Source organism: Paraburkholderia silvatlantica, assembly GCF_003096715.1.
Lineage (GTDB): Bacteria > Pseudomonadota > Gammaproteobacteria > Burkholderiales > Burkholderiaceae > Paraburkholderia > Paraburkholderia silvatlantica.
In genome coordinates this window covers 57,672-170,059 of the sequence record NZ_QEOL01000020.1, presented here as the reverse complement: position 1 = coordinate 170,059, position 112,388 = coordinate 57,672, and the positions used below count along the sequence as shown (strand labels likewise).

Here is a 112,388-nt window from a genome sequence, read left to right as displayed (position 1 = left end):
GGTAGACGTCGAAGCGTTCTGCTCGTGGTCGGCGTGCAGGATGAGGATACGGTCGAGCGCGCGCACGAGCACGTCGTTGACCTTGTACTCTTCGCTCGGCGCGGAGAACATCATGCGCATGAAGTTCGCGCTGTACGACAGATCGTTCTGCGGATACACGAACGGCTGGCCGATCGTGTACTTGTACGCCATGGCGACGAGCGTCGGCAGCTTCGCGATCATGCGGATCGCCGACACCTCGCGATGCTTCGCGTCGTTGATGTCGAGCGAGTCGTGATAGAACGCGGACAGCGCCCCGACCGCCGCCACCAGAATCGCCATCGGATGTGCGTCACGGCGGAACCCCCGGAAAAAGAAGTGCATCTGTTCGTGAACCATCGTGTGGTTCTTCACCGAGGCCACGAATTCATCCTTCTGCTGCTGGGTGGGCAGCTCGCCCTTGAGCAGCAGGTAGCAGCTTTCGAGGAAGTCGGCGTTTTGCGCAAGGTTGTCGATCGGGTAGCCGCGATAGAGCAGCTCGCCCTTGTCGCCGTCGATGTACGTGATCGCCGAGTTGCACGACGCCGTCGACATGAAACCCGGGTCATACGTGAACATGCCGGTCTGGCCGTACAGCTTGCGGATGTCGATCACATCCGGGCCCATCGTGCCCTTGTAGACCGGCAACTGCACGCCTTCAGCGTGGCCGGGGATCGTGAGCGTGGCGTGTGTCTTCGAGTCGATCATTTTCTGTCCTTGAATTGCTGTTACTTCGCAATACTTCGCGCAAACCTCGCGCAACAGGACGCAGCCGCCGGAAAGGCCGGCATTGCTGCGACCGCCTGCCGCATTCTACGGCGCGCTGCAGCAACGATTGATAGCGCAGCCAGCAACAATCCCTCTTCAGGCCCGCAACACTGTAAAGCTTGCGGCTTCCTTAACATCGATTCCTGCAACAATATTTTTCTCTTGCGGCGCAACATGCCGCACCCTATCTTTGCGATACTGCTTGACATGCAAGGGTTTTCCATTACTTGCAATCTTGTAATCCGGCCCGCTTTCGGTAGCGGGCTTTTTTCACCGCCACGCGCGCTTAAAGCAAAACGTAAGGAAGCAAACAGATGAACATCTCGGTCGACACCCTGTTCGCAGAAGACGAACAAGCAGAGGGCGCCGTCGTCACGGCACTCAATCACCAGGACATCGTGGTCGCGCTGTCGGCCGCACTCGCCAGCGAGCGCGTGGCCGTGCTGCACATGCTGTACCCGCGCACCGACGCGCGCACGCACCGCAGCCTCGATCACCTCGTGGACGCGCTCAACGGCCACGGCCTGCACCGGGTCGCCCGCCTCGTTGCGCAGGAAGCGCACTATCTCGTGTTCAAGGATCCGGCGAAGGCATGGAAGGCCTTCCACGAAATCCGCAACGATTCGCTTGCGATCGGCGTGCACCTCTTCTACGCGGGCCTCGTCGGCGAGGCTGCCGAGCGCAAGCTCGACGCCCACGCGCACGGCCGCGACTAAGCGAAAATCGTTCGGACAGCGATATTTATCGCAGCAATAAACAGGGCGGCCGCGGGTTCAGTTCCGCATGGCCGCCCTTATTGCATCGGCGTGCGTCAGCGCCCGTGGCCGCTCACGAAGCGATCGATCAATTCGTTGAACGCCGCGGGCCGCGCCAGATTCATCCCATGCGATGCGCCCGCCACACTCGCGCGGCGCGCATCGGGCAGCCATGCGTCGAGCGCGGCCACGGCCCGGTGAAACACCTCCGGACTCAGTTCGCCGTCGATCAGCTGCACGGGGCATCGCACGTCGGCGGCTTGCTCGCGCGTGTACGCGGGCAGCGGGTCCTGGAACTGCGGCCCGAGCGTGTGCGCGTTGTCGGTGGCCATGCGGCGAAACGCATGCGTGCTCCTTGCCCAGAAGCCGGGCCGGCTCACCGAATCGACGAACAATTCCAGCCCCGCGTCCACCTGGCCCGACTCGATCAGCGCCACGGCGCGGGCGCGCAGCGCGTTGACGGTCTCGGGCAGCGCGGCGAGTGTCTGCCCCGGCTGCTGGACTGGCCCGCCCGGATCGGCGAGCGTGAGCGTGCGCACCTGTTGCGGATGGCGCCGCGCGAACTGGAACGACACGAAGCCGCCGCGCGAATGTCCGATCACGTGCGCGGGCCCGGCTCCCAGAGCTTCGACAAACGCCGCGAGTTCGTCCGCATGCTGCCGCCAGCTGAAAGGCTGGCCGCGCGCAGCATCCGCGGCGGGCCAGTAGTGCGTGAGACTCACCGATACGCAGCGATATTGCTGCGCGAGGCCGGCCAGCTGCGGCCGCCAGTAGCGGTAATCGCAAAGCGAGCCGTGCACGAAGAGAAGGAGTTCGCCCGAGCCCCGTTCGACATAGGGCACGGGCAGGCCGCCGGGCAGTTCGATGAACGTACCGGGGGCCGGAAAAGCGGCTGGATTCACGGCTGGACGATGTGGAGACAACGGGACAGCGGCGCATTGCAACGGACTAAGGCCACGGACTACGGCAGCCCATTGCGGCGCACGCCGGCAAGTGGCGTATTGTCCCACGCCCGCGGCGCGAACACACGGCAGGCCGGCGCCCTGGCGAAGCGGTATTGCCCCGTGCGCCGGCTTGCGCCGTTATTCGACCATTTCGAAAGCGTGCTCGCTCATGAGCGACGCCGCCGCACCCGCGCCGCGCACCGCGCAGGTGAGCGGCTCGTCGGCCACCCGCACGGCCACGCCAAGCTCGGCGGCGAGGCACTGGTCGAGCCTGCCGAGCAGCGAGCCGCCGCCCGTGAGCACGATGCCGCTATCGGCGATATCGGTGACGAGTTCGGCGGGCGCCGTCTCGAGCACCTGCCGCACCGCGTTGATCACTACGCGCAACGGCGCGGCCAGCGCGTCCACCACGTCGTGGCTCGTGATCTCGACCGTGCGCGGCAGACCGTCTTCCATGCTGCGCCCGGTCGCGCGTATGCGTTCGATGGGTTCGCCGTAGAGCGCGCAGCCAATCGTCTTTTTCACGTGTTCGGCGGTCTGCTCGCCCAGCACGACGCCATAGAGCGTGCGCACGTGGTCGACGATGGCGCGGTCGAACTGGTCGCCGCCCACGCGCACCGAACCGCTGCACGCCACGCCGCCCAGCGCGACGATGCCCACTTCCGTCGTGCCGCCGCCGATATCCACGACCATCGAGCCGGTTGCTGCGTGCACCGGCAAACCCGCGCCGAGCGCCGAAGCCAGCGACTCGCCGATCAGGTTCACGCTCGCCGCACCTGCCGCGAAGGCCGCCTCGCGAATCGCGCGGCGCTCGACGCGCGTCGCGCCCGCCGGCACGCACACCGTGAATGCCGCACGGCGGCCGAGCAGCCGGCGCGGCTGCGCCATCGCCACGAAGCGGCGCATCATGTGTTCGGCAGCGGAAAAATTGGCGATCACACCGTGCGAAAGCGGCCGCACCGTCTCCAGGTTGGCCGGCGTGCGGCCGAGCAGATCCTTCGCCTCGCGGCCCACCGCGGCCACCGTCGTCTCGCTCGCGCCCGCGCGCCTTTCGAAGCAGACCACGGAGGGCTGGTTCAGCACGATGCCCTTGTCGGCGGTGTAGATGAGCGTGTTGGCCGTACCGAGATCGAGCGCCACGTCCTCCTGGCGGAACAGCCTTTTGGAAAAGATGGAATGCGGCTTGGCTCGGGCCATATGGGTCTGAAGTTCGGTTCTTTTTGGCGACCCGGCAGACGATGCGCCGCCGGATGGCATTCCCGATGGCGGCCTCGTCCAGGCAGCGCGAACTCGCCGCGCGCCGGGCGGAACGGGCCTACGCGGCCCATAAGGTCGCGGCGACTCCCCGTATTAACGGCCGCGACCGGCGCGAACTTTAGCCGGTCCAAAAACAACTGCCTAGCGTATCCGGAAAATATGGCCGAAATACGACACCGCGGGCTTATGCGACTGCCAATTTGTACCGGTTGGCCGCCATGCATGCCGATTAACGGGGCCCGACCTCGCCCCGCCAGCGACCGGATCGGCCCCGCGGCTAGCTGCGCGCGAGCGTGCGCACCAGCGCGTCGCGCCCGAGCATGACGCCCTGCGGCGTGATCGTGTGGCCAACGCCCGGCAACGCGAAAGCGGTGACCGCGAAGCCCGCATCGCTGAACGCGGCGGCGGCGCGCTCCAGTTCGCTCGCCGGAATCACTTCGTCGTCCTCGCCGTGCACGAGCGTGAGCACCGTGCGGCTTTTCGCGACCACGGGCGTGACGAGCCGGCCCGCATACGCGACCACGGCCGCCGCGCCCGCCGCCTGCGTGGCCACGTGGTAGAGCGACATGATCGAGCCTTGCGAAAAGCCCACCAGCGCGAGCGCGTCATGGCCGAGCCCCCAGTGGGCGAGTTCGGCGTCGAGCCGCCGCTCGAACACCTGCGAGGCGGCAACGACGCGCGCCTCGCGATTGCTCTCGCTGATGTCGCGCAGGCTGAACCACTGGCGTCCGCCAAAGCCGCCGTCGAACGGTTCGCTGCCGTCGAGCGACGTGAACGCGACGCCCGGCAGCGCATCGCGCCACACGTCGGCGAGCGGCGTGAGGTCCTGTGCGTTGCTGCCTACGCCGTGCAGCAGCACGACGAGCGCGCGCGCGGCGCCATCGGCCGGCGCCAGACGCCAGCCCCCTTCGAATGCTTCCCAGCTCATGGTCGGACCTCCCCTCTACTGACGATCGTATTGTGTGTCCAGCGCACGCATTTTGCGCGGCGCGCGGCAGGCGCAAGGATACGCTCGCCGCGCCACGCGTGTGCGAAAGACTCCATTTCCTCTCGCTACCTAAAGCCGCAACGGCAGCCCGATCGCGCGCGAAAGCCATTCGCAAGCCCCATGACCCTGCGCGGCATGGGGATGCTCCGCGGCTGGCGATGACAAACGGCGATTACAGGTATCCTGTGCCGCAAACCGGATACGCGGAGAACACCCTTGAACCAGCCCGCCGCATCATCGGCGCCGCCCGCGCCACCGCCGCCGCTCCAGGGCGGCAGCCTGATCCTCGGCACTGTCGCGGTCTCGCTCGCGACCTTCATGAACGTGCTCGACACGTCGATCGCCAACGTCGCCATTCCGACCATCTCCGGCGACATGGGCGTTTCCGTGGACGAAGGCACGTGGGTCATCACCGTGTTCGCGGCGGCCAACGCCGTTTCCATTCCGCTCACCGGCTGGCTCACGCAGCGCTTTGGCCAGGTGCGCCTGTTCGTCACCTCGATCCTCTCGTTCGTGCTGGCGTCGTGGCTGTGCGGCATCGCACCGACCCTGCCGTTCCTGCTGGTCGCGCGCGTGCTGCAAGGCGCCGTGGCCGGCCCGCTGATTCCGCTTTCGCAGGCCATCCTGCTCGGCTCCTGGCCCAAGGACAAATCGGCGACCGCGCTGGCGTTCTGGGCGATGACGACGACGGTCGGCCCGATCGCGGGACCGGCGCTCGGCGGCTGGATCACGGATAGCTACAACTGGGCGTGGATCTTCTACATCAACATCCCGGTGGGCTTCTTCGCGGCTTTCGTGACGTGGTCGATTTACCGCAAACGCGAATCCGCCACGCGCAAACCGCCTATCGACGTGGTGGGCCTCGGCCTGCTGATCGCCTGGGTCGCCTCGCTCCAGATCATGCTGGACAAAGGCAAAGACCTCGACTGGTTCAACTCGCCCGTGATCGTCACGCTCGGCCTCGTCGCGCTCATCAGCTTTGCGTTCTTTCTCGTCTGGGAGCTGACCGAGGCGCATCCGATCGTCGACTTGCGTTTATTCGGACAACGGAACTTTCTCGGCGGCACGATTGCCATTTCCGTGGCCTACGCCGTGTTCTTCGGCAATCTCGTGTTGCTGCCGCAGTGGATGCAGGAGTATCTGAATTACCGCTCGGTGGACGCGGGCCTTGTAACCGCGCCGCTCGGCGTCTTCGCGATGCTGCTCTCGCCCGTCGTGGGGCGCCTGCTGCCGCGCTCCGACGCGCGCATCATCGCGACGCTCGCGTTCGTGATGTTCGCGGGCGTGTTCTACATGCGTTCGCGGTACGTCATCGAAATCGACACCTTCCACCTCGTGCTGCCCACGCTGCTGCAAGGCATCCCGATGGCGCTCTTCTTCGTGCCGCTCACGGCGATCATTCTCGCGGGGCAGCCGCCGAGCCGCGTGCCCGCGGCGGCGGGCCTCTCGAACTTCGTGCGCGTGTTCTGCGGCGCGGTGGGCACCTCGATCGCGACCAACGCATGGAACAACCGCACGATCCTGCATCACGCGCGGCTCACCGAGCAGGCCTCGGTCAACAACCCGACCTTCGTGCAGGCGATCGACCAGACCCAGAAGGTGCTGAATCTGAGCGAACCCTCCGCACGCGCGCTGTTCGACTTTCAGCTCACCACGCAGGCCGCCATGATGGGGCTGAACGACATTTTCTATATCTCGGCGATCATCTTTCTCGTGATCATTCCGCTCATCTGGATCACGAAGTCGACAAGGGGCGGCGGCGGCGGCGCGGCGGGGGCGCATTGAGCCGCGAGGTTCAGTCAACGCGCGCAATGACGCCGTGGCGGTAAGCGCGAGCCGCTACAATCGCGGGGACCGCGGCGGGCGCTCCGCTGCGACTGCCCGGCTCCGCCCATGAATCACACGTTCGACTACACGCCCATCCTCGAAGCCATCCATCGCGACCTGCAGCCGTATATCGGCACGGGCCGCGTTGCCGACTACATTCCCGAACTCGCCACGGTGCGCGCCGATCACTTCGGCATGGCTATCGTGACGGTGGACGGCCAGGTGTACCGCACCGGCGACGCCGATGTGCGCTTTTCCATCCAGAGCATTTCGAAGCTGTTCGCCTGCACGCTCGCGTTCCAGCTGCTCGGCGACGCGCTCTGGCAGCGCGTGGGCCGCGAGCCTTCGGGCACGGCATTCAACTCGCTCGTCCAGCTCGAATTCGAGGCGGGCAAGCCGCGCAACCCGTTCATCAACGCGGGCGCGCTCGTCGTGACCGACGTGCTGTGCCGCCGCTTCGTGCAGGCGGAGACCGCGCTCGTCGATTTCATGCGGCGGCTTGCGGGCGAGCCCGGCATCGGCTACGACCTGCGCGTCGCGCAATCGGAACTCGCGCACGCCGAGCGCAATCGCGCTATGGCGCATTTCATCGCGAGCTTCGGCAATCTGGACATGCCCGCCGATGCCGTGATCGACGCCTATTGCCGACAATGCGCGATCTCGATGAGCTGTGTGGAACTGGCGCGCTCGGCGCTCTTTCTGGCCAATGGCGGCGTCTCGCCCGCGAGCGGCGAACCCGTGCTCGACGCGAGTTCGGCCAAGCGCCTTTCTGCGCTGATGTTGACCTGCGGCACCTACGACGCGGCGGGCGATTTCGTCTACCGCGTGGGCTTGCCCGCGAAGAGCGGTGTGGGCGGCGGGATCATTGCGGTGCTGCCGGGCGAGTTCGCGGTGTGCGTGTGGTCGCCGGGCCTCGACGCGACGGGCAATTCGCTGGTGGGCTCGCTGGCGCTGGAGTGGTTGACGACGCGCACCGGGCGCTCGATTTTCTGAGGCTGTGGCGAACGCCATTCGCTGAAGCCGTTCCCCTGCCCCACGACGCAGAGCCGCGGCCCGGGGGGCGGTCGCGGCCTGTCTACACCATGACGTATCCGCGCCGCATACCGAGCATCACCGCTTCGGTGCGATTGGTCGCGCCGAGTTTGCCGAAGATGGACGAGAGATGGGATTTCACCGTGTTGTCCGAGATATCGAGTTGCCGGGCGATCTCCTTGTTGCCGAGTCCGTCGGCGAGCATCGCCAGCACTTCGATCTCCCGCAGCGACAAGGCTTCGAGCGGTCCGCCCGACATCGTCTGGCGTAATGGTTTTCGTCCGGCCAGCAGCCTTGCGAGGATGTCGGGCGAGAGCACGCACAGGCCGGCGGCGGCGGCTTCGATGGCCGCGACGATTTCGGCGGGCGTCACGTCGCGCGACAGGATCGCCGTCGTCTCGGCGGGCAGTTCGTCGGGGAATCCGTCGCTATCCGGGTCGTCGAGCAACAGGACCAGCGCCGCCGGCACGTGGTCAGAATCGAACAGTGTCTTGAGCGCGTCGCTTGCCTGCGGCTCGATGTCGGCCACCATGACATCCGGCACCGTACCGGCGAGGTAAGCGGCGAGCGTTTCGGCATCGGCTGCGCTGCCGAGGAACGCGAGTGGCGGCTGCGCCTCGACAATCGCTTGCAAGCTTGCGCGCACCTGCGACGACGACGCAATGACCGCGACCCGCACCGGCCCCATGTGTTCCATCGTTCCATCCGACATTTGGCCGCTTCCCGGACCTCACCTGCACGAATGCCGCTGGGGCCGTTCGCCCACGGTTACTGTGCATGCGTGGCGCTCGCCGCCCCGGATCAACGTGACTGGCAACGGCTGCCCGATGCTCGTCGAGCCCAGCGCGGCGTGCAAGTCGCCGATGTCGCGGCAAGGTTGGCCGTCCAGTTCGATCAGCACGTCGCCAATCAGTATGCCCGCCTGTTCCGCAGGACCGCCTGGCGCCAGCGAACTGATCAGCAATCCGTTATTGAACGACAGGTTCATTTTGTCCACCCATGCGTCGAGCAGGCTGACCTGCTGCGTGCCGACGCCAAGATAGCCCCGCGACACGCGCCCCTTGGCCAGCAGTTCGTCGGCGACGCGCTCCACCGTCGTCGCGGGAATCACCATGCCTGCACCGCGCATCAGTCCCGACGTGCAGATACCCACGACCTGGCCGCGCATATCGGCCAGGGCCGCGCCCGAGAAACCCGGGCGCAGACCGCCGTCCAGCCGCACGAATGCGTCGAGCTGTCCGCCTCTCCACGTGCGCCAGGGACCACCCGTGCTGCCAATCACGCCAAAATCGGCACTGGCGCCGAGTTCGTCGGCGCGCGCGACGGCGAGCGCCAGATGACCCGGCTTGAGCGAGCGGGCATCGCCGGACTCGACTGGGTCCAGGTCCACGCCGTCCAGCTTCAGCACGGCGAGATCGGTGCCCGGATCCAGCCCTGCAAGGACTGCGGCGACCGTACGGCCGTCGGTCAAGGTGAGGTCGATCCCCTCCTCGCGCCGGATCGTGTGGGCAGCCGTTACCACGACGCCGTGGCGCCAGATTACCCCACTCGACGGCATGCGATGCCGGCCATGGATTGCCACGACGCTCTGCCCGACTCGCGCGACAATGTCGGCCAGACCGTCCGAAAGAACCACTAAAGGATTTGCGCTCGAGGATGTCGTTTCCATTGCAAGTCTCCTGCCAATCGTGGGTCCACAATTCGTGTGGTTCACAATGACAGAAGGACCGGCGGCGCGCACCACCCAAATGGGTAGTCGGATCGATGCAGTTCACACGCAGCCAAAACGGGAGGAAGGCCATGAGTACGCTTGCCAGATTCACATCGGGAATCCGGCGCACGCGCCTGTGTTGGATGGCCGCGATGACCGCGGCGCTCTGCTTGCTGGGCCAGGGCGCTTTCGCGCAACCGGACGCCAGCGCGACGAGCCTGCGCGAAAAGTACCAAAGTCTCACGCAGCAACTCGCGCAAAACCCGTTTCAGCGACCGCTGTACCTCGAATCGCAGGAGTTGCCATCTGCGCTCAAAGGCGATATTTACGGTGTCGTCAACTTCCCTTTCGCGACGGTCAACGACACGCTCAACCACCCGGCTCAGGGGCCCGCGAACTGGTGCGACGTGCTGATCCTGCACTTGAACATCAAGTACTGCCATGCCTCGACCAGCGCGAGCGGTACGGTTCTCGCGGTGAATATCGGCAAGAAAACCGAGGAATCGCTTTCCTCGTCCTACCGCGTGCAATTCGCCTGGCACCAGGCAGTGAGCAGCCCTGACTATTTTCGCGTGGAACTCTCCGCCGCCACGGGTCCGCTAAGCACGAAAGACTACCGGATCGTGCTGGAGGCCATACCCGTGGGCGACGACCGCACCTTTATTCATCTGACTTATGCCTACGGTTACGGTACGGCGGGACGGCTGGCCATGAAAGCCTATCTGGCGACGATAGGCAGCGATAAAGTCGGCTTTTCCACGACCCTCGATCCGTCGACGAACGAGACGCGATACATCGGCGGCGTGCGCGGTCTGGTCGAACGCAATACCATGCGCTATTACCTCGCTATTCAGGCGTATCTCGATGCGCTTTCCAGCCCGCCCGGCGCCCGCCTCGACAAACGCCTCGCTGAGTGGTTCGATGCCACCGAACAGTATCCGCGGCAGTTGCACGAGGTCAGCCGCGCCGACTACATGCAAATGAAGCACGACGAATATCAGCGTCAGCAGATCGCGCAGTAGTCCGCGCCGATCCACGCCGGCAAGATATTCAGGATGCCTTCAGGTATGCGATACCCGCCGGAATCAGTAGCGCGCAAGCTGGCTGCCGTTGACCTGCACGCGGTCGCCGGGGCGCAGGTCGCCGGGCGTCGGCACGTTGAAAGCGCGGGTTGAGCCGTCGCTCAGCTGCACGTCGATCTGGAATCCTGCGGGCTGGCCCATCTGCTGGCCGATCTGGTTGCCTGCATAGGCTCCGCCGAGCGCGCCGATCACAGTCGCGGCGTCGCGGCCGTGGCCGCCGCCGATCTGATTGCCGAGAACGCCGCCAACCAGCGCGCCGACCACGGTTCCGGCGATGCCCGAAGCCCCCGTGGCGTTGCTCAACGGCCGGATGCTCGCGATCGTGCCGTACTGCGTGCCATATGGGTTGCCGTATTGCGGGTTGGACTGCGCACCGTACTGACCGTTGCTTTGCGTGTCATACGGCGGTTGCGGCGCAGGCGGCGGCGCGTAAGCGGGTTGCTGCACGGTGCCCGGTTGCGCGTAAGCGGGCTGGCTATAGGCAGAGGCAAGGGCAGAGGCAGGGGCAGGCGCCGCATATTGGCTCGGGTAGCCTTGCTGCGCGCCGTACGGCGTGTAGCCCGGGGCAACGCATGCGGACAACGACAGACTTGCTGCCGCGACAAGCGCGGCGGTGAGGGCGGACTGGGTAGAGAGCATGAACGTCACGGTGAGTTCGCATTGCCGCCGCTGCGGGCACGACAAGCATAGGGAGGAATGGCGATTGCGCGGCAGTATACGGAAAGCCCGCCCGGACGTCCGCTGCGCGAGGGTAACAACATGTAAAGTCCGTTGCCGGGTGAATGGCGGCGCACCGCGCGCGGCGCCGTTCACCCGTTGGAATCAGTCAGGCGCCGGATTCCCCGAGATGTTCAATGCAGGGTCTGGACGGTGCCGATGGCATCGGTATCTTCCGACGCGGCCTGTTCGAGGATCGCGCAGCGGAAGTCGAACTTGACACGAAGGATCGCGGATTCGACGCGTGCGTCGCCGCGATGGCCCTTCAGGCGGGTATCGATCGCCTCCTCGACGGCGAGAATCGCCTGCTCGATACTCTCCGGATCGTCGCTGTCGAATCCGACCTCGACCTCGATGCTCTCCAGCAGGTTCAACGCGGTTGCAATGTCTTCGGAAGCGACGAATAGCGTCTCGGCGTGTTCTCTCATCTACCCTCCCCGTTGGGTTGTCCAGCTCTTCAGACAGCTGCGAGTTGCACGCCTATCGTTGCACATCCGGAACAAATCTGCCGGCGACGAAGGCCGGTGTTGGGTTCGAAACAACGGTAGGGTTGCCGTCCATCGTGAAGCGAATAGAATCGAAGGTTCCAGCTGATAGCGTAAAGGCAATCGGCCCGCCGTCGGGCGCGTGCTCGACCTGCTAGACTGGAAGTTCCCCCGCGAACCATGGAGGGAATCATGACGACTGTCTACGTGGTGAAGACTGGTGAGCAGTACCTCTGCTGCGCAGAGGACGGCGATATTGGCATGGCGCCGGAGATTGGCGGGGCCAAGTCCTTCGTCTCATACGAGGAAGCCGAAAAGGCGGCGTCCGTGCACGCCGACCCCGGATACGAAATCGTCGCCGTCAGCGTTGCCACGCACTGACTGTGCGGCCCTCCACGCGCGCAACGACGCTCAGGTAGTCGGCGGGGGTATCCATGTCGACGCAAAAGCGATCGTGCGCCGCCTCGTGGAGAAACACCTCGCCGCCATGCCCGGCGATCAGCTTGCGGCAGCCCGGATTCACGCGTCCGCCTCCGACCTCCGGACAATAGCTCGACGCGAACACGACAGGATTGCCGCGCGCGCCGCCGAACATCGGCACCAGGATCGAACCGTACGGCATCGACGCGTAGGCCTCGATCAGTTCGCGATAGTCGGCCGTTTCGAGCAGCACCTGGTCGGCGAGGCAGATCATCACGGCGTCGCACGGCGCCTGCAGCGCGGCAACGCCGCTCGCGACCGACGTCATCTGTCCTTCCCGGTAGCGCGGGTTGCTCTGCAAGCGCACGTCGAGGCCGTCGAGCGCTTCGAAGACGGCCCGGCCATTGAATCCGGTCACGACGACGACCTCCTCCGGTCGCGCCGAAACGATCGCGCGCACGACGCGCCGCACGGCAGGCTCCCCGCCCACCGGCAGCAACAACTTGTGACGCCCCTCCATGCGCGTGGACAGGCCTGCCGCGAGCACGACAGCCGAAAACGCCGGGCCGCTCATCGCTTCTCCGCGGGGAGGCCGTCCGGGCGACCGGCAGTGAGAGGGGCGGCGTCCAGATAGCGCCCGGGGGCGCGCTCGAACTCGGACTTGCAGCCGTCGCAACAGAAGTACACCTTGCGTCCGCCATAGTCGAGAACATGTTTCGCCTTCGCAATCTCGACGCTCATCCCGCAGACGGGGTTCACATAGCGTCCCGCCTCTGCCACGGCTGCGCCGAGCGCCTCGCACGGCGGCAGCGGCGGTACGGTTTCCGTCGCGATCGCGGCCCGCGGCGCCGCGGCCTCGGCCGTCGCTTGCGTCTCGTGCATCTCGTGCATCTCGTGCCGCAGCGCGACGAGTCCCGCCACGGCGCCCAGTGCGATCTCCTGCGGCGTGTGCGCATGGATCGCCGGACCCGCCGGGGCGTGCAGCGCCGCGAGCCGGATTTCGTCGATGCCGCGCAGGCGCATCGCTGCGCGCAAGCGCTCGGCCTTTCTGTGACTCGCGATCAGGAGCACCGCCGCCGCCGCGCTGCGCAGCGCGGCTTCGAGCGCATCCTCGTCGCGCTCGCCTTGTGTGGCGACCAGCACGAACGACGTACCGGCGCGATCCAGCGCGGCGGCTTCGACGCCCGCCTGCCCGGCGCGCGCCACGTCGGCGGCCAGGCTCGCGCGAAACCCGACGCGCCGCGCGAGCACACACGCTTCCTGCGCCGCGGGCGTGGCGCCGAGCACAGCCACGAGCGGCGCGGGCACGGTGGGCTGGATGAAGAGTTCCAGCGCGCCGTTGCTCGCACACGGCATCGCATGCGCCTCGACTTCGGCCTCGGCTGGCGCCGGCTCGTTGCTGATCCGCACGCGCCGCGGCTGCCCCGTGCGGATCGACTCCCGCGCGGCCTCGATGACGATCGTCCGCGAGCAGCCCCCGCCGACCCAGCCATGCAGCGCGCCGCCGGCCTCCACCAGTGCCTGGGCGCCGACGTGCGTCGAGGTTGGCGGCGCGGCACGGATCACGGTGACGACCGCGAACGGTGCGCCTGCATCGATCAGCCGCTGCTCGAGCTGCAGCAGATCCGCGGCGTCCGCGAGGGTCTCGCTCGATTCGGCATGGACATTCATTGCAACGCCTCGAGGATGGGAGGAAAGATCCGTTCGAGACTCGCGAGATCGCGGGCCCCGGCAAACAGGTCGAGATGCGGCAGCGCGGCCTGCATGCCCGCGCTGACCGGCGCGAACCCGGGACGATCGCCGAGCGGGTTGAGCCAGACGAGCGAATGGCAGCGCCGCCGGATCGCGGCAAGCGACGCGCCGAGCTGCGCCGCGTCGCCCGCGTCGTAGCCGTCGCTGACGATCACGACCGCGGTCCGCGCATGCAGCAGGCGCGGCGCGTAATGCGCATTGAAAGCGGCGAGACTCTCGCCGATGCGCGTCCCGCCCGCCCAGCCCTCCGAGATGAGGTGCAGGCGCTCCTGGGCGCGGCGCGGATCGGGGTCGCGCAGCGCTTCGTCGACGCAGACGAGCCGCGTATGGAAGACGAAGCTGTGGACGTCCGGCAAACGCCCGCTCAGCACGCGCGCGAGCCGCAGGAAGAAGAAGCTGTAGAGGCTCATCGAGCGGCTCACGTCGAGCAGCAAGACGATGCGCGGGCGCTGCCGGCGTTTGCGCCGCCAGCCGAGCTCGACCGGCAGCCCGCCACGCGAGACGCTGCGCCGGAGGGTCCAGTGCAGATCGAGCGTGCGCCCGAGGTTCGCGCGTTGCTCGCGGCGCATCTGGATGCCGTGCAGGCGCTGGGCGAAGCGGCGGATTGCGGCGTCGATGGCGAAGAGTTCGCTGCGATCGTTCAGGTGGCGCAAATCCGCATGCGCCAGCGACTCGCTGCGCGTGGCGCCTTCGCTCGCGGCGGCGCCCTCCTGGGCCGCGCCATTGCCGCGGCCTGCGAGCGAAACCGGCGTGCCCTCGCTCGCATCGGCCGGCCCGCAGGCCGTGTCGTCGCGCGCGAGCGGCCCGGCGCCGCCGGCACGCGTCTCGGCGAGCTTGCGCCGGTTCGGCGCGAGGAAGTACGCGTCGAACAGTTCGTCGAAGCGCCGCCACTCCTGCGCGCGCGAGCACAGCAGCGCACGCAGGCTCCAGCGCAGCACGTCGCGCTCCGTCTGGCCCATGCGCTGCACCACCTCGAGCATTGCCGCAACGTCCGCGTTCGTCACGCCGAATGCGTTCGCGCGCAGCCAGCCCGCGAAGCCCGCATAGCGCGCGACGAGGCGACCGGCGAGATCGTGCGGCGCCGCGCGATGCACCGTGCTGTCGATGCCGGTCAGCATGACGCCACCAGTTTTTCGACCACGGGCCGCGTGAGACTGGCCTGATCCTCGCGCGTTTTCACGAGCGCGGCGAGCGAATCCATCACGCGGTCCACGCCGTTCTCGTCGAGCGCACTCACGCCAAGGCGCAGCAGCGCGGCCACCCAGTCGAGCGTTTCCGCGAGGCCGGGCTTGCGGCGCAGCGCCATCTCGCGCACCGCATGCACGAATTCGACGATCTGGGCCGCCAGCGCCTGGGGCACCTCGGGAACCTGGGCCCGCACGATCATGAGCTCACGCTGGAACGACGGGTAGTCGACGTACTGGTAGAGGCAGCGGCGGCGCAGCGCGTCGGAGATCTCGCGCGTGCCGTTCGAGGTGAGGATCACATAGGGCCGCTCGGTCGCGCGGATCACGCCAAGCTCGGGAATCGAAAGCTGGAAATCCGACAGCAACTCGAGCAGGTAGGCCTCGAACGCCTCGTCGGTGCGGTCGATTTCGTCGATCAGCAGCACGGGCGCGGGCGTGGTCGTAATGGCTTCGAGCAGCGGGCGCTTGAGCAGATAGCGCTCGGAGAAGATGTCGTGCTCCTTGTCGCGCAGCGGCCGCGTGTCCTGCTCGAAGAGCTTGATCGCGAGCAACTGGTGCACATAGTTCCACTCGTAGAGCGCCGCGTGCGCGTCGAGCCCCTCGTAGCATTGCAGGCGGATCAGCGGCGCGTCGAGCAGGCGCGCGAGCGCCTTCGCGACCTCGGTCTTGCCCACGCCCGCCTCGCCCTCCAGCAGCAGCGGGCGGCGCATTTCCAGCGTGAGCAGCAGCGCCGCCGCGAAGCCGCGCTCCACGATGAACCGGTGGCCCGCGAGCTTCGCCTGCAGCGCGAGGACGTCCGGCATGCGGTCGGTTTGCGCCATGGCGTGCCTCAGCGGCCTTGCGCCTTGTGCGTGAAGAGCCCGCGCAGCCAGTCGCGAACGATGGCCCAGACAAACGCAATGCCATTGAGCTCGGTGGCTTGCGCAGGCGCCCCGGCCGCCCTGGAAACCGGTGCGTCCGCCGCGCTCTCTGCAGCGCCTGTCGCGGTTTGCGGCGGCGCCATGGCACTCAGGCGCGCCGAGAAGTTCGCGACGAACTGCTTGAGCAGCTGCTCCGACACCGGTCCCATGAGCCGCCCGCCCAGCGCGGCGGCCTTGCCGCTCATCGTCACTTCGCTCTTGCCGGCCAGCGTGCTCGTCTCGCCCGTGGGCTGCACACTGGCCGTGAGATCCATCGTCGCCGCCGAGCTGCCGGTCGAATCCGTGCCCTTGCCGAGCAGATGCAGGCTGCGCGCCGCGGCGTCGAGCGCGAGCACTTCGATGTCGCCCTTGAACGCCATCGTCGCCGGCCCGAGCCGCACCGTGATGGTTCCTTTGTAGTGCGTATCGTCGACGCGCCCGGTGATCTGCGCGCCCGGCATGCAGCCGGCCACCGCCTCGATGTCCTGCATCAGCGCCCAGGCGCGCTCGGCGCTCGCGTCGAGCGCGAATGCCTTGTCGAGTACGACTTTCATTGCGGACTCCTCATTCGCGTGTGCTTCGGCTCAGGCTGGCCGCGTCAATCCCAGCTCGCGGCATTGCTGCCACACGCGATACGCGTTGTGCGGCATGTTCATGTGCGTGACGCCGAGATGCGCGAAAGCGTCGACCACGGCCGCCGTGAAGCACGGAATCGAGCCCACGTGCGGCGATTCGGCCACGCCCTTTGCGCCGATCGGGTGATGCGGCGAAGGCGTCACCGTGAAGTCCGTTTCCCAATGCGGCGTTTCCACGGCCGTCGGCACAAAGTAGTCGAGCAGCGTCGCGCCGAGCAGGTTGCCCGCTTCGTCGTACGGCAGTTCCTGCCCGAGCGCGACGGCGAAGCCTTCGGTCAGGCCGCCGTGAATCTGCCCCTCGATGATCATCGGATTGATCCGCGTGCCGCAGTCGTCGAGCGCGTAAAAGCGGCGCACGCGGATCTCGCCGGTATAGCGGTTGATGTCGAGCACGCAGACGTATGCGCCGAACGGGAACGTGAAGTTGGGCGGATCGTAATAGTCGACGGCCTCGAGGCCCATCTCCAGCCCCTCGGGAACGTTGTGATAGGCGGCCCACGCCACCTCCTTCACGGTCTTGAACTGGTCCGGCGAGCCCTTCAGCACGAAGCGGTCCAGGTCGAACTCGACGTCGTCCGGGCTCGCTTCGAGCAGATGCGCGGCGATGCGGCGCGCCTTCTCGCGAATCTTGCGCGAGGCGCGCGCCACCGCGGCGCCCGCAACGGGCGTCGAACGCGAGCCATAGGTGCCGAGGCCGTAGGGCGCCGTGGCGGTATCGCCCTCTTCCACCGTGATTTTCGAGGCGGGAATGCCAGCCTCCGATGCAATGATCTGCGCGTAGGTGGTCTGGTGTCCCTGGCCCTGCGTGATCGTGCCCATGCGAGCGATGGCGGAGCCGTCCGGATGCACGCGGATCTCGCATGAATCGAACATGCCCACGCCGAGGATGTCGCACATTTTCGACGGCCCGGCGCCGACGATCTCGGTGAAGTTCACGACGCCGATGCCCATGAGCCACTCGGCATCGGGGTCGGCGCGGCGCTGTGCCTGCTCCTTGCGCAGCGCGTCGTAGTCGACGGCGGCCAGCACTTTTTTCAGCGCGGTCTCGTAGTCGCCCGAGTCGTATTCGAGGCCAAGCGGCGTCGTGTACGGGAACTGGTCGCGGCCGATGAAGTTGCGCAAGCGGATCTCCGCCTTGTCGATGCCGAGCTTCTGCGCGAGCACGTCCACCATCCGCTCGATCAGGTAGACGGCTTCGGTCACGCGAAACGAGCAGCGGTAAGCGACGCCGCCCGGAAACTTGTTCGTGTACACGCCGTCGACGCTGACGAACGCATTGGGGATCGCATACGAGCCCGTGCATACATGGAACATGCCGGCGGGCCATTTGGTCGGATCGGCGCACGCGTCGAACGCGCCGTGGTCGGCCACCACATTCACGCGCAGCGCCTTGATGCGGCCGTCCTTGTCGGCGGCCAGCTCGCCCGTCATGTGATAGTCGCGCGCGAACGCGGTGCTGGAGAGGTTCTCGTTGCGCGACTCGATCCACTTGACCGGGCGCCCGAGCACGATGGACGCCACGATCGACGTCACGTAGCCCGGATACACGCCGACCTTGTTGCCGAAGCCGCCGCCGATGTCGGGCGAAATGATGCGGATATTCGACTCCGGTATCGACGACAGCAGCCCGACCACGGTGCGCACGACGTGAGGCGCCTGCGACGTGATGTAGACCGTGAGATCGCCGCGCACCTTGTCGAACGACGCGACGCAGCCGCAGGTTTCGAGCGGGCACGGATGCACGCGCGGATACACGATGTCCTGCCTGACCGTGACTTCCGCGTTCTCGAACATGCGGTCCGTCTTGTCCCGGTCGCCCATCGTCCACGTGAAAATATGATTAGGATGCCTTCTGGCCCCGTGCGCGCCGCTATCCTTGTCGCGGATGTCCTCGCGAATCACGGGCGCATCGGGCGCGAGCGCCTTCATGGGATCGACGAGCGCGGGCAATGCCTCGTACTCGACCTCGACGAGTTCGGCCGCATCGGCGGCGACGTAGCGGTCGTCGGCCACCACGAATGCGACTTCCTGGTTCTGGAAGCAGACTTTTTCGTCGGCAAGGACCGCCTGCACGTCGCCTGCTAGCGTCGGCATCCAGTGCAGCTTGAGGGGTTTGAGGTCGTCCGCCGTGAGCACGGCGTGCACGCCGGGATGCGCGAGCGCACGCGCTTTGTCGATACGTTTCACGCGCGCGTGGGCGTAGGGACTGCGCACCATCACGCCGAACAGCATGCCCGGCATCTTGATGTCGTCCACGTAGCTGCCCTTGCCCTGGATGAAGCGCGGATCCTCGCGGCGCTTGCGCGAGCAGCCCATGCCTTCGAGCGCGGCGAGACGTTCGAGATTGGCGTCGGGATGGTTCATGACGGATCTCCCGGCGCTCAGTGCGCGTGCACCGCGCCCGCTTCGATGAGCGGATGCGAGGTTTCGGCCGCTTCGCCGCGCAGCTTGCGCGCCGCATATTGCACGGCCTTCACGATGTTCTGATAGCCCGTGCAGCGGCACAGGTTCCCTGCCATCCAGTAGCGGATTTCCGCTTCCGTCGGAGCGGGGTTCTCCTGGAGCAGGCGGTACGCGCGCATCAGCATGCCGGGCGTGCAGAAGCCGCATTGCAGCCCGTGCTCCTGCATGAAGCCTTCCTGCAGCGCATGCAGCGCGCCGCCTTCGGCGAGCCCTTCGACCGTGCGCACCTCCGCGCCCTGTGCCTGCACGGTGAGCAGCGTGCACGACTTCACGGACATGCCGTTGAAATCGACGGTGCAGGCGCCGCAATGCGACGTCTCGCAACCGATATGCGGCCCGGTGTGCTGGCATTTTTCGCGCAGCGTATGAATCAGCAGTTCGCGCGGCTCGACGACGACGTCGACCTCGCTGCCGTTGAGGCTGAACGACACCATGGTTTTGCTGGCCATTTTTCGCGTTCTCCGTGAGTCAAGTCGCTGCGTCAGGGGCGTGCCGGGTTCGCGGCTCGTTCGTATGCGGTACTGAGCGCCCTGCGGGTCATCTCGCCCGTCATCGCACGCTTGTAGTCGGCGTCGCCGCGCAGATCCTCCACCGGATTGCACGCCGCCATCGCGAGCCGCGCCGCTTCGTCGAGCGCGCGCGCATCGAATGGCTTGCCGATCAGGGCCTGCTCGGCGTCGACCGCGCGGATCACCGTGTCGCCGACATTCGTCAGAGCAATGCGCGCGTGCTCGACGTGGCCGCCGCCAAGGCGCAGCGTGACGGCCGCCGCCGCGGTTGCGAAGTCGCCGGTCTTGCGCTTGAGCTTCGCGTAGCAATAGCCGGTGCCGGGCTGCGGCACGGGAATGCGGATGCCGGTCATGATCTCGCCGGGAGAGAGCAGCGTCGCATAGGTGCCGAGGAAAAAGCCGTCCGCGCTCACCTCGCGCTCGCCCGCCGCGCCTTGCAGCACGAACGAAGCATCGAGCGCGATCATCAGCGCGGGATGGTCATTGCCGGGATCGCCGTGCGAAAGATCGCCGCCCAGCGTGCCGCGATAGCGCACCTGCGGGTCGGCGATCTGCCGCGCGCCCTCGACGATGAGCGGACAGCGCGCTTGCAGCAGCGTGGACCAGATCAGCTCGTTTTCGGTCGTCATCGCGCCGATCCACAGCGTGCCGTTTTCTTCGCGGATGCCCTTGAGTCCGGCCAGCCGGCCGAGGTCGATCAGGTGATCGGGCTGGGCGAAGCGCAGTTTCATCATCGGCAGAAGGCTGTGGCCGCCCGCGAGCAGTTTCGCCGTTTCGCCGTGTGTGCCGAGCAAGGCGAACGCCTCGGACAAGGTTTGCGGAGCGTGGTATTCGAATGGACGGGGAATCACACTGGTCACCTTGTTGTCATTGCATTGAAGTTCAGCATTTCACAATGCAACGCAGCAATTCAACGGGCTTTCTCGAATGGCGGCGTGGCTGCGCCGGGCGCCGGAAAACTTGCGTGAAAAGGGGAAAGGACATAAAACTGAGGCAGCGTCCCGCCGCCGCAGACGCCGCGCACAACGCCGCCGCCGCATCGGGGAGAACCCTGGATGAAACCGTTCGAGCACGCCATGCCGTCCACCGACGCGCGCCGCGCCGAGACTTTTCAGCACCGCCTCGAGCAGTTCAATCCGGGCGTGGTGTGGCTCGACGCACAGGGGCGCGTCAGCGCGTTCAACGACGTCGCGCTGCAGATTCTCGGACCGGCGGGCGAGCAGTCGCTGGGCGTGGCCCAGGACAAGCTGTTCGGCATCGACGTCGTGCAGTTGCACCCGGCAAAAAGCCGCGACAAGCTGCGCTTCCTGCTGCAGTCGCGCGACGCCGGCGGCTGCCCCGTGAAGTCGCCGCCGCCGGTTGCCATGATGATCAACATTCCCGACCGCATTCTCATGCTCAAGGTGTCCAGCATGTCGGACATGAATGGCGCGTGCGGCACCTGCATGATTTTCTACGACCTCACCGACCTCACGACCGAGCCGTCGGCCGAGCCGCCGGCTCAGTCGCTCGCCGGCGCGCCCACGCCGCCGCGGCGGCTCTTCAAGATTCCGGTGTACCGCAAGAACCGCGTGATGCTGATCGACCTGAAGGACGTCGTGCGCTTCCAGGGCGACGGCCACTACACGACGATCGTCACGAAGGACGATCGCTACCTCTCCAACCTGTCGCTTGCGGACCTCGAACTGCGGCTCGACAGCAATACGTTTTTGCGCGTGCATCGCAGCCACATCGTCAACCTGCCGTACGCGGCCGAACTCGTCAAAGCCGACGACAGCGTGAACCTCGTGATGGACGACGGCGAACGCAGCGTCGTGCCGGTGAGCCGCTCACGCGCCGCACAACTGAAAGAGTGGCTCGGCGTGGTTTGAGGCAGGCGCCGACCGCTTGACTTCTGCCAACCCGTCTCCTTCGTCCTAGAATTCATGTATCAGGGGGCGAGGCGACATGAAGCGCGAAGTGGTCACCGGGCTGCTGTGCGGCGCACTGCTCGCCGGCTGCGTGACGGCCGGTGTCGAGGTCAGGCCCGAGCAGATGGCAAACTTCAGGCACGGCGTAACGACACTGCAGGACGTGATCACCGCGCTCGGTCCGGCATCGGTCGAGACCGCGCTGGACGATGGCTCGACGCTGCTCGTCTACACCTACGTGGCGTCGAGGCCGCACCCGGAAAGCTATATCCCGTTCATCGGTTCGCTGGTCGCCGGCGCCGACACCCACTCCTCCGCGGCCGTGTTCCTGTTCGATTCGCACGGTCTGCTCAAAAGCGCGAACACCACGAGTTCGAACGTCGGCACGGGCATGACCGGCGCCCATAGCGCGCAGCCCAGCGCGCCCGCGCCGGTCTCCGAGGCACCCGTCGTGGTCAAGAGCGTCCCGCCGCCCGCCGTTCAAACCGCCGCGCCGGCGCCGGAAGAAGACGTCGCGCCCGCGTCGCTGATGCCCGGCGAACCTCAACCAGAAATTAGCGTTCAGCCGGCTCCCGCCGAATAGGCGTCGCCCTCCGTGCGGGAATGCGCACTTTTGCGCAGCCGAGAAGCCGTTCGAAAAGCGACGTTGTCTTGCCTTCGCGCGACAGCACATTTCGATGTCGCTTCCAGCGCGTCACCATGTCGGCTTCGTTCTAGGAGCGACATTTCTGGTCGCATTAACTGTGCACATCATCACCGTGCGACTTCAGCCTTGAACCGCTCGCCTCTCATGGCTTCGCCATTCGGGGCGAGACGCACGCCTTTTTCAACGCACAAGGGACGGCCAGACAATGAAAGCGTATCAGCCCGAAGTGGACCCGAAGACGCTTCGCAAGGTGATCGTTGCCGCTGCGGTAGGCAATTTTGTCGAATGGTTCGACTTCGCCGTGTACGGATTTCTGGCGACACTGCTGACGCGCCAGTTCTTCCCGAACGGCGACCCGGCGATCGCGTTGATGAAGACCTTCGCGGTTTTCGCGGTCGCCTTTGCATTCAGGCCGCTCGGCGGCATCTTTTTCGGCGTGGTGGGAGACCGGGTGGGCCGCAAGAAAACGCTTGCACTGACCATCCTCATCATGGCCGGTGCAACAACGGTCATCGGCTTCCTGCCGACCTACGCATCGGTGGGCGTGCTCGCCCCCTTGCTGCTCGCGATCGTGCGCTGCGTGCAAGGTTTTTCCGCCGGCGGCGAGTACGCGGGCGCCTGCGCGTATCTGATGGAACATGCGCCGAAGCACCAGCGCGCGCGCTACGGCAGCTTTCTCCCGGTCTCCACGTTCCTGTCGTTCGCGAGCGCCGCAGTGGTGGCATCCGCGCTCGACGCCGCGCTCTCGCCAGAGGCAATGAGCAGTTGGGGCTGGAGAATTCCGTTCATCGCTGCGGCGCCTATCGGCCTCGTCGGACTGTATCTGCGCACGCGCCTTGGCGAAACGCCGGCATTCGCCGCAGTCGAACACGATCACGACCTGGCACACGCTCCACTGCGCGAAACGCTCAGGACCCAGGCAAGCGCGATCGTGCGCCTGGGTGCCTTCGTGTCCGTGACTGCGCTCTCCTTCTATACTTTCACGACCTACTTTGCGACGTATCTGCAGGTCGTCGGTCATCTAGGCCGGGCCAGCGCGTTATGGGTGACGGTCGTCGCACTCGTATTCGCCGCGGCCATCTGTCCGCTTGCCGGCCTCTACTCGGACGCAGTGGGAAGACGGAAAACCGTCTTCACGGCATGCGCCATCCTGATCGCCGCGGTGTACCCTTCTTTCGCGCTGGGAGGCTCAGGCGATTTTCGATCCGCGATTGCCGGCGCGTGCATGCTCGCGCTCGGCGCGGTCCTCTCGGGCGTGGTCACGGCGGCACTGCTCTCCGAAGTCTTTCCGACCCGAACGCGTTATACCGCTTCAGCGATCACCTACAACCTGGCCTATACGATCTTTGGCGGCACGGCGCCGCTCGTAGCCACCTGGCTGATCGAGTCGACGGGCAACAGCATCTCGCCCGCTTTCTACCTGATCGCCGTCTCGCTGCTCGCACTGGTTGGCGGGATGGCCTTGCCGGAGACGTCGCGGATATCGCTTGACGATCATCCGCATGAAGGTGTGACAGAACGCGTCGCGGCGCGAGGTCTGCAAGACGCACCGCACAATTCGGTCTGACGCGAGCCCCCCTCCTGCTCAGTAGGCCGCGCGCAGGGCCTCCGTGGCAAGGGCGAGGCGCGACGCAATGACCTTCACCAGAAAGCGATGAAACTGCTGGGCGGCCGCGGGGTCGTCCTGCTCGAGCGCAACGAGCGCGGCCAGCGACAGCCGGCGCACCCGTGTCGGCACTTCGGCGAACACGTCCGCGCTGCGCGGCTGCTGCGTGTATACGGCCATTTCCCCGATGACCGTGCCGGGCAGGCAAACGCGCACGCGCACCGACCGCCCGTTTCCGAGCGGCAGCGAAACGGCGACCCGCCCGCGCTCGATGATGTACAGCGCGTCGCCCGGGTCCCCGCGAAGAAACAACGCCTGGCCCGCCTGCAGATCCCGCACGTCGAGCCGCGTCGAGAGCGTGTTCAGCGCGCCGGCCGTGAAATGCGGCGCGAGCAGTGCGTTGAGGTCGTCACCAGGCTTCGGCGCGAGCGCGCTCGACGCGAGCAGTTGGTCTTCGATCCATTCCAGGCCCGAATCGAGCGTGCCGAATTCGCGAATCCGCAGATTGAGCGTGCCGGTTTTCGTCAGCAGATCGCGCGAGCGCGGCGGCAGCGCGGTCAGGATCAGGTCCGCGTCCATCGTCGCGCAGAGTTGCCGCAGCTTGACGAAGCTGATCGATACCGAAGCGTCGATGCCCTGGGTCGCCGCGAAATCAAGTACGACGAATCGAACCCGCACCGGATCGCGCACGGCGAGGCGCTCGCGTATGCGCTGGAGGATCGAATTGGCCGTGCCGAAAAAAAGAAACCCCTGCAGGCACATGCCGCACACCTGCGCGCCGAGCCCGCGTAACGCTTCGGTTTCCTCGATGTTGCGCTCGACATTCGAAGTCCGGCTGCGAAGGTCGAACGCCATGCGTATGCAGCTCACGCGGCCATAGAGCAGCGTGAACATCACGCACGCGGCAATCACGCCCACGGCCACGCCGATGAGCACGCCCCAGGCGGCGATCGTGCCCAGAATCACGGGCACGAGCAGATACTCGTACCAGGCGAGCTTCGCCCAGGCGCCGACCACCCAATGCACCATGAGGCGCAGCCCCATGAAAAGCTGGAGGCCGACGAGCACCGGCACGGGAAAGAGCGCGACGAAACCGGGCGACGCAGCCAGCACGACGAGGCACGCGAGCGAGGCGAACACGCCCGCCATCCGGCTCGTCGCGCCCACGCGCGCGTTGAGCATCGAGCGGTTGAACGACTGATAACCGACCATTCCGCCCAGCAGCCCGCTCGCGAGATTGGCGAGGCCCGCGGCCCGCATCTCGCGATTGAGATCGACTTCCTCGCCCGTCGCCGCGCCGATCGCCGTCGAATTCATCAGGATCGTGAGCGCGGAAACCGAGGTGACCACGAGGCTCTCAGGAAGGTGTGCGGCGATCGCCGTCCAGTCGATGCCTGCCAGCCCGGGCTGCGCGCGCAGGTGCAGCTCCGGCAGCCCGGTGAGCCGCAGCGCCGCGCGCGGCAACAGCAGCCCCATGGCGCGCGCTGCGTCGATCGACAGGCCCGCGGCGTGTAGCAGAACGTAGAAAAGAACGATGCCGAAGGCCAGCGTGAGCGGCAGCGCGGCAACGTGCTTCCAGCTGCGCATCAGGATCGTGGCCAGCACGCCTACCACGAGCGCAGGAAGCCATGCGAGCCAGTGAAGATGCGTCAACAATGCGAGCGTATGCCATTGCAGCGACGCGCCCGTCATGACGCGAAACGCGCCGGCGAGGAGCAGATAGCCCGTGCCGGCGAGGAAACCGCCGAGGACCGGGTAAGGCAGGAACTGCAGCGAGCGGCTGCGCTTCGAGGAACCGATCGCGTAGAGCACGATGCCGGTCACGAGCGAACAAAGTGCGATGGCGATCAGCACGGTGAGCAGCAGCGTTTGCGGGGAACCGCCATCCGCACGCACGCTGCTCGCGACGCCCGCCGCCACGCCCGCGAGAAACGCCGCCGCATTGCTGTCGGGGCCGCCGATGTTCAGGCGCATCGAACTCGTCAAGGCAGTCACGAGCGCCGTGACGACACAGCTGACGAGCGCGGTGGGCACGCCGAGCATGGCGTAGCGGGCAAGATCGGCGCTGAAGATCAGCGTGCCGAGGCTCATCGCGTAGCACAGCATGACGAGCGCCGACACCGCGCCGGCCGCCAGATCGCCGGGCAGCGCCGCGACGCGCGAGCGCGGCGGGACCTCGGCGGCGGTAACGGTCTTGCCCGGCTTCACGTGAATTCCCGGTGGAATGCGCGAGGCGCGATGGGGAGCGATCCAGTATCCGTCTGCGATCGAAAGGCGTCAAACAGACAAACCCGACGCAAACCCGGCCATACGCGGCCCGTGGCGCGCGCCTACACTGAATATTCACCGGCACGATCCCCGACGGGCTCGGGGCGGTTCGCATCAGGCAACCGGCATGGGATCCAGGCGGCGCACATGGATATCGGGCAATGGCTGCGCGCACTGGGACTCGAGCAGTACGCGCAAGCGTTCGCGGCAAACGACATCGATCTCTCGCTGCTCGCGCAGCTGACCGACGCGGATCTGCGCGAGCTCGGGGTGCAGTCGCTCGGCCACCGCAAACGCATCCTCGCTGCCGCCGCGCCCCATCCGCCGGCCGCGGTTCTGCCGGTGGCGCAAGCGCCGGCCGCACCCGGCGCGCCGGAGATTCCCGCGGACGAACGCCGGCAGGTCACGATCCTCTTCGCCGATCTCTGCGGCTTCACCGCGCTCTCGCGTACGCTCGATGCGGAGGAGGTGCGCACGCTGATCGGCCGCTTCACGGCGCTCGTCGACGGCATCGTGCTCGCCTGGGGCGGCACGACCGACAGGCATATCGGCGACGCGGTGATGGCGCTGTTCGGCGCGCCCCGCGCGCACGAGACGGACACGCTGCGCGCGGCCCGCGCGGCGCTCGACATCCATGAGGCGCTCACGCAGTTGAGCGCGCAGGCGGCGCGGACGCTGCAGGCCCATATCGGCATTGCGAGCGGCGAGGTCGTGGCCGGCGCGCTCGGCTGCGTCGACGCGCGGGACTACACCGTGACCGGCAGTCCGGTGAACCTGGCCGCGCGGCTCCAGGTCGCGGCGGCGGCCGGCGAGACCTGGCTCTCCGACGACGTCGCGCGCGCACTCGGCGACGCCGCCGTTTGCGACGCGCTCGGCGAGCAGCGCTTCAAGGGCATCGAGACGCCGGTGCGCGCCTGGCGGCTGCGCGCGATTTCGAGCGGCCCGGCGAGCGAATCGGCGAAGGCGGGTCAAAGCCTTTTCGTCGGACGAGAGGCCGAACTCGAACAGTTTCACGGTATCGTCCGCGCGTGCGTCGCGAGGCGGGCCGGCCACGTCGTCCATGTGCGCGGCGAAGCGGGCATCGGCAAGACGCGGCTCGTCGACGAGATGCGCCGCTACGCGCAGTCCCAGCGCTTCGAGGTCCATCGGGGCCTCGTGCTCGATTTCGGCGTGGGCAAGGGGCAGGATCCCGTGCACACGATCGCCGGCAGCCTGCTCGGCCTGCCAGCCGACGCATCGAGCGACGCGCGGCAGGCTGCCGCCGCGCGGCTCGCCGCTGAAGGCATCGTCAAGGCCGGGCAGCTCGCGTTTCTTCACGATCTCCTCGACCTGCCGCTCGCCGACGAGTGGCGAGCCCTCTACGACGCGATGGACCACGGCGCGCGCAAGCGCGGCAAACAGGCGCTCGCGGCGAGACTGACCGGCGATGCGTGCAGGCAGGCTCCAACGCTCATCGTCGTCGAAGACCTGCATTGGGCCGAGCCCGAAGTGCTCGACTATCTCTCGGCTTTCGCCTCCGGCATCGCCAACGGCCCGGGCCTGCTCGTGACCACCTCGCGCGTGGAAGGCGATCCGATCGACGCGGCGTGGCGCGCACGCTGCCGCGACATCCCGTTCGCAACGATCGACCTCGGGCCCTTGCGCCAGGACGAGGCCCTGAGCCTCGCAGGCAACTTCATCGACGCGACGCAGCGTGTCGCGCTCGCCTGCATCGAGCGCGCGGGCGGCAACCCGCTGTTCCTCGAGCAACTCTTGCGCAACGCCGAGGAAGGCAGCGGCGATGCCGTGCCCGGCTCGATCCGCAGCCTCGTGCTCGCGCGGATGGACCGGCTCGCACCGCGCGACCGCCTGGCCTTCCAGGCGGCTGCCGTGATCGGGCAGCGTTTCGGCATCGCGTTGTTGCGGCGGCTCATCGACGACCCCGGCTACGTCTGCGACGGCCTGCTCGCCAATGCGCTCGTGCTGCCGGAGGGCGAAGAGTTCCTGTTCGCGCACGCACTGATCCAGGAGAGCGCCTATTCGACACTGCTGCGCGCGCGCCGGCGCGAGCTGCACCGCTGCGCGGCCGACTGGTTCGCGCAGGGCGACCCCACGCTGCATGCCCAGCATCTCGACCGCGCCGAGGACGAACGCGCGCCTCAGGCGTACCTTGCCGCCGCGCTCGCGCAGCGCGCGGCCCATCTGCTCGAGGCCGCGCTGCGCCTCACCGGGCGGGGCCTCGAGATCGCGCAGACAGAAACGGACCGCCACGCCCTCAGCTGTTGCAAGGGCGAACTCCAGCGCGACCTCGGCGACATCGCGGGATCGACGGCGACCTGGCGCGCGGCGCTGGCGGCCGCCCCCGACGACGCCAGTCTGTGCCGCTGCCAGCTCGGGCTCGCAGAAGGCCTGCGCGTGAGCGAAGGTCTCGACGAAGCGCTGGACCTGCTCGAGGCTGCGCAGCGGATCGCAGAGCGCGACGACCGGGTGGCCGAACTCGCGAGCCTGCACTATCTGCGCGGCAACCTTTACTTTCCGCTCGGCAAGATCGATGCCTGCAGCGCCGAACACGAACGCGGGCTCGGCTACGCGCGGCGCCTGGGCCAGCCGGAGGCCGAGGCCCGCGCGCTCGGCGGCCTCGCCGATGCCGCGTATGCGCAAGGGCGGATGCGAACCGCGTTCCGCCATTTCAGCGATTGCGTGGCGTTGAGCCGCGAGCACGGGTGCGGCCGGATCGAAGTTGCCAATCGTTCGATGCAGGGCTTCAGCCGCATTTATCTGAACGAGCCGCGGCAGGCGCGCGAAGACGCCGTTGCTGCCGTGCGCGCCGCTGAACTGATCGGGCAGCCGCGCGCGCAATTGCTGGGCGAGACGCTCGGCGTGTTCGCCTGCTACGAGCTAGGCGATATGCCGGCTATGCAGGTCCATCTGGAGCAGGAAAAGCGTGTGATCCGGCAATTGGGCGCGCGCCGGTTCGAAGCGCAGAACCTGGAAATGCAGGGACGTGTGTGGCTCGCCGACGGGCGCCGCGGCGAAGCCGTCAAGGCGCTGCGCGAGGCGCTTGCGATCTCGCGCGAAGTGGGCACGCAGTTCTGCGCGCCGAAGAATCTGAGCGCCCTCGCCTGCGCGGTCGACGAGAACGACGAGCGAGCGCGCCTGCTCGCAGAAGGCGCGGACCTTCTGCGCCTCGGTGCAGTCGGCCACAACCATCTCTGGTTCTACCGCGACGCGATCGAGGCGATGCTCTCGGTCCGCGATCCGGCCGGCATGCTGCGCTACACGAACGCACTGGAGGACTACACGCGGCGCGAACCGCTGCCGTGGGCCGAGGTCTTTGCGGCACGCGCACGCGCGCTCGCACGCGCCCTGCAGGCGCCTACGGACGAAGCCGCGCGAGGCGAGCTTGCGCGCGTGCGAACCGTACTGCGGCAGGCTGGCTTGCAGCAGTACCTGGCGGCGGTCGATGCAGCGCTTGCTGCTTGAGGCATGCGCTGGACCGAACACGTTTTGCTCAAGGCGTTCCGTTCGTGTGCTGCTTGCGCAACGCAGCCTCGCCTGCTGCGATGTACGGTGCCGCTCCGTGTTGCCGCTTACTGGCTGGTCATCGCCACACCGCGCAGCACCTGGCCGTACGGCGCCGTTTGCATTACGGCGAAGCCCGAGGTCGTCACGGTCGAACCGCTCACGCCCAGCGTGATCTTCATGAGCTGGTTCGAATCGGCGCCCGCGTCGAAGGTCGTGCCGAGGCTGTTGTTGGCCGTCGAGGTGATCGCGTAGAGCGTGTACGAACCGTCGCTGTTGATCTGCCCCGTGATGTTGCGCAAGCCGTCGGCCGAGGTCGTGTAGTTGGCGCCGGCCGTACCGTACGTACCCTTGGTATCAGTCACGGTGTACGCCTGGCCCAGATTCAGACCTTGGGTGATGTGAGCGATGGCCGTCCAGGTGCTGCCCGACTTCTGGTAGACCCACAGACCGCCACTGCCGATCGCCATGTCGGCCGGATCGCCGTCGCCTTCGTCGGCCACGAACATCAGGTTCGTGTTGGTCTTCGGCATCCACATACCGAACGGGAAGCCCGTGTTCCAGCTCAGCGGCCACGACGTCGCGCTTGCGGCTGTCAGGGCCGACTTCAGCGTGGTGTTCGATGCCGGCTCGTTGCTTGCGCCCGGCGCGCCCGACCATGCGGTCGTCGGCGCGGTAAACAGCGGCGTGATGGCGACGTTCTGCAAGTTGCTGAATTTGGCTCCATTCGCGAGTGCACCGGCCGCGCCGACCTGGAAGACCGTGTTCACGCCGTTACTGCCGCTGCCCTTCGATACGTACAGGGTGCCGTCCGGAGCCAGAAACAGACCGCGGAAGTTGCCGTCCTTGCCCGTCTTGTCGTAGGGCTGGCCGACCGAGGCCAGCGTGAAGCCAAACTGATTGCCGCCGGCGTTGGTCTTCTTGGCAAACGTGGTGCTCGACAGCGCGTCGGTGATCGTACCGGGACCGCACGACGTCGGCGCCGTGTAAGTGCTGGCGTTGCCCGAGAAGAACGTGCCGACCGGTTGCGAGAATGCGCAACTGCTGCCGGCTGCAATCGTCTGCACGCCCGTGTCCATGGTCAGCATGTCGAGCTGACCATAGGTCGGGCTCGGCGAAGAGCCCGAGTTGCCGGCATTGCCGACAATGTAGTACTGACCGCCAGCCAGCACAGAAGCACGGCCGTTGTTGCCCGAGTAGGCGTTGGTGTTCGTGAACGTCAAAGCCTTGGTTGCCAGGTCCAGCTGGGCGACCGTACGGTACGTCGGCTGGGCGACATCGGGGTTGGTCGGATCGATCACGCCCGGCGTGTTCGAGTTCGAGCGGTCGGTCTGGTCGACAGGTGCGTTATAGCCGTTGAAGGTAATCGCGGTACCGTCCTGCGAGAGATTCAACGCGAGTTCCGACTTCGACGCGAAACTCGTCGTGAAATCAAAACCGCCTTGCATCGCTGCCGCCGTCACGTCGAGGTACTGGGTCGGGCTGGTAGCGCCGGCGGCCCACTGATCAATCACGATATCGGTGGTCACGCCGAAGTTGCCGTCGGCGGTTGCGCCTTCCGTCGTGAACACGTTCGGATAGGTCCCGGGCGACACAGCGGCTACCGGCGCAGTATTGGTCGTTTCCGGCGTGGCGTTATACGGCAGCGTGCCCGTGAGCGTGAAGGCCGGATCGTAGACCGAACGCGAAACCAGCAGCGCCGGCTGAACGCTGGCCGGGTTCGATGCATTGCCCGGCGCGCTTTGCGCCTGCGTGTTGCCGGAATGATCGTTACCACCGCAAGCCCAGAGCATGGACGTCATTGCTGCGATCGGCAGCAGGCGAAATGCGGTACTCCTCATGCAAACCCCTATAGATTTGGAATCAGTCTCATCGCATAGCGCAAAATCGGGCCATGCCGGAAACGTAAAATGGCTGAGCCAGCCAGCTAGTTTTGTGACTACGCCAGCGTCAAGCCGAAGGATTACATCCACGATTTTTCACACCAGAAAAATCGATGTAGGACTGTAGTAAGGGAGCGTTGCATGGGGATTACATCAATCTTGCATTTATAAAGTCGACCTTCCCTTCGGCTTCCCGATTGAACTGGTTAGCCGGCAGCCCGGCGTTTTCTGGCGACAGCGTCCAGCGACGCCCTGAAGCTTTCACGCGAGAGCGCCGCCGCGTAAGCAATGTAAGCCGTTCTTCTTCGAAGTGAAACACTTCCCCTTCACAATGCCTCCCTTTTTGGCACGGGCTTGACTTTGGGTGCAGACGCAACGATCGCCCGGCGCAACAGCGCGCATGCCACCTTTCCGGCCACACCTCTTCTTTCCGTCCGCGATCCTTAACTTCGTAAGATACCCATCACGTTCGATTAACTCCTTGTGCATAAGATTGCTGCGTATCGCAAAGAGAGCATCAATCAATAGCAAGGACACCTACGGATGACACCTATTCAAACGCGGCTCCGCAGAAAGCCGCTTGCACAACTCATTCTCGCTTCGCTCTGCACGACCAGTGCGCCTCTCGCCTTCGCGCAATCGGCGGGCGATCTCGGCTCCGTTCAGAGCACCGCCACGTCGGCTTCCCCCATCAGCGACACCGGGGCGTCGTCCAACCCGCAATCGGCCCCCGCGCAGGCGCCCACCCAGGGATCGCTCACCGCCTCCGAGCCTAAGTCGATCATCAACAGGAACTATATTCAGAACAGTAATCCGCCCACCGCGAACTACAGCGACATCCTCCAGATCGCGCCAAGCGTTTCGAGCATCAACCCGAACGGTCCCGGCCTCATGGAAACGCAAAGCCTGACGATCCGCGGGTTTCAGGACGGTCAGTACAATGTGACCTTCGATGGCATTCCGTTCGGCGACACGAACGACTTCACACACCATTCGACGTCGTTCTTCAGCACGCAGACCATCGGAAGCATCGCCGTCGACCGCGGTCCTGGCGATGCCTCGCAAATCGGCTTCGCGACTTTCGGCGGGACGGTTGCGCTCACATCGATCGAACCGTCGCTCACCCCCGCGTTTTCCGTACTCGGCTCGTATGGCAGCTGGAACACCTGGCTCGCCGGTGCACAGTTCAATACCGGCGACCTGCAGCAGTGGGGCGATGCACGCGCGGTGGTGGGGTACAACCATTCGAGCAGCGACGGATATCTGGACAACGTCGGGCAGCGGCGCGACAACGTCTACTTCAAGCTCGACAAGCCGATCGGCGACAACACGCTGCTCACGCTGTTTGCCACCTACAACCGGATTTACCAGAATACGTCGCTCGGCGCGACGGCAGCGCAGATCCGCGAGTTCGGCCCTTCTTTCGCGCTCAATAGCGACCCGACGAGCCAGGCCTACTCCGGCTATAACTTCGACCGCATCAACACCGACTTCGAGTACATCGGGCTGCAAACGGTGCTGGGGGCCTGGAAGCTCGACAACAAGCTCTATACGTACGGCTATTACCACGACGGGTTCAACGGCCTCGATCCCAACGGAGAGACGCCGAACGGCACCACGTTCGGCGCGAACAACGTGCCGGGCACGCAGATGGCCAACAACTATCGCGCCTTCGGCGACGTCTTCAACGCGCAGCGCACGCTCGGTCCAGGCACGCTGCAACTCGGCGCCTGGCTCACGCACCAGTCGAACTTCCGCGACAACATGAACGTCGACGCGACGCTGAACTTCGCGCTCGAACAGTTGAACTTCTCGATGCAGGACTCGTTCCTCACGTTCCAGCCCTATGTCCAGTACGCATGGAAGCTGCCGTACGGACTGACGCTCACGCCCGGCGTGAAATTCGTGTCGTTCAGCCGCAGCATCGATTCGGCGGACAACCAGAAGACGGGTGCGCCACTGGATTTCAGCCATACGTGGACGAAGGTGCTGCCTTCGGTCACGCTGCATGACCAGATCAACCGCAACTGGAGCGCCTACGCCCAGTATGCGCAGGGTTTCCTCGCGCCGAACCTCAACGTCTTCTACGTGCCGAATCCCTCGCTGTCCGGACAGCCCGACCCCGAGCAGACCGACAACTACCAGATCGGCACGACGTACAAGACAGACCGCCTGACGCTGTCCGCCGACCTCTACTACATCAACTTCCGCAACGCCGTCACGAGCACGACGATCGGCGGCACGTCGTTCTTTACGAACGCCGGCGGCGCCGTCTACAAGGGCTTCGAGAGCGAAGCGACGCTTTATGCCGGCTACGGCTTCAGCCTTTACGGCAACCTGACCTTCAACTCCGCCAAGCAGAAGAGCACCGGCGACTGGATGCCGAACGCGCCGCAACAGACGGCCGCCCTTGGCGTGATCTACGACCGCGGGCCGCTGCACGGTTCGCTGATCGGCAAGTTCGTCGGCCACCAGTATGGCGATACCGGCAACCAGCAGCCGATCGGCGGCTATATGGTCACGAATCTCGCGGCCGCCTATACGTTCAAGTCGCCGACCACGTGGATGCGCAATACGCGCATCGGCCTCGAGATCGACAACCTCTTCAACCGCACGAGCATCAACGGCCTCGCGGGCTACACCGTTGCGAACAACACGCCGCTCTACTGGACCATCCCAGGCCGTGCGGTGTTCGCGACCCTGTCCACCGACTTTTAACCTCTGACTGGAGTCTCCTTCCATGAATACCGGCACTCTGATGCAACTCGCGAGCGATTCGGGAGGCGTGCTGTATGTCATCGCGATCATGCTGTTCGTCGCGCTGACCGTGATCGTCGAGCGCACCTGGTTCCTGCAGCGCGCCGGCGCGAGCGGCCGCGCGGTGCTCGGCCAGCTCGACCGCATGAGCCATCTCGACCCGGCTGCGCTCTCGACGCTGGCGAGCCGGTACCGCGGTCTGCCGGTGGCGCACATTTTGTCGGTGGCCGCGCGCATGGGCGGCGTGCGCAGCCGTGACACGCTTTCGGCTGCGCTGGACGAGACGATCATGCGCGAAGCCCCGCGCATCGACCGCTTCCTCTGGGTGCTCGACACGATCGTCACGCTCGCGCCGCTGCTCGGCCTGTTCGGCACGATCGTCGGCATGTTCCACGCGTTCCAGGTGCTTGGAAATGCCGGCAATGCTCCCACGCAAGTCACGGGCGGCGTTGCTGAAGCGCTCGTGGCGACCGCCTCGGGCATCTTCGTCGCGATGGTTGGCCTGGTGTTCTTCAACGGATTGCACAACCGCGTCAGGCTCGCCGCGCACCAGCTCGAAACGCTGAAGGCGGCGCTCGTCAACCGGATGACAGGCATCGCTCACGAGCAGCCCGCCGAAGTGCGCGAGAACCTGCGCGATGTGCGCGAAGCGCCCGCGCATCTCGCCTCGCAGGGAGCGTGACGATGAAGTACTTCGAAGCACGCAAGGCGCGTATCGAGATCATCCCGATGATCGACATCATGTTCTTTCTGCTGGTGTTTTTCATCATGATCACGCTGCACATGATTCCGAACGCGGGTCTCGCCACGCGGCTGCCGTCCAGCGCCACCGCGCAGGCGCTGCCGCCGCCGAAGATCACCGTGACGCTCACCGACGACGGCGCGCTCTCCGTCGACGGCCGCACGCTGACGCCCGCACAGCTCACGGCCATGCTCGCGGCGCAGTCCGATCCGGCGCGTACCGTCGTGACGATCGCCGGCGCGAGCGGGGCGCGTCTTCAGTTCCTCGTCACGGCGATGGATGCGTGCCGCGCCGCGGGTGTCACCCAGGTCGCGCTCGCGGCCCAGCCGGCGGCGCAGTGACATGGCGACCTTGTCCACCGCACGCCTCGCGCCCGAAAAGCGGCGCCTCTATGGCGCAGCGGCCGTCGCGCTGATCGTGGAAATGGCGCTGCTCGCGGGCGCCTGGTCCATGCTCCGGCAAAAGAGCGCCGAGCCGCCGCCCAAGCAGCCGCCCACGCTGCTGTCGCTGGCAAGCGTACCGGCGCCGCAGCCCGCGCCCGCCGCACCGCCGGTGCCGAAGCCTCAGGCGCCGCATCCGCAGGTACAGCGGCCGCAGCCGCATGCGGCTCCCCCGCTGCGTCACGTTGCGCACGCCGCTGCGCCCCAGCCCGTCCACGCGCCGCAGCAGAGCGCGCCGTCACCGTCGCCCACTCCGGCGCCCGCGCCGGCGGCCGCACTGCCCGAACCGGCACAGCCGCCGGCTCCCGCGCCCGCTCCCGTGGCAGCGCCGGCGCCCGCCCGGGTCAGCGCGAGCTTCGAAAGCGCGCTGCGCGCCGCGATCGAGGCCGCACTGCACTACCCGGAGTCGGCGCGAATGGCCGGTATTTCAGGACGCACGCGCGTGGCTTTCCAGTATCGCGACGGCGTCGTGTCCGGCGCCACGGTCGCCGTGTCCAGCGGCGTTGCGGCGCTCGACCGCGCCGCGCTCGCCGCCGTGCGCGACGCCGACGTGCCGAAGCCCGAATCCGGCTTCGCAGGCAAAACCCTCACCGAACAACTATGGGTCAACTTCAATCTCGACGCCCAGCAATGAACCGACTTCTTCCCTCCCTCGCTACCGCCATCGCCACCGCTTGCGCTCTCGTTACGGGCGGCGCCAACGCGGCCGCCTCGCTGCCCGCCCAGGCAAACGTTCACCATGTCCTGCTGGTGAGCGTCGACGGGCTGCACGCGGGCGACCTTGCGCGCTTCGTTTCCGCTCATCCGGACAGCGCGCTGGCGAAGCTCGCGGCGCAGGGCATCAGCTACACGAACGCCAGTGCGGTGGTGCCTGCCGACTCCTTCCCGGGCCTGCTCGCGCTGGTGACGGGCGGCACGCCCGCCGCGACCGGCGTCTATTACGACGACTCCTATGACCGCGCGCTTTCCCCGCCCGGCAGCGACTGCAGCCGCACCGGCACGCGTGTGCGCTACGACGAATCGCTGGACAAGGATGACGGCCACGGTCACGACATGATCGATCCGGCCAGGCTGCCGCGCGATCCCCGCCACGGTTGCACGCCCGTCTACCCGCATGCGTTTCTGCGCGTGAACACCGTGTTCGAGGCGGTGCATGACGCAGGCGGTTACACCGCATGGATCGACAAACATCCGACCTACGAGCTGGTCGAGGGCCCGTCCGGGCATGGCGTCGACGACCTGTTCCTGCCGGAGATCGGCGCGAACTACGAGGGCCTCACCGACGCGAAGCCGCATGAGATCACCGGCTCGCTCGCGAAAACCGAGGCATACGATGACGTGAAGGCGCGCGCCATCGTCAACGAGATCGACGGTCTGACTCACGACGGCAGCGCACCGGCCGTCGTGCCAGGCGTGTTCGGCCTGAACCTGCAGGCCGTCAACGTCGCGCAGAAGATCTACGGCTACCGCGACGCCAACGGTGCGCTCACCGCCGGTCTCGAAGGCGCGATCGCTCACGTCGACGCCCAGTTGGGCAGCTTCGTGAACGAGCTCGACCGCCGGCATCTGCGCGACGACACGCTCGTGATCGTGACGGCCAAGCACGGCAACGGGCCGATCGACCGCGCGCGGCTCGACAAGATCGACGAGACGCGTCTTGCCGCCGTGATCGACGAGGCGGCCCCCGGCGCCCTCGCGCAGCTCACGACCGACCACGGCGCGCTCGTCTGGCTGCGCGATCCATCCGCCGCCCCGGCCATCACCGCGGCGCTGCGCGCACACGCCAGCGCGCTCGGCATTGCGGATGTCATCAGCGGCGAGCGTCTCGCGCTGCGGTTTCCGGCGCCCGCAGCCGACAGCCGCACGCCGGACATCGTGATCGTTTCGCGCGATGGCGTCATATTCACGCCATCGCACGACGGTAAGCTCGCCGAACACGGGGGCTTCCACGAAGACGATACCCACGTCGCGCTGCTCGTGTCGAACCCGCGGCTCGCGGGCGCGGGAGTCAGCGTCACGTGGCCCGTGTCCACGACCCAGGTGGCGCCCTCGATTCTGGCCGCGCTCGGCCTGCCCCCGGACGCGCTCCAGGCAGTCAGGCTGGAGGGCACGCCCGTGCTGCCGGGCACACGCTGGACAGCGGCGGGTCCGCTCGCCTATGACGACACAAACACGAACGCCGCCGACCGGCCATTGACCCGCCGATGAGTAGTCTGCCTGCAAGCCAATCCCGAGTGCTGGTCGTCGAAGACGATCCCGGTGCCGGGCTGGAAATCACCGCCGCCCTCGAAGACTACGGGTTCGAAGTCGAATGCGTGCCGACCGGCTTCCATGGCTTGCTGCGCGCGACCAACGGCGAATTCGATGCGCTCGTCCTGGATCGCATGCTGCCGGACCTCGACGGACTGTCGATCCTCGCGACGCTGCGCAATATCGGCAAGCAGATGCCCGTGCTGATCCTGAGCGCGCTGGACGCCGTGGACGAGCGCGTTCGGGGTCTGCGGACGGGCGGCGACGACTACCTCGTCAAACCGTTCGACGGGCTCGAGCTCACGGCGCGGCTGAACGCCCTGCTGCGCCGGCGGCGAGCCTCGACGAACGGCGCGTCCGCCGCGTCGGTGCTTCGCGTCGACGATCTGACGCTGGACACGCAAACGCGCGTTGTCCGGCGTGGCGAACAGGTCGTCGATCTGAAGCCGCGCGAGTACAGCCTCCTCGAATACCTGATGCGTCACGCAGGCGAGGTGGTCACGCGCGCGATGCTGCTCGAGTCGGTCTGGAACTATCACTACAGCACACAAACGAACGTGATCGACATGCATATCAGCAACCTGCGCCGCAAGCTCAGCTTCAACGGGCGGTTCTCGGCGATGGTCGTCACGGTGCGCAACGCGGGCTACATCATCCATGCAGCAGGCTAAGGAGCGCGTGGGGCGCGCTCGCGCGCGAATCGGGAGTGTGGGCTGGCTGCTGGTGGTATTCGTCATCTCGGCGATCATGCTCTTCGCGCTCCTCTACTGGCTCACGGGCCGATACCTGCTGCATGAGGTCGACGAGCGCCTGCGCGGCGAGTTCGCCGAGTTTCATGCGATAGACCGCGGCCAGGCGATCACGACCATCGGGGCCCTCAGCCGCCGCGACGTTGCAAGCGCGCGCCCCTACGGCGTGTTCGAGGCGAACGGCACGCGGCTCGCCGGCAACGTGTCGGTGCTGCCGCCCGAAGAGGACCGCAAGCCCTTCGAATATACGGAGACGATCCGCGAGGGCGGCCGCATGGCGACCGCGCATTACCGCGGCATCATCATCCCGACCACGAGCGGCTTGCGGATCGTGGTCGGCCATTCGATCGACGAGGTGCTCCGCTTCGACCGCACCCTGCTCAAGACGCTGTGCGCCGGCGTTGCGCTGGCGAGCCTGCTGGCGCTCGCCTGCGGTGCCGCGCTCCATCGCCTCGCGAACCGCCGGATTGCCGCGATCGGCGAGACCGCCCGCGAAATCATGGCCGGCAAGCTGAACCGGCGGCTTCCGCAGCGCGGCACCCATGACGATCTCGACCGTCTTGCCGCCATCGTCAACACGATGCTCGACGAGATCGAGCGGCTCGTCGAGGAAGTCCGCGGCGTGTGCGCCGGCGTTGCGCACGATCTGCGCACGCCGATGACGTCCCTGCGCGCGGGACTGGAGCGCTCCCGCCGGCGCGCGGGCACACCGGACGAATTTGCCCGCGCGATCGACGAGGCCATCGCCCAGTCGGACCATGTGCTCAATCGCTTCACCGCCCTGCTGCGCATTGCCGAGATCGAATCCGGCAGCCGCCGCGCCAGTTTCCGCAGGATTTCGCTCGACGCCGTGATGCGCGACGTTGCCGAGCTCTATGAACCCCTTGCCGAGCATCGGCAGCTTTCCCTGACGCTTGACGCCTGCGTGCCGGTCGAAGTCTACGGCGACTTCGACCTCCTGTTCGGCGCGATCGAAAACCTGGTCGACAATGCGCTGAAATTCACTCCCGAAGGCGGCGCGGTCAGGCTGGCCGCCCAGATCGAAGACGGGCAACCTTTGCTCGTGGTCGCCGATAGCGGACCCGGCATCGCCCCCGCCGAGCGCGGCGCGGTGCTACGCATGTTCTATCGCGGACACGTGTCCGAACGCTCGGTGCCGGGCCACGGCCTCGGTCTGAGTCTCGTCGCGGCAATCGCGCGGGTGCACGATGCAGCGATCGAGATTCTGGACAACGATCCCGGCTGCAGGATGCAGCTGAGGTTTCGGAATCCCGCGTAGCGCCCGCCGGGTTCTCCCAGGCTTCGGATGATCGTCGCGATCATCCATGTGATCGATTTGCGCAAATCATCGACCGGTATTACACTTCAATCTGATCGACATGATCATTTTTAGATTGATTCGTGCGCGAACCAATCACCGCACAACGAATAAAGCCAGGAGACATGCATGGTTCAGATTCCAATCAAGCGTTCGATCGAACGCATCCCCGGCGGCATGATGATCGTGCCCTTGCTGGCCGGCTCGATGGTCGCGACGTTCATGCCGGGCATGCCGAAATTCTTCGGCTCATTCACCAATGCGCTGTTCACGGGCGCGCTGCCGATCCTCGCCGTTTTCTACGTGTGCATGGGCGCGGGCATCGATGTGAAGGCGACGCCCTACCTGATGAAGAAGGGCGGTGCGCTGCTCGTCACGAAGGTCGGTGCGGCCGTGATCGTCGGCGTGATACTTGGGCATCTCCTCGGCGAGCAGCCAGTCTCTGCCGGACTCTTTGCGGGGATCTCGACGCTTGCCGTCGTCGCGGCGATGAACGACACCAACGGCGGCCTCTACATGGCGCTGATGGGCCAGTACGGCCGCTCGGAAGACGTGGGCGCCTACACGCTGATGTCGCTCGAATCCGGGCCGTTCCTGACGATGGTCACGCTCGGGGTGGCGGGGCTCTCGGCATTCCCGTGGCAGACCCTGGTGGGCAGCATCCTGCCGTTGGCGCTCGGCATGCTGCTCGGCAATCTGGATCGCGAAATGCGCGCGTTTCTGGCGAAGGCGGTCCCGGTGATGATCCCGTTCTTCGCGCTGGCACTCGGCGCGGGTCTCGATCTGCACAAGGTATGGCAGGCAGGACTGCTCGGGATCGGACTCGGCATCGCGGTCGTCATCGTGACGGGCATTCCGCTGTATTTCGCCGATCGCCTGACGGGTGGCACCGGCGTCGCCGGCGTGGCCGCAGCCAATACCGCAGGCAACGCGGCTGCGGTACCTGCGCTCGTCGCCGCGGCGAACCCGGTGTACGAGCCGGCAGCACAAAGCGCGACGCTGCTCGTCGCGGCGTGCGTCGTCGTGACCGCGATCCTCTCGCCGATCCTCACGGCGTCCATCGCGAAACGCTACCAGCAGCGGCACGTCAATGCCGGCGCGCAGAATCAGGCGGAACAGGTGCAATGAAGATCCTGATCATTGCGGACGACCTCTCGGGTGCCGCGGACTGCGCGATTGGCTTTGCGGGTGCGGGGCATCGTACGGTCGTCACGCTGGAAGCGGCACACACGCAGGCGCACGAAGACGCGGATACCATCGCCGTCGACACCGATACGCGCCGTCTGTCGCCTGAAGAGGCGTCGGCGCGCACGGCGGCCGCATACGCGCAAATGAGCGTGAGCGGCCAGCGTCTTTACAAGAAAATCGATTCGACACTGCGCGGGAACTGGGCGGCCGAAGTGGCGCGGCTGCAGGCACTCGCCGGCATGGCCATCATCGCCCCCGCGTTTCCGGCCACCGGGCGCACGGTGCGCGAAGGCCGGGTCTACGTGCACGGCGAACCCCTCGAGCAAACAGCGACGTGGCAACTGGAGCACGCCGGTCGCTGCGCAGACATTGCCTCACAGCTAACGCGGGCAGGCCTCGCCTCCGAGCGCCTCGACGCCGACGCCTTTCGCGACGACCCGCAGACACTCGCGACCCGCATCGAGGCGAAGGCCGCACGCGGCGTGCAGGCGCTGATCGTCGACGCACAATCCGAACAGGCGCTGCGCGCACTGGCACATGCGACACTGCGAAGCAGTGCGAATTTTTTCTGGGTCGGCTCGGGCGGTCTCGCGCGAGAGATAGCCGCACTCGATCGGCGCGCACCTGTGTACAACGATGCGAGGACCACGGAATTCCCCGGTGGCCCGATCCTCATTCTCGTTGGCAGCCTGTCCGCCGTGAGCGAGCGGCAGTGCGCCATGCTTCGCGAGCGCGGCGGCGTCGAGGAGCGGATTGTGCCGCCGGTTGTACTGCGTTCGGGTGCGAGCCATCCCGAGTGGAGCAAGTGGCAGCGCCAGATCGCCGTGTCGCTTCGCTCGGGCCGCGATCTGCTGCTGCGCATTGGACGTGACGATGCGTTCGATCCGGCCGAAGGCATGCAGCTTTCGACAGCACTCGCTGCACTCGTCGAGCCGCATTTCACGCAGGCCGGCGGTCTGATCGCCACGGGCGGCGAAACCGCGCGTGCGATGCTTGCGGTTGCGAAGATTACCGATCTGCATCTGCTGGCCGAAGTCGAAGCCGGCGTGGCGGTGGCGCGGCCGCTCGATGCCGCCCGCGCACATCGCCCCGGCATCGTCACGAAGGCAGGGGCCTTCGGTACCGACCGCGCGCTGTACGCGGCGTGGCTGACCCTGCGCAACGAAACCAAAACGGACGTCGCGCCACATTGATGTCCGTGCACGAACAGAAGCGAACCCTGAAGTCAAACGAGATCACATCATGAGCAACTATCTTCCTGTAATCGGCATCACGATGGGCGATGCTGCCGGCGTTGGCGCGGAGGTCGTCGTCAAGAGCCTGGCGCACGCGTCGGTCTACGCGCAATGCCGTCCGCTCGTGATTGGCGATGCAAAGCGCCTCGAACGCGCGAATGCCATCGTTGGCGGCCAGATGAAGGTGCGCCGCATCGAAAATGCGGAACAGGCGCGTTACGAACAGGGCACGATCGACTGCATCGACCTCGGCCTGATTCCTGAAGACCTGCCGTTCGGGCAGTTGTCGGCCGTCGCGGGCGATGCGGCGTACCAGTACATCAAGCGTGCAGCCGCACTCGCCCAGGCCGGCCAGATCGATGCGATCTGCACGGCGCCCCTGAACAAGGAAGCGCTGCATGCGGGCGGCCACAAGTATCCCGGTCATACGGAAATGCTCGCGCACCTCACAGGCGTCGAAGAAGTATCGATGATGCTTGTCGCGCCGCAACTGCGCGTGATCCACGTGACGACGCACATCGGCATCATCGACGCGATCCGCAAGATCGAGCCGGGTCTCGTGCAGCGGACCATCGAGCGCGGCAACGCAACGCTCGTGAAGGCCGGTATCGAGAAGCCGCGCATCGGTGTGTGCGGGATCAACCCGCACGCGGGGGAAAACGGCTTGTTTGGTTACGGCGAGGAAGAAGAGAAGATCATTCCGGCAGTGAAGCTGCTGCAGGAGCGCGGCCTTGACGTCACGGGACCGCTGCCCGCCGACACGCTGTTCTTCCGCGCCGGCCGCGGCGACTTCGATCTGGTGGTGGCGATGTATCACGACCAGGGACACGGTCCGGTGAAAGTGCTGGGCCTCGAGGCCGGCGTGAACGTGACGGTCGGACTGGAAGTGATCCGCACGTCCGTCGATCACGGCACCGCGTTCGACATTGCCGGCAAGGGTGTCGTGGACGAAGGCAGCATGCTCGAAGCCCTGCGCCAGGGGGCGGAACTGGCGACGCGCCGTCACTGAAGCCATGGGCGCGCACGCAAGGGGTCGGGTAAGATTGCAATCCCCTGGTTACAGCCCCTTGCGACGCAGCTGACGAAGTGAAAAAGACGACCGAACGCCATCAGGCCATTCTTGAGTTTGTCCGTACCCGCGACGCGAGCGTTGAAGAGCTGTGCGCCGCGCTGGACGTGTCGGAAGCGACGGTCCGGCGCGACCTGACCGTGCTCGCGAAGCAGCGCCGCCTGGTGCGCACCTACGGCGGTGCAACGGCGCTGGTTGGCGTACATGAACCCGAGGCTTCGCTCGAGGAGCGCAAGTCGGCGCAGAGCGAACAGAAGGAAGCCATTGCGCAGGCGGCCGCCGCCCACGTTCGCAATGGCGATACCGTGCTGCTCGACGGAGGGACGACGTGTGCCGCGCTCGCGCGCCGCCTGTCCACGCGCGAAGACCTGCATGTCGTCACGAACAACCTGCTCGCGGTAATGGCGCTCGCCAACGCGCCGGGCGTGCGGCTCACGCTGATCGGCGGCGAGCTGCGCAGTTCGAGCATGAGCACGCTCGGGCCGCTCGCTGAACTCATGCTGGGCCGGCTGACGGTCGATGTCGCGTTTCTCGGCGCGGACGGCGTGGTGGCGGGATTCGGCCTGTGCGAAGCATCGGCCCAGCAGGCCTGGCTCAAGGAATGCATTGTTGCCCGCGCCGCCGAGGTGATCGTGCTCGCCGATTCGGACAAGCTCGGCCGTGCACGTCAGCAGCACTGGACGCCGCTGCTGCGTGACTGGCGGCTGATCACCTCGGCAGTCGCGGACGAGGCGGCGCTGGCGCCGTTTCGCGAACGCGACGAGGTCAGCGTCGAGCTGGCTGCAGAAGTCAGGATGCCGCCCCTTTCCTGAGCACCCGTCCGAAATCACGACGGGCCCGGCTTCACGCCGTCACATGTCAGACGACGCCAGCGCCGGTTCATGAAGAACGTCGTGCGCCGGGGCCATCGTGCATTTGCCGCGCATCTCCGCCACGGTTCGCGCGCCGCACAACGCCATCGTCGTTTCGAGTTCGTGCCGGAGAATCTCGAGGGCGCGCGCCACGCCGGGTTCGCCCTTCGCTGCTAGCCCATAGAGCGTGGCACGCCCGAGCTGGACGCCGTGCGCGCCGAGCGCGAGCGCTTTTGCAATGTCCGATCCGGTGCGGAAGCCACTGTCGACAAGGACCGTCAGATCATCGTGCGCGGCGTCGCAAAACGCCGGGAGTGCCTCGATCGTCGAACCCGCACCATCCAGTTGACGGCCGCCATGATTCGACACGACCACGCCGTCTGCGCCGACCTCGCGCGCAAGGCGTGCGTGCGCCGGGGCAATGAGCCCCTTCAGCACGAGTGTTCCCTGCCACTGGTCGCGCAGCCACGCGATATCGTTCCACGTCAGCGACGCGCTGATCTGCTGTTGCATGACCTCTGAGATCGTCGACCCTCGCGCCGCGCTACCCAGCAGATCTGCAAATACCTTGAGCGACGGAACACCTTGCCTTGCCATTTGAAAGGCCCAGCGCCCATGCCTGGCGCCATCGAGCAGGTTCGCAACGGTCCAGCGGAACGGCAGCGTGAAACCATTGCGAATGTCGCGGTTGCGACGTCCGCCTACCGCTGTGTCAACCGTCAACTGCAGCACACCGAACTCGTAGCGGGCGATCTGTTGCAGAAATTCCCGCGCAAGTCCCTTGTCCTTCAGCATGTACAGCTGAAACCAGCGCAGCCGCCCGGCGGCCGCGTCCATCTCCGGCAATCCGACGGTCGCGGCCGTGCTCATCACGAACGGAATGTTCGCACGCGCGGCCCCCCTTGCGAGACACAGATCGCCCGACTCCCACGCTGCGCCATTCAGGCCCGTGGGCCCGACGACCACCGGCATCGCCACGTCCTGGCCGAAAAGGCGCGTCGCGGTCGAGCGGGTGGAGACATCGACGAGCACCTCCGGCTTCAGCAATACGCGCTGAAAAGCGGTCCGGTTGCGGCGCGCGGTATGTTCTTCACCGGCAGCGCCGTCGATGTAATCGAACACCATGCGCGGCAAGCGGCGACGCGCGAGCGCTCGCAGATCGCCGATACTCGCGGCGCGTCGCAATTGGCGGTCATGGGCGGCAACGGGGCGTCGAGTCATGAGCGGGAGACGGAGAGTGCGGCGCGCGGTCCGATATGTCCGCTGAGTGCCTTGAAGCCGAAGGTTCCGGCGAACGTGATGACCGCGCAGGCGATCATGAGAAGTCCCGGCGACGTGGGGTCACCGGTCTTGCCGATCAGCCACGTCGCCACCAGCGGCGTAGGGCCGCTGAAAATGGTCATGCCGAGATTGAACGCGATGGCCACGCCGCTGAATCGAACGCGCGTCGGGAACATGTCGGCAACGATGCAGGCGAAGGTTCCGTTGGTGAGCGCGGCCCCGAGTCCCGCCAGTATCATCAACGCCGACAGATCCATGCTGTGCGCAACGGCGGCGCGATAGAACGGCATGCTGAGCACGATCAGCAGCAGCGCTCCCGCGCGCATCAGATGGCGGCGCGACACGCTGTCTCCGAGACGTCCAACCAGCAGAATGCCCAGCGACGCGGTCGCGAGCGCCAGATTCTGCCCGATTGCCACACTGCGAGCATCGTAGTGCAGCACCTTCTCGAGATAGGCAGGCATGTGCGCGAACAGCAAACCGTTGTAGCCCGCCGTGGCGACCGTTGCCGCGATACCGAAAAGGACGGCTCGCCAATGTTCGCGCAGCAGTTCGGCAAGCGGGTGTTTCGACGCGATGCTTTTCATGCTGGAGAATTCCGGTGTCTCCTCCAGCTTGCGGCGCAGCCAGAAGCCGAGCAACCCGATCAGACCGCCGAAGACGAACGCGATGCGCCAGCCATAGGCGGCAACGTCCGGTGGAGCGAGCAGCATATGCACGGCAAGATTGACCGCCGCCGCGAGCAGGACGCCCGAATTCACGCAGAAGAACACGATGCCGCACACGAACCCCGCGCGACGCGGCACCGTTTCGACGACGTAGGTGATCGACCCGGGCAATTCGCCGCCCAGACAGAAGCCCTGAATCAGCCGCAACAGGATCATCGTCACCGTTGCCGCGATTCCCCAGCTCGCGTAGGTCGGCACGAGCCCCATGCCGATCGTCGACAGCGATACGACGATGACCGACACAATGAACACGCGCCGGCGGCCGTAGCGGTCGCCGAACCAGCTGAGGACCGCGCCCCCGAGCGGTCGCGACAGATAGCCGATCGCGAACACGGCAAACGACATGGCAAGCGCCATCAGCGGCGCGAGCATCGAGAAAAACGCGCGGCCGATGTACTGCGCGAACACGCCATAAACGACGAAGTCATAGAACTCCAGTGCGCCACCGAGACTCGCCAGTATGATCAGGCGCCATTGGCTGGCCGTTAGCGCTTCGTGCTGCATGTCGAGCATGCGATCCGATTCGAGGGTGGGCATCGTGTCTCCTGGATGGATTTATTTTGTACTGCACAGTGCTGGCCTGCCTCCTTTTTCACAGGCAAGCCGTGGTTCGCGCAGTCATGCGTCAGCCGGGTTCGACCTGCACGACTTGCGAGATATCGGCGTCGCCGAGCCCTTGCGCGACCGCGCGAACGAGCAGTTCGCGCACGAGGGCCGCGACCGGCAGCCTGACCTCGTGCTCGCGTGCGAACGCTTCGAGCGCGTCGAGATCCTTCAGCATCGTGCGGATCGTGCCGCTTGCCTCGGAGGGCGCGTCGATCATTCGCGGCATCAGCGTTTGCAGCAATACCGAGTCGGCCCATCCGCCCTTCAAGGCGGCCGGGATGCTGGCGCCATCGATCCCCGTGTGGCGTGCCAGACGCGTCGCTTCGGCCAGCGCGGCGATGGTCGTCATGACGATGGTCTGATTGGCGAGCTTCGTCGCCTGCCCGGCCCCGCTCTCGCCCATGCGCGTCAGGGTCGCTGCGTACGCGCGCAGCACAGGGCGCACGCTCGCGATCGCGTCCTCGCTGCCGCCGGCCATCACAGCGAGCGTCCCGGCCGCCGCCCCGGCCGTGCCGCCCGACACCGGCGCGTCGATCCAGTTGCCGCCGTTGCCGTCGCGCCAGCGCGCGGCAAGCATGCGCGTCGTCGAAGGCGCGATCGTCGAATGATCGGCGACGGTCAGGTTAGGCCGCGCGCCATCTGCGAGGCCGTCTGCTCCGAATGCGACCGTCTCGACCGCTGCGCCATCGGTCAGACACAGCATCACCGCCTCGCTCGAAGCGGCTACCTCAGCCGGGCTCGCGCAGACGATCGTCGACGCCGGTGCCGCCTGCTTCACGACCGCACATTTGTCCGCCGAACGGTTCCATATGGCTACACGGTAACCGGCCGCCGCGAGGCGATGCACCATCGGCAGTCCCATGCGGCCGAGCCCGCAGAATCCAACGCAGCGCATCGTCGCGCCGGAGTCGTCGTTCGCGTTCATTCCGAGTCTCCGTGCGTACGCGCGTCACAGGGCCAGTCGAGATTGCCCGAATGGGTCACCGCGCCGAGATGCGCGGGACCGACGAGCGCCGCGTACTTCTCGAGCACACCGGCCAGTCGCCGCGGTGCCGGCGCACGGCACTGCTCGTTGCGTTGTGCGAGTTCGGCGTCGGAGAGTTCGACGCGCAGGATCCCGTTACGCGCATCGATGTGGATCAGATCGCCTTCGCGCAGCAGCGCGATCGGGCCGCCCTCGGCGGCCTCGGGCCCCACATACCCGATGCACATCCCACGCGTCGCACCGGAAAAACGGCCGTCGGTGAGAAGCGCAACCTTTTCTCCCATTCCCTGCCCATAGATCGCCGCTGTCACACTGAGCATCTCGCGCATGCCCGGCCCGCCTTTCGGCCCTTCGTTGCGAATCACGAGGACATCCCCCTCGCGATAGTCCCGGGCCGCGACGACCTTCATGCAATCCTCCTCGCACTCGAAAATGCGTGCCTTGCCCGTGAAGGTGAGCGATTTCAGGCCGGCGATCTTGAGGCACGCGCCGTCCGGCGCGAGGTTGCCCCGCAGAATCACGAGTCCGCCGTTCTCCGATAGCGGCGCATCGCACGCGCGCACCACCTCGCCGTCGGGACCCGCGAAGCCGCGGAGCGCCTGCGCGAGCGTGACGCCCTCGAGTGTCGGGACATCGCCGTGCAGATGTCCGCCGGCGAGCAGCGCATTGAGCACGGCGGGCACGCCACCCGCGTGATACAGGTCCTGCGCGAGATACCGGCCGCCCGGCTGCAGATCGCCGATCAGCGGAATGCGCGCAAACACGCGCTCGATGTCGTCGAGCGTGAAACGGACCCCCGCCTCGTGCGCGATAGCAGGGATATGCAGCGCGGCGTTGGTCGAGCCGCCCGTCGCTGCCACTGCCGCGCAGGCATTTTCCAGACTCTCGCGCGTGACCAGTTCGCGCGGCAAAGGTCCGCCGGTCTTCAGTGCGTGCATCACGGTCTCGCCCGCGCGCCGTGCAATGGCGATGCGTTCGCTGTAGACGGCCGGCACCATCGCCGAACCGAGCGGCGCGAGTCCGAGCGTTTCGGCGACCATCGCCATCGTATTGGCGGTGAACTGCCCAGGACATGACCCCGCGGTCGGCGTGCAGCGCTTCTCGATTGCGTCGAGTTGCGCGCGCGAGAGATCACCGCGCTGCGTGGTGCCGACGGCTTCGATCGTCGTCAGGATGGTCGCCTGCCGCTGCAGGCCGGCAGCGGCGCCGCCCGGGATGGCGCCCGGCGCGGTGCCGGGCAGCATTGCACCGCCGAACAGGAAGACGCCCGGCACATTCACGCGCACCATTCCCATCAGGATGCCCGGTAACGTCTTGTCGCAGCCGGCCACGCCGACGAGCGCGTCGTAACCGTGCGCGCGCACGAACAGCTCCACGCTGTCCGCGACGACTTCGCGCGACACGAGGCTCATGCGCATGCCGGCATGATTCATCGACGTGCCGTCGGAGACTGAAATCGCCGAGCCGCGGATCGGCACGCCGCCGCCCGCGGCGACGCCGAGCCGGACGTTGTCCGAGATCTGGTTCAACGACATCGAACACGGCGTGTTTTCGCCGAAGGTGTCGACAATCGCCACGAAGGGTTTTTGCATCGCCGCGTCGTCCAGCCCGGTCGCGCGCAGAAACGCGCGGTGCGGCGCGCGCGTCACGCCGTCTGTCACCATGCGTGAGCGATGTTTGTGCAGATTCGTCATGTTTGACCCAATCCGTCCGTTACAGGTGTGAGGGACTGCCTGTTGCCCCGCTCGCGGCGCGATCACACGCCCGTCAGCAGCAGGCCGTTTTCCGCCGCAATGACCTGTCCGGTCATCGCGTGTGCGTGCGCCGCCAGGAACCATACGAGTTCCGCCATTTCCGCCGGCGTTGAGACGCGCTTGAGCGGCGCATTCGTCTTCATACGGCTCAGTACCGACGCGTATGCGTCGGCGTCTAGCGAACGTCGAAGCAGCCCGTCGTCGACCATGCCGGGCGCGATCGCGTTGACACGGACATGGGGAGCGAGCGAGCGGGCGAGCGAAAGCGTCATCGTATTCACCGCGCCTTTCGAGGCCGCGTAGGCGATCGACGAACCGGTTCCGTTCAAACCCGCCAGCGACGACACGTTGATGACGCTCGTGCTGCACTCTTCAGTGGCGGTTTCGCGCAACAGCGGCGCGGCCGCCGACGTCATCTGAAACACGCCGATCGCGTTGACGCGATAGACCCGCTCGAATTCGGCGGCATCGAGCGCGTCGAGCGCGTGATGCGGGATCACGCGCGTCGTCCCCGCGCAATTGACGAGCGCATCGATGCGGCGCCAGCGCGTAGCAACCTTGTCGACCGCGCGGCGGCAGTCGGCGTCCCGGCTGACGTCGGCGTCGAACACCAGGGCGTCCGCACCGGATGCGCGGCATTGCATTTCGACGTCCGCCGCGAACGCTCGCGTGCTGGCGTCGAAATTGCCGATCGCCACCGACCAGCCCGCGCGCGCGAAGCGCAATGCGGTGGCCGCGCCAATGCCCGTTGCGGCGCCGGTGATCATGCACACCGGGGATGTGGAATCTGTCATACGGAATATCTCGGGATCGTGTAGAAGTCAGAACCTGTCGGATCCGGCGGCGGCCTCACGGCGCCTCGGCAGCACAAGCACGAGACCCGCGCCAAGCAGCAGCGCGGCGGCAATGGTGAGCATGCCGGGCAACAGCTTGCCGCCGCTCAAGTCGGACAGCCAGCCCACCATGAACGGGCTGACGAAGCCCGCGAGATTGCCGGTGCAGTTGATCAAGGCGATTGCAGCGGCCGCGCCGGAGCCGCCAATGAGCGCGGTAGGAATGCCCCAGAAAACGGGGGCAATGGCATTGATGCCGATGGCGGCCAGCACCAGCGCAAGCAGCGCGACCGGCACGCTCGCGGCGCCCAGCACCGATGCGAGCAAACCGGCGGCGCCCAGCGTGCAGCAGAGCGCGACATGGCGGCGCCGTTCGTTGCGCCGATCCGCGTGGCGCGCGATCAGCACCATCGCGACCGCGCTGATCAGGGAAGGCACCGCCGACAGCCAGCCGATGTTGCCGACACTGGCGACGCCGCTCGCCTTGATGATGGTCGGCATCCAGAACGCGAGCCCGTAATTGCCCATCGCGATGCAGAAGTACGCGAGGCACAACATCCAGACACGCGTGCTGCGCAGCGCGCGCCAGACGGAATATTCGACGCGTACGGTTGCGTCGCGGGCCAGGTCGTCGCGAAGCAATGCCTTTTCGTCCGCGTCCAGCCAGCGCACCGATTCGATGCGGTCATAGAGCAGGAAGAGCGCTGCGATGCCGACCGCCAATGAGCCCGCGCCCTCGACGAGGAACAGCCATTTCCAGCCTGCGACGCCGCTCACGCCATCGAGACCCGACATGACCCAGCCCGAAAGCGGACCGCCTATCGCCCCGGAAACCGGGATTGCCGTCATGAACATCGCGATGATCTGCGTGCGCCGCCCTGACGGAAACCAGTTCGACAGATACAGAACGATGCCCGGAAAGAAGCCGGCTTCCGCAACGCCGAGCAGAAAACGCATGACATAAAAAGAAGCCGCGCTATTCACGAACATCGTGAGGCTCGAGATGATCGACCACGTGATCATGATTCTCGCAATCCAGCGTCGCGCGCCGACGCGGCTCAGAATCAGATTGCTCGGCACTTCGAAAATGAAATAGCCGAGAAAGAAAATTCCGGCACCCGTCCCATAGGCCGTATCGCTGAGTTTCAGGTCGGCGAGCATTTGCAGCCTCGCAAAGCTCACATTGACCCGATCGATGTACGCGACCATGAAAGCGAGGAACAGGAACGGCAGGATGTGGCGCGCGAGCTTGCGATAAAGCGCGGCCTGGCGCTGCTCGCTCCAGTCGCCGCAGCTCGCCGATGGCCCGGCGGACAAACCGCCCGACTGCGCGTCGCCCACCCACCCGCCATTACCCAATGACTCGATGCTCATGCTGTCTCCGGCGCATTGACCTGCCGCGCTATCGTGGGCGACCCTCGGCCGCTCCTCTGTTATGTGATGCAACCCGGTTGCAGGTGCCGCGCAACGCAATGCGCGAGACTAGACGGGCCTCCAGAGTAGCCGGCACGCACTCCGATCTGCAAATCACTCTTTCGGCGTAGCATATAACCTGGCAGTTATACCGAATAAGGGAAAACGCTGATGCCGAACATCGATCCAATCGAACGCTTCTTTCGGTCCGGACTCAAGCTGCCGCATCTGCGCATCCTCGTCGCGCTCGCGGACCTGGGCCAGGTGACGCGAGTGGCCAATGCGTTTCACGTGACGCAGCCGGCCATTTCCAAGCAGATCGCGGAGATCGAGGAGGCGATCGGGGTGGCCGTCGTCACCCGCAGCGGCAACAAGCTCGAGCTGACGGCAATCGGCAAGGTCATCGTCGCGTGCGGACGGGACGTGCTGCGTCATCTGGAGCTGGCGCGACGCGACGTCAGCGCGCTTGCGGCCGGCACGGGCGGACATGTGCGCGTGGGCGCGGTCGTGACCGTTCCCGATCCGCTCGTGGCCAACGCCGTCGAGCTGTTTCTGAGACGCGCTCCGGCCGCCTCGTTTTCATTCGTCGAGGCCACGCTCGACCGCCTGCTCAAGATGCTCGAAGACGGCGACCTCGACGTCGCGGTGGGCCGCAACCGGATCACGAGTACGCTCGTTCCCGTGAAGCACGAGACGTTGCTGCGCGATCCGTTCGTATTCGTGGCCGGGGCGGCTCACCCGCTCGGCGCGCCGGATCGGCAGCCTGGCTGGGCCGATCTGCGCGAATGCCGGTGGATCACGCCGCAACGCGGATCGCCGGCTTATACGACGCTGATCGCAACGCTCGATGCGCAAGGCATCGTGCCCGCGGCGAGCAGCGTCGAATCGAGTTCGCTCGCGCTCAATCTGGCGCTGCTCCAACGCGGCGATTTCGTCTCCATCCTGCCGGTCTCGATCGCGCGAAGCCACGCCATACGCGCCAACATGCGAGTTTTGCCGCTGCCGGCGATCGAGCGGCTCGGTGAGGTCATCGCGCACTCGCGCGCGGATGTCAGCGGACCCGCCACGGAGTTGTTCGTCCAATGCCTCGTCGAGGCGTCGAGCGAGTTGCAGGACGACTGACGCGTCGCGCACATCGCGGCCCGCTGGCGCCCATGCCCCAAATATTCTCTTTGACAAACACTCTTACGATATATATCTTAAGACATGTTTTAAGACACTCTTGAGATAAGGAGGCCCTATGCGCCACCATCCGCACTTTGGTGATCCCGGCCGTCACGGCTACGGCGCGCGCGATCCGCGCGACTTCTTCGGCGGCCAGCATCCGGCCATGCAGGCGCTTCGAGCGTTGCGTCACGCCATGAGCCGCCATCGCGGCGGCGAAGGTCCCGGCGACTTCGGCGAAGGTTTCGGCCGCGGCTTTGGCGGTTTCGGCGACGGCGACGGTTTTGGCCGTGGCCGCAAGTTCACGTCCGAAGATCTGCAACTCATGCTGCTCGTGCTGCTCGCCGAGCGCCCGAGCCACGGCTACGAACTCATCAAGGCGCTCGACGCGCGTTCGAACGGCTTCTACAGCCCGAGCCCCGGCATGGTCTATCCGGCCCTCACGTACCTGGAAGAGCTGGGCTACGTGAGCGTGACGCTGGAAGGCAACCGCAAGCGCTACGAGCTTTCGCCCGAAGGCCGCTCGTACCTCGAGGCCAACCGCGAACGCGCGGACCTGATCCTCGCGAAACTCACGCACTTCGGCCGCAAGATGGAAGTCATGCGCCGCGCCATGGCCGGCGAAGATCCCGCCGAAGGCAGCGCCTGGGTGCGCGAACTGATCGAGGCGCGCCGCGCGCTCAAGCGCGCGCTGCTGCGCCGCACCGACGCCGCGCCGGAAGAACAGCGCCGCATCGCCGCGATTCTTGCGCGCGCCACCCGGGAAATTGAAAACGGCAGTGAGAGCGAAGGCGTTTGACACACCGCATCGGGCCACCATGCGCCAGACGCAGGCCCACGCCGCGCCACCCCAACATCATCGGAGCCATACATGCAGAACCCGTCCCAACTCGAAGTCGTCCGTGTGCGTCACCCGCTGAAGTTCCGACTGTTGCGCGTGGTGCGCGTCACGGCGCTCTCGCCCTCGCTAATCCGCGTGACGCTCACGGGCGATCTGAGCGACTTCGTCTCGGCGTCATTCGACGATCACATCAAGGTGTTCTTTCCCGCCGCCAGTGAGGAAAAGCCAGTACTGCCAACTTTGGGCCCGGACGGCATCGTCTTCCCAGAAGGCGTCGAGCGTCCCGCTGCGCGCGACTACACGCCCCGGCGCTTCGATCCGCAAACCAACGAACTCGATCTGGAATTCGCGCTGCACGAAGCCGGCCCGGCCACGGCATGGGCGGCACAGGCGCAGGCCGGCCAGTATCTCGGCGTGGGCGGTCCGCGCGGCTCCATGGTGATTCCCACGGGCTTCGACTGGCATCTGCTGATCGGCGACGAAACGGCGCTGCCCGCCATTCAGCGGCGCCTCACGGAGCTGCCGGCTGGCGCGCGCGTGGCCGTGGTCGTGGAAGTGGCGAATCGCGCGGCCCGCATCGAGCTGCCCACCGAAGCCGATCTTTACGCCATCTGGTGCTATCGGGACGAACGCGGCGACGAAAGCGAGTCGGAGCATCCGCTCGTGGACGCCGTGTCCGGCGTGTGGCTGCCGCCCGGCGAGGGTTACGTCTGGGCCGCGGGCGAAGCCTCGGCGATCCGCGCGGTGCGCGCGCATCTGTGCAACGAGCGCGGCGTCGACAAGAAGCGCATTCGCGCTTGCGCCTACTGGCGGCGCGGCGCGCAGGCGGCCCACGAAACGATCGACGACTGAGCGATCCTGCGGGCGCGGCAACCCTGCCGCGCCTTTTTACTTTCAGGCTCGAAGCCCATCCATGACCCCTTCTCTCGCACCGCTGCGCGAACGCACCCTGCTCTGGCTGCTGGCGCTCACGCAGTTCAGCACTACACCGAGGAAGTTTCCCCGCTCTACTCAAAGGTCCGCTGCCAAACGCTGGTGCTTTGGGGCGAAGACGGTCAATGGATCCCTGCGGAGCGCGGTCGACTGTTGCAGCGCACTATCCGCGGCGCCCAACTGCAAGTGATTCCCAACGCCGGGCATCTCGTACAAGAAGATGCTCCAGAAGCGATTGTGGCTGCGTTGTTGCGTCTTCTGTCTGGAAAGAGAGGATGGCCAGTTGTGTCAACGCAGGACGGTTCGCTCACACTTCCGTGAAGCGGTGCGCTGCGCCTTTGACAGACAACCGGGCGATAGTGTTAGGCCGGTTAGCGGCAGCGATGGAAAGGTTTTCCGCCATTCAAAGGTCCGCCTGTCAACTGCAATCAGCGTCCCCATATGGCCGGCGACTGCTTGATTCAGTTGCCCGTAGTCGACCCTCAACAGCCGTTCAGGTTTCTCCAAGGCAGCCGATTTACCCACAGCAACGCTCCGCTTTTACGTATCGAGGTCGATTAGCGAAGCAAGGTCATGGAGCTGGGATGGAGCAAACACACGGATACCGTGCTGAACGAGCAACGCGGCTGTCACACCTGAGGCACGGTGTGCGACACGGGAGAACGAGCCATCATAGATGAAACTGCTGCCACACGATGGACTGCCGTCGACGAGCAGCGCATAGCGACAGCCGTGCGCGATCGCCTGCTCGAGTGCGTATCGTGCACCGTCGACGAAGAGCGCTGTGACGTCTGCGCCTGCATCGTCGTGAATCCGCGCTGTGCCATCCAGCACATCGTGGCCACTGCGCCGCATCTGGATCTCGGCTGGACGGCGCGGCGTGTCGAACCCAGCAGCGACTTCCGGGCACACAACGACGAGTCGCCCTTCATCGCGCCAAACGTGCAATAGTGCGCTGGCAAGCGTATTCGCGCGGCCGTCGTAACGCACCGGCAAGCCGGCAAGACAACCGCTGATAAGTATCTTGTTCATATACGTGGTCGTGTCTGGCAAGACAAGGCGCAGATCGTGCGCGGCGGCGATAATGTCCAACGCCGCATTATCAACGATCTGGGAACCAGGGGCTGAACAGCCCTTCAGGGCCGTTCAGCGCCCGACGCCCGAAGGCGATGGTCTTCCCGATCCAGAACCGTGTCGGTAAAAGCGGTCGCGGCGAACTGACTGCCCTGATCGGTGTTGACGACCTCCGGCTGACCATATTTCGCGAATGCCTCTTCAAGCGCCTCGACCGCATGGATCGCTTCCAACGTGATCGCCACGCGATGGCCAATACGCGGATCGATTCATTCAGCCGTCCGTGTGGCTCTCAACCCGCCTTAAACACGGAAATTACGGGGCTCCTTTCGGTGGGGACCTTCCCCGGATTTCTGGCGATCAGACGTGTTCACACTATCCAAGACCGTCGACGGCCAGTGCGAAGTTGATAAAAGCGATTGCCACGAATCTTCAAATAGGTCCTCGACAACACGCCAGGACCGGCCTGCCGGTATGGCAATCCGATTCCAGCGCTTGACGAACTCCGGCGTAAAACGCTTCACCCAACGCATGATCGTCGTGTGCGCCAGCGACAGCCCCGTTCGGCCATCATCTCGACCAGATCACGCAGGCTGAATTCGCCGACTTGCCCGACACGAAGACGAGATCGCCCCAGCGCGTGGCATTCCAATATTTCGCCTTTGGGTTGCTCGGCGCGCGGCCAGGTTCGATCAGGCGGTTCAGTCTTTCGTCGGCGTTCATGTTGCTCCTTTCATCGTGAGCGAGTGCGCTTGTGCCAGCGGCTACCGGCGAGGTGGACCGACGATTCCATGCACACGGCGCTGCCGCGCCAAACAAGGGATGCGGGTATCGATATGAGCGGGCGGCGCGATGCCGGGGAGGCAACCGGGCCGCGCCTGCCGAACAGCGCCGATCACGCCACGCCCTGCGGCTCGACCCGGAACGCCGACACCGATTGCTGAAGCCGTCCCGCCTGATAGTCGAGCGAACCGGCCGCGGCGGCTGCCCGTTCGACGAGCGCCGCGTTACGCTGGGTCATGTCGTCCATCTCGCGAATCGCGACGTTGACTTCGCCGATGCGCGCGCTCTGATGCTTCGACACGTCCGATATTTCGCCGACGATCGACGCGAGACGCCGCACCGCTTCGACCACCTCGTTCATCGTCGCGCCGGCGTCGGCGGCGAGCGTCAACTCTTCGTCCACCTGCGCGCTCGACTGCCCGATCAGCGCCTTGATCTCCTTCGCCGCGCCCGCGCAACGCTGTGCGAGCTGACGCACTTCGCCCGCGACGACCGCGAATCCACGACCCTGGTCGCCCGCGCGAGCCGCTTCCACCGCAGCGTTCAGCGCAAGGATGTTGGTCTGGAACGCGATGCCTTCGATCACGCCGATGAATTCGCCCATCTTGTGCGAACTGTTCGAGATGTCCTCCATCTTGCCGGCCATGTTGCCGACCGCGCGGCCGCCGCGCATCGCGATGTCCGACGCCCCGGCCGCGAGCGCCGACGCGCTTTGCGCGCTGTCCGCGTTGCGCCGAACGGTTTCGGTCAGTTCCTCCATGCTCGCGGTGGTCTGTTCCAGCGACGCAGCCTGCTGCTGCGTGCGGCTCGACAGATCGAGGTTGCCGGTGGCGATCTCCTTCGACGCGCCGGCAATCGTCTCCGTCGACACGAGGATGTGCCGCACCGCGCCCGCGAGCTGGTCGCGCATCTCGCGCAACGAAAAGAGCAGGCTCGAACGGTCGCCGGGCGCCAGCACGATATCGGTCGCGAGATGCCCTTGTGCGATCTGCGCGACGATCGCGGCCGCCGCCGACGGTTCGCCGCCGATCGAGCGATACACGTTGCGCCCGACCCGCATCGCGACGAACGACGCAATGCCGCCGAGCACGGCGAGCAACGCGGCTGAGCGGACCAGCGTCGCGTAGAACTGCGCCTGAATGTCGTCCATGTACTCGCCGGCGATGAAGTTCCAGTGCCACGGCGCGAAACCTTTCACGAAGCTCACTTTTTCGCTCGGCCGGCTTTCACCGGGCTTCGGCCACCAGTAATGCAGCACGCCGCTGCCGCTACCCAGGTTGCCCGCAGCGACGATTTCCTGGTACAGCAGATTGCCCTTGGCGTCGCGGAACTGGCTCATGTCCTTGCCGTTGAGCTTCGGGCTGAGCGGATTGTCGATCAGCACCTTGTCGTCGCGCACGATCGACACGTAGCCGGAAGTGCCGTAGCGCTGCGCGTCGACGCGCGCAATCGCCTGCCGCTGGGCTTCGTCGACCGACAGTTTCCCCGCGTCGACGGCCTTCGCGTAGTCGGCGACGATGGACGCCGACATGTCCACGACGTTCGCGAGACCGGCGAGCCGCACGCGCATCTGCGCGGCCCGTGCGTCGAACGCATTCACAACGGTCACGATCAGCAGCGAAATCCAGCACAGCACCAACGGAATCCACATTTTTTGTTTGAGCGTCAGATGTCTCATGACAGGAAAGTAGGCAAGTGAACAGGAAAGGCGCGTGCAGTGGTCAGGGCATGGAGCGGGAAGCTATGGAATCCGTACCGATCGCGCGAAGTCGGTGCCGCGCAGTAGCGAGCCCCGCGCCATTCTCGCATGGGGTCGGCGCGCGCCATTATCTTTGACAGTCTGTGACAGTTGCTCGCGCGGTCGGGGCCGGCTGCATTGCCGCTGCACCGTCGCTCCACCGCCGCTTCGCACAGCGCGCAGGTCCGCCGGCACGCTGCGCGACGCTATCGATCGGCGCACCAGCGGTCGCAGGCTCGCGCGCACTGGCGTTCGCATCAACTCGCTGCGCCGCATCGGTCGTCATCGCTCGCTGCGGCACCGCGCTGACCGTGACGATGCGCAGATCGGTATTCACGCGCGCCTGCAACTGGCAAGACGCCACCACCACTACCGCTCAGCCTCCGTCCGGCACGTCGCGACATTCAGGCTCGCTAACCCGGAATGACCGGACTGCGCTCATGGCGCAAGCTGGTTGACGGCATTCAGCACGCCTATCTTTAGGCTGCTTTTCCCGATTTCATTTACGATCCTGCCCTTTCTTCTATCCGCCTTCTCTCCCGGCTCTTTCCATGTTCATTCCGGGTTCTTTCCCGCTTCTGTCTCTCTTCTTTCCCGCTGCCTTCCGTTCCGCGCACAATGCGACGACCGGGCGCATGGCCGGAAAGCCTTGCTCCATGGGGGTTTCGACGCGCCCCTCCCGCTCGCACCAATGATCCGACAAAAGCCGGCCGGCGTATTCGAACACAACGATTTATCAACCGCTAGCGTTTCTTATTCCAAAGCCAACAAAATTTTCTTTGGGCCTTCATCGAAAACCCACTATCGAGGACGATAAATACGGGGCAAACCCTGATCGATAACCGTGAATGGACATTAAGAATGCGGATTCACATCGCAAAAACAATGACCTGCCGGCGATATACGATTTTTTTATACCCTGGATTTATTTTTCTGCCTGGACTCGCGCGGCCCGCCGCTTCGACAATCGCGCCATGCTACATATGGACCGGCCGCCGTCGAGACGCGTCCGCCAGCGCAGTCTGAATCAACGGAGCTCGAAGCAGATGAACAACACGCAGCACACCGATCAAGACCAGAACGTGGAAAAGACACCGGGCAACGAGCGCGCCGACGTTGGCCGCTGGCAGTTCTGGGTCGACCGCGGCGGCACTTTCACCGACATCGTCGCACGCCGGCCCGACGGAACGCTCGTCACGCACAAGTTGCTGTCGGAGAACCCCGACCGCTATCAGGACGCCGTCGTGCAGGGCATGCGCGACCTGCTCGGCCTCGCCGCCGCCGAGCCGCTGCCGCACGAGCGCATCGAAGTCGTGAAGATGGGCACCACGGTCGCCACGAACGCGCTGCTCGAACGCAAGGGCGCACGCACGCTGCTCGCGATCACGCGCGGCTTCGCCGATCAGCTGCGCATCGGCTATCAGGAGCGTCCGGATATCTTCGCGCGCCACATCCAGTTGCCCGCGCAAATGTACGAGCGCGTGCTGGAAATCGATGAGCGCGTCGGCGCGCGCGGCGAGCTGCTCCACCCGCTCGACGAGGTTGCCGCGCGCGCCGGCTTGCAGGCGGCACGCGCGGCCGGCATCACGTCGGTCGCGATCGTACTGATGCACGGCTATCGCTTCCCCGAACACGAATTGCGCGTCGCGGCGCTCGCGCGCGAATGCGGCTTCACGCAGATTTCGGTGAGCCACCGCGTGAGTCCGCTGATGAAGCTCGTCGGCCGCGGCGACACCACCGTGGTGGACGCCTATCTGTCGCCGGTGCTGCAGGACTACGTCGAGCGCGTGTCGGGTCAGACGGGCTCCGTGCGCCTGATGTTCATGCAGTCGAGCGGCGGTCTCGCGGAAGCCCATCACTTCCACGGCAAGGACGCGATCCTTTCGGGACCGGCCGGCGGCATCGTCGGCGCGGTGAAGACCTGCGAGGCGGTCGGCGAACACAAAGTGATCGGCTTCGACATGGGCGGCACGTCGACCGACGTCGCCCATTACGACGGCGCGTACGAACGCGTATTCGAGACCCAGGTCGCGGGCGTGCGCGTGCGCGCACCGATGATGGACATTCACACGGTGGCCGCGGGCGGCGGCTCCATCTGCAGCTTCGAGAACGGACGCTTCAAGGTCGGCCCGGAATCGGCCGGCGCGTATCCGGGGCCGGCGAGCTATCGCAACGGCGGCCCGCTCACGGTGACGGACTGCAACGTGATGCTCGGCCGCGTGCAGGCCGAGCACTTCCCGCATGTGTTCGGACCGCAGGGCAATCTGCCGCTCGATACCGAAACGGTGCGGCACCGCTTCACCGAAGTGGCCGTGCAGGTCGAGCGCGAAACCGGCCAGCGGATGAGCCCCGAAGCGGTGGCCGAAGGCTTTCTGACGGTTGCCGTCGACAGCATGGCGCAGGCGATCAAGACAATTTCGGTCGAGCGTGGTCACGACGTGTCCGACTACGCGCTGTGCGCGTTCGGCGGCGCGGGCGGCCAGCACGCGTGCGCGGTCGCCGACGCGCTCGGCATGCGCCGCATCGTGCTGCATCCGTTCGCAGGCGTACTGTCCGCGTTCGGCATGGGCCTCGCCGATCTGCGCGTGCTGCGCGAGAAAGCCGTCGAAGCGACGCTTGACCCAGCCACCGCTGCGTCGCTCGAACCCGCGTACGAAGCGCTCGAAACCGACGCGATCGCGCAGGTCACCGCGCAGCGCGTGCCGCGCGCGCAGGTCGAGGCGATGCGCGCGGCGCGGCTCAAGTATCAGAACACCGACTCGACGCTCGAAGTGCCGTTCGGCGACGCCGCCGCGATGACCCGCACGTTCGAAGCGCTGCATCGCAAGCGCTACGGCTTCGTGATGAGCGGCAAGCCGCTCGTGATCGAATCGATCGTCGTCGAGGCGGTCGGCCAGACCGGCACGCAGCCGCGCATCGGCGCGCCGTTGGTGCAGAGCAGCGGGACGGCGGCGGGCAACGTGCCGATGTTCGCCGACGGCGCGTTGCGCGCGGTGCCGCTGCGCGTGCGCAAGACGCTCGCCGCGGGCACGCGCATCGAAGGCCCGGCGCTGATTGCCGAGGACATTTCCACCATCGTGCTGCAGCCGGGCTGGCGCGCGCGCGTGCTCGACGACGGCACGCTGCTGCTCGAACGGCAGGAAGCGGAGCGCGGAGCCGCGGCGCTGACGATCACCACCGCGCGCCATCCGGTGCATCTGGAGGTGTTCAACAACATCTTCATGTCGATCGCGCAGCAGATGGGCGTGACGCTCGAAAAGACCTCCTACTCGGTCAACATGAAAGAGCGGCTCGACTTCTCGTGCGCGATCTTCGACCGCGCGGGCGGGCTGATCGCGAACGCGCCGCACATCCCCGTGCATCTGGGGTCGATGAGCGATAGCGTGCAGAGCGTGATCCGCGAGCACGGCGCGAGCATGCGCCGCGGCGACGTGTTCATGCTCAACGTGCCGTACAACGGCGGCACTCACCTGCCCGACATCACCGTGGTGATGCCGGTGTACGGCGACGACGGCGCGCTGCTGTTCTACGTCGCCGCGCGCGGCCATCACGGCGACGTCGGTGGCATCACGCCGGGTTCGATGCCGCCGAACAGCACGACCATCGAAGAAGAAGGCGTGCTGCTCGACAATGTGCGCATCGTCGCGCAGGGGCGCTTTCTCGAGGACGAGGTGCGCAAGCTGTTCGGCAGCGGCCCGTGGCCGAGCCGTAACGTCGACCAGAACATCGCCGACCTGACCGCGCAGATCGCCGCCTGCGAATGCGGCGCGAACGAACTGCTGCGCGCGGTGGACCGTTACGGCGCCGAGGTGGTGCTCGCGTACATGAACCACGTGCAGGACAACGCCGAGGAAGCCGTGCGCGACGCGATCGACGCGCTCGCCGACGGCGAGTTCGCGTACGCGATGGACGACGGCGCCGTGATCCGCGTGAAGGTGTCGATCGATCACGACCAGCGCAGCGCGCGCGTCGATTTCGCCGGCACGAGCGAGCAGCGCAACAGCAACTTCAACGCGCCGCGCTCGGTGTGCAAGGCCGCCGTGCTGTACGTGTTCCGCACGCTGCTCGCCGGCAGCATTCCGATGAACGAAGGCGTGCTGCGCCCGATCGACATCGTGATTCCGCACGGCTCGATGCTGAACCCCGCGTATCCGGCCGCTGTGGTGGCCGGCAACGTCGAGGTTTCGCAGTCGATCACCGACGCGCTGTATGGCGCGCTCGGCGTGATGGCCGGCTCGCAGGGAACGATGAACAACTTTACGTTCGGCGACGAGACCAGGCAGTATTACGAAACGATCGCGGGCGGCTCCGGCGCGGGACGCAGTCATCCGGGCACGTCGGCGGTGCAGACGCACATGACCAACTCGCGCATGACCGATCCGGAGGTGATCGAGTGGCGCTTCCCGGTGATCGTCGAGCAGCACGGGATCCGCACCGGCAGCGGCGGCGCCGGGCTGCAGGCAGGCGGCGACGGCGCGGTGCGGCGCATCCGCTTTACGCGCGCGATGACCGCGAACATTCTCGCGAACCGTCGCCGCGTCGCCCCGTTCGGACTCGCGGGCGGCGAGGACGGCAGGCCGGGACGCAACTGGATCGAGCGCGCGAACGGCGCGGTGGAACGCTTCGGCGCCACCCACACCGCGCAGGTCAATCCGGGCGACGTGTTCGTGATCGAAACGCCGGGCGGCGGCGGCTATGGGCGCGCAGCCTGACTGAACCGGCGGCGGCGCGAGAGCGTATCGGGGAGCGCGCCGCCCCGTCATGCCGTGCCGCCGCAGGCGGCGCGGCGATTCCAACCACCTGCCTGACCAGCCCTAACCGCAAGGAGACCAGACCATGCACCCGGCTGCAGTCAATCTTTATCCTCTGCTCGGCGTCCTCGTGATCATCGCGGGGTTCCTGCTGCGCTTCAATCCGATGCTGATCGTCACCGCGGCGGCCGTCGTCACGGGCTTCGCCGCGCACTTTCCGCTCGAGCGGGTTCTCGAAGCGATCGGCAGCGGTTTCGTGAAGACCCGCGTGATTCCGCTCATCATCCTGCTGCCGCTCGCGGTAATCGGGCTGCTCGAGCGGCACGGCCTGCGCGAGCGCGCGCAGATCTGGATCGGCGGCATCCGCGCGGCGACGCCGGGGCGTCTGTTGATCGCGTATCTGTTCGTGCGCGAGACCACGGCCGGGCTCGGGCTGACGGGCCTCGGCGGCCATCCGCAGATGGTGCGTCCGCTGATTGCCCCGATGGCCGAGGGCGCCGCGCAAACGCGCTTCGGCAAGCTCGGCGACACCGAGCGTTACCGCATCCGCGCGTTCTCCGCCGCGACCGACAACGTGGGGCTGTTCTTCGGCGAAGACATCTTCGTCGCGTTCGGCGCGATCGTGCTAATGGTGACGTTTCTGAAGGAATCGGGCATCGCGGTCGAGCCGATGCACGTCGCGGTATGGGGCATGCCGACCGCGCTCGCCGCGTTCATTGTGCAAAGCGTGCGCCTTCATCGCCTCGACGGCTGGCTCGCGCGCCGCTGCGGCGGCAGCGCCCCTCAACATCAGCAGGAGAGCGATGCGAGCGTCGAGCTCGCCGCCGCGCCGGCTCAAGGAGATCGCGCATGATTTCGCTCACCTGGTTTTTCTGGCTGCTCGGCGTGCTGCTGTTCGTGATCGGCGGCGTCATCGTCAGCGACCGCGACCACCCGAAGCGCTGGCTCGCGGGCGGCTTCTGGATGTTGTACGGCGTCGTGTTCCTCGCGGGCGACGTGCTGCCGAGCGCGGTAACAGGCGTGATCGTCATCGTGATGGCGCTCGTCGCGGGCTTCGGCGGCGTGACCGGCGCGAAGCCGCGCGTGCGCGGCGAGGCCGAGTTGCGCGAACGGGCAAAGCAGCTCGGCAACCGGCTCTTCGTGCCCGCGCTGACGATTCCGGCGGTCACCGTCGTCGGCACGCTGCTGTCCGCGCATCTGGTATTCGGCAGCCACGCGCTTTTCGATCCGAAGAACGTCACGCTCGTGTCGTTCGGGATCGGCTGCATCGTCGCGTTGGCGCTCGCGTGCCGGCTCACGCACGATACCGTCGGCCAGTCGATCCGCGAAACGCGGCGCCTCATCGACGCGCTGTCGTGGGCGGTCGTGCTGCCGCAACTGCTGGGCATGCTGGGGCTCGTGTTCGCCGATGCGGGCGTCGGCAAGGCGGTGGCGCACCTGAGCACCACCTACATCGATCTGGACCACCGCTTCGTAGCGGTCGCGGTGTACTGCATCGGGATGGCGCTCTTCACCGTTATCATGGGCAACGGCTTCGCCGCGTTCCCGGTGATGACGGGCGGAATCGGCGTGCCGGTGCTGGTCGGCGTGTTCCATGGCAACCCTGCCACCATGGCGGCAATCGGCATGTTCTCCGGTTATTGCGGTACCCTGCTCACGCCGATGGCGGCCAACTACAACATCGTACCGGCCGCCCTGCTCGAGCTGCCCGACAAATACGGCGTAATTCGCGCGCAGGTGCCTACCGCGCTCATCCTGCTGGCCGTCAACATCGTGCTGCTCAATACACTGATGTTCGCCTGAGCGCTCGCCGCTGAGGTCGGCGCGCGCGGGCCGACATGCAGCAGGGGCGCCGGCGCCCCTGCTTGCCTCAGGAGAAACAGACGACGTGAACCTAAAGTTTCTGGAAACATTCATCTGGGTGGCGAAGCTGCACAGCTTCAGCCTTGCGGCCGACAAGCTCCATTCGACTCAGGCTGCGATTTCGAGCCGAATTCTCGCGCTCGAGCAGCAACTCGGCGTCAAGCTGTTCGCGCGCGACCCGAAGGGCACGCGGCTCACGCGCGCCGGCGAACGCGTGCTGATGTACGCGGAGCAGGTCAGCGAATCGATGACGCGGTTACGCGCGTCGGTACATGACGAAAAGCTTGCGTTCGGCACGATCCGCATCGGCGCGATGGACAGCGCGATCCACTCGTGGTTCGTCGATTTCGTCGCCGACGTGATGGAGCAGTACCCGAACCTCGACATCGAGGTCGTCACCGAGACCGCGCTCACGCTCAACGAGCAGTTGCGCCGCGGGATGCTCGATCTCATCATCCAGACCGACATGCTGCGCGACGAGACGATCCGCAGCGTCGAACTGCTCGAGTTGCCGTTCGGCTGGATCGCGGCGGCCGATTCGCCGCTCGCAACCGAACCCCCTGCCGCCTCGCCGGCGGCCGCGTTGCGCCGGCTCGCGGAGGGGCGTCTCATCACATACTCGCGCCATTCGCGCCCGCACCAGGATTTGATGCGGCTGATGCAGTCGTACGGGATCGGCGAGTCGCGCGTGAGCTGCGTGAATTCGGTGGCCGCGATGGCCAAGCTGATCCAGGCGGGCTTCGGCGTGGCCGCGATGCCACCGGCGATGGTGCCCGACCTGCTGAAACAAGGCGTGCTGTGCGAATTGAAAGGCATAGAAGTGCCGCCGCCGATGCCGTTCGTCGTTGCGTGGCGCGACGGCACCGACTGGACCGAGCGCCTCGTCGAAGTCGCGATCGGCACGATTCGCCGCTATGCGGAGCGACTTGGCGAACAGGCGGCACGCGTGATCGTGTAGTGCGCACAGCATCGCGAGCGCATCGCGGCGATGCTTTACGGTGTGCTTTACGGTGTGCTTTACGGTGTGTTTTGTGGTGCGCTTTGTGGCGGTTTCCAGTGCATTTTGCGGCACCGTTGCGTGCACAGCGGTCCTATTCGCACCGCGATGTCTCATGCGAATTCCTTATCCGGACGATTTAATTTTCTTGCTCGACCTCACGCGCCGATGAACCGACGATTCCGCTTGCCGGAAAACGGTGGCGCTGAACGACGGGGTACTTCGGCGGCGTCGGGAAGAACTGCAGAACGATAAGGACCACTATGAACATCAAAAGCTTCGCATGTGGGGCGGCGCTCGCGCTGACCTGCGGGGGTGCGTGGGCGCAGTCGAGCGTCACGCTGTATGGGCTCATCGACGAGTCGATCCGCTTTCAGAGCAACCCGGGCGGCAATAGCCTCGGTCTGAACGAAGGCGCGATCAACGGCACCCGCTGGGGCCTGAAAGGCTCCGAAGATCTAGGCGGTGGATTGAAAGCGATCTTTCAGCTCGAATCGGGCTTCAATGTCGGCACCGGCAAGTTCGATCAGCAAGGCCAGTTGTTCGGCCGCTTCGCGTGGGTGGGGCTGCAAAGCGACACGTGGGGCGCACTGAAGCTCGGCCGCCAATACGGCGGCATCTACAGCTTCTACGCTTTCAACTTCGACCCGCTCGGCGGCGGCAACATCAACGCGACCGACTGGTCGCTGTTCCTGACCGGCATCCGCTTCGACAACACGGCCCAATACGAAAACCGTTTCGGCCCGGTGTCGTTGCAGGCGCAACGCTCGTTCGGCGGACAGCCCGGCAGCAACTCGGCGGGCAGCACGACCAGCGCGTCGCTGATCTACAACTTCACGGGCGGCAAGGCGGGCATTGCCGGCGCGCAGTCGAAGGACGGTGCCGGACACAAGCTGCTGGTCGGCTCGGCGGGCGGCACCTACGCGTGGGGTCCGGTGGGCCTCTACCTGTACACGATCGACGCGCGTCGCGACGCCGGCTTCTCGGTCGCCGCATCGGGCACCACCGGCCCGCTCGCGAACACCAACATCATCAGCAACGTAACGACCGCCGCGGGCCCGCAGACGTCGGCGCGCAACGACCTGTTCGTGCGCGTCGGCACGAGCTGGCAGCCGACCACGCAATGGCGCTTCATCGCGTCGTATGCGTACGACCATGCGAACAACGTCTCGCCCGGCAAGACCGGCTCGATCCAGACCGTGTACGGCATTGCCGACTACATCCTCTCGAAGCGCACTGACGTGTATCTGGAAGTCGACCACAGCCACCTGTCGGGCGCGTCGGTCAAGGATCCGAACGGGCCGCTCGCGCTCGGCGGCGAAGCGAACCAGTTCGGCGCCAGCCTGAGCCTGCGCACGCTGTTCTGATGCGCGCGGCGGCGCGCCGTTCGGTCGGACGGCGCGCCGTATCACATCGCTTTCTCTCGCGGCAATCGTCCGTTTCAAGGGCGCCTCTCGCGAGCGCGCCTCTCGCCTCTCGCCTCCCGCACAGCGTCGCCACACGCTTCGCAATCCCGCTTACGACTTCGTCTGTGCGCGCCGGCGTCATCACCGCGTCAGCCATTGTGTGAATTATGGCGAACCTGCGGCTCTCACCGATCCGCAGCAGGCGCCCGAACCGGATCGCAGGCCGCGGCAGCCGCCGCGCGCACGCGTCACGACCCCCAACGAGTCGATGCGAATCCCCGACCCTCGCGCAACGCGCGAGCGGCGGCGGACGAGCAGATCCCTGCCCCAAGGAGCAACGTGATGATGCCGTCATCAAGCAGACTGGACCCGAGCCGCGCGCAGCAATCGTCCCTTTCTTCGGCCGACACGCCGGTATCGTCCGCGCGGCTCCTCGTCATCGGCGCCATGACGATGCGGTTCTTCAGCTTCAGGCGGCCGAGGGTGACCGGCTGCAGTAGCGGACTGGTAGAAAACGTATTCACGATTTCGATCCTTTGCTGACTTCGACGATGAATGGGCAACGGAAGCGGCGGCGAATCAACCGACCGTTTTGGCCCAGACTGTCTGGGCGTTGGTGAACTCGCGCAGGCCGAAATGCGACAGCTCGCGTCCGTAGCCGCTCTTCTTCACCCCGCCCACGGGAATTCGCGGGTTCGAAGCAGAAAAGCCGTTGATGAACACGCCCCCTGTTTCCAGTCGACGCGCGATTCGCTGAGCGCGCGCGACATCGCCCGTCCAAAGGCTTCCGCCGAGGCCGTAGTCGCTGGCATTGGCGAGTTCGATGGCCTGCCCGGCGTCTTCGGCGATCGTGATCGCGGCAACCGGCCCGAACGTCTCCTCGTCGAACGCGGCCATGCCGGGGGCGACATTCGCGAGAACCGTTGGCGCGTAGAAGTTGCCGATTCCTTCGATTTTCTTGCCGCCGAGAAGCAGCGTCGCTCCCGCCTCGAGCGTGCGTTCCACCTGCCGGTGCAGTTCGTCGCGCAAATCGGCGCGCGCCATCGGTCCGATCGTCGTCGACGGATCGAGCGGATCCCCCACCTTGATCTGCTTGGCGGCCGCGACGAATTTGCGTGTGAATTCTTCCGCGATGGGCTTTTCGACAATGAAGCGCTTGGCCGCGAGACAGACCTGACCGGCGTTCTGGAAACGCGCCTCGATCGCGGCTTTGACGGCGAGATCGATGTTCGCGTCGGCCAACACGATGAATGCGTCGGCACCACCGAGTTCCAGCAAGCTCTTCTTGAGCACCTTCCCGGCAATCGACGCGACGGCCGCCCCCGCGCGCATGCTGCCCGTCAACGTGACCGCGGCAACGCGCGGATCTTCGATCACGTGAGCGACCGTCTCGTTGTCGGCATTCAGGTTCGCAAACAACCCGACTGGAAATCCGGCGCCCTCGTAGACGTCTTGCAACGCATACGCCGATCCCATCACATTGGGTGCGTGCTTCAGGATGAATCCGTTGCCCGACAGCATGATCGGTGCGGCGGCACGAATGACTTGCCAGAGCGGAAAGTTCCACGGCATGACCGCGAGGATGGAACCGATAGGCAGAAAGGAAACATGGACGTGGTCATCGCCCTCCACTGGTGCTGGTTCGTCGGCGAGAATGGCGGGACCGTGCCCGGCGATCCAGTCGATCGTGGCGGCACACTTTTCGACCTCCGCGCGCGCGGCGGCAAGCGTCTTGCCCATTTCCGCGGTAATCAGCGCCGCCAGCGCTTCGGATCGGTCACGCAGCGCCGCGGACAATCGGCGATAGGTCGCAACGCGCTCTGTCATCGGCGTTGCGCGCCAGAGCCGGTAGGCCGCGGCGTTGTCCTCGAGCATGCGTTCGACCTCGTCCTGCGTCTGGAACGCATAGCTGCCGATTAGCTCGCCGGTCGCAGGGTTACGCGAGATCGCGCCATGGGTGAAGGGGGTGTTCGGATTAGACATGTTTGCCTCCGTGACAGTAAGGACAGTAGAAATCGCTGCACTGGCGTCACTGTAGGCAAATCGGATCGCGCGAATAAGGCGTCTTGTGATCCTATGAGCCGGAGTCCCCGGCAGAGTGTCTGGGGATGTAGGTCACGAGCGACAGATCCGGCCTTCCCGCGGGGGTCAGCGCCACGTAGGTGAACTCGATGTGGCCGCCTGCCGGATGGCGAAGCCGCTTCTCGCCCTCGTCGAAGCCTTTCACGTCGGTGTCTTGCCACCACGCACGAAACTCGGCACTCAATGTCGAAAGCTCGTCGATGAGGCGGTCGAATGGCGCCTTGTCCTGTGCCTGGGCCCGCGCGGCCCGAAAGTTGGAAATCATGCCTCGCGACATCTGCTCCCAATCGAGAATCAGCGTGCGGTAGGGCTTGTAAAGAAAGAGTAAGCGAAGCGTATTGCGCTCGTGCGGCTGCAGCGATCCATAGTCGACAAATAGATCGGCGATGGCATCGTTCCAGGCGAGGACGTCGAGCCGCGTGTTGCGTACGTAGGCCGGCACGTTGATGGATTGAACGAGCAGTTCGAGGCCCTCACTCACGCCGCTTCCGGTCGCGATCTGTGGAAGCTCGCGGGAGGACAGGGCGAAGAGGTGCGCTGATTCCACAGGATTGAGCTTGAGCACGCGGGCGATCCGGCGCAGCGCATCGGCCGACGGCTGAATATCGCGTCCCTGCTCGAGCCAGGTGTACCAACTGACGCTGACGCCCGCGAGCACAGCGACTTCTTCGCGACGCAGGCCTGGCGTACGGCGAGGACCGTCCGGCAGACCGAATGCGGCGGGCTGCAGACGACCGCGCCGGTTCGAAAGAAACGCACCCAGCTCGCGTCGCTGTTCAGGAGACGGTCTTCTTGACATAGGCGTCGAATCGCGAAACCCGGCGTACGTGCCGAGAACTCATGCATTGTATTGGAAGTGCTTGTTGATTTGCACGGAAGTCCGAGCCACGATGAGCGGCCCCCCGAGCGAACCTCCACAGCCCTCCAGTCCAGGTCCGCTTCAGGCCCGATCGCGGCCATGCGGCCTGTTTAAACCGAAAAGCAGTTACTGACAAAGTGCATCAAATAGTGCGCAGTTGCTTACGCGGCATACCGAACGCGCTTTTCCTTGAACAGGTTTCGGATCACGTCAGGCTCTCTATGAACGCGTCCCGTTTTGCAACAGTTTTCGTGTGTTCAGACTAACAGGATGGGCTGCAGCCTGACCGGTGCGATGCTGTGGATCGCGATGCAGGTAACGCCGACAGCGGACAAAGTCGTAGCACTTGTCAGCGTACAGTTTGCCCGGGCGCTTGCGGAGCTCACCATTCAGTCCCGACACCGGCCTGCTCAAGATAGGACTTGCACATCAAGATCAGCTGCTTTTGCACAGCATGCCTTTCGTCATCAGGAAGATTGCGCTCAAACACGCTTCGGACTGTGCCGAAAATCGTGGTGAGAAGCGTCAGATTTATGACGGACAGATCGACGAAAGCGACGTCAGCCGCGCTCGCGAACATCGCTGCCGTCGCGGCGTTGACGCGACACGCGAAGGCTTCGATCATGGACTCGTTATCAAGCTCGACAACGGATCGATAGAGGACTCGGGTCACGTCAGCCCGTTCGTTCTTGGCGTCCCAATAGGTCGTCACAAGTGTTTCGACCATCTGGCTGATCGGTGCGCCATGGAGCGCCCGGCAGGCGTATTCGATCTTTTCGGCCAGCACATCCAGATAGTGCTGGTTCAGGCCATAGAACAGCGCCTGCTTGTGTGGGAAGTACTGATACAGGGTTCCCACCGAGACGCCAGCCCGCTCAGCGACGCGTGTTGTTGTCAGACGACGGGGGCCAACGGCCAGCAAAACCTGAATAGTTGCCTCGAAAATGACGTTCAACGTCGCCGCCGCACGCGCCTGACGCGGCTTTTTCCGGGGTGTTAGGTGGGCAGGAGGCTTCGACGCCATACGCGAATTCACAAACGAAACGATCCTCTATATCTTGCTTGTATTGACACCGCACCCTGGAAGGATCGTTCATGACCGGCAGTAACCGCATCGCACTCGTCACTGGCGCCAACAAAGGCATTGGGCTGGAAATCGCCCGTCAGCTTGCGCAAGCTGGAACTTTGGTCATTATCGGCGCGCGAGATCCCGGGCGAGCTGATGGTGCGCTCAAAAACCTCACATCTCAAGGGTTGAAGGTTCAATCGGTTCTGATTGACCTTAACAAACCGTCAAGCATTCTAGCCGCCGCCGAAACGATTCGCGTGGAACACGGCAAGCTCGACATTCTCGTCAACAATGCGGGCATTGTTGACGCAGAAGATGGTCCACCGACTTCATCCTCACCCGATGCCGTTCGCAGAATACTGGATACCAACTTCGTCGGCACCCTGGCTGTGACACAAGCGATGCTGCCGCTACTGCGTCAATCGCAGGCGGCACGGATCGTCAATCTGTCCAGTTCGTTGGGTTCTCTGACGCTCAACGGGGACCCAGCGTCGCCCTACTATGCCGCGCGACTGATCGGCTATAACGCTTCCAAGGCCGCGCTCAACATGCTTACTGTCCAGCTCGCCGAAGAACTGAAGGAAACGGCGATCGTGGTGAACTCCGTGAGCCCGGGCTACGTAAAAACCGATCTGACCGGCCACAGCGGTTTCATGACCGCCGAAGAGGGTGCGAAGCTGCCAGTGAGATATGCGTTACTCGGCGAGGGGCCGTTTCCGGCAAGTTCGTCGGGCCGAACGGCGAAACACCGTGGTAAAAAATTCGGTCACCATTCGCGGCTCCGGACGACTGCTACCGGCCTGGGAACAGTCGCTGGCCCGCCTACCTGACCGACCGTTCCTGGTCCGTTTCAGCCGTACGATCGGCCTACGGCCCATGGAGTATCTTCTGGCCTGGCGCATGGCATTGGCCAGGCGGCTGTTGGACAGACACGATCTTGATATTGATCAGATAGCCGAGCGCGTTGGCTACAGCTCGGCCAGCACCTTCAGCGTTGCTTTCGCGCGCCACGCAGGTATTCCGCCAGCTCGCTACGCTCGGATTCGCCCCAATGGACGCAACGCGTCCGGAATGGCAGACGATATAAACAACCAACGCTAACAAGCTGGGGGGTGCCAGAACAGGCTCCTGTGACGAGCGCGAGTTGGGCGTGGTTTCCCACCTTTACGCCACGTGACCCTGGCCCACAAAACTGTCCCAGTTGAAAGTGGAAAATTCCGGCATGACGTTGTCATCGACGGAGCAGCCCCTTAAAGACCGGACACGGTCTCCTATTCAAAATAGCTACGGAGCGCCCGTCATGCTTGCATATGGCTGCGCATCAGTTCCTCAAACCAGTCCAGGAAGATTGCCAGCCGCCGCGAGCGCTGGCGGCGGTGCGGATAGACTAATGAAACCGGCATGGGCGCCGCGCGATAGGCAGGCATGACCTCGACCAGCTCCGCAGCATCGAGCAGATGCTGGACATCGAAGCGAGGGATCTGGATCAATCCCAGCCCCGCACGGCAGCACGCGATGTAGCTTTCCGCGTTGTTCACCACCACCTGGCTTGGCACGTCCACCACGCGCCCTGCACCGTTTTCCGATATGTACTCCCAAGGCTGCTCACGCCCAGTCGTGGGTGATGCATACCCCACCATCCAGTGCCGCGAAGTCAGATCATCGGGCCGTTCCGGCGCAGCATGTTCCCGCAAGTAGGCGGGACTGGCGCAATTGATCAGGGCAATCGCGCCCAGAGGCCGCACCACCAGGCTGCTCTCATGCAGCGTGCCAACGCGCACAGCACAGTCAACGCCCTCCTGAACGAGATCGACGACGCGGTCGCTGGAACCCAGCATGAGACGCAATCGCGGGTGTCGCCGCAGAAGCGTGGGCAACGCCGGTGCAATCACCCGCCGGGCGATGCGGCTGGGCACGTCGATCCGGAGTTGTCCCGAGACCTGACGCTGGCTGACCTGGAACATCAGGTCGATGTCCTCCAGAGCAGCGAGCAACGGGCGAACGCGCTCAAGCAATTGCGACCCCTCAAAGGTCAGGTGGACCTGGCGCGTGGTCCGATGCAGCAACCGGGTGCCCACCTGGGTCTCCAATTGCTGGACGGCGGCCGAGACCGACGCACGGGGGACGTCCAGCACATGCGCTGCCTTGATGAAACTGCCCATCTCCGCGACCTGGACGAAGATGCGGTATTGGTCGAGTCTGTCCATCATCCTACCCTGGAGATTGTCCGTCTGGACAAAGCTGAGCATGCCGCCCGGTTCAACCCGCAAAACCGCCTTGATCCAGGAACGCCTGTTCCATCACCGTAGTCGGGCGTCCCAACAAGATATTGCGATGAGGAAACCGCCCAAATCGCTCGATGATGGCCCGATGCCCTAACGCATGGCCTAGCCATGGCGGCCCAATCCCCCTATGCAGGGTGACCGATCGATGCTGGTCATCCAGGTTTTCGGAATGGGCAAACGGCAAGTAGAAGAATAATCGCAACTCCGGCTCGACCCGCATATCCAGCCCGGCATCAACAGCCAGTCCAGCTACCGCCCTCGCCTGTGCATCGCTGGCATACATCCGAGCCGTACCCCGAAACGCGTTGCGCGGGAACTGGTCCAGCAGGATCAGCAACGCCAGTGCGCCGTCGGGGGTGCCGGTCCAATGATCGAAGTTGCCCGCGACAGCGGCGCAATGCGTCCGCAGGAATCGCTCACGGAACCGGACATCGAACTCCGGCGCCTGGCTGAACCAATCCGACTGGGCGGCACGCCAGAACTCGACGATGGCACCGGGGCTGACACTCGCGTTCCGGTCGGCACCTGCCAGGTGAGAATTCACGCTTCGTTGCATGGCGGTCAATTGCCAGCCGCTCTGCGACCGTGGCTACCCACGCGCATTTCCCAGCCGGCGACGGCAAGCATGATCGCCAACGTCAACCCGCCCATCGCCAACAGGCTGGTCGTTCGCGCCACCGACAACAGCGCCAGCAATGCAACGGTCCCCGCCACGTGCGACCACGGCACCATCCCGTACACGACCCCCTTGTATACCGCGCTGCCCAGCAGGTAGATCGCCGGCCCGGCAATCAGTATCGCAGTCTGCGCGGAGTCCGGACGGCCGTGCGGATGCGCCATCACCAAATCGTTGCCGACCGCCGATGCGATGATGCCGGCCACCAGGATGGCGTGGATGTAATGGAAATGGGCCCCCATGCGTCCCGGATCGGTCGAGTGCGCGATGGCGGCGGTGGCGTCCTTGCTGGACGTGCCGAAGTACAGCCACCATAACGCCAGCGTGCCGATGAAGGTGGCCAGCAAGGCCAGCAATGTCGCGCTGTCCCACGTGGGCGTGTCCGCGAGCGCCGCACCGCTGGCGAGAAGCGTTTCGCCCAGCGCCACGATCACGAACAACTGGCAACGCTCGGCCAGATGGCCGCTTTCGATCGTCCAGTCGTGCGTCTGCGATCGCCCCAGTCCAGGCAGCGCAAAGCCGAACATCGGCGATACGTATTCGCACAGCACGGCAACGGACCACCACGCAATCCGCGCGCCGTGGTCGAGCAAACCGCCGGCAATCCAGAATACGGCAGCAATGCAAACCCAGCCGAGCATGCGCCGGTAGTTGGGCGATAGCGGGTGCGAGAACGACAGTTGCAGCACGACGAATGCGGTCCGCCCGACCTGCATCGTCGCGTAGCTGCTGGCGAACAGGAGCCCGCGCTCGCCAAAGGCCTGGGGAATGCTGGCGGCCATCGCCAACCCCAGCAGCATGGTGACGAACAGCAGGCCACGGATGCGCGGCGTTTCCGGATCGAACCAGTTGGTAACCCAACACGTGTACTGCCAACCCAGCCATACCGCAAACCACAGGACGAGCGCCTCCGCGACCCCGATCGGGTTCAGGTGGTGCAACAGTTGGTGGCTCAGTTGGGTGACGGCGAAGACGTAGACCAGATCGAAGAAAAGCTCTTCATAGCCGACCCTGGCGTGGTGCCCGTCGCGATGGCGCAGCAGCGGATGGCGTGCCACAGACGCGGGTTCATGCATCGGATAGCTCATGCGTGTGACAGGCGCCAGATGACCAACGCGGCGAACGCTGCGGGTACCAGAAAGACGACCAGGAGGATCGGAAATTCTTCGCGGACGCCGTAGCCCGCGTGGCTGACACCGATCCACAGGTTGACGATCGCAACGATCAGCCAAATTGGCACGAAAACCTTTGCCGCCATGGCCATGCCGGCGGCATTGCCGCCCCAAAGCCAGCCGAACAGCACGAACACGCCCTGCAGGACCAGCCCGCCGACGATCACCAGCAGCATGTGCATGTCTCATTCTCCTTCCGGCAGGGACTGCCGCCGTACCCTACGAAAATGCGCTCAGGCGCGCGGCAATGTCCTTCCCGGCGTACGGCGGGAACACATCGAGGACCCGGTCCGGATTGCCGATCAACAGCGACTTGACGTTGCTCAACGCATCGAAGCCGGCCTTTCCGTAGTACTTGCCCATACCGCTGTAACCAACGCCGTCGCGTCGGCGCCATCAGCTCCTTCAGGTTCTCGCGGTAATAGCGGATCACGCCCAGCGGAACGGTGATTTCGAATAGTTGCTCGAAGGGCGGCTTGCCGAAGTCCCGATGGAGCGCCGCGCAGAATTCACCCTGGTGTTCGCGCAACATCCGCTCCATGCGGTTGATTGGCGAAACGATTCCGCCATTGATGTAACTGGTGGTGCCAGTCATCCAACGCGCCTCGGGTGAGACCAGGAACAATGCCAGTCCCGTGACGTCGACGATGTTCCCAAGGCCTCCGTCAATCGACATCGATCGCAGCCACGCGATGTTCTCGTCTGACTCGGCCGGATAGAAGAACGACGTATCAAGCGGTCCGGGCGCAATGCAATTGACTGTGATGCCCCGTCCCCCGAGTTCCCAGGCAAGTGCCTTGCTGAAATGCTCCAAAGGTGCCTTGCTACCTGCATATCCCGCATAGGTAGGTGCGAAGGCCGCGACCATGGTGGCCCGTGCCCGCGCACAACCGCAGTTGTCTCTTCCGCCTGGCCGCTCTTCGAAGCCGAGTTGTAGTGAATCAACACGTCGGCGCCTTCCTGCGCCAACAATTCCGCCAGCGCATTGCCGACATTGGCAGATGCCCCCACGACGATCGCGGTCTTGCCAACGAACCGGCGTGCGCCCGTGCTTGTCGCGGAGGGAAATGTCTTGCGCACTTCCTGGTGTGTGATGGCAACCATCTGAAAACTCCTGATGAAAGTTGGATAGTCGTACCGTCATCCCCGCCATGCAGGCGCGAGACGGCTCGGGGATGAACGAACCACGCCATGCAACAAAGCCGGGCGCTGCACTACCGCGATGTGTGCCTTCGCCGATGGTCGCATTACACGGCGACGCCCTTCCCGGTACGGAAGGAAAGGCGACAACCGATGCACTGGCCTGCGGATCGTTTATTTGGTGGTATACCCGCCATTGATCAGGATGGTCTGCCCGGTGATCCACCATCCGTCGCTGACCAGGTGGCGGATGAAGGGCACCACGTCCTGGATGTCGGTGAGGCCCGTCTTGGAAAACGGCGACAGTGCAGCGGCGGTCTTGTGGTAGGCCACCGCATCGACGCCTTCGGCTGGATAGAAGAAAGGAGTATCCATCGGCCCCGGGCCGACTGCCGTCACCGAAATGCCACGTGCACCGAATTCCTTCGCAGCCGCGCGGGTATAGTGCTCCACCGGTGCCTTGGTCCCGGCATAGGCCGCATAGAACGGTGTGAATGCCCCCAGCAGCGATGTCACAAGGGTCACGATCTTGCCGTTGTCGTTGACGTGCCTGCCCGCCTCCCTGAGGAAGAAGAAGGCGGACTTGGAATTGACCGCGGTCATCTCGTCGTATTCGGCTTCGGTGATTTCCGTGAACGGCTTTTTCAGGACCTTGCCTACCGTGTTGATGGCAATGTCCGGCTTGCCCACGGCCGCAATCGCGTCGGCGAACAGTTTTTCAACAGCCGCCGCGGTCGTGAGGTTGGCCTGGATCGCCACCGCCTGCGCGCCTGCAGCCTTGATTGCGGCGATGGTGGCCTCGGCGTCGGCCTGGCTCGCGGCGCTGTTGTAATGCACTGCCACCGCCTTGGCACCCTGCTGCGCAAGGTCACGCGCGATCAGGCCACCGAGGTTCTTGGCACCGCCGGCAATCAGGACAACCTTGCCTTGGATGGAATGGTCCGCCATGAGTATCTCCTTCAAGATTCGTTGGAATCTCGAGAGTAGACAACCCATGCCGGCAGATAAACCGCCTGCTTCTGGATGGATAATCCAGAGAATCGATCCAATTGGCGCGCATTGGTCAGCCCGCCCACACGCCTTACGCCTTGCGCTGCTTGAATCCCCGATTCCCGTCCATAAGCGCCATGTGCGGAATCAGCGTCGCCGTATCGACTGCCTCGCCGCAGGTTTGTGCGTGCCGCGCGACATAGCGGTCGAGATCGGCTTTCGGCAGCGTGCCCGCGTAGTGTGTCGGGTACGGTTGATAGAAAAACACCGCGATCAGAATCTCGAAGACGCCCCATGCGAATGCGGCCTTCCAGCGGCGATACCGGACGATCCATGCGGCGATACACTCAGCAACCCATCGACGAGAAATAGCGTTCCGAAGATCATCGACAGGATCAGGTTGCCGTGATGGTGTCCGGCAAAGATCAGCATCGAGGCGGTAACGACCGCAATGCCTTTCACGTAGCGCAGCGCGCGTTGCCCGCCGACGCCGGTCCAGGCAACCGCGAGCGTCGCCAGCCCTTCGAGCAGGAACAGCCACGCGAACAACGTAATGGGGAAATGCATCGCTCCATCGAGCGCGTCGCCGAACACGACGAGCCCCGCGACCACCCACGCAACGCCGATCCAGAAAATCGCTGTCGCACGCGTACGCAGATAGTCGACGCCCAGCAACAGCATGACCAGTCTCACCATGATCCATTACCTTGTCGTCGCCGGCCGCGTGATACGAATGTTGCGAGCCGGCGGCCTCGCGTGTGCTTCATTTCGCGAGCGCCCGTACGAGCGGCAGGGACGCGCGGGTCGCGGCCGAAAAATCGCCGTCGATCGCCGTGCCCGGCGGACGTCGAATCAGGCTCGCCGACTTCAGCGCGTCGAACGGTATCGACACGTCGAGCAAACCAGGATCGTACCCGTATCGGTCCGCAAAGCCACTCAGCAACACCTTCCAGCTGTATCCGACGTCGGGCGAAACTGCCCTGACGTGACGCAGAATGTGTGCGATCGCCTCGGTCGACCAGCGCGACACAACCAGATCGACCGTCGTCACCGCATCGAGCGCGAACGTGACGTCGTAGTAGGCAGGCATGTAGTCTTCGCGCGTCCGGTATCTGAAGTTGCGCACGTCGCGCACGATGACCTGCGACCCACACCATTCGACACGCGCAGCACATGCATACTCCGGCACCCAGCGCGATGCCATTTCGGAGGCGTGACGATCACTCGCGGCGACCTGTTAGCGATTCTATTTCAATCTGGAACGCCTTTTTTTCAGGAATTTCAGCAAAGAAAATGAAAAGCGGCGCCTGAACCCGCCGCTCCGACGCCCCATGTCCACTCAGACCTCGGCCGCGAATACGCGTCGAATGTGCGCACGGCGTGTTACTTCGTCGTGTACCCTCCGTTGATCAGGATGGTCTGACCGGTGCACCAGCCGTCGCTAACCAAGTGGCGGATGAAGGGTACGACGTCCTCGATCTCTCATCGCGATCGCCTGAAGGCTGTACTATTCAATACTACCAGGCATCGCTTCGCCGTAAATAGATTTGTGACACAGTAAGATTCAGGCTAACCAAGCATGTAGGTCAGCTTGACGGTCTGCGTACGAGTACATGAACTACCTCCACGTAGTCCAGGTTTTCGTCCGCGCCCCCCAAGGGTCAAATCTAGACGCTCGCCAACCATCAGTTCACTCAATGGCTATTGCTGACCCAGCTTGATGTTGCGCATCGTACCCGGGTTGTTCACGAGGGTGTCCAGCAACGGAAACCGGTCCGAAACGGTCTCGTACTGCTCTGCAATTGCGACGTGAAATATCGGAACTCACTGTATATGTCTCTGTAGAACGCCACCGGCTTGGTGGCACCATCGCGAGGCATGGCACCGCTTTTCGCCCCGGCATCGTTATCCAAGTCCCCCCTGGCAAAGGTACTTGATGCTCAGGTAGTCGTCGAGACCGTACTTCGAGCCTTCGCGTCCATATCCCGATTCCTTCACGCCGCCGAACGGCGCGGCTTCGCTCGCCACCGCGCCTTCGTTGATACCGACGATGCCCGTTTCGAGCTTGCGCGCCACGCGGTCAATGCGGCGCACGTCGTTGGTGTAGAAGTACGCGGCGAGGCCAAACGGCGTGTCGTTGGCGATACGGATGACTTCGTCTTCGTCGGTAAAGCGGAACAGCGGCGCGACCGGGCCGAAGGTTTCCTCGCAGCAGAGCACCATGGCGTCATTGGCATCGGCGAGCACGGTGGGCGCGTAATAGTTCAGCCCGAGTTCGGAAAGGCGTTTGCCGCCCGCGAGCACCCGCGCGCCGTTCGCCACGGCGTCGTCCACGTGCTTCGCGATCTTGTCGATGGCGCGCTCGTTGATCATCGGACCGATTTGCGCCTTCGCATCTGTCGCCGGACCCACGTGCAGCGCGCTCACGCGCTTCGCGAGCAGTTCGCCGAATCGCTCGTAAACCGAATCATGCACATAGATGCGGTTCGGGCACACGCAGGTCTGGCCGCCGTTGCGGAACTTGGCGAGCATGAGACCCTGGACGGCCGCTTCGAGATCGGCGTCGGCAAAGACGATGAACGGCGCGTTGCCGCCCAGTTCGAGCGAGAGCTTCTTGAGCGTGCCCGCCGACTCGCGAGCGAGATGCTTGCCCACGGCCGTCGAGCCCGTGAAGGTAATCTTGCGCACACGGTCGTCGGCGAGCCAGTCGGCCACGGCCGCAATGCCTTCGTCGCGCGCCGCCGAAATCATGTTGAGCACGCCGTCGGGCAAGCCTGCTTCCTGCGCCAGCGCGGCGAGCGCGAGCGCCGTGAGCGGCGTGTCTTCGGCGGGCTTCGCCACGACCGTGCAACCGGCCGCGAGCGCGGGAGCGATCTTGCGCGCGATCATCGCGAGCGGAAAATTCCAGGGCGTGATCGCCGCGACCACACCGATCGGCTCCTTGATGGCCATCATGCGCTTGCCGTGCTGCGTCTGCGGGATGATGTCGCCATAGATTTTGGTCGCTTCCTCGGCGAACCACGCAACATACGACGCGCCATACGCGACTTCGCCCCGTGCTTCCGCAAGCGGCTTGCCCTGCTCCAGCGACATCAGGCGCGCGAGGTCCTCGGTGTTCGCGAGGATGAGCGCGTGCCAGCGGTTCAGCATGGCCGCGCGTTCGCGGGGCAGCGTGTCGCGCCACGCGGGTAGCGCACGCGAAGCGGCATCCGTGGCCGCGCGCGCATCGGCGGCGGCGCTGTTCGCGACCTGCGCGAGCCTGGCCTGGGTGGCCGGATTCGTCACGACGTAGCTGGCGTTGCCGGATGCGGCAATCCACTTGCCGTCGATGAAATTCTCGTGGCGAAGCAGTTCGCCTCGTGCCAACTCCAAACTCACTGCGTTCTCCTTTCTACAAGAGGTATCGAGCGTCGGATACTTCAATTCGACGCGACTTGTTCTTCCATGGCCGCTTCGGCATTCGCGCCCGGCTTCGCATCATGCGGCTGGCGATCGAGCCACTGCGCGAGATGGAGCGACGGATTGCGCATGAGCGCATTCGCCACGCCTCTCACATGCGTGGCCACGGGCAGCCAGTGGCCGATGCGGCTCACCATCGCGTCCATCACATGACGGCGCCTGTGCTTGTGATACTCGTAAAGAAGTGGCTCTTGTACTTCGCGATGTCCACATGCGTGGGGCAGTCGCTGCGGCAGCCCTTGCATGCGAGACAGTGATCGAACGAATCCTTCACGGCCGCGCGTCGAATACTTCTCTTCGCGCGACGCGATAGCTCGAGCACATCGTGCCGCCGCTCAGCGATCGGCACTGACCCATGCCGATACACCGTTTCGTCGCGCGCGCTAACGTGTCGGGCTTGCCGAGATCGCCGAACGTGAACGGACTCGACACATCCACGCGACGATACGTCGGACCGCGGCGCAGGTTGTCGTCCACCGGCATGGCATCGACCAGCTTGCCCGGATTCATGCGGCCCCGCGGATCCCAGATCGCCTTGAATGCGCGGAACGCTCCCATCAGTTCCGGCGAGTACATGAGGTGCAGCAGTTCGCCCTTCGCCTGCCCGAATCGAACCGGACTTCGGCGCGCTACCCCTACTTCGCCTGCCTCGCCACCGCGACCCACTGATCGAATTGCGCCTTGTTTTGTGCCATCCAGTCGTTCGCGAGTCGCGATACCAGAGCCTGAGAGCCGCCGTTTTTACTGATCGCCGACTCCCAGGCCGACCAGGTCGACGACGGGAATTTAATCTGCTCGACCAGCACGCGAACCGCCGGATTGGCGGCGATGAACGCGCGATTGCCTACCGCGCCCCAGTTCCACGACGCCATCGCCATCCGGCACGGATCGGCGTTGCCCGCGCAGCCCTGCACGCCGCTGACGAGCGACGAGCCCGTGTTCGGCACGTTCGGCGGCAGCGCCGCCTCGGGCGTAGGGAGCCACACGACGTCTTTCCCTGGCACCAGCGTGTTGACCGTCCACGACGGACTCCACGCGTAAAAAAACGCCGGCTTGCCCTGCCTCACGCGTGAAATGGCGTCGACCATCAGTGCCTCGTACTTGCCGCGTACCGCATGCACGGTGTTCTGCAGACCGAAGTGCTGTAGCTGATAGTCGACGACGTCGCCGCAGCTCCAGCCCGGATCGCAACTGATGAGCTGCGCCTTACCGTCGGCGCCGAACAGGCCTGCAAGCTTTGGATCTTTCAGCTGTGCCAGGTTCGTGATCCCGTAAGCGTCTGCGGTCTTCTTGTCGATCAGATAACCGTTGATGCCACCGCCGACGATCATCCCTGTGCCGACGATCTGCGCGTCTTTCTCGACTGCCCGGAACGCAAGTTCTCGCTGCGGAAAGTTCACATCTGTCGCGAGATCCTCGTCGCCCTGCGCGGCGGCCTGGAAGAACAACGTCGTGTTCATCGTCGTCAACTTGACGTCGTAGCCCAGGTCCTTCATCGCCTGCATCACGATCTGCGTCGCCACGTAGTTGCCGCCGAAACTGTCGCCCTGCGCGTAATTAACCGTTTTGCCCTTACCCGGCATGGTCTGCGCGAACGCGGGCGCGCCCGCTGTCATCATCAACGCCGCCAGCGCGAACGCGCCGCATGCTGCTGCCACTGTCTTCATCAAGCCACTCCCTCTCATATAGGTAGATTGCCGACCATTGAAATGCCCTGACCGGCGCTCTCCTTTCACCGGGCCGCTTGCCGCGAATGCGGGCAACGGATTCGACCGCTGAACCGCGGCAGTCGCGGCGAGCATCTATAGCGCTTCCTTCGGTTCACGCTCGTCAAGCAGCCGGTCTCCCGCGTCGTCGGCGCGGCCGCCGCGCACGAACCGGCCGAGCACGCCGCGCAGCGCGCCGCGGCCCGGCTGCGAGCGCGCCAGCTTCTGTGTAACGCGGTCGAGAATCATCGCGAGCAGCACGATGGCAATGCCGCCGATCGCCGCCTGGCCGACGTCGAGCCGGCCGAGCCCCTGCAGCACGACGAGGCCGAGCCCCTCGGCACCGATCATCGAGATCACGACCGACATCACCATCGCGGTCAGCACCGTCTGGTTAAGCCCGCCGAGGATGGTCGGCACCGCCAGGGGCAACTGCACCTCCCACAGCAGCTGGCGTGGGTCCGCGCCGAACGCGAGGCCGGCCTCGACCAGCTCGTGATCGACCATGCGGATGCCGAGGTTCGTGAAGCGGATCAGCGGCGGCATCGCGGCGATCACGACGGCGACCTCGCCCGGCACCGTGCCGACGCCGAACAGCATCACAACAGGCACCAGATACACGAAGGTCGGCGTGGTCTGCATGATGTCGAGAATCGGCTGCACGACGCGCCACACGCGCTCACTGCGCGCGCAGGCCACGCCGACCGGAACGCCGATCGCCGCGCAGAACACGATCGCGGTGACGATCAGCGCGATCGTCGTGATCGCGTCGGCCCACACGCCGAGCGCGGCGATCACGACGAGCCCGATCAACGTAAAGGCCGCGACGCCCTTGCCGGCGACGCGCCACACCAGCAGCGCGCAGGCCAGCACGAAGACCGGGAACGGCACCGCGTGCAGCGCGTCGATGTTCAGTTCGAGCAGCTTCTGGATCGGCCACTTGATGACGAGGAAGAGCGGCCGCAGATGGAGCGCGATCCACTGCACCGCGGTCTGAATCCAGTCCGCGATCGGCAGGACCGCGAGGTCGTCGGCTTTAAACATGCTTGGCTCCGTTGGCGCCGCCCGCGCCGATGTGCGCGAGGACCCGCCCCGCTTCCAGCCGGCCGACGAGCCGGCCGACTTCGTCGATGACCCCTACCGCGCGCGCGGTGCCGAAGTGCGCGGCCGCGTCGACGAGGCGCGTCGCGGCCGGCACGCACGCGAACGCGGCGTCGAGCGGCGGCAGCGCAAGCCCGTCGCGCAGCGCGTCGATCTGCGCGGGGCCCACGAGCCCGAGCACGCGCGCGTCGGCGTCGACCACGAAGGCCGGCCCGGGTTCGCCGCCGGCCAGCACGGTCCAGCCGTCGCGCTGCACGAGCGGCGCGAGCGACGTCATCGAGGCGCCGGCATTAAACAGCCGCGCGCGGTCCACGTCGCGCGTGAACGCGGCGACGTAGTCGCTGCCCGGCTCCGTCACGATCGACTGCGGCGTGCCCTCGCGAACGAGCCGCCCCTCCGACATGATCGCGATCCGTGTTCCGAGCTTCAGCGCCTCCTGGAAGTCGTGCGTGATAAACAGGATCGTCTTGTTCAGCGTGCGCTGCAGCCGCAGCAGTTCGTCCTGCATCTCCGCGCGGATCAGCGGGTCGAGCGCGCTGAACGCCTCGTCCATGATCAGGATGTCCGCGTCGGTCGCGAGCGCGCGCGCGAGCCCCACGCGCTGGCGCATGCCGCCGCTCAGCTCGTGCGGCAGCTTGTCGGCCCAGCGCGCGAGCCCGACCACTTCGAGTACCTGCCCGGCCCGCTGGCGGCGCGCCGCCGCCGGCACGCCGCGCAGCTTGAGCCCGAACTCGACGTTCTCGATCACGGGCCGGTTCGGCAGCAGCGCGAAATGCTGGAACACCATCGAGATGCGCTTGCGGCGCACGTCGCGCAGAGCGGGCTCGGCAAGCGCGCAGAGGTCGGTGTCGTCGAGCAGGATGCGGCCCGCGCTCGGCTCGTTCAGACGGTTCACGCAGCGCGCGAGCGTCGACTTGCCCGAGCCGGACAGCCCCATGATCATGTACATCGCGCCGGCGGGCACCGACAGCGACACGTCATCGAGGCCCACGACGTGCCCTGTGTCGCGCAGCACGTCGGCCTTGGTGGCGCCGCACCGGAGCATGTCGAGCGCGCGTTCGGGACGCGCGGCGAATACCTTGTACAGATGCTCGATTTTCAGGCGTTCGGTCATGCGGTTGACTCCCTCGGTGGGCCGGACCGATCGGTCCGGTCGGACAACAACGTTTGCAGCGGCGAAAACGCGGTCGGCACGAGAATGCGGTTCTCGGCCTGCTCGATCAGCTCCGACAGGCGCGGAATGAACGCCTGCCAGCGCGGATCGGCGGCGAGCCGCTCGCGACGCGCGCGACGGTCTTCGAGATCGGCGTACCCCCACCAGTGCACGACCTGGCTCAGCGGCCCGATCTCCGTGGTGAAGTAGCCGAGCAGGTTGCCGAGGACGGGTTGCTGGAGCGGCAGCCCTTCGTCCTGCACGAGTTTCAGGTAACGGCTCATGCAGCCGTTGCGGATCCGGTAGATCCGTTCTTCGACGATCATCGCGCGACCTCCGGTTTTTCGAGCAGGAAATCGCGCAGCAGCGCGGCCACCGCGCCGGGCGCCTCGTTCAGCAGCGAATGCCGGAGCTTCGGCAGGATCACGAGCCGCGAGTCCGGAATCCGCTCGTGCATGTAGCGCGCCATCCGCGGATTCGAGCCCTGGTCGTCCTCGCCCGTCGCGATCAGCGTCGGCACCCGGATCTGGTCGATGAGGCCGCCGTAGTCGGTCTGAGCGAGCAGGCGATAGGCGGCCGCGTAACAGTCCGGATCGTTTTGCGCGTTGCGGCGGCGCAGCTCCGCGACGAATTCGGGATGCCGCTCCTGAAACGCCTCGGTCAGCCAGCGCGACAGAGACGCGTCATAATGCGCGCCGCGCTCGCCGGCCTGCAGCGCTTCGTAACGCGCCTGCACGCGCGCGCGTTCGTCGGCGGTGCGTCCGGCCACCGTCGACAGCAGCGCGAGACGGCGCAGCCGTTCGGGGTACGAAAGCGCGAGACGCTGCGCGACGAGGCCGCCGAGCGAAAAGCCCGCGAGATCGAAGCGCGCGAAACCCGCGTGATCGGCGAGCGCGAGCACGTCGCCGACGAAGTCGTCGATCTCGTAGCGGCCCTTGATGCGCGACGAGCGGCCGTGGCCGCGCAGGTCGAAGGTTAACACGCGAAAATCCGGACCGAGCGCATTGACCGTGCCCTGCCACGCTTCGAGGTAGGAACCGACGCCGTGGACGCAGACAAGCGCGTGTGGACCATCGCCCTGCAGCCGCCAGGTCAGCGCAGTCTCGCCGCGCGTCAGGGTGCCTTCGACCGCGGACGGCGGCGCGTTTAAAAGCGCGTCGAGCATCGCGTCAGTTCCCCGCTTCGGTGGTGGCCAGCGCGCCGGCCGCGGCCTTCTCGCGCCGCGCGAAATGCGGGATCACCTCGTCGGCGAACAGGCGCAGCGTCTTCATCTGAAGCTCGAACGGCAGGTTGAACGACAGGCCGAGGCAGAACTGGTCGACTCCCTCGTCCTCGTAGATCTGCAGCTTGCGGATCACTTCGTCCGGCGTGCCGAACATCAGGTTTTCGCGGATCGCCTGTGGGTCGTAGTTCGCGCGGTTTGCGACCGTCTCGTACGGCACGGCCTCGGGGAAGCCGTCGCGCACGGTGCCGATGTTCTGCATCAGGTTCTCGAAGTAGCGGCCGTAGTCGACGCTATAGCGCACAACGCTTTGCCAGTCCTCGGGCCGTTCGTACACGCAGGTACGGCGCAGCATCATGAAACGCGGACGCGGACGCTCCGGATGATCGGCGACCGCCTTGCGGAACTTCTGGCCGAGCACCGACACTTCGCCGGCCGGCGCCGACAGCGGCGTCGACAGGATGTTCGCGCCGACGCCGACCGCCCAGTCGAAGCTGCCCGGATCGCGCGTCGCCACCCAGATCGGCGGATGCGGTTGCTGCAGCGGCTTCGGCACCGACGTCGCGAGCGGGAACTTCCAGTAGTGGCCGTCGTGCGCGTAGTCGCCCTCCCACAGCTTGTGGACCGCGGGCAGCAGCTCCTTCATGTAGGCAACGCCCTCCTGCTGCGGCATGCCACCCGCCATCCGATCGAACTCGTACTGGTACGCGCCGCGCGCGATGCCCAGTTCGAGGCGGCCGTTGGTCAGGTGATCGCACATCGCGGCCTCGCCCGCGAGCCGGATGGGCGACCAGTACGGCGCTACGATGGTCGCCGTGCCGAGCCGGATGCGTTCAGTGTGCTGCGCGAGCCAGGTCAGCACCGTAAACGGGTTCGGCGAGATCGTGCACTCGATCGTGTGATGTTCCGCGGTCCACAGCGTCTCGAAACCGCTCGCGTCGGCGACGCGAGCGAGCATCAGCAGCTTGTCGCGCGCACTGCTCATCGAGTCGTCTGGAGAGAACCGCTCCATGCTGAGAGAAATACCGAATTTCATGTGTGCCTCTGTCGATTGAAAAGCCGCCGCACTCAACGCAGGCGGATGACGAACGGGTCGTGCATCGCGCCGGAGTAGTCGAGCACCACGTTCTTGAGCCGCGAGAATTCGCGCATCACCTCGAAGCCGCCGCGCCGGCCGTAGCCGCTGTGCTTGAGGCCGCCGTTCGACGACATGTAGGCTGCCGAACGATAGGTGTTGATCCACACCGTGCCGGCGTCGATGTCGCGCGCGAAGCGCATCGCGCGATCGATGTCGCGCGTCCAGATGCCGGACGCGAGGCCGTACTCGGTGTCGTTCGCGAGTTGCATCAGTTCGCGCTCGTCAGAGAACGGCACGACGCCGACCACCGGGCCGAAGATCTCGTCGCGCATGAAGCGCATCTGGTTGGTCGCGTGCGTCATCACCGTCGGCTCGAAATACCAGCCGCCGCCGAGTGCCGCGTCGACGGGCGCGCGGCCGCCGGCCGCGATCGTCGCGCCCTCCTCGACGCCTGACGCGACGTAGTGCTTGACCTTGTCGAGCTGCGACGCGAGCGCGAGCGGGCCGATGTCGGTGTCTTCGTGAACCGGATGGCCGACGCGTACGCGCCGCGTCCGCTCGACGAGTGCCTCGACGAACCGGTCATGCACCGACGCCTCGACAAAGCAGCGCGAGCCGGCGACGCAGGTCTGGCCAGCCGCGGCGAACACGCCCGACACGACGCCGTTGACCGCGCGCTCGATCTCCACGTCGCCGAAGATCACGTGCGGAGACTTGCCGCCGAGTTCCATCTGGCACGGCACCAGGTTCTGGGCGGCATTGCCGGCGATCTTGCGGCCGGTCACGGTGCTGCCGGTGAACACGTATTTGGCGATGCCGGGGTGGCGGGTCAGCGCGTCGCCGGTCGTCGCGCCGTCGCCGGTCACGACGTTGAACACGCCGGGCGGAATGCCGGCCTCGATCGCGAGTTCGGCCAGTGCGAGGGTCGACGCGCTCGCGTGCTCCGACGGCTTCGCGACGATCGTGTTTCCAATCGCGAGACACGGCGCGAGCGTCCCCGTGAGCATCATCAGCGGCGAATTCCACGGGATGATCATGCCGACCACGCCGATCGGCTCGCGCAGGTTGAAGTTCAGCATGTCGAGCTTGTTCACGGGGATCGTGTCGCCCTGCAGCTTGTCCGCCATGCCCGCGAAATACAGATATGAATCGGGGATCGCGCGCATCTGCACGCGCATCTCCTTCAGCAGCTTGCCGTTGTCGCGGCACTCGATCATTGCGAGTTCGTCGGCGTTCGCGAGCACGAGTTCGCCAAGCCGGCGCACGAGCTTGCCGCGCTCGGTCTGCGTCATGCGCCGCCACGCGGCGCTCTTCAACGCGGTCTGCGCCGAACGCACGGCGGCGTCGACGTCGGCCGCGTCCGACTGCGCGAATTCGTACCACGGTTCGGCCGTGGTTGGATCGAAGCTCGGCGCGTAACGGCGGCTCGCCGGCTCGACGAACTGTCCGTCGATGAAGTTGCCGGTGCGGGCGCCCTGCAGGGTTGCGACTGTCGTTTTCATGGTGTCTGAAGTCCTGTCTCGCTGTCTGGATTCACGATTGCTGATGCTGGGCCCACGACTGCGCCGCCCCGACCGGCGCCACGCGGCCGCCGTCGTGCGAGCCCATGTAGATCGAATAACGGCCGCCGCCCTCGGTCTCGCGTACGAAGCGGCGCAGCATCGCGCGCATCTCGACCGAGGCGATTTCGTCGTAAGGCAGGTTGTCCGGCGCGAAAAAACGGAAACCGTCCGGCAGCGCCAGCGCGCCGCGCGGCTCGGCGAGGCGTGCGCGATAGATCAGGTAACCGGAGTCGTGGCCGTCGACGTCGAACACCGAATAGAGAAACGTGTCGTCGGAGACGAGCAACAGCTCGCCGCCGCCGGCGACCGGCAGACGGTCGTTGACGAGCCGGCGCGGCGCGGTCGGCAACACCCAGCCGCCCTTGCCGTTGGCGACGAGCAGCACGTCACCCTGCGCCTCGATCAGATAACCGACGAACATGTCGGTCGACGACAGCCAGCCCGGCGGCAACGGATCCTTCACCTGCGCGTAGCGGCCCCGGCAGAAGCCGAGCGGCGCGGACGGGCTGGTGCCGAACGCCTGCACGCGGCCGATCAGGATCATGTGGTCGCCGGCGTCGACGCGCGCATGCACCGTGCAGTCGAACCAGCTCAGGCAGTCGTTCAGCACCGGCGCGCCGGTGTGCACGACGTCGTGGCGCACCGCCGCGAACTTGTCGACGGCCTTCGACGCGAACAGGTTCGATACGTCCGTCTGCGCGTCGCTCAGCAGGTTCACCGCGAAGCGGTCGCTGCCGGCGAACGCCGGGTAGCTGGACGCGCCCTTGCCGACGCAGACCAGCAGCAGCGGCGGATCGAGCGAGACGGACGCGAACGAGTTGGCCGTCATTCCGCGTGGACGGCCGTCGGCGTCGACCGTCGTGAGCACGGTCACACCGGTGACGAAGGTGCCGAACGCGCGGCGCAGCGCGATCGGGTCGATGGTGGTGCGGTTATCCGGTACTGCGGCTTGCATGGCCATTCACCTCGGACGTCGTTGTGTTGAGGTGAATGTAAGTAGCGGAAATTGCGCTGGCTTCCATCGGATCGTAGGAAGGTTCCGCGCGCGCCACCGTCAGTTCGCCGTAGGCGTGGCGCTCAATCCGCGTTGTGCGATGCGGCACCGACGGGCTGGCCGGCGTCGAGCAGGTTGTGCAGCTGCAGCGCGAGTTCGACCGCGAAACGCCTCTCGGGCGTCTCCACGTCGATCCCGAACAGGTCGACGATGCGCGCAAGCCTGTAGCGCAGCGTCGTGACGTGCAGACCCATCGCGTCGGCACAGGCCTGGGCGCGGCAGCCGTGGCGGATGTAGGTCGCGAGCGTGCCGACGTACGGCGCGCGGTGCTTCGCGTCGTACTCGACGATGCGCCCGATCGTGCCGGCGATGAACGCGCGCACGTCCGACGAATCGGCGGCGCCGATCAGCATCGGCAGCGGCCCGAGGTCGGGCACGCTCAGCGCGCCGGTCTTGCCGAACGCGCGCGCCACGCGGATCATCCGCCAGCAGCGCTCCCACTCATTCGCGAGCGCCGTGAGGCCGGTGAACGCGTCGCTCACGATGAGGGTCGGCTCTCCGCAAAGCAACGCGCCCAACGCGCCGCACAGCTGGCGCGCGAACGCGGTCGCAGTGTGTGCCGGCGCGTCGGGCAGCACGCAAACGAAGCCGTTGCCGACCGTGATCGGATGGATCGCGAGCTTGTGCTGCACCGCCAGCATGTTCGCCGCGCGATGGCACTCGGCCGAGCGGTCGAACGCGGCGACGGACCGGTGCGGATAGTCGATGACGAGGAGCCGCGCCGGCGCCGCGAGCACGAGGCCGAGCCGGCGCGCGCGCTCCAGAACGTCCTGCTCGTCGCGCCAGCGGCGCTCGACGATCTCGAAGAACAGCTCGGCCAGCGTGCGCGTCTCCGAGCGGAACCGGATCACGCTGCGCATCAGCTGCACGCTCATCGCGAACTTCGCGTTCTCGATGGAGATCGTGTGCAGGTCGCCGGGCTCGCGTTCGCCGAAGCACAGCAGCGCGCCGACGGTGTCGCCGTCGACCGACAGCAGTTCGACGTTGGCGTGCAGCGTGAGCCCATCCGGCAGGTCGAGCGGCACGCGCCGCAGCGCGTGCCGCTCGATCGCGCTCAGCGCTGCCGCGCGAATCTGCTGGCCCGCGTCGCCGTCGAGCCCCGCGCGCCACGCGGCCATGTCGAGCGAGGCATGCGGCGCGCGCGATGCGTGCAGCTCACCGCCGTAGAGGTCGATCACCAGCACCGGCGAGTCGAGCAGGTCGGCGAGCATCGCGGTGAGCGTGACCATCGACCCGCCGGCCAGCACCTCCTCCAGCATCGCGCCCTGCACGTCTACCACGCGCCGCAGCTGCGCAGCGGCCGCCTGCTGTGCGCGCTGCCGGTGGGTGCGCTCGATCGCGATCGCGCCCAGATGCACGATCAGTTCCATGAACGCGAGCTGCTCGGCCGGCAGATCGACGATCTTGCGCGCGAGCACGACGAGCACCATCGGCCGCCCCTCGACGTCGTGACACGCCATCGGCAGCACGAGCACCGTGCGGTAGCCGCGCTCGGCAGCCTCGCGGCGGTAGCCGAGGAACTCGGTCGTCTCCAGCGCATCGCGGATATAAACCGCTTCGTTGCGCTGCAGCGCAACGAGCGCCGGACTCGTCGCGAGCTCCCAGCGGTCGGAGAGCGGTCTTTTGAGCAGCGCCGTATCGCGCCGCGCAATGACGAGCGCGTCGCCGTGCGCGGCGTCCACGCTCATGATCGACCCGAGATCCCACGAGCCGTGCTGGCACGCAAGCTCGATCAGGCTGTGCAGCAGCGTATCGACTTCATCGTCGGTATTGATCCGGCTGGCGACGTCGCGCAGCGACGACATCAGAGACAACGTGTTCGGCATCGACGGTTCCCGGTTGAGCGTGACTGACTATACGACTTATCGCAGCGACAAAAAAATGTGGCATCCGCCGGAACGGAGGAAGACGCCCGATTTCGCGCTGCTTAGCATCCGCTCCATCGTCACTTCACCCGCATGGAGAACCGGCATGAACATCAACGTACGCAAAATCTCGACGTTCGTCGAAGAGGTCCATATCGAAGGCGGCAAGCGCGCGGACAAGCCGATCACGACCGTGGTCGTGGCCGCCGTGCTGAAAAACCCCTGGGCAGGCCAGGGTTTCTGCGAAAACCTGCGGCCCGAGATCCTGCGGATCGCGCCCGTGCTCGGCGCAGAACTCACGCGCCGCCTCGTCGCCGTAATGCCTGCCGCGCGCGTCGAGGCCTACGGCAAGGCCGCCGTGGTCGGCGTGAACGGCGAGATCGAACACGCGTCCGCGCTGATCCACACGCTGCGCTTCGGCAACATGTACCGCGAAGCCGTGAACGGCAGCACTTTCCTCAGCTTCACGAACACGCGCGTCGGCCCCGGCGCGCTGCTGTCGCTGCCGATGATCCACAAGTCGACGACGGGCCAGCGATCGCACTTCCTGACGGCGACGTTCCAGATCGCCGACGCCCCCGGCCCCGACGAGGTGCTGGTCGCGATCGGTGCAGCCGACGGTGGCCGAGCGCATCCGCGCATCGGCGACCGCTTCGCCGACATGGCCGAGATGGAAGGCGAGAAAACGCCCGCCTGATCGCGACGGCGCGCGGCTGCGCGCGCTCCCGATGATCTCCTTCGTTCCCGCGACGCGCCCCCACGCGCCGCCGGGTCCTTTTTTCCCGACGCCAGCCCATGCGCAAGCCATGACCGCCCCCGACCCCATCACGCTGATCACGGATCTACCCGACGAAGAGGAAGCCGGCTGTCTCGCCGAGCTGGCCGCGGCGATGCCCGGCGAACGGATCGTGCCGCTGCGCGCCGCCAGGCCGGACGAACGCGCGCGCTGCACGATCGCGATCGTCGCGCGGCCCGATCCCGCGGCCCTGACCGCGCTGCCGAGGCTCGCGTGGGTACAGAGCCTGTGGGCCGGCGTCGAGCAACTGGTCGCCCGGTTGCCCGACGGCAAACCGCCGGTCGTGCGGCTCGTCGATCCGGAACTGACGCGCACGATGGCCGAAGCGGTCCTCGCGTGGACGTATTACCTGCAACGCGACATGCCCGCGTACCTCGCCCAGCAGCGCTCGTGCGTCTGGCAACAACGCCCGTACCGCAAACCCGCCGACACGACGGTCGGCATCGTCGGACTCGGCACACTGGGCTCGCGCGCGGCTGAACGCCTGATCGACGCCGGTTTTCGCGTGACCGGCTGGAGCCGCATGCCGAAAACGCTGCGCGGCGTCGCGACCTGCCACGGCGAGGACGGCCTCGCGCAACTGCTCGGCGCGAGCGACATCGTCGTCTGCCTCGTGCCGCTGACCCACGGCACGCGCGGCCTGCTCGACGCCCGCCGCCTCGCCGTCATGAAACCGGGCGCCGCGCTCGTCAACTTCGCGCGCGGCCCCGTGGTGGTCGCCGCCGACCTGCTGTGCGCGCTCGACGACGGCCGGCTGTCCCACGCGGTGCTCGACGTGTTCGACGTCGAACCGCTCCCCGGCAACTCGCCGTTCTGGCAACACCCGTCCGTGACCGTGCTGCCGCACGTCTCCGCGCCGACCGACCTGCGTTCGGCCGCGGCGGTGGTCGCGCGCAACGTCGCCGCGTATCGCGCGACCGGGCGCATCCCGGACGGCATCGACTTCTCGCGCGGCTACTGACCCGGCCCGCGCCGCTTTTCGCTTCACTGGCGCTCTGCGTCCCCGGCCTCGTCACCGACGGCCGGCGGGGCCGGCCGCGCCGACGCATGACACACCGGTTTTAACTCACGCCACAACCAAAGGGGGAATCATGAGGAAAACAGCAGGTCTGGCAGCGGCAGTAGCGGTACTCGGCGGCACGGCCGCGACGGCGCACGCGCAGAGCAGCGTCACGCTGTACGGCATCATCGACGAGGGGATCAACTACACGAGCAACGCGCACGGCCACGGCACGTTCCAGATGAAAAGCGGCGACACGCTCGGCAGCCGCTGGGGCCTGCAGGGCACCGAGGATCTCGGGGGCGGCTATCACGCGATCTTCCGGCTGGAAAGCGGCTTCGACGTGAACAGCGGCGCGCTGAAACAGGGCGGCAGGCTGTTCGGCCGGCAGAGTTACGTCGGGCTGCAGTCGGACCGCGCCGGCACGCTGACCTTCGGCCGCCAGTACGACCCGACAATCGACCTGTGGAGCGGCATGACGGGCGCGGGCGGCGTCAGCGGCGACATCGCCTCGCATCCGTTCGACAACGACAATGCGGACTTCGACTTCCGCGTGAACAACTCGGTCAAGTACACGAGCCCGACGATTGATGGCTTCAAGGCCGAGGCGATGTACGGCTTCAGCAACGACACCAATTTCGCGAATAACCGCCTGTACAGCGCGGCCGTGCAGTACAGGATGGCCGGCCTCACGGCGGCACTGGGTTACCTGAAGGCGAACTCGCCGGGCTCGGCGAACGGCGCGGTCTCGACCGACGCGGTATTTACGGGCTCATCGGAGCAGAACATCGTCGCGGCCGTAGCCTACTCATTCTCGCAAACCAAGGTCGGCTTCGCGTTTTCGCACGTCGACGTCTACGACCCGATCGCCAACGCGTACATCGCGTCGACCGCGACGCAGCCGCCCGGCGGCCGCTGGCAATCGTGGAAGTTCACCAACTACGAGGTCAACGCGCGCTACGCGTTCACGCCGGCACTGTGGCTGTTCGGCGCGTACACGTTCACCGACGCCCAGCTGCATTCCACCGTCGGCACCTACGAGCCCAAGTGGCACCAGCTGTCGCTGATGCTCAACTACGACCTGAGCCGTCGCACCGCGGTGTCGCTGCAGGGCGTGTACGCGCACGTCGTCAGCGCGCACACCGGCACCGCCTTTGACTTCCCTACGACGCCCGCGTCGGCCGGTCCGTCGACAAGCGAGAACCAGACGGTCGTGCGTCTTGCGATGATCCATCGTTTCTGACGAACCGCGCGTCCGCCGGCCAGCGCCTTTCGCCTTCGCGTGCCACCGGCGGCGGATGCACGACGCCTTTCTTGCTGCCTTTCGGCGGAAGACCGGCGATTTCCGGCGGACTACCGTGTGGTACCCGTGCGAAACCCGTGCGAGACCGTTTCTGGTTCGCCGACAGCGCCACCCTCCGAGGACAAGTTATGCAAACGAACGCCCTGGTCGAAACCGACCGCCAGCATCTGATCCACCCCGTGATCGGCTACCGCGCGCACGAGGCGCGCGGCGTGACGGTCCTCGACTCCGGCCGCGGCGTCTGGCTGCGCGACAGCGAGGGGCGCGAACTGCTCGACGCGTTCGCGGGCCTCTGGTGCGTGAACACGGGCTACGGCCAACAGAGCATCGTCGATGCGGCGATGCGCCAGATGACGAAACTGCCGTACGCGACCAGCTATTTCCACTTCGGCTCCGAGCCGGCCATCGAACTCGCCGAGCAGCTGACGTCGCTCGCGCCGGCCGCGCTGTCGCGCGTGTACTTCACGCTCGGCGGCTCGGACGCGGTCGATTCGGCCGTGCGTTTCATCACCTACTACTACAACGCGCTCGGCAAGCCGCAGAAGAAGCACTTCATCGCGCTCGAACGCGGGTATCACGGTTCGTCGTCGCTCGGCGCGGGGCTCACTGCGCTGCCGGTGTTCCACCGCCACTTCGACTTGCCGCTCGCGACCCAGCACCACATTCCGTCGCCGTATCCGTACCGCAGCGCGACGCCTGAGGACCCGCAGGCGATCATCGCGGCGTCGGTCGCGGCGCTCGAAGCGAAGGTCACCGAACTGGGCGCGGAGCACGTCGCCGCGTTTTTCTGCGAACCGGTGCAGGGCTCGGGCGGCGTGATCGTGCCGCCGCGCGGCTGGCTCGCCGCGATGCGCGACGCCTGCCGGCGCCTCGACATCCTGTTCGTCGCCGACGAGGTGATCACCGGCTTCGGGCGCACAGGCCCGCTGTTCGCGTGCGCGGCCGAGCAGATCGAGCCGGACCTGATGACAGTCGCGAAGGGACTGACGGCCGGTTACGCGCCGATGGGCGCCGTGCTGATGGCCGAACACGTTTATCAGGCGATCGCCGACGGCGCGCCGGCCGACGTGCCCGTGGGTCACGGCCAGACCTATTCCGCGCATCCGGTGAGCGCGGCGATCGGGCTCGAAGTGCTGCGCCTCTATCATGAAGGCGGATTGCTCGCGAACGGCCAGGTCCGCGCGCGGCAGTTCGGGGCGGCGCTAGACGCGCTACGCGAACATCCGCTCGTCGGCGACGCACGGCACCGCGGGCTGCTCGGCGCGCTCGAACTCGTTGCCAACAAGGACACGCGCGCGCCGTTCGATCCATCGCTGAAGCTGCCCGCGCGCCTGTTCGACGCCGCGTACCGCCACGGCGTGATCTTCCGTGCGTTCGGCGACAACACGCTCGGCTTCGCGCCGGCGCTGTGTCTCGCCGAGGACGAATGCGACGAGATGTTCGCACGCGTCACGCGCACGCTCGACGAGCTGCTCGACGCCGCCGACGTGCGCGCGGCGCTACGCACGCACGCGCGGGCGTGAGCACCGCTTCGGATCGACACTCACCGGCTCGCTACTGCTTCTCTGGCCGTCTCGCACCCGCTGCGGATCGAAGCGAACCCCTCGCAAGCCAGCTGGCTGAGCGTGAGGTTGCGGAGCACCCAGCACCCCGAGGCTCCTGCGATCGCGAAGCGACCCGGCTGGACTACAGCACCACGCTTAAACATTGATTCCTCCGCGCAGTCTTCAGTTTTTGTTGAGTAAGTAATGAGTAAGTCGAGCCGTCCTACAGTCGCCTCCGTCTTGACGGTCCCATTTTGGGGAATGACGATGAGAAAAGCGATTTGCGGTAAGCAACCGCTGCTGGCTGTCACATCAGGGAACGGCATGAGGCCCTCACGAAGCAGTGGTCGCGTAGCGTGTTTGATTCGCTGGTTCGCAAGACATGCGAACCAGCGTAAATCACACAAGGCGGTATTTCACTGAGTGGGTTGCGTGGCTAACCGAAGGCTCTCGCGAACGGACCTCACACCGTCGACGTTCCTCGCGGCCTGCACCGCGAGAGGAATCTGACTGGCTTCCTGGACCACTCCAGACAGGATGATGTTGCCGTCGGACGCCTTAACAAATATTCCGGTAGCGTCTAGCCCCTTGACGTGCGAGAGCGCCTTCAAGACGCGCTTTGACAAGGCCCGGTTTGCTGAGCGCACGGCCTTCTGTGATGGTGGTGCTGACGCCATTTCACCATTCGCATTGCCGCTCGCGGGCTGTCCCGGTTGCGCGACCGCATTCAAAGTAAAGAGCAAGCACACCAATGTCATGCCTCTCAGTGTAATCCGATTCATATCTGCTCCGACGAGTGTATGTTAGATTGCTGGCAAAATTGGCGGTAACTTGACGCGACTGCCGATACGTCATCCCTAGAATTTTGTTTGTAGCCCGACCGATATGCCGGTAATACCGGAACTCCCGGGGCTGCGGTTGAGAACCGCGATATTCGTCGGATCCTTCCTGTAGGCGCCGGAAAAATGATTTCGGTCGGCTTCCGCGTAGATCTCGGTTCGCTTGGAAAGAAAATATTCGCCTATCACATACGCAGTCTGCTTGTGACCACTGGCGCCTTTAACGTTGCCCAGGTTACTGGCGATGTCATCGTAGTAGGCAGCAGTCAGCGAAAATGCCGGCGTAATTTGCCAGACGACGCCGCCCTGCGGCACATCGTCACGTCGCTGGGAAGGAGCTTTCGTGGATCCGCTCACGGTTAATACCAGATAGCTGAGATAGGCGCGAACGGGTCCAATCTGCCACACGCCGCCGGCGTAATAGTTCTGTGCCATCTGGCTTGCATCCGCATTGTAGGTGCGTTGATATGCAATACCGCCTCTTAGCGGTCCCGTATCGTAGCTGGCGGCAGCCGAATAGTTGGATCCTGCGCGCTGGTTCCCGGCGACACCGCCGAATGAATAGCTTGCACTAAGCTTTGCTCCGGCGAAGCCGTTTGTATACTTCACGGAGTTGTTGAAGCGGCTATCCAAAGTGAAAAAGTTCACACCGAGAAGACCGCCCGGAGTGATCGCCGGATCTGCGCCGCCAATCTGTGACGGATCCAGAGAAATACCCAAATCCTCAAAGGAACTGAACTGACGTCCCATCGTCAGACGTCCATATATCCCATCCAATCCGACATATGCTTGACGGGACCAAAGGACGTTATTTGTGGCCAAGGTGCCATTTGAGGAGTTGAAGCCGTTTTCCAGACGGAAAATGATCTTCACTCCACCGCCGATGTCTTCGGAGCCGGTCAGGCCGAACCGGTTCGGCGCGATGATGTTGGAGTATTCGACTGTCGAGCCTCCCTTCGTTCCATTGACCCATCTGACGCCTCCGCCAACAATACCGTAGAGGCTCACACTTGACTGTGCGTGCGCAAGATTGAATACCGAGGAAAGCAGGATTGCCGCAAGCGGACCTTTATTCATTCGTAGACCTATATAAATAATCGAATTGTGACGGCCTAAACGTCACCGACGATCGCGTCTGCCCGGCCCGGGGCCAGCAGTGCGAGTTGACGGAAACGGTCTCCAGAGGCGTCTGTCTCCTCGACGCCAAAACATCCCTGCCGGACTGCCGCTTCAAGGAAGTTCAGCTTTGCGGCAAACGGCAGATAAGACTGGCACTCTGACTGCGGCCTTTCGGTGCGGTCGGGAGCCGAAAATCATGGCTTCGTGCGGCGGGGTGCGTCCGTCATACCGTCCGGGTCAAGAGATGACCCTCCAGTAGGAGTGGCTATCTTGATCACGGTTGCCCCGTTATTTCCTCAAAGGTCCTGTTGCGTGTACTCGGCCCGGCCAGTCCGATGGTGAGCACCGCGACGAGCATGCAGCCGCTGATCGTAAGGAACACTGTCGCGACGCCGCCACGCGTCAAAGCAAAGGCAACGATGTACCCGCTGATGGCTGCCGAAAGTCTCGTAAACGAGTACACGAAGCCAACGGCGCGGGCTCTTATGGACGTAGGGAAGATTTCGCTTTGGTAAGCATGACCGTGAAAGCTCAAGGCCGCATTCGCGAATGTCAATCCGATGCCCGTGCTGATCCAGCCAATGGGAGAGACGGAGTGTGCGAAGACGACACCTAATACAATGGCGACCAGGCCAATTACGATGATCTGGTGCTTGCGCTCGAATCGATCTGCCAGCAACGCGACCAATATTGGCCCCAACGGCGCTGCAAGACTGACGCCGAAGGTATAAAAGAGGCTGTGCTGTAGCGGCACACCCTGCGCTTCCAGCAGCGTGGGGATCCAGTTGCTGAATCCGTAGTAGGCAATGTTCTGAAAGACGAAGTAGACGATCATCATCAACATCGCATTACGCACGTAGCGAGGGGAAGTGCGGTGTGCCGTGCTGGGCCCTGTCGGCGCTGACACAACCGGTGCGGGCTGCACTCCAGGCGGCTCACCAGCGTCAAAGGCGTCGAGCACGGCATGCGCCTCCTCCCGACGTCCTTGCGACGCAAGCCAACGCGGGGACTCCGGCAAATTTCGGCGAAATATCCAGAATGCCGCAGCCCCCGCTGCTGGAAGGAAGGTCAACCACCTCCACCCCGTAATGCCCAATATCGAGCGCGGGACCAGGACGGCCGCCAGCAGGGCTGCGATGGGGATTGCAGAATATTCGATGGATTTACCCATGCCGAACGCCTTGCCCCGGAGGTGCCTGGGCATGATTTCCACGATGAAGCAGTCGATTGCGACAGACTCGGCGCCCAGTCCGACACCTGCCAGGAATCGCCAGAAGCAGACCCAGATCGAGTCGTTCTGCAACCCCATGACAAACGTCGCAAGAGCGTAGGAGGCCAGCGCGTAGCCGAACACAGCCTTGCGACCGAACCGGTCTCCTAATCCTGCGAATCCGATCACACCGACATACAGGCCGAGGAAGGTAGCTGCTATGAAGGTTGCCTGGTCGGAAAATCCGAACAGGCCAGCATTCCCTGTTTTGAAAATCCCCGCTGCCACGAGCCCTGGGGAAAGAGGAGCCGTCAAAGCCAGGTCGTAAATTTCGAAGAAGCCGCCCACCGCGATCAGGGCGACCCATCTCCAAAGGCGCATCGACCCGTTCAGCGCGTCAATGCGCGCACCGATCTGAGCCACCGCAGCGGCATTTTCGGGATCGTTGCGAGCGGGCGCGCGACTTTCCCTGGCTCTTGCAGCCATCAATATCTTGTTCAATGTTGTCTCCTCCTGGGTCGACCGGTCAGTCGATCCGGACGCTCAATAGCGGAATGAACTGCTGCCCGCCGTGCAGATCCGATGCCCCCAGTGCACCTTGCGTCGACGGATGCGGGATACTGAACTTGAATGCGCGGGCACTGTCGCATTCGAAAAACCGGACCTTGTCGGGTGTGGTGTGATACAGACGCGAAAACATCTCGACGTTGAGCGCCCCCGAGCGCTTGACCAGTTCATAGCTCTCGTCCTCACTGAACAGGATGTCAAAGGTCAAGACAAAAGGGCCTGCGTTCTTGCTGCGGATCATCGCCGCGATGTCAGAGAGTTGCATGCCTGGCTTCCTCGATATGCGTGATGGCGGTCCGAAACATGGATACTGGCGTATCCGGCAGCACGACGTGATTCATGTTGAAGGCATACACCGGTCCGCGTTCAATGTGCGCCGGGTTGTGCAGGCAAGCGAAGCCCGTGATCGATCCCTTCCACTTGGTCGTGGGCTGGTGCAGCAACGGTTGCCGTGTCAATTGCACCAGGGCGCTGGCGGTCTGCTGGTCCGCAGCGGTTGCTTCGACAACGAGCCCGATCTCGTGCGGGATTCGTGCGCGATCTGGCTCGAGCGCCCCCATTACGCCGTCGCGGCCGTATGCGTGATAGTCGATCCTCGCGCCCATCGCTTCCAATGATTTGCCGAATACCTTTTCCACCGACAGCTCGACACGCTGAATCACTTTGCCGAGCCAGTCGTCAAATTCGCCAAGGATAAAGGGATCGCGGATGCCGCCCACCATGATGCTTTGATACCCCACAAGTTCGGCGCCTTCGAGCTTGATGGTGGTCCGCTCGGCTGGCCTGAACTTGCTTCCCCGTATCCGCACGCTTGTCTCGTCGATCTGTTCGTAAACGGTCTCGCTGATGTCCAGTACGCCGGAGGCCTCAGTGAAGCAAAACGGATCGGCGTTCTCGTAGAGACTATGCGCGGCGACGGATTGTGTCGTGCAACGCAAACCTGGGCCGATCGGCTGGATCACCACTTCGTCGGGCCGCACATAGCCGACGATCATGCCATGTGCGGGCCTTTCGCAAACCGAGGGGCCGCATTCGACAACCTTGCCCGCGTGCCAGGCGAGCCCATGCGGCAGGCCCATCTGGATCGGCATGGCCGCATACAGTGCGGGATCGCTGCACCGCCCAGCCACGACGAGATCAACGCCGGCGGCGAGCGCCGCCTGCAACGGCTCGACGCCCATCATGCCGACTATGCGCTCGCTGCGCCGGATCGTCGTTTCATCGAGCTGGGGAGCCGGGTTGAGTGCGCGGATGCGCCCCTGTCCAAGTTGTTCCAGCAGGAAGTCCTTTGACTGCTCCGAGCGAATCTCGGCGACCTTGAGCTCCAGCCCCTCAGAAGCTGCGACCTCGCGCACGATATCCATGAACCAGTCAACATGCACGTCTGCGCCGCCCGTGCCCACCGAGCCAATCAGCAGTGGAACCTTGGCGGGCACGGTGCTTCGCAGCAGGGTGGTGAGGTCTCGCAAGATCGCTTCACGCGGAAACGCGCACACGCCCATTCCCAATGCAAACGGACCCGCGTCCGTGGTGCCGGCGTCGGCAGCAACGAAATGTGGCTCGCACGCCATCGCCTTGCGCAAGCTGTCTTCGGGGACGCCGATGCCGAGCATCCCGCTCGCGGCAATAAACCTGCATTCCTTCATGTTGTCTCCATCCGGATGATCAATGGCCCGGCTGGGAACAAGTGTCGATGTATGTGGCATCATCAGTCAATCTCGATGATAATTGTCGATATATTGACTTCACCTCCGCACCCCATGACAAACACAGCTCCCGTACCGCTGGGCTCCAGCGATAGCCTTTACATGACGGCGGAGGAAGCCGCGAGCGCGTTGAATGTCAGCGTGCCCACGCTCTATACCTATGTCAGCCGCAAGAACATCCGTGCGCACAAGACTCGCGGCAGCCGGGTCAGCCGGTACCTGCGCTCGGATATTGAACAGATCAAGTCGGGGATCGCGCCTGCCTCGGCGCGCGACACCGCGCCCGGTCTGACGGGCTCGTCGGCTATCACCTTGATGACGGAGGCGGGCTCCTTCTATCGCGGTGTGAGTGCCATCGATCTGGCAGAGAAGGCCACTCTGGAGGACGTTGCCCGGCTGCTGTGGGATGCCGGTGACTTCGATCCCTTTGAATGCCCTGCGACCGCGCTTCCCCCGCAAAGTGATGCGCTGCTCAAGGCCTGTGGCAACTTTAGTGCGCTGGACCGAGCCATCATGCTGCTTCCCGCCATCGAGGCGGCGAATCCTCGTGCGCACGATCTCGGCAAGCATGGCTTTCTTCGCTCCGGGGCAGACGTGTTGCGCTGGTTCGCGGCCTGGATGCTCGGACAGTCATCTCCGGCCAGGCTGCCGCTGCATCGCTACATTGGTGCGACGACAAAATGCGGACCGAAACTTGAGGATGCCGTACGCAGGGTGCTCGTTCTTTCGGCCGATCAGGCATTGCATCCCGCAACCTACGTCGCTCGCGCGGCGGCCAGTACCGGCGCAACGCCCTATCGGTGCGTGATTGCTGGCCTGTCGGCTGCCACGGGCAAACGCTTGCCGGCTGTTCGCGTCGGTGCGTTTTCCCGCTTTCTGGCCGAAATCGACAACGCCCAGGATTCGACCGAGCCGATCAGGATTCGCATGCGGGAGAGCGAAGACATTCCCGGGTTTGGCTATTCGCCATTCAATGCGCCAGATCCACGTTCGGCAGCATTGTGGGCCTCGTTGCGCGTTCTGCTGGCTACCGACCGGAACTTTGCACGCTTCGAGCGCGCTATCGACCTCGCCATTGATCTTACGGGCCAGCAACCGGATTTTGCGCTGCTGGCTGCCTATGTGAACCGCCGCATCGGCGCCGAGCCGGACGCGAATCTGGTGCGGCTGGGGCGCATTGCCGGTTGGGTGGCACATGCGTGGGAGCAGCAAAACGAGATGCCCCTGGTACGCTGGAAGGTCAATTACAACGGTGTTCTACCCGGTTGATTCTTATATCGATACAAACAATCGATATTGACACATTCCTTTCCCGAACTGTATGTTCAGCGAAAACCTGGGGTTCAAGGAGACAGCGTGAACAAGCGGTGGGTACGTCGGCCGGAGGGGTCGAACTGGGGTGATTTCGGTAACGAGGATCAGATCGGCAGGCTGAATCTCCTGACACCAGAAAAGGTCAGGCAAGGTCTCGCAGAGGCACGGGAAGGCATCACGTTTTGCTTGAGCCTGCCGCTTGACTATCCCGGGGGCGATGTCGCCAATCCCCGGCGACACCCGCCCCGGCTGTTCGGTGCGATGCTTGGCGGCCAGTGCTTTCACAATCACGCGCGACCTGTGCCGGGCACTGGGCGGCGGTCGGTTGTCTGCGACGACGCCGTGCTCCTCTCTACTCAATACTCGACGCAATGGGACAGCCTTGCACACGTCGGCGCCGAGTTTGATGCGGACGGTGACGGCATCGCCGAGGTCGTCTACTACAACGGATGGCGCGGTGGCGAACATATTGTGACGCCACCGCCGCGAGAGGATGTCGAGGAATGGGCGAGTCATGAAGGCGTCAGCGCCGGACCACTAGGCATCGACACGATGGCTGCGACTTGCGTGCAAGGGCGCGGCGTAATGGTCGACCTGTTCGAGCGTTTTGGCCGCGAACACCACCGCGTCCGCTATGAAGAACTCATGCGGATTTTTGAGGAGGATGGTGTGGAAGTCGAACCAGGCGACATGCTGTGTTTGTGCACGGGTTTTGACGAGTTACTGCTCGAAATGAATCGAGCACCGGACCCCTGGCGACTGCACAACAGCTGCGCGGGGCTCGATGGATCCGACCCCCGACTGCTGCAATGGATCACAGACTCCGGTGTCGCCGCCCTCATTTCGGACAACCGTGCTGTTGAGATTCTCCCACCGCCAGCGGGCGCCGCGAGCACCATCCACGAGCATTGCCTTTTCAAGTTGGGAGTGCCGCTCGGAGAGCAATGGTTACTCTCGCCCCTGAATCGGTGGCTGCGCGAGCACGGTCGCAACAGGTTCCTGCTTACCGCTCCGCCGCTGCGCTTGCCAGGGGCAGCTGGCTCACCGGTCACGCCAGTCGCAACGGTTTAGAAGCCTGTCAGCACACAGGCGGGCCATTCCTCACAATAGGCCAATTCGACCTGGCTCTGCTCGGCGCGATGCTCAAGCTTCTCGCAGGCCATGCGTAGACATCGATTCCGCTTTTTTCAATCGAGCGCCATATGGCGCTTACCGCAGCCGCCTCCAGGCGCTCAATACCCGGATGGCCGGCATAACGTCGGCCCGCCCTGACGAGGCTGCTATGCAGCTTCGCCGCGAAAAGTTCACTGTTGACGTTGACGATGGTCGCGTCGAGTTGGGCAAGCACAGCCGAAAAGCGCCACGGCTGCGATCTTCCAGACAGCGTGGTCAATCGGTCGTCTGCCGCTTCGGCAATTTCAGGAGAGCTTTTTCGCATGACCGCCGCTGTATCCGTCAGGCCGAAGCACAGTCAGTTGGCGCGGGCCGGCATTGGCGGCCGCATAGGCCACCGCCTCGTTGGTGCTATCCAGTCCGAACTCGGCTAGCTCAAACTGTCCGAGGTCAATCAGTCCGGCGCGCACCATCTGCACCATTCGCGGGATGGCGTCCCTGCTGTACATCCAGACGCCACGCACCGTGGTCTCGTTGTGCATCAGCCAGTTGTAGTTCAGTCCCAGGTCGCCTGCGCCTCCACGCAGGCCCCCCATCAGGATCACCCGGCCGCCCAGTTTGACGGCCAGCGCCGCGGCCCTCACTTGAGCAGCGGACGCCTCACGCGGCAGGAAATCCAGCACCATGTCGATAGGCCCGTCGGCCGCGTCGCAAATCGACTTGCGGTCACGCGCTTCATCGCCGCTGAACCTGACTATCCGGACGCGGCCTCCATGTCGTCTGGCAAGGTCTTCCAGCGTCCCGTGATTGCGGCCGGTGACCACGACCCGCCCCGCCCCCATTGCCAATGCCACGGCGACTCCCGCGCCTCCGAAGCCCCCGGTTCCACCGTTGACGACCAGCGTCTCTCCTGCCTGCAGACCACCTGCCAGTAGACCTCCGAAGGGAACCAGCAGCCGGCCGAGGGCCGTCCATCGCCCGGCGTCCGACGGTGCGATGTGACCGATCGGTGTAGCGTTCTCGGTGGGCACCAACATCTGCTCCGCAAAGGAGCCGTGGTGAAAGTAGCGGTGCAACGGTAACGCCGCCGGGGTCCGATAGGTCCAGCCAAGCAATATCTGTTCAGGGCTAGCGATATTGTCCCGGGAGCGGATCGTAGAGTCGACGAAGACCCAGTCACCAGGTCTCAGCCTGGTCGCATCCGGGCCCGTGGCCCGCACCCTGCCGATGCCGCCCGGGCCCGGAATCAATGGCAACTCCAATGGGTAGTTGCGCGAGCCGTTAAAGACATTGACGGAGTAGCTTGCAACCGGCGCGGCCGCCACATCGACGACCACTTCGCCTGTGCCGAGCACCGGATCGGGCAGGCATTGAATATCGAGCGGCGCGTCAAACGCATTCAGGACAGCGGCTTTCATTGAAGACCTCGAGAATGGTTGTCAACCCGATGCCGCAGTACAGTTCGCTGGCGATGGGGCATCTGGGCAGCGGAGCGGAAGCTGTTGTCGCATTATCAGTCTCCGACATGCCCGTCCCGCCCACGGCTCGACGGAAACCTGCCTGGCCGAACAGGCGGCAATGTCGCGCACCACCTTCGCGCTCCGGTACAGGAAACTCGTCGGCCTCTTGCCGAGGAACTATCTGACGCGCTGGCGAATGACGCTAGCCAGCAAACAGGCTGGTCTATCCGGTGACTCCGCCGCCGAGGCAGGCATCGTGCTGGGATACGAAACCGGGAAGTCATTTAGCGCTGCGTTCAAACGGGTCATGAATCGTTCACAACGTCAGTATGGTCACCGACAAAGCACAGGTATAGATGAAATGCAAAAGCGCAAGTTCCGAACGGGATGAATGCAGAGGTCGCTCGGGTATCTAAACTGTCTTTATGTTCCGGCGCTGGACCGCGGACGACCCAGCTTCACCAGTTGCCGGAACATGAAGTGCGGCGCAACGCGGCTAGCAATTTTCAACACATTGCTTGCCCCGGGGCGAATCTCTGTTTTCCCGGCGTCGATACCTGCGATGGTCCGCTTGACAAGCACACTCACGTCCATGCCCCTTTCTCCTTTCATCTCCTCAGCGAACTCCCCCCGAAACAGTGGTGTCTCTGTACCCGGAGGCGCCAGTTCGACTATGGACACGCAAGAACCTTCCAGTTGTGCTCTCAGGCATTGCGTGTAAGCGTGAAGCGCGGCCTTTGACGCGCTGTATATGGGCGCGGCAGGAAAAGGAATAAACGCGAGACCCGACGATACATTCACAATCAGGCTGCCTTTCCTGCGAACGAGTAAAGGAAGGAACGCTTGAACCATCCATATGGGTCCTTTCACGTTCCCATCGATTTCAGTGGTCAGGTCATTTAACGAATATTGCTGACCCAGCTTGATGTTGCGCATCGTACCCGCGTTGTTTACGAGGGTGTCCAGCAATGGAAACCGGTCCGAAATGGTTTTGTACAGCGACTCAATGCTCGCCAAATCGCTGACGTCGCTCCTGAAAGCGTGGAGCCCCGGTATAGCTTCTCGTGCAGCTTGCAACCTCTCGGGCGAGCGCCCCGTGACAATCACTGTGTTCCCTCGGGCGGCCAGCTGCTTCGCCAATTCCAGACCAATACCGCTGGTCCCTCCCGTAATCAACACGGTCCTTCCAATCATTTCCATGAGGTTTCCCCTGCCAGGTGAGCATAAGCGCAGTTTGACGCGCATACTCTCCAATGGGAAGAAGGCACCGAAAAGTCACATACTTACCAAATGGAGAGTGTAGATATGGCAAAAGTCCCCAAGTTCACCGCGGAGCAAATTGCGGCGGCGCAGTACTACGCCAGCCTGACTCCGCCAGTCAATATTGATCCCCGGATTGCATCCCTGGTGAAGGATCTGATTGGCCGCGTTGCGGACAAATGGACAATGTTGATTCTGGACGTACTCGCGGAGAAGTCACCGCTTCGTTTTAGCCGCCTTGGCGACATGATTGAAGGTATCAGTCAGAAAATGCTTACCCAGACCCTGCGCGCAATGGAACGCGATGGCCTTGTTGCACGCACCGTATATCCGGTCGTGCCACCGAAGGTGGAGTACAAACTCACGAATCTGGGCATCACGTTAAGTGCCGCGTTTTGCGGAGTTTGGGTTTGGGCTGCTAACAATCTTGACGCAGTAGAGGAGGCGCGTCGCGATTTTGACAATCGTGCGGCGGGATGAGAGTGGCGGTCTTTGTTCGGGAGGGCTCAAGCAGGATCCCTGGCCACTGCATGGTAAGGGGCCGATAATTTCCTGGCCGAACTCCAGCGCCTTTTGCGACCACAATCGTGCATTGGCACGGCAGACCTGGCCGCCCCTACCCCGCTGTAATAGAGCCGTTGACCACGTTGTGCGCAACAATCTTGCTCGTCTGACGAGGCGATTGAAGGGTCGCGGAGGTTCGCAGAGAAGCGGTCGTAACCTGCTCTTCCTGTCAGGCCTCGTACCGCTCGTCATAGGCTTCCTGTGCCTGCTCGATTTCATGCAAATGCTTGATCGACCATTCATACACCGCACCGAACGGAACCTGCAGCGTACGCCCGAGTTCGGTGATCGAATATTCGACGGCGACTGGCGAGGTATCGAGCACCTTCCGGGCGATCAGTCCATTGCGTTCCAAACGCCGCAAGGCTTGCGTGAGCGCCTTGTGCGTAATTCCTTCCAGCCTTCGTCTTATTTCGTTGAAGCGTGTCGGCTTCTCCGTAAGCAGCGTGAGGATCATGACTGACCATTTGTTGGCCACCTGATCAAAGAAAGAGCGTGCGGCGCAGTCCGCGAAGAACACTATATCCACCTGGCATGTCATGCCGATATCCCTCTGTATATCTACGCACTTTCAGGTGCGTAATTGACCGCAAATATCCAATGTATACCATGGATGCCATGACTAACTGCTCGAAGTTTCGAGCCTGGCTCACGCTGCTGGCGCAGGCGATCGGCCAACGAACTGAGGGCATCATGGGAGTACAAAACGATGGAAGAAAATCAGCGCGATCCGTTTCGATACGGCGGGTTGAATCTCAGCGTCAGCGGTGGAAATGCAACGACGCTTCCGCTGAGCGGCGTTCACTTAACGACTCGACCGACGGCGAAGCTCTTTGCGACGGAGGCTGGCACGGGCAGGAACGTGATGTTCCTCCACGGCTGGACTTGCGATTCCCACGACTGGAGCTGGCAACTGCCATTGTTCGAGAGCAGGTATCGCGTCATTGCCGTCGACCTGCGCGGACATGGCAGATCTGAGGTCATGCCGTCGGGTACGTACATGCCCGACGATTACGTTGACGATATCGAGGCATTGGTATCGATCCGCTATCCCGGCCAGGAGTTCATCATTGTCGGCCATTCGATGGGCGGTCAGATCGCCGCCCGTCTCGCCGCCAGGCGACCGGATCTCGTCAGCGCCGTCGTATCCGTTGATGGTGCGCTCGGCTTTTCGGGTGACGCCGGCCAAGTCTTCGCCGAGACCACAGAAGCACTCAATATCGGAGACCCAAGCATGGTGGTCTCAGCCTTATTCCAAAACGTCTATAGCCCATTGACCGATCCGGCATACAGGCGCTGGCACGCAAGACGCGTCCAGGGTATGCCGCCGCACGTCGTACGTGAATCGTTCGGCCCGCTTTTCTTCGGATCTGAACAGGTGGGCCTTGGCGAAGCGAGTGCGAAGTTCTGCCGCGGCCTGACTGTTCCCTTCTACCACATCTGTCTAAATGAGGCTCAAGCGGAGCGCATGCGTACGTGGTTCTCGCACCCGAAATCGAAAGTCGAAGCCTGGGCAGACGCAGGACACTGGATCATGCTGGACCACAAAAACGACATCAACGACGCTATGACTACGTGGATCGACGCGCTGTAACCAGACAACCCTTCTTAATTCCAGGATATCCGACGTCCAATCTTGACGTCCTATCCAGTTCCTACCGGCTAAACGCCCTCGATCTGCCTAATCGCGTCGTCATGGCTCGCTGCGCCGGACTGGATACCGCCAGCCCCCTATGAGAGTCCTTCAGGCCTTTCGATCACAGGCGAGTCCATCGGCCACGCAATGAGCGAGATGGACGTGGCCGACACCATCGACGCTTTCGCACGTGCGGCAGCCGATGCGGAGCGACTGGGTTTTGACCGCGTCGAACTGCATGGCGCGCATGGTTATCTGCATGAAGCCACTAATTTAGATCTGGTATGCAGTGCCGCTAGACGGATTGAGACACGGGATATTTACAATGAGTGCGCCTATGGCGATGTGACCCAGTCGACGCTGCGGGCCACGCGTGCGCGCTCGCCACTAGCATCCGGATGGAAAACATAACCCCTTTCGCGCATTGTCCTGATCGGCCCCGGAGCAGCCATGCGTGTGTCGATCAGCTGGCGTAACCGGTGCACGTAGGCACTCACAGCCTTGGTGTGGCGCGGTGCATCGGGCCATATCCGGCGGGCAATTTCCGCTCGGGACAGCACCCTGCCCGGCATACTCGTGAAAAGATTGAGCATCGCGTAGTCGCCCTCGGTCAACGGCACAACATTTCCGTCGAACGTGAGCGTACGCGACGCATAATCCAGTTCGAAACCGTTAAAGTGGAATGGAGGCTTAAATGCCGGGTCCCGATATTGCACTGGCCTGATGCGGTCAAGCACACGCCTCGTTCTCGCCAGCACCTCGGTCGCATTAAATGGCTTGGAGACAAAATCGTCGGCCCCACAGTCCAGTGCCACAATGCGTTCCATGACGTCATCCCGTTCCCCAAGCATGATGACTGGCAGGTCATCTCCACGGTACCGCAATGCCTTCAGTGCCTCGATTGCGCTTCCGATCGTTTCACCGTCCGACATGACGATGAGTGCTGGACGCTCATCTTCGATGCGCTTCATTACCTTGCATGGATCGTATAGCACGGCAACATCAAAACCGCCCGCCCGCAGGGAGTTCCGCAACAAATCACGACACTCAGTGTCATCGTCGACAACCAGAATTATCTGTTTCATGCATCATTGCTCCGCTCTTGCCAACGCAAATCAGCGCACCAGTCTTCATGCGAACGCGGCCAGTACGAGGCCGACATCACGGATGTTTCCAGTCCGCGCCAAAGCGTCAATTTCGGCCAGCACACACCATCACCCGGAGATTTTCTCGAGGGCAAATCCCGCACCGCGATGATTGATCAGCCGCGTCTTTGCATTGATCGAGGCGAGCTTCTTGCGCAACCGGTGCACGGTCACTTCCAGCGCATTTGGTGTTACGGCATCGCCAAGTCCCCAGGCGGCATGCTCAAGTGCCGAGTGCCGAACCGTCCGGCCGGCCGCGTCGATACGGCAAAGCATGATCCGCAGTTCGGCGGGCGCAAGCGCGACCGACAGATCACCGCAGCGCATCTCGCGTTGCCGCCGATCCACCGTGACGTCCGCGAATGACGCAACAAGCGCTGTCGGCACCACTGGCCGGCGCATCAGGGTACGGATCCGCGCAACCAGCTCGCTCATCGCGAACGGTTTGGTCACATAGTCGTCCGCGCCACTCTCAAGGCCGTCCACTCGATCGTGCAAGGCATTGCGTCATCTGACCTGCAGCCCGCAGCGCACGCAGCAAGGTCAGCCCGTCGCCGTCCGGTAAGCCCCGATCAACGAGCATCACCGAGTAGTCGGCATTGCGCAGACCATAGGTCGCCACGGAGATGTTGCGAAACTGATCGACCTCGATTCCCACGCCGGCAAGAGCCTGTCTCACCATGTCGGCAAGACGTTCGGAGTCTTCGACAATTGCAGCTCGCGACATGAAACTGAACTCACTTGAACTGGCAGTTGGGCAAATCTGGCTATCGGCCCGTCTGCCTCCCGCCACCTGGGAGAGCGGGCAGCTAAAGAGGAATATATAGCGAACAGGCGAAAGATTCGCTCGCGTAACATCAGTGCCTGAGACGGGAGTGACTTTACGGGAACACGACTTACCAGTCCCTTACTGGTTAGAAAATGACTGCCGACGACGTGTCTCTGCACGATAGATCAAGAGACGTAGTATTGCGCAGATCTTAGCCGTCCTGCTGGGACGGGTAACAATCGCAGAAATGCGCATGCAACTTTCCAGCACAGCTGCACAAGTTCCCCGTAAGTCGCACGATCCCCATCATGTATCTCATCGCGCACGTGGCCCATGCGCAACTCGAGGTTGCGGTGCTGCCATCAAGGCACTTCATGCATGGCACAAGAAGGTTCAGGGGCGTCCCAGTGTGCAGAACTGGACGGCCATGTCGGGGTCCGCGCCGGTGTGATCCCCCCAATTCAACCGCCAACGGCAAGCTCCCGGCGTATCCCCTGGAGCATGCGATTCGGTCACGGGCCGCGCAAAAGCGCGCGTGGTCCAATTGAATAAAGATCGAGAAAGAGAGTCAGATTCTCGATGTCTGGCCGCATGGTGCCGATGCAGGCATTGCTCACGACGATTCCCGAGCCCGCGCGGCGCGGCGCGTTCCTGAGCGCCAACAGCGCGGTGCAGGCGCTCGGCATGGGCATCGGCGCGTGGCTGGGCGGCCAGTGGCTCACGAACGGCGTGAACGGCGCGGTCATCGGCTTCGGGCAGAACGGCTGGATCGCAGCGGCGCTCACGTGCTTGGCGCTGCTATGGGTTTCGCGCGTGGGGGGCGTCGGAAGACGTGTCGAATGACGTCGGCGTGCCTGCGAACGCGGCAGCGGCAGCGGCAGCGGCGGCAGCGGCAGCGGCAGCGGCAGCGGCAGCGGCGGCGGCAGCGGCAGCGGCGGCGGCGGCGGCGGCGGCGAAATCCTGAGCCGCAAAAGAAAAACCGGTTCGCGGTGCGTGGCGCGCCTCATGAGCGCGTCACGCACCGCGAACCGGTCGTGCTTCGGGTAGAAAGCGAATGAATCGCGGGCCGAGGGTAACGGCCGCGTGAAGCGCGAGACCCGACCGGCCGATCGGGCGCTCGCGCTTCATCGCTCCACGAGGGAGCGAGCCAGCGATGCTTAGAAGCGGTGACGCAGACCCACCGTTGCGGCGACCTGGTTCTGCGAGGTCGAAGGCGACAGCGTGTTGATCATTGCAACGTTCGCGCCGGCGTCGCCGAGTTCGCCCGAAGCGTGCTGGTACACGGCGCCAGCGTAGACGTCGGTGCGCTTCGAGAGCGAGTAGTCAGCCGTCAGCGAGACGGTGTGCCACTTCGGATCGCCCGAACCGTTCGAACCCGTGACCTTGCCGTCCGTGTACGTGTACGATGCGTTCAGGGCGAGCGCCGGCGTGAGCGCGTAGGCGCCGTTCAGCTCGAAGTTGTCCATGTGCAGGTTCGTGCCCGACGGGATCGAGAACGTGTTGCCGCCCTGACCGCCAGCGATCAGGTTTTCGTACTGCGTGTGCGTCCACACGAAGC

Annotated in this window: 102 protein-coding genes and 7 pseudogenes (1 of these 109 only partly in view); 43 read left to right on the top strand and 66 right to left on the bottom strand. The window is 64.9% G+C overall.

Going from position 1 to position 112,388, the window contains the following annotated elements; all coding sequences use genetic code 11:
- The coding region (locus tag C7411_RS24815; protein ID WP_279306311.1) for a citrate/2-methylcitrate synthase at window positions 1-726 on the bottom strand (726 nt) is incomplete at its 3' end.
- Window positions 727-1,100: 374 nt separating this feature from the next.
- Here C7411_RS24815 and C7411_RS24810 point away from each other — a divergent pair.
- Window positions 1,101-1,502: a hypothetical protein gene (locus tag C7411_RS24810; RefSeq protein WP_110386676.1), complete on the top strand. Its 402-nt coding sequence runs from the start codon at window positions 1,101-1,103 to the stop codon at window positions 1,500-1,502.
- A gap of 95 nt (window positions 1,503-1,597) precedes the next feature.
- Here C7411_RS24810 and C7411_RS24805 read toward each other — a convergent pair whose 3' ends face one another.
- From C7411_RS24805 to C7411_RS24795, 3 genes are all read right to left on the bottom strand, one after another.
- Window positions 1,598-2,383 (bottom strand): alpha/beta fold hydrolase, encoded by a 786-nt coding sequence (locus C7411_RS24805; protein WP_110386693.1) that lies wholly within the window; start codon window positions 2,381-2,383, stop codon window positions 1,598-1,600.
- Window positions 2,384-2,623: 240 nt separating this feature from the next.
- Window positions 2,624-3,682 (bottom strand): rod shape-determining protein, encoded by a 1,059-nt coding sequence (gene mreB, locus C7411_RS24800; protein WP_110386675.1) that lies wholly within the window; start codon window positions 3,680-3,682, stop codon window positions 2,624-2,626.
- 337 nt (window positions 3,683-4,019) lie between these two features.
- Window positions 4,020-4,670, bottom strand: a complete 651-nt coding sequence (locus tag C7411_RS24795; protein WP_110386674.1) for an alpha/beta hydrolase — start codon at window positions 4,668-4,670, stop codon at window positions 4,020-4,022.
- 276 nt (window positions 4,671-4,946) lie between these two features.
- On the opposite strand from C7411_RS24795, the gene C7411_RS24790 reads away from it, so the two are divergent.
- Both C7411_RS24790 and C7411_RS24785 read left to right on the top strand, forming a co-directional pair.
- Window positions 4,947-6,515 (top strand): DHA2 family efflux MFS transporter permease subunit, encoded by a 1,569-nt coding sequence (locus C7411_RS24790; protein ID WP_110386673.1) that lies wholly within the window; start codon window positions 4,947-4,949, stop codon window positions 6,513-6,515.
- Window positions 6,516-6,623: 108 nt separating this feature from the next.
- Window positions 6,624-7,550, top strand: a complete 927-nt coding sequence (locus tag C7411_RS24785) for a glutaminase (RefSeq protein WP_110386672.1) — start codon at window positions 6,624-6,626, stop codon at window positions 7,548-7,550.
- An 82-nt stretch (window positions 7,551-7,632) separates the two neighbouring features.
- On the opposite strand, the gene C7411_RS24780 is transcribed toward C7411_RS24785, so the two are convergent.
- Both C7411_RS24780 and C7411_RS24775 read right to left on the bottom strand, forming a co-directional pair.
- Complete coding sequence (locus C7411_RS24780) at window positions 7,633-8,301, bottom strand: response regulator transcription factor (RefSeq protein ID WP_110386671.1); 669 nt, start codon at window positions 8,299-8,301, stop codon at window positions 7,633-7,635.
- An 18-nt stretch (window positions 8,302-8,319) separates the two neighbouring features.
- Window positions 8,320-9,225 carry a S1C family serine protease gene (locus tag C7411_RS24775; protein WP_110386692.1) on the bottom strand — a complete coding sequence of 302 codons (906 nt, stop codon included), beginning with the start codon at window positions 9,223-9,225 and terminating at the stop codon, window positions 8,320-8,322.
- A 164-nt stretch (window positions 9,226-9,389) separates the two neighbouring features.
- On the opposite strand from C7411_RS24775, the gene C7411_RS24770 reads away from it, so the two are divergent.
- Window positions 9,390-10,322 carry a hypothetical protein gene (locus tag C7411_RS24770; RefSeq protein ID WP_110386670.1) on the top strand — a complete coding sequence of 311 codons (933 nt, stop codon included), beginning with the start codon at window positions 9,390-9,392 and terminating at the stop codon, window positions 10,320-10,322.
- A gap of 63 nt (window positions 10,323-10,385) precedes the next feature.
- Here C7411_RS24770 and C7411_RS24765 read toward each other — a convergent pair whose 3' ends face one another.
- Window positions 10,386-11,021, bottom strand: a complete 636-nt coding sequence (locus C7411_RS24765; RefSeq protein ID WP_221206797.1) for an outer membrane lipoprotein — start codon at window positions 11,019-11,021, stop codon at window positions 10,386-10,388.
- Between the two features lie 212 nt (window positions 11,022-11,233).
- On the bottom strand, window positions 11,234-11,527 hold the full coding sequence (locus C7411_RS24760; RefSeq protein WP_110386668.1) for a hypothetical protein: 294 nt from the start codon (window positions 11,525-11,527) through the stop codon (window positions 11,234-11,236).
- Window positions 11,528-11,776: 249 nt separating this feature from the next.
- Here C7411_RS24760 and C7411_RS24755 point away from each other — a divergent pair, with 249 nt between their 5' ends.
- Window positions 11,777-11,965, top strand: a complete 189-nt coding sequence (locus tag C7411_RS24755; RefSeq protein WP_110386691.1) for a hypothetical protein — start codon at window positions 11,777-11,779, stop codon at window positions 11,963-11,965.
- Here the strand turns inward: C7411_RS24755 and C7411_RS24750 are convergent.
- Genes C7411_RS24750 through C7411_RS24715 form a run of 8 tightly spaced genes read right to left on the bottom strand, consistent with a single transcriptional unit; the run spans window position 11,946 to window position 20,300 of the window.
- Window positions 11,946-12,578, bottom strand: coding sequence for a nucleotidyltransferase family protein (locus C7411_RS24750; RefSeq protein WP_110386667.1), 633 nt, complete (start codon window positions 12,576-12,578; stop codon window positions 11,946-11,948). The two genes, C7411_RS24755 and C7411_RS24750, sit on opposite strands and share 20 nt — an antisense overlap.
- A complete protein-coding gene (locus tag C7411_RS24745; protein WP_110386666.1) occupies window positions 12,575-13,675 on the bottom strand; it encodes an XdhC family protein in 1,101 nt (366 codons plus the stop codon). The genes C7411_RS24750 and C7411_RS24745 overlap by 4 nt, the downstream gene beginning before the upstream one ends.
- Window positions 13,672-14,874 (bottom strand): vWA domain-containing protein, encoded by a 1,203-nt coding sequence (locus tag C7411_RS24740; protein ID WP_110386665.1) that lies wholly within the window; start codon window positions 14,872-14,874, stop codon window positions 13,672-13,674. The genes C7411_RS24745 and C7411_RS24740 overlap by 4 nt, the downstream gene beginning before the upstream one ends.
- Window positions 14,868-15,764 carry an AAA family ATPase gene (locus C7411_RS24735; protein WP_110386664.1) on the bottom strand — a complete coding sequence of 299 codons (897 nt, stop codon included), beginning with the start codon at window positions 15,762-15,764 and terminating at the stop codon, window positions 14,868-14,870. The genes C7411_RS24740 and C7411_RS24735 overlap by 7 nt, the downstream gene beginning before the upstream one ends.
- 8 nt (window positions 15,765-15,772) lie before the next feature.
- Window positions 15,773-16,396, bottom strand: coding sequence for an SRPBCC family protein (locus C7411_RS24730; protein WP_110386663.1), 624 nt, complete (start codon window positions 16,394-16,396; stop codon window positions 15,773-15,775).
- A gap of 30 nt (window positions 16,397-16,426) precedes the next feature.
- On the bottom strand, window positions 16,427-18,841 hold the full coding sequence (locus tag C7411_RS24725; protein WP_110386662.1) for an aerobic carbon-monoxide dehydrogenase large subunit: 2,415 nt from the start codon (window positions 18,839-18,841) through the stop codon (window positions 16,427-16,429).
- A 17-nt stretch (window positions 18,842-18,858) separates the two neighbouring features.
- Window positions 18,859-19,389, bottom strand: a complete 531-nt coding sequence (locus tag C7411_RS24720; protein WP_110386661.1) for a (2Fe-2S)-binding protein — start codon at window positions 19,387-19,389, stop codon at window positions 18,859-18,861.
- 32 nt (window positions 19,390-19,421) lie between these two features.
- Window positions 19,422-20,300: an FAD binding domain-containing protein gene (locus tag C7411_RS24715; RefSeq protein WP_110386660.1), complete on the bottom strand. Its 879-nt coding sequence runs from the start codon at window positions 20,298-20,300 to the stop codon at window positions 19,422-19,424.
- Between the two features lie 204 nt (window positions 20,301-20,504).
- Here C7411_RS24715 and C7411_RS24710 point away from each other — a divergent pair, with 204 nt between their 5' ends.
- The 3 genes from C7411_RS24710 (at window position 20,505) to C7411_RS24700 (ending at window position 23,572) form a co-directional block, all read left to right on the top strand.
- Window positions 20,505-21,320: a LytTR family DNA-binding domain-containing protein gene (locus tag C7411_RS24710; protein ID WP_110386659.1), complete on the top strand. Its 816-nt coding sequence runs from the start codon at window positions 20,505-20,507 to the stop codon at window positions 21,318-21,320.
- A gap of 76 nt (window positions 21,321-21,396) precedes the next feature.
- Entirely contained in the window at window positions 21,397-21,942 is a 546-nt protein-coding gene (locus tag C7411_RS24705) for a hypothetical protein (RefSeq protein WP_110386658.1), read from the top strand.
- A gap of 268 nt (window positions 21,943-22,210) precedes the next feature.
- Window positions 22,211-23,572, top strand: a complete 1,362-nt coding sequence (locus C7411_RS24700; protein ID WP_110386657.1) for an MFS transporter — start codon at window positions 22,211-22,213, stop codon at window positions 23,570-23,572.
- A gap of 18 nt (window positions 23,573-23,590) precedes the next feature.
- Here C7411_RS24700 and C7411_RS24695 read toward each other — a convergent pair whose 3' ends face one another.
- Complete coding sequence (locus tag C7411_RS24695) at window positions 23,591-25,819, bottom strand: SLC26A/SulP transporter family protein (RefSeq protein WP_110386656.1); 2,229 nt, start codon at window positions 25,817-25,819, stop codon at window positions 23,591-23,593.
- Window positions 25,820-26,026: 207 nt separating this feature from the next.
- On the opposite strand from C7411_RS24695, the gene C7411_RS24690 reads away from it, so the two are divergent.
- The gene (locus C7411_RS24690; protein ID WP_110386655.1) at window positions 26,027-29,341 is read left to right on the top strand and encodes an adenylate/guanylate cyclase domain-containing protein; all 3,315 of its coding nucleotides are present in this window, start codon (window positions 26,027-26,029) and stop codon (window positions 29,339-29,341) included.
- A 107-nt stretch (window positions 29,342-29,448) separates the two neighbouring features.
- Here the strand turns inward: C7411_RS24690 and C7411_RS24685 are convergent, their stop codons facing one another.
- Window positions 29,449-31,221, bottom strand: a complete 1,773-nt coding sequence (locus C7411_RS24685; protein WP_133253702.1) for a hypothetical protein — start codon at window positions 31,219-31,221, stop codon at window positions 29,449-29,451.
- Between the two features lie 585 nt (window positions 31,222-31,806).
- Between C7411_RS24685 and C7411_RS24680 the strand changes: the two genes are divergently transcribed.
- From C7411_RS24680 to C7411_RS24630, 11 genes are all read left to right on the top strand, one after another.
- Window positions 31,807-33,981, top strand: a complete 2,175-nt coding sequence (locus tag C7411_RS24680) for a TonB-dependent receptor (protein WP_110386653.1) — start codon at window positions 31,807-31,809, stop codon at window positions 33,979-33,981.
- 22 nt (window positions 33,982-34,003) lie between these two features.
- Entirely contained in the window at window positions 34,004-34,702 is a 699-nt protein-coding gene (locus C7411_RS24675; protein WP_110386652.1) for a MotA/TolQ/ExbB proton channel family protein, read from the top strand.
- 2 nt (window positions 34,703-34,704) lie between these two features.
- On the top strand, window positions 34,705-35,103 hold the full coding sequence (locus C7411_RS24670) for an ExbD/TolR family protein (RefSeq protein WP_110386651.1): 399 nt from the start codon (window positions 34,705-34,707) through the stop codon (window positions 35,101-35,103).
- A gap of 1 nt (window position 35,104) precedes the next feature.
- The gene (locus C7411_RS38670; RefSeq protein WP_110386650.1) at window positions 35,105-35,836 is read left to right on the top strand and encodes a TonB family protein; all 732 of its coding nucleotides are present in this window, start codon (window positions 35,105-35,107) and stop codon (window positions 35,834-35,836) included.
- A complete protein-coding gene (locus tag C7411_RS24660; RefSeq protein WP_165822886.1) occupies window positions 35,833-37,410 on the top strand; it encodes an alkaline phosphatase family protein in 1,578 nt (525 codons plus the stop codon). Before C7411_RS38670 ends, C7411_RS24660 begins: the two co-directional genes overlap by 4 nt.
- Window positions 37,407-38,123: a response regulator transcription factor gene (locus tag C7411_RS24655; protein WP_110386648.1), complete on the top strand. Its 717-nt coding sequence runs from the start codon at window positions 37,407-37,409 to the stop codon at window positions 38,121-38,123. The genes C7411_RS24660 and C7411_RS24655 overlap by 4 nt, the downstream gene beginning before the upstream one ends.
- Before the next feature lie 37 nt (window positions 38,124-38,160).
- Window positions 38,161-39,480: a sensor histidine kinase gene (locus C7411_RS24650; RefSeq protein ID WP_165822885.1), complete on the top strand. Its 1,320-nt coding sequence runs from the start codon at window positions 38,161-38,163 to the stop codon at window positions 39,478-39,480.
- Between the two features lie 168 nt (window positions 39,481-39,648).
- Window positions 39,649-40,647 carry a 2-keto-3-deoxygluconate permease gene (locus C7411_RS24645; RefSeq protein WP_110386646.1) on the top strand — a complete coding sequence of 333 codons (999 nt, stop codon included), beginning with the start codon at window positions 39,649-39,651 and terminating at the stop codon, window positions 40,645-40,647.
- Window positions 40,644-41,900: a four-carbon acid sugar kinase family protein gene (locus tag C7411_RS24640; RefSeq protein ID WP_110386645.1), complete on the top strand. Its 1,257-nt coding sequence runs from the start codon at window positions 40,644-40,646 to the stop codon at window positions 41,898-41,900. The genes C7411_RS24645 and C7411_RS24640 overlap by 4 nt, the downstream gene beginning before the upstream one ends.
- A gap of 49 nt (window positions 41,901-41,949) precedes the next feature.
- Window positions 41,950-42,951: a 4-hydroxythreonine-4-phosphate dehydrogenase PdxA gene (gene pdxA, locus C7411_RS24635; RefSeq protein WP_110386644.1), complete on the top strand. Its 1,002-nt coding sequence runs from the start codon at window positions 41,950-41,952 to the stop codon at window positions 42,949-42,951.
- Between the two features lie 77 nt (window positions 42,952-43,028).
- The gene (locus C7411_RS24630) at window positions 43,029-43,823 is read left to right on the top strand and encodes a DeoR/GlpR family DNA-binding transcription regulator (protein ID WP_110386643.1); all 795 of its coding nucleotides are present in this window, start codon (window positions 43,029-43,031) and stop codon (window positions 43,821-43,823) included.
- 39 nt (window positions 43,824-43,862) lie between these two features.
- On the opposite strand, the gene C7411_RS24625 is transcribed toward C7411_RS24630, so the two are convergent.
- From C7411_RS24625 to C7411_RS24600, 6 genes are all read right to left on the bottom strand, one after another.
- Complete coding sequence (locus C7411_RS24625; protein WP_110386642.1) at window positions 43,863-45,083, bottom strand: alpha-hydroxy acid oxidase; 1,221 nt, start codon at window positions 45,081-45,083, stop codon at window positions 43,863-43,865.
- The gene (locus C7411_RS24620) at window positions 45,080-46,408 is read right to left on the bottom strand and encodes an MFS transporter (RefSeq protein ID WP_110386641.1); all 1,329 of its coding nucleotides are present in this window, start codon (window positions 46,406-46,408) and stop codon (window positions 45,080-45,082) included. The genes C7411_RS24625 and C7411_RS24620 overlap by 4 nt, the downstream gene beginning before the upstream one ends.
- 88 nt (window positions 46,409-46,496) lie before the next feature.
- Window positions 46,497-47,402, bottom strand: a complete 906-nt coding sequence (locus C7411_RS24615; RefSeq protein WP_243413328.1) for an NAD(P)-dependent oxidoreductase — start codon at window positions 47,400-47,402, stop codon at window positions 46,497-46,499.
- Window positions 47,399-49,156, bottom strand: coding sequence for a dihydroxy-acid dehydratase (gene ilvD, locus C7411_RS24610; RefSeq protein WP_110386640.1), 1,758 nt, complete (start codon window positions 49,154-49,156; stop codon window positions 47,399-47,401). The genes C7411_RS24615 and ilvD overlap by 4 nt, the downstream gene beginning before the upstream one ends.
- 62 nt (window positions 49,157-49,218) lie before the next feature.
- A complete protein-coding gene (locus C7411_RS24605) occupies window positions 49,219-50,010 on the bottom strand; it encodes an SDR family NAD(P)-dependent oxidoreductase (protein WP_110386639.1) in 792 nt (263 codons plus the stop codon).
- 27 nt (window positions 50,011-50,037) lie between these two features.
- Window positions 50,038-51,423 (bottom strand): MFS transporter, encoded by a 1,386-nt coding sequence (locus C7411_RS24600; RefSeq protein ID WP_110386638.1) that lies wholly within the window; start codon window positions 51,421-51,423, stop codon window positions 50,038-50,040.
- Window positions 51,424-51,633: 210 nt separating this feature from the next.
- Here C7411_RS24600 and C7411_RS24595 point away from each other — a divergent pair, with 210 nt between their 5' ends.
- The 4 genes from C7411_RS24595 (at window position 51,634) to C7411_RS24580 (ending at window position 54,721) form a co-directional block, all read left to right on the top strand.
- Window positions 51,634-52,584 (top strand): LysR family transcriptional regulator, encoded by a 951-nt coding sequence (locus C7411_RS24595; protein ID WP_110386637.1) that lies wholly within the window; start codon window positions 51,634-51,636, stop codon window positions 52,582-52,584.
- A gap of 118 nt (window positions 52,585-52,702) precedes the next feature.
- Window positions 52,703-53,425 carry a PadR family transcriptional regulator gene (locus C7411_RS24590; RefSeq protein ID WP_110386636.1) on the top strand — a complete coding sequence of 241 codons (723 nt, stop codon included), beginning with the start codon at window positions 52,703-52,705 and terminating at the stop codon, window positions 53,423-53,425.
- A 72-nt stretch (window positions 53,426-53,497) separates the two neighbouring features.
- Window positions 53,498-54,319 carry a siderophore-interacting protein gene (locus tag C7411_RS24585; protein WP_110386635.1) on the top strand — a complete coding sequence of 274 codons (822 nt, stop codon included), beginning with the start codon at window positions 53,498-53,500 and terminating at the stop codon, window positions 54,317-54,319.
- A gap of 3 nt (window positions 54,320-54,322) precedes the next feature.
- The gene (locus C7411_RS24580; protein ID WP_110386634.1) at window positions 54,323-54,721 is read left to right on the top strand and encodes an alpha/beta fold hydrolase; all 399 of its coding nucleotides are present in this window, start codon (window positions 54,323-54,325) and stop codon (window positions 54,719-54,721) included.
- 219 nt (window positions 54,722-54,940) lie between these two features.
- Here C7411_RS24580 and C7411_RS24575 read toward each other — a convergent pair whose 3' ends face one another.
- The 5 genes and pseudogenes from C7411_RS24575 to C7411_RS24555 all read right to left on the bottom strand — a co-directional run bounded on the left by C7411_RS24575 (window position 54,941) and on the right by C7411_RS24555 (window position 57,935).
- A complete protein-coding gene (locus C7411_RS24575; RefSeq protein ID WP_110386689.1) occupies window positions 54,941-55,432 on the bottom strand; it encodes a 2-thiouracil desulfurase family protein in 492 nt (163 codons plus the stop codon).
- Window positions 55,433-55,536: 104 nt separating this feature from the next.
- Complete coding sequence (locus C7411_RS24570) at window positions 55,537-55,719, bottom strand: hypothetical protein (RefSeq protein WP_110386633.1); 183 nt, start codon at window positions 55,717-55,719, stop codon at window positions 55,537-55,539.
- Between the two features lie 155 nt (window positions 55,720-55,874).
- Window positions 55,875-56,075 (bottom strand): annotated as a pseudogene (locus C7411_RS39015) (IS6 family transposase); the annotation flags it as partial.
- Entirely contained in the window at window positions 56,045-56,197 is a 153-nt protein-coding gene (locus C7411_RS24560; protein WP_181431371.1) for a hypothetical protein, read from the bottom strand. The gene C7411_RS24560 and the pseudogene C7411_RS39015, both read right to left, overlap by 31 nt.
- 172 nt (window positions 56,198-56,369) lie before the next feature.
- The gene (locus C7411_RS24555; protein ID WP_110386632.1) at window positions 56,370-57,935 is read right to left on the bottom strand and encodes a methyl-accepting chemotaxis protein; all 1,566 of its coding nucleotides are present in this window, start codon (window positions 57,933-57,935) and stop codon (window positions 56,370-56,372) included.
- Window positions 57,936-59,041: 1,106 nt separating this feature from the next.
- Here C7411_RS24555 and C7411_RS24545 point away from each other — a divergent pair.
- From C7411_RS24545 to C7411_RS24525, 5 genes are all read left to right on the top strand, one after another.
- Window positions 59,042-62,707 carry a hydantoinase B/oxoprolinase family protein gene (locus tag C7411_RS24545; protein WP_110386630.1) on the top strand — a complete coding sequence of 1,222 codons (3,666 nt, stop codon included), beginning with the start codon at window positions 59,042-59,044 and terminating at the stop codon, window positions 62,705-62,707.
- Window positions 62,708-62,831: 124 nt separating this feature from the next.
- Complete coding sequence (locus C7411_RS24540) at window positions 62,832-63,599, top strand: DUF969 domain-containing protein (RefSeq protein WP_110386629.1); 768 nt, start codon at window positions 62,832-62,834, stop codon at window positions 63,597-63,599.
- Window positions 63,596-64,549, top strand: a complete 954-nt coding sequence (locus C7411_RS24535) for a DUF979 domain-containing protein (RefSeq protein ID WP_110386628.1) — start codon at window positions 63,596-63,598, stop codon at window positions 64,547-64,549. The genes C7411_RS24540 and C7411_RS24535 overlap by 4 nt, the downstream gene beginning before the upstream one ends.
- A gap of 85 nt (window positions 64,550-64,634) precedes the next feature.
- The gene (locus C7411_RS24530; protein ID WP_110386627.1) at window positions 64,635-65,567 is read left to right on the top strand and encodes a LysR family transcriptional regulator; all 933 of its coding nucleotides are present in this window, start codon (window positions 64,635-64,637) and stop codon (window positions 65,565-65,567) included.
- Between the two features lie 302 nt (window positions 65,568-65,869).
- Window positions 65,870-66,973 carry a porin gene (locus C7411_RS24525; protein ID WP_110386626.1) on the top strand — a complete coding sequence of 368 codons (1,104 nt, stop codon included), beginning with the start codon at window positions 65,870-65,872 and terminating at the stop codon, window positions 66,971-66,973.
- A 287-nt stretch (window positions 66,974-67,260) separates the two neighbouring features.
- Here the strand turns inward: C7411_RS24525 and C7411_RS38405 are convergent, their stop codons facing one another.
- The 4 genes from C7411_RS38405 to C7411_RS24505 form a co-directional block, all read right to left on the bottom strand.
- Window positions 67,261-67,536, bottom strand: a complete 276-nt coding sequence (locus C7411_RS38405) for an oxidoreductase (protein ID WP_243413327.1) — start codon at window positions 67,534-67,536, stop codon at window positions 67,261-67,263.
- A gap of 55 nt (window positions 67,537-67,591) precedes the next feature.
- Entirely contained in the window at window positions 67,592-68,995 is a 1,404-nt protein-coding gene (locus C7411_RS24515) for an NAD-dependent succinate-semialdehyde dehydrogenase (RefSeq protein WP_110386625.1), read from the bottom strand.
- A gap of 91 nt (window positions 68,996-69,086) precedes the next feature.
- Entirely contained in the window at window positions 69,087-69,893 is an 807-nt protein-coding gene (locus C7411_RS24510) for a helix-turn-helix transcriptional regulator (RefSeq protein WP_110386624.1), read from the bottom strand.
- Between the two features lie 442 nt (window positions 69,894-70,335).
- Window positions 70,336-70,977: a TetR/AcrR family transcriptional regulator gene (locus C7411_RS24505; RefSeq protein WP_110386623.1), complete on the bottom strand. Its 642-nt coding sequence runs from the start codon at window positions 70,975-70,977 to the stop codon at window positions 70,336-70,338.
- Window positions 70,978-71,048: 71 nt separating this feature from the next.
- Here C7411_RS24505 and C7411_RS24500 point away from each other — a divergent pair, with 71 nt between their 5' ends.
- Window positions 71,049-71,852: an SDR family oxidoreductase gene (locus C7411_RS24500; protein WP_110386622.1), complete on the top strand. Its 804-nt coding sequence runs from the start codon at window positions 71,049-71,051 to the stop codon at window positions 71,850-71,852.
- 7 nt (window positions 71,853-71,859) lie between these two features.
- Window positions 71,860-72,123, top strand: a pseudogene (locus C7411_RS37870) (helix-turn-helix transcriptional regulator); the annotation flags it as partial.
- A 197-nt stretch (window positions 72,124-72,320) separates the two neighbouring features.
- Here the strand turns inward: C7411_RS37870 and C7411_RS24490 are convergent.
- The 22 genes and pseudogenes from C7411_RS24490 to C7411_RS24385 all read right to left on the bottom strand — a co-directional run bounded on the left by C7411_RS24490 (window position 72,321) and on the right by C7411_RS24385 (window position 91,446).
- Complete coding sequence (locus tag C7411_RS24490) at window positions 72,321-73,229, bottom strand: LysR family transcriptional regulator (RefSeq protein ID WP_110386688.1); 909 nt, start codon at window positions 73,227-73,229, stop codon at window positions 72,321-72,323.
- Window positions 73,230-73,281: 52 nt separating this feature from the next.
- The gene (locus C7411_RS24485) at window positions 73,282-73,851 is read right to left on the bottom strand and encodes a DUF924 family protein (protein ID WP_243413326.1); all 570 of its coding nucleotides are present in this window, start codon (window positions 73,849-73,851) and stop codon (window positions 73,282-73,284) included.
- 17 nt (window positions 73,852-73,868) lie between these two features.
- Complete coding sequence (locus C7411_RS24480) at window positions 73,869-75,071, bottom strand: low temperature requirement protein A (RefSeq protein WP_243413325.1); 1,203 nt, start codon at window positions 75,069-75,071, stop codon at window positions 73,869-73,871.
- Complete coding sequence (locus C7411_RS24475) at window positions 75,068-75,337, bottom strand: hypothetical protein (protein ID WP_110386619.1); 270 nt, start codon at window positions 75,335-75,337, stop codon at window positions 75,068-75,070. Before C7411_RS24475 ends, C7411_RS24480 begins: the two co-directional genes overlap by 4 nt.
- Window positions 75,319-76,023: an SDR family oxidoreductase gene (locus C7411_RS38395; protein ID WP_243413324.1), complete on the bottom strand. Its 705-nt coding sequence runs from the start codon at window positions 76,021-76,023 to the stop codon at window positions 75,319-75,321. Before C7411_RS38395 ends, C7411_RS24475 begins: the two co-directional genes overlap by 19 nt.
- Before the next feature lie 446 nt (window positions 76,024-76,469).
- Window positions 76,470-77,243: an SDR family oxidoreductase gene (locus tag C7411_RS24465; RefSeq protein WP_110386618.1), complete on the bottom strand. Its 774-nt coding sequence runs from the start codon at window positions 77,241-77,243 to the stop codon at window positions 76,470-76,472.
- Window positions 77,244-77,376: 133 nt separating this feature from the next.
- Window positions 77,377-77,505: pseudogene (locus C7411_RS24460) on the bottom strand (DUF2274 domain-containing protein); the annotation flags it as partial.
- A pseudogene (locus C7411_RS24455) lies at window positions 77,506-77,981 on the bottom strand (DUF308 domain-containing protein); the annotation flags it as partial.
- A 67-nt stretch (window positions 77,982-78,048) separates the two neighbouring features.
- A complete protein-coding gene (locus C7411_RS24450) occupies window positions 78,049-78,375 on the bottom strand; it encodes a hypothetical protein (protein ID WP_243413323.1) in 327 nt (108 codons plus the stop codon).
- Between the two features lie 293 nt (window positions 78,376-78,668).
- Window positions 78,669-78,767 (bottom strand): annotated as a pseudogene (locus C7411_RS24445) (SDR family oxidoreductase); the annotation flags it as partial.
- 423 nt (window positions 78,768-79,190) lie between these two features.
- Window positions 79,191-80,663 carry an NAD-dependent succinate-semialdehyde dehydrogenase gene (locus C7411_RS24435; protein ID WP_110386616.1) on the bottom strand — a complete coding sequence of 491 codons (1,473 nt, stop codon included), beginning with the start codon at window positions 80,661-80,663 and terminating at the stop codon, window positions 79,191-79,193.
- A 41-nt stretch (window positions 80,664-80,704) separates the two neighbouring features.
- Window positions 80,705-80,893, bottom strand: a complete 189-nt coding sequence (locus C7411_RS38385) for a hypothetical protein (protein WP_243413322.1) — start codon at window positions 80,891-80,893, stop codon at window positions 80,705-80,707.
- 121 nt (window positions 80,894-81,014) lie between these two features.
- Window positions 81,015-81,320, bottom strand: coding sequence for an FAD-linked oxidase C-terminal domain-containing protein (locus tag C7411_RS38380; RefSeq protein WP_243413321.1), 306 nt, complete (start codon window positions 81,318-81,320; stop codon window positions 81,015-81,017).
- Between the two features lie 59 nt (window positions 81,321-81,379).
- Window positions 81,380-82,411, bottom strand: a complete 1,032-nt coding sequence (gene proX / locus C7411_RS24425; RefSeq protein ID WP_110386615.1) for a glycine betaine/L-proline ABC transporter substrate-binding protein ProX — start codon at window positions 82,409-82,411, stop codon at window positions 81,380-81,382.
- A 135-nt stretch (window positions 82,412-82,546) separates the two neighbouring features.
- Window positions 82,547-83,494: an ABC transporter permease gene (locus C7411_RS24420; protein WP_110386614.1), complete on the bottom strand. Its 948-nt coding sequence runs from the start codon at window positions 83,492-83,494 to the stop codon at window positions 82,547-82,549.
- Window positions 83,487-84,665: a quaternary amine ABC transporter ATP-binding protein gene (locus C7411_RS24415; RefSeq protein WP_110386613.1), complete on the bottom strand. Its 1,179-nt coding sequence runs from the start codon at window positions 84,663-84,665 to the stop codon at window positions 83,487-83,489. The genes C7411_RS24420 and C7411_RS24415 overlap by 8 nt, the downstream gene beginning before the upstream one ends.
- Entirely contained in the window at window positions 84,662-85,030 is a 369-nt protein-coding gene (locus C7411_RS24410) for an NIPSNAP family protein (protein WP_110386612.1), read from the bottom strand. The genes C7411_RS24415 and C7411_RS24410 overlap by 4 nt, the downstream gene beginning before the upstream one ends.
- Window positions 85,027-85,869 carry an alpha/beta fold hydrolase gene (locus C7411_RS24405; RefSeq protein WP_110386611.1) on the bottom strand — a complete coding sequence of 281 codons (843 nt, stop codon included), beginning with the start codon at window positions 85,867-85,869 and terminating at the stop codon, window positions 85,027-85,029. The genes C7411_RS24410 and C7411_RS24405 overlap by 4 nt, the downstream gene beginning before the upstream one ends.
- 4 nt (window positions 85,870-85,873) lie before the next feature.
- On the bottom strand, window positions 85,874-86,962 hold the full coding sequence (locus C7411_RS24400) for an LLM class flavin-dependent oxidoreductase (RefSeq protein WP_110386610.1): 1,089 nt from the start codon (window positions 86,960-86,962) through the stop codon (window positions 85,874-85,876).
- 32 nt (window positions 86,963-86,994) lie between these two features.
- The gene (locus C7411_RS24395) at window positions 86,995-88,506 is read right to left on the bottom strand and encodes an aldehyde dehydrogenase (RefSeq protein WP_110386609.1); all 1,512 of its coding nucleotides are present in this window, start codon (window positions 88,504-88,506) and stop codon (window positions 86,995-86,997) included.
- Between the two features lie 31 nt (window positions 88,507-88,537).
- Complete coding sequence (locus C7411_RS24390; RefSeq protein WP_110386686.1) at window positions 88,538-89,521, bottom strand: flavin reductase; 984 nt, start codon at window positions 89,519-89,521, stop codon at window positions 88,538-88,540.
- Window positions 89,522-89,643: 122 nt separating this feature from the next.
- The gene (locus C7411_RS24385) at window positions 89,644-91,446 is read right to left on the bottom strand and encodes a helix-turn-helix domain-containing protein (RefSeq protein ID WP_110386608.1); all 1,803 of its coding nucleotides are present in this window, start codon (window positions 91,444-91,446) and stop codon (window positions 89,644-89,646) included.
- 145 nt (window positions 91,447-91,591) lie between these two features.
- On the opposite strand from C7411_RS24385, the gene C7411_RS24380 reads away from it, so the two are divergent.
- From C7411_RS24380 to C7411_RS24365, 4 genes are all read left to right on the top strand, one after another.
- Window positions 91,592-92,182, top strand: coding sequence for an amino acid synthesis family protein (locus tag C7411_RS24380; protein WP_110386607.1), 591 nt, complete (start codon window positions 91,592-91,594; stop codon window positions 92,180-92,182).
- Between the two features lie 109 nt (window positions 92,183-92,291).
- Complete coding sequence (locus tag C7411_RS24375) at window positions 92,292-93,242, top strand: 2-hydroxyacid dehydrogenase (protein WP_110386606.1); 951 nt, start codon at window positions 92,292-92,294, stop codon at window positions 93,240-93,242.
- 130 nt (window positions 93,243-93,372) lie between these two features.
- Window positions 93,373-94,524 carry a porin gene (locus C7411_RS24370; protein WP_110386605.1) on the top strand — a complete coding sequence of 384 codons (1,152 nt, stop codon included), beginning with the start codon at window positions 93,373-93,375 and terminating at the stop codon, window positions 94,522-94,524.
- 188 nt (window positions 94,525-94,712) lie between these two features.
- Window positions 94,713-96,107: an aspartate aminotransferase family protein gene (locus C7411_RS24365; protein WP_110386604.1), complete on the top strand. Its 1,395-nt coding sequence runs from the start codon at window positions 94,713-94,715 to the stop codon at window positions 96,105-96,107.
- Between the two features lie 437 nt (window positions 96,108-96,544).
- On the opposite strand, the gene C7411_RS39010 is transcribed toward C7411_RS24365, so the two are convergent.
- The 5 genes from C7411_RS39010 to C7411_RS24335 all read right to left on the bottom strand — a co-directional run bounded on the left by C7411_RS39010 (window position 96,545) and on the right by C7411_RS24335 (window position 101,509).
- Window positions 96,545-96,805, bottom strand: coding sequence for a BON domain-containing protein (locus C7411_RS39010; protein ID WP_373682646.1), 261 nt, complete (start codon window positions 96,803-96,805; stop codon window positions 96,545-96,547).
- Window positions 96,806-96,985: 180 nt separating this feature from the next.
- Entirely contained in the window at window positions 96,986-98,044 is a 1,059-nt protein-coding gene (locus C7411_RS24350) for a porin (RefSeq protein WP_110386601.1), read from the bottom strand.
- Between the two features lie 316 nt (window positions 98,045-98,360).
- A complete protein-coding gene (locus C7411_RS24345; protein ID WP_243413320.1) occupies window positions 98,361-99,797 on the bottom strand; it encodes an MFS transporter in 1,437 nt (478 codons plus the stop codon).
- A gap of 25 nt (window positions 99,798-99,822) precedes the next feature.
- Complete coding sequence (locus C7411_RS24340; RefSeq protein ID WP_011488833.1) at window positions 99,823-100,128, bottom strand: DUF4387 domain-containing protein; 306 nt, start codon at window positions 100,126-100,128, stop codon at window positions 99,823-99,825.
- On the bottom strand, window positions 100,115-101,509 hold the full coding sequence (locus C7411_RS24335; RefSeq protein WP_110386600.1) for an acyclic terpene utilization AtuA family protein: 1,395 nt from the start codon (window positions 101,507-101,509) through the stop codon (window positions 100,115-100,117). Before C7411_RS24335 ends, C7411_RS24340 begins: the two co-directional genes overlap by 14 nt.
- Before the next feature lie 162 nt (window positions 101,510-101,671).
- Here C7411_RS24335 and C7411_RS24325 point away from each other — a divergent pair, with 162 nt between their 5' ends.
- Together C7411_RS24325 and C7411_RS24320 are read left to right on the top strand one after the other, a co-directional pair.
- On the top strand, window positions 101,672-102,838 hold the full coding sequence (locus C7411_RS24325; protein ID WP_038458723.1) for a citrate synthase family protein: 1,167 nt from the start codon (window positions 101,672-101,674) through the stop codon (window positions 102,836-102,838).
- A gap of 87 nt (window positions 102,839-102,925) precedes the next feature.
- Complete coding sequence (locus C7411_RS24320; RefSeq protein ID WP_110386599.1) at window positions 102,926-103,954, top strand: cyclase family protein; 1,029 nt, start codon at window positions 102,926-102,928, stop codon at window positions 103,952-103,954.
- A gap of 347 nt (window positions 103,955-104,301) precedes the next feature.
- Here C7411_RS24320 and C7411_RS24315 read toward each other — a convergent pair whose 3' ends face one another.
- Window positions 104,302-105,414: a zinc-binding dehydrogenase gene (locus C7411_RS24315; RefSeq protein WP_110386598.1), complete on the bottom strand. Its 1,113-nt coding sequence runs from the start codon at window positions 105,412-105,414 to the stop codon at window positions 104,302-104,304.
- Between C7411_RS24315 and C7411_RS38785 the strand changes: the two genes are divergently transcribed.
- Complete coding sequence (locus C7411_RS38785; RefSeq protein ID WP_309147589.1) at window positions 105,371-105,847, top strand: helix-turn-helix domain-containing protein; 477 nt, start codon at window positions 105,371-105,373, stop codon at window positions 105,845-105,847. The genes C7411_RS24315 and C7411_RS38785 overlap by 44 nt on opposite strands.
- A 32-nt stretch (window positions 105,848-105,879) precedes the next feature.
- On the opposite strand, the gene C7411_RS24305 is transcribed toward C7411_RS38785, so the two are convergent.
- Window positions 105,880-106,656 (bottom strand): SDR family oxidoreductase, encoded by a 777-nt coding sequence (locus C7411_RS24305; RefSeq protein WP_110386596.1) that lies wholly within the window; start codon window positions 106,654-106,656, stop codon window positions 105,880-105,882.
- Between the two features lie 105 nt (window positions 106,657-106,761).
- On the opposite strand from C7411_RS24305, the gene C7411_RS24300 reads away from it, so the two are divergent.
- Complete coding sequence (locus C7411_RS24300) at window positions 106,762-107,196, top strand: winged helix-turn-helix transcriptional regulator (protein ID WP_181431370.1); 435 nt, start codon at window positions 106,762-106,764, stop codon at window positions 107,194-107,196.
- 253 nt (window positions 107,197-107,449) lie between these two features.
- Here the strand turns inward: C7411_RS24300 and C7411_RS24295 are convergent, their stop codons facing one another.
- On the bottom strand, window positions 107,450-107,821 hold the full coding sequence (locus C7411_RS24295) for a winged helix-turn-helix transcriptional regulator (protein WP_110386594.1): 372 nt from the start codon (window positions 107,819-107,821) through the stop codon (window positions 107,450-107,452).
- Window positions 107,822-107,989: 168 nt separating this feature from the next.
- Here C7411_RS24295 and C7411_RS24290 point away from each other — a divergent pair, with 168 nt between their 5' ends.
- Window positions 107,990-108,874, top strand: coding sequence for an alpha/beta fold hydrolase (locus C7411_RS24290; RefSeq protein WP_110386593.1), 885 nt, complete (start codon window positions 107,990-107,992; stop codon window positions 108,872-108,874).
- Window positions 108,875-108,955: 81 nt separating this feature from the next.
- The gene (locus C7411_RS24285) at window positions 108,956-109,327 is read left to right on the top strand and encodes an oxidoreductase (RefSeq protein WP_110386592.1); all 372 of its coding nucleotides are present in this window, start codon (window positions 108,956-108,958) and stop codon (window positions 109,325-109,327) included.
- On the opposite strand, the gene C7411_RS24280 is transcribed toward C7411_RS24285, so the two are convergent.
- Both C7411_RS24280 and C7411_RS24275 read right to left on the bottom strand, forming a co-directional pair.
- Window positions 109,252-110,001, bottom strand: a complete 750-nt coding sequence (locus C7411_RS24280) for a response regulator transcription factor (RefSeq protein WP_110386591.1) — start codon at window positions 109,999-110,001, stop codon at window positions 109,252-109,254. The genes C7411_RS24285 and C7411_RS24280 overlap by 76 nt on opposite strands.
- A gap of 129 nt (window positions 110,002-110,130) precedes the next feature.
- A pseudogene (locus C7411_RS24275) lies at window positions 110,131-110,788 on the bottom strand (response regulator transcription factor).
- 621 nt (window positions 110,789-111,409) lie between these two features.
- Between C7411_RS24275 and C7411_RS24270 the strand changes: the two are divergent.
- Both C7411_RS24270 and C7411_RS38665 read left to right on the top strand, forming a co-directional pair.
- Window positions 111,410-111,673 (top strand): annotated as a pseudogene (locus C7411_RS24270) (MFS transporter); the annotation flags it as partial.
- Complete coding sequence (locus tag C7411_RS38665; protein ID WP_258365441.1) at window positions 111,663-111,794, top strand: hypothetical protein; 132 nt, start codon at window positions 111,663-111,665, stop codon at window positions 111,792-111,794. The pseudogene C7411_RS24270 and the gene C7411_RS38665, both read left to right, overlap by 11 nt.
- 193 nt (window positions 111,795-111,987) lie before the next feature.
- Here the strand turns inward: C7411_RS38665 and C7411_RS24265 are convergent, their stop codons facing one another.
- On the bottom strand, window positions 111,988-112,388 hold the 3' portion of the coding sequence (locus C7411_RS24265; protein WP_110386590.1) for a porin. 757 nt of this gene lie beyond the right edge of the window; the window shows 401 of its 1,158 coding nt (coding positions 758-1,158); its start codon lies off the right edge, out of view; the stop codon is at window positions 111,988-111,990.

Coding starts and splice junctions, on each gene's coding strand:
- C7411_RS24810 (WP_110386676.1), top strand. CDS start 1,101: ATGAACATCTCGGTCGACACCCTGTTCGCAGAAGACGAACAAGCAGAG.
- mreB (WP_110386675.1), bottom strand. CDS start 3,682: ATGGCCCGAGCCAAGCCGCATTCCATCTTTTCCAAAAGGCTGTTCCGC.
- C7411_RS24795 (WP_110386674.1), bottom strand. CDS start 4,670: ATGAGCTGGGAAGCATTCGAAGGGGGCTGGCGTCTGGCGCCGGCCGAT.
- C7411_RS24785 (WP_110386672.1), top strand. CDS start 6,624: ATGAATCACACGTTCGACTACACGCCCATCCTCGAAGCCATCCATCGC.
- C7411_RS24780 (WP_110386671.1), bottom strand. CDS start 8,301: ATGTCGGATGGAACGATGGAACACATGGGGCCGGTGCGGGTCGCGGTC.
- C7411_RS24770 (WP_110386670.1), top strand. CDS start 9,390: ATGAGTACGCTTGCCAGATTCACATCGGGAATCCGGCGCACGCGCCTG.
- C7411_RS24765 (WP_221206797.1), bottom strand. CDS start 11,021: ATGCTCTCTACCCAGTCCGCCCTCACCGCCGCGCTTGTCGCGGCAGCA.
- C7411_RS24760 (WP_110386668.1), bottom strand. CDS start 11,527: ATGAGAGAACACGCCGAGACGCTATTCGTCGCTTCCGAAGACATTGCA.
- C7411_RS24755 (WP_110386691.1), top strand. CDS start 11,777: ATGACGACTGTCTACGTGGTGAAGACTGGTGAGCAGTACCTCTGCTGC.
- C7411_RS24750 (WP_110386667.1), bottom strand. CDS start 12,578: ATGAGCGGCCCGGCGTTTTCGGCTGTCGTGCTCGCGGCAGGCCTGTCC.
- C7411_RS24745 (WP_110386666.1), bottom strand. CDS start 13,675: ATGAATGTCCATGCCGAATCGAGCGAGACCCTCGCGGACGCCGCGGAT.
- C7411_RS24740 (WP_110386665.1), bottom strand. CDS start 14,874: ATGCTGACCGGCATCGACAGCACGGTGCATCGCGCGGCGCCGCACGAT.
- C7411_RS24735 (WP_110386664.1), bottom strand. CDS start 15,764: ATGGCGCAAACCGACCGCATGCCGGACGTCCTCGCGCTGCAGGCGAAG.
- C7411_RS24730 (WP_110386663.1), bottom strand. CDS start 16,396: ATGAAAGTCGTACTCGACAAGGCATTCGCGCTCGACGCGAGCGCCGAG.
- C7411_RS24725 (WP_110386662.1), bottom strand. CDS start 18,841: ATGAACCATCCCGACGCCAATCTCGAACGTCTCGCCGCGCTCGAAGGC.
- C7411_RS24720 (WP_110386661.1), bottom strand. CDS start 19,389: ATGGCCAGCAAAACCATGGTGTCGTTCAGCCTCAACGGCAGCGAGGTC.
- C7411_RS24710 (WP_110386659.1), top strand. CDS start 20,505: ATGAAACCGTTCGAGCACGCCATGCCGTCCACCGACGCGCGCCGCGCC.
- C7411_RS24705 (WP_110386658.1), top strand. CDS start 21,397: ATGAAGCGCGAAGTGGTCACCGGGCTGCTGTGCGGCGCACTGCTCGCC.
- C7411_RS24700 (WP_110386657.1), top strand. CDS start 22,211: ATGAAAGCGTATCAGCCCGAAGTGGACCCGAAGACGCTTCGCAAGGTG.
- C7411_RS24690 (WP_110386655.1), top strand. CDS start 26,027: ATGGATATCGGGCAATGGCTGCGCGCACTGGGACTCGAGCAGTACGCG.
- C7411_RS24685 (WP_133253702.1), bottom strand. CDS start 31,221: ATGAGGAGTACCGCATTTCGCCTGCTGCCGATCGCAGCAATGACGTCC.
- C7411_RS24680 (WP_110386653.1), top strand. CDS start 31,807: ATGACACCTATTCAAACGCGGCTCCGCAGAAAGCCGCTTGCACAACTC.
- C7411_RS24675 (WP_110386652.1), top strand. CDS start 34,004: ATGAATACCGGCACTCTGATGCAACTCGCGAGCGATTCGGGAGGCGTG.
- C7411_RS24670 (WP_110386651.1), top strand. CDS start 34,705: ATGAAGTACTTCGAAGCACGCAAGGCGCGTATCGAGATCATCCCGATG.
- C7411_RS38670 (WP_110386650.1), top strand. CDS start 35,105: ATGGCGACCTTGTCCACCGCACGCCTCGCGCCCGAAAAGCGGCGCCTC.
- C7411_RS24660 (WP_165822886.1), top strand. CDS start 35,833: ATGAACCGACTTCTTCCCTCCCTCGCTACCGCCATCGCCACCGCTTGC.
- C7411_RS24655 (WP_110386648.1), top strand. CDS start 37,407: ATGAGTAGTCTGCCTGCAAGCCAATCCCGAGTGCTGGTCGTCGAAGAC.
- C7411_RS24645 (WP_110386646.1), top strand. CDS start 39,649: ATGGTTCAGATTCCAATCAAGCGTTCGATCGAACGCATCCCCGGCGGC.
- C7411_RS24640 (WP_110386645.1), top strand. CDS start 40,644: ATGAAGATCCTGATCATTGCGGACGACCTCTCGGGTGCCGCGGACTGC.
- pdxA (WP_110386644.1), top strand. CDS start 41,950: ATGAGCAACTATCTTCCTGTAATCGGCATCACGATGGGCGATGCTGCC.
- C7411_RS24625 (WP_110386642.1), bottom strand. CDS start 45,083: ATGACTCGACGCCCCGTTGCCGCCCATGACCGCCAATTGCGACGCGCC.
- C7411_RS24620 (WP_110386641.1), bottom strand. CDS start 46,408: ATGCCCACCCTCGAATCGGATCGCATGCTCGACATGCAGCACGAAGCG.
- C7411_RS24615 (WP_243413328.1), bottom strand. CDS start 47,402: ATGAACGCGAACGACGACTCCGGCGCGACGATGCGCTGCGTTGGATTC.
- ilvD (WP_110386640.1), bottom strand. CDS start 49,156: ATGACGAATCTGCACAAACATCGCTCACGCATGGTGACAGACGGCGTG.
- C7411_RS24605 (WP_110386639.1), bottom strand. CDS start 50,010: ATGACAGATTCCACATCCCCGGTGTGCATGATCACCGGCGCCGCAACG.
- C7411_RS24600 (WP_110386638.1), bottom strand. CDS start 51,423: ATGAGCATCGAGTCATTGGGTAATGGCGGGTGGGTGGGCGACGCGCAG.
- C7411_RS24595 (WP_110386637.1), top strand. CDS start 51,634: ATGCCGAACATCGATCCAATCGAACGCTTCTTTCGGTCCGGACTCAAG.
- C7411_RS24590 (WP_110386636.1), top strand. CDS start 52,703: ATGCGCCACCATCCGCACTTTGGTGATCCCGGCCGTCACGGCTACGGC.
- C7411_RS24585 (WP_110386635.1), top strand. CDS start 53,498: ATGCAGAACCCGTCCCAACTCGAAGTCGTCCGTGTGCGTCACCCGCTG.
- C7411_RS24575 (WP_110386689.1), bottom strand. CDS start 55,432: ATGAACAAGATACTTATCAGCGGTTGTCTTGCCGGCTTGCCGGTGCGT.
- C7411_RS24560 (WP_181431371.1), bottom strand. CDS start 56,197: ATGAACGCCGACGAAAGACTGAACCGCCTGATCGAACCTGGCCGCGCG.
- C7411_RS24555 (WP_110386632.1), bottom strand. CDS start 57,935: ATGAGACATCTGACGCTCAAACAAAAAATGTGGATTCCGTTGGTGCTG.
- C7411_RS24545 (WP_110386630.1), top strand. CDS start 59,042: ATGAACAACACGCAGCACACCGATCAAGACCAGAACGTGGAAAAGACA.
- C7411_RS24540 (WP_110386629.1), top strand. CDS start 62,832: ATGCACCCGGCTGCAGTCAATCTTTATCCTCTGCTCGGCGTCCTCGTG.
- C7411_RS24535 (WP_110386628.1), top strand. CDS start 63,596: ATGATTTCGCTCACCTGGTTTTTCTGGCTGCTCGGCGTGCTGCTGTTC.
- C7411_RS24525 (WP_110386626.1), top strand. CDS start 65,870: ATGAACATCAAAAGCTTCGCATGTGGGGCGGCGCTCGCGCTGACCTGC.
- C7411_RS24515 (WP_110386625.1), bottom strand. CDS start 68,995: ATGTCTAATCCGAACACCCCCTTCACCCATGGCGCGATCTCGCGTAAC.
- C7411_RS24510 (WP_110386624.1), bottom strand. CDS start 69,893: ATGTCAAGAAGACCGTCTCCTGAACAGCGACGCGAGCTGGGTGCGTTT.
- C7411_RS24505 (WP_110386623.1), bottom strand. CDS start 70,977: ATGGCGTCGAAGCCTCCTGCCCACCTAACACCCCGGAAAAAGCCGCGT.
- C7411_RS24500 (WP_110386622.1), top strand. CDS start 71,049: ATGACCGGCAGTAACCGCATCGCACTCGTCACTGGCGCCAACAAAGGC.
- C7411_RS24490 (WP_110386688.1), bottom strand. CDS start 73,229: ATGGACAGACTCGACCAATACCGCATCTTCGTCCAGGTCGCGGAGATG.
- C7411_RS24480 (WP_243413325.1), bottom strand. CDS start 75,071: ATGAGCTATCCGATGCATGAACCCGCGTCTGTGGCACGCCATCCGCTG.
- C7411_RS24475 (WP_110386619.1), bottom strand. CDS start 75,337: ATGCACATGCTGCTGGTGATCGTCGGCGGGCTGGTCCTGCAGGGCGTG.
- C7411_RS38395 (WP_243413324.1), bottom strand. CDS start 76,023: ATGGTCGCGGCCTTCGCACCTACCTATGCGGGATATGCAGGTAGCAAG.
- C7411_RS24465 (WP_110386618.1), bottom strand. CDS start 77,243: ATGGCGGACCATTCCATCCAAGGCAAGGTTGTCCTGATTGCCGGCGGT.
- C7411_RS24450 (WP_243413323.1), bottom strand. CDS start 78,375: ATGCCTGCCTACTACGACGTCACGTTCGCGCTCGATGCGGTGACGACG.
- C7411_RS38380 (WP_243413321.1), bottom strand. CDS start 81,320: ATGTACTCGCCGGAACTGATGGGAGCGTTCCGCGCATTCAAGGCGATC.
- proX (WP_110386615.1), bottom strand. CDS start 82,411: ATGAAGACAGTGGCAGCAGCATGCGGCGCGTTCGCGCTGGCGGCGTTG.
- C7411_RS24420 (WP_110386614.1), bottom strand. CDS start 83,494: ATGTTTAAAGCCGACGACCTCGCGGTCCTGCCGATCGCGGACTGGATT.
- C7411_RS24415 (WP_110386613.1), bottom strand. CDS start 84,665: ATGACCGAACGCCTGAAAATCGAGCATCTGTACAAGGTATTCGCCGCG.
- C7411_RS24410 (WP_110386612.1), bottom strand. CDS start 85,030: ATGATCGTCGAAGAACGGATCTACCGGATCCGCAACGGCTGCATGAGC.
- C7411_RS24405 (WP_110386611.1), bottom strand. CDS start 85,869: ATGCTCGACGCGCTTTTAAACGCGCCGCCGTCCGCGGTCGAAGGCACC.
- C7411_RS24400 (WP_110386610.1), bottom strand. CDS start 86,962: ATGAAATTCGGTATTTCTCTCAGCATGGAGCGGTTCTCTCCAGACGAC.
- C7411_RS24395 (WP_110386609.1), bottom strand. CDS start 88,506: ATGAAAACGACAGTCGCAACCCTGCAGGGCGCCCGCACCGGCAACTTC.
- C7411_RS24390 (WP_110386686.1), bottom strand. CDS start 89,521: ATGCAAGCCGCAGTACCGGATAACCGCACCACCATCGACCCGATCGCG.
- C7411_RS24385 (WP_110386608.1), bottom strand. CDS start 91,446: ATGCCGAACACGTTGTCTCTGATGTCGTCGCTGCGCGACGTCGCCAGC.
- C7411_RS24380 (WP_110386607.1), top strand. CDS start 91,592: ATGAACATCAACGTACGCAAAATCTCGACGTTCGTCGAAGAGGTCCAT.
- C7411_RS24375 (WP_110386606.1), top strand. CDS start 92,292: ATGACCGCCCCCGACCCCATCACGCTGATCACGGATCTACCCGACGAA.
- C7411_RS24370 (WP_110386605.1), top strand. CDS start 93,373: ATGAGGAAAACAGCAGGTCTGGCAGCGGCAGTAGCGGTACTCGGCGGC.
- C7411_RS24365 (WP_110386604.1), top strand. CDS start 94,713: ATGCAAACGAACGCCCTGGTCGAAACCGACCGCCAGCATCTGATCCAC.
- C7411_RS39010 (WP_373682646.1), bottom strand. CDS start 96,805: ATGGCGTCAGCACCACCATCACAGAAGGCCGTGCGCTCAGCAAACCGG.
- C7411_RS24350 (WP_110386601.1), bottom strand. CDS start 98,044: ATGAATAAAGGTCCGCTTGCGGCAATCCTGCTTTCCTCGGTATTCAAT.
- C7411_RS24340 (WP_011488833.1), bottom strand. CDS start 100,128: ATGCAACTCTCTGACATCGCGGCGATGATCCGCAGCAAGAACGCAGGC.
- C7411_RS24335 (WP_110386600.1), bottom strand. CDS start 101,509: ATGAAGGAATGCAGGTTTATTGCCGCGAGCGGGATGCTCGGCATCGGC.
- C7411_RS24325 (WP_038458723.1), top strand. CDS start 101,672: ATGACGGCGGAGGAAGCCGCGAGCGCGTTGAATGTCAGCGTGCCCACG.
- C7411_RS24315 (WP_110386598.1), bottom strand. CDS start 105,414: ATGAAAGCCGCTGTCCTGAATGCGTTTGACGCGCCGCTCGATATTCAA.
- C7411_RS24305 (WP_110386596.1), bottom strand. CDS start 106,656: ATGGAAATGATTGGAAGGACCGTGTTGATTACGGGAGGGACCAGCGGT.
- C7411_RS24300 (WP_181431370.1), top strand. CDS start 106,762: ATGGCAAAAGTCCCCAAGTTCACCGCGGAGCAAATTGCGGCGGCGCAG.
- C7411_RS24295 (WP_110386594.1), bottom strand. CDS start 107,821: ATGACATGCCAGGTGGATATAGTGTTCTTCGCGGACTGCGCCGCACGC.
- C7411_RS24290 (WP_110386593.1), top strand. CDS start 107,990: ATGGAAGAAAATCAGCGCGATCCGTTTCGATACGGCGGGTTGAATCTC.
- C7411_RS24280 (WP_110386591.1), bottom strand. CDS start 110,001: ATGAAACAGATAATTCTGGTTGTCGACGATGACACTGAGTGTCGTGAT.